Raw genomic sequence first — 107,912 nt, forward strand, 5'->3', positions numbered from 1 at the left:
CCGGGGACGTCGCGCAGCCTCACGACGCCGATGGCTGCCGTGAGGCACAGCAGGGCGCCGATGAGGATCAGCACGAGCGAGGCCGTGTCGAGCACGCTGTCGATGGTCATCGCCGATCCTCCCTTCTCGCGACGAACCGCGCGATCGCGACCGACCCGAACACACCGATCGCCGCGAGGCACAGCAGCACCGGCAGCGTGCGGGTGTGGTGGTTGATCGCCATGTCGGCGCCGAGCACGCACATCACCTCGGTGAGGAGCACATCGGATGCCACGGCCCGGTCGAGGATCGACGGGCCCTTCACGATGCGCCACAGCGTGAGAAGCGCGGCGAGCGCGAACACGATGTAGATCGCGACGAGCAGGGGGTTCACGAGGCTCCTCCCGCCGCGGCATCCGTCACTGTCTTCACTTGGGCGCGCGATCCGAACGCCTGCACGACGCGACGTTCCCACGCGAGCACCGTGCGTCGCTGGCGCTCGATGTCCTCCGCGCTGCGCACGCCGATCACGTGCAGGTAGAGCACCCGCCGGTCGCGATCGATGTCGATCAGCAGCGACCCCGGGATGAGCGAGGACGTGACGGCGGTGTGGGTCATGATGAGGTCGTCGTCGACCCGCAGTGGCACCGCGATGACCGCGTTGCGCGGCTGGCGGCGCGCGTCGAGCACGATCCAGGCGACCGACAGCGAGCCGCGCACGACCGCGAACGCGAACATGACCACGAAGACGAGCGCGTGCCACGGATGCAGCCGGCCCGACAGCTCGACCGGCGGCAGCCGGAACACGCGCGTGACGATCAGGGCGACCACGATGCCGGTGAGCGCGGCGAGCACCGTGAACTGGCCCCAGAGCAGCATCCACAGCAGCACGAGCCAGATGAAGAACGGCAGCTGGCGCCACGCGCGCGCGGCGGCGGAGCGACGCACCATCAGTGGCCCCCCTCGCCGGTCGTCGTGTCGCTGATCACCTGGGCGACGTGCACCGGCTCGCTCAGCTGCGCGCCGATGCGCGCGCACAGGTCGAACAGGGGTCCGGCGAACACGGTGAGCGCGATCGTGACCACCACGAGCCCGGCGGTCGAGGCGGTCATGACCTTGGGGATGACGCGGCGCTCGGTCTGGACGGCCGCAGCCGGCGCCGACCCGAGGAAGCGGATGCGGTCTTCGACCTCGGGCTCTTCGGCCGAGGTGCTCTCCCGCCAGAAGCCGAGGTTCCACGCGCGCATCAGCGTGTACAGGGTGAGCAGCGACGTGATGACCCCACCCACGATGAGCACGATCATGAGAGGCGTGCCGACCTGCGCGGCGGCGTCGAAGAGCGCGAACTTGCCGATGAAGCCCGAGAACGGTGGCAGACCGCCGAGGTTGATCGCCGGGATGAAGTAGAGCAGCGCGATCAGCGGCGCCCCCGTCATGAGGCCCTTGAGCTTCAGGATCGACGTCGTGCCGGCCCGGCGCTCGATCAGTCCGACCGCGAGGAACAGCGTCGTCTGCACGACGATGTGATGCACCATGTAGTACACGGTCGCGCCGATGGCCGCCGGCGTCGCGATCGCCAGCCCGAAGATCATGTAGCCGACATGGCTGACGAGCGTGAACGACAGGATGCGTTTGAGCTCGGCCTGGGCGACGGCGCCGAGGATGCCGACGATCATCGTCGCAAGCGAGACGATCAGCAGCAGCGTGTTGATGTTGCTGTCGGGGAACAGCTGCGTCTCGGTGCGGATGATCGCGTACACGCCGACCTTGGTCAGCAAGCCCGCGAACACCGCGGTGACGGGGGCGGGGGCGGTCGGGTACGAGTCGGGCAGCCAGAAGGAGAGTGGGAACACGGCCGCCTTGATGCCGAAGGCGAGCAGCAGCATGAGATGCAGCACGAGCTGCACAGAGGGCGGCTGCAGCGCCATGCGCTCGGCGATCTGCGCCATGTTCACCGTGCCGAGCGCCGCGTAGATGGCCGCGATCGCCGAGAGGAACAGCACCGAGGAGACGAGCGAGACGACGATGTACACGACGCCCGAGCGGATGCGCGCCTCGGTGCCGCCGAGCGTGATGAGCACGTACGACGCGACCAGCAGGATCTCGAATCCGACGTAGAGGTTGAAGAGGTCGCCCGCGATGAACGCGGTGTAGATGCCCGCCGCGAGGATCAGATACGAGGGGTGGAAGATCGAGACCGGGGTGTCCTCGTCGCCGTCGGCAGCGCCCTGGCCGACCGAGAACAGCAGCACCGCGAGCAGCACAATGCTGGAGATCACCACGAGCAGCGCCGCGAGGGTGTCGACGTACAGCACGATGCCGAACGGCACCGGCCACCCGGCGACCGCGACCGCGAGCGGGGCGTGGGCGTCGACGTAGACCAGCAGCACCGACGCGATCACGAGCACCGCGGTCAGCGTGACGATCGACACCCACACCTGCACGCGCCGACGACGACCGAAGATGAGCGCGACGGCCGCGCCGAGCAGCGGCAGCGTGGTCAGCAGGGGGACGAGGGAGCTCACGAGTCATCCCCCCGTCGTCCGTCACCGGTGGGCCGGTCGGTCGGCGCGTCGTCGGCGAGTGCATCGAAGTCGAGGCTCGAGAGCACGGTGATCGGGGCGACCTCCGAGTCGACGAAGTCGGTCGTGGCGTCGTCGTCCTGCTCGGTGATCTCGTCCTCCGTCTCGAGAGCGTCGGCCGGCTCGGCGGCCCGTTCGCGCAGCGCGACGTCGGCCTCGTCGTCCTCGACGGTGTCGGCCTGGCCCAACTGCCACGAGCGGTAGATCAGCGCCAGCAGGAACGCCGAGACCGCGAACGTGATGACGATGGCGGTGAGCGAGAGGGCCTGCGGCAGCGGATCCGAGAAGGACGCGGCATCCTCGGCAGACCCGAAGAAGGGGGCGACGCCGGGCTTGCCGAGCACGATCAGCAGCAGCAGGTTCGCGCCGTTGCCGAGCAGCAGGAAGCCGATCAGCACGCGCGTGAGCGAGCGCTCGAGCATGGCGTAGACGCCGCAGGCGAACAGCGCCGCCATCACGACGATGAGCACGACCGAGACGCTCATTGCACGCTCACCCCCCGGGCACGCAGCTCCTGCGTCTGACGGTCGACCTCGGCGCCGAGGCTGCGCAGCACGTCGAGCACGAGCCCGATGACCACGAGGTAGACCCCGATGTCGAAGATGGTCGACGTCACGAACTCGATGTGCCCGATGACGGGGATATCGGCCTCGAGGATGCCGCTGGTCAGCGGGGCCTCACCGAACAGCAGCGGCACGATCGCGCAGGCGACCGCGAGGGTCATGCCGACGCCGAGCAGGCGTCCGGCGTCGGTGGGCGCGGCGGCGCCGAGCTCGTAGCGGCCGCCCGCGATGTAGCGCATGACCAGGGCCATGCCCGCGACGAGGCCGCCGGCGAAACCGCCGCCGGGAAGGTTGTGGCCGGCGAAGAGTAGGTAGATCGACACGACGATGATCGAATGGAACAGCACCCGCACGATCACCTCGAGCATGATCGAGCGGTTCTCGGCGCGCACCCTCTGACCGGCGTACAGCCAGGCGCGACGGGTCGAGTCGCTGGATGCCGCGGGGCGCAGTCCCTCGTCGGTCTCGACGAGCACGCGGCGTCCGGTCTGGCGGGGGATGGGCCGGGTGAACGACGACAGGTTGTCGGCGCGGTGAGTGACGAACACGAGCGAGGCGACGCCGGTCGCGGCGAGCACGAGCACCGACAGCTCGCCCATCGTGTCCCACCCGCGCAGGTCGACGAGGGCGACGTTCACGACGTTCTTGCCGTGCCCGATCTGGTAGGCGAGCGCCGGGAAGTCGAGCGAGATCGGCGGCAGGGTGCGGGCTCCCGTCGCGACGATCGCGACGAGGGCCATCGTCGCACCCACCGCGATCGCGAGCACCGCCCGTCCGATGGGCGCGACCGACGCGTTGTGGTCGCCGAGCCGCGAGGGGATGCGGCGCAGCACGAGGGCGAACGCGACGAGCGTCACGGTCTCGACGAGGATCTGCGTGAGTGCGAGGTCGGGCGCCCCGCTCGTGGCGAACAGCACCACCATGCCGAGTCCGGTGACCGAGACGAGCACGACGCCGGTGTAGCGCTTCTGGGCGCGCACGGCGAGGATGCCGGCGACGATCATGACGGGGGCCACGGCGAGCTGCGCGGGCGTGTGCCACGCATCCAGCTGAGCCTGCCACGAGGGGCTCGCGAGCAGCGCGGTGCCCTCGGCGACGACGAACACGGAGAAGATCACGCCGAGGTGCAGGGGCAGGGATCCGCGCTGGGTGAGCGTGGTCGAGGAGACGGCGAGCCGGATCACCCCGCGCAGCGCCGCGTTGTAGACGTCGACGGCGGTGAACGGCAGCACGCGACGACGCTCGGCCCAGCCGACGCGCAGCGCGAGCCAGAAGACGAGCGCGCCGACCGCGAGGGAGCCGAGCGAGATCCACAGCGCGGGCTCGAACCCGTGCCAGAGGGCCAGGTGCGCGGCCTTGGTGTGGTCGCCGACGCCCTCCGCACCGGCGGGAACTGTCGCCGCGTAGGGGGCGAGAGCGCCATCCACAACGGATGCCGCGGCCCCCAGCACGAGCGTGAGCACCGCGAGGGCGACCGGTGCGAACGAGAACCCGAACGGGGGAGAGGGCCACTCGGTGCGCGGACGCGGGGAGCCCGCGGCATCCTTCTTCGTGAAGAACGCACCCCAGACGAACCGGATGCCGTACGCGGCGGTCAGCACCGACCCGAGCACGATGGCGACGAGCCCGACGCTCGCCCACGGGGCCCCTTCGCTGGCCTGCTCGAGGAACGCGGCGAGCACCGACTCCTTCGCAACGAACCCGATCGTGGGGATGACACCGGCCATCGAGCACACGGAGATGATGGCGGCGGCGGCGAGCACCGGCGCCTGCCCGCCGACGCCCGAGAGCTCGCGGATGTCACGGGTCGACAGCTGCCGGTCGACGATGCCGACCACGAGGAACAGCGCCGACTTGAACAGGGCGTGGCTGATGAGCAGCGCGAGGCCGGCGAGCGCGGCGTCGCGGGTGCCGTAGCCGAGCACGATCGCGAGGAATCCCAGCTGGCTGACGGTGCCGAAGGCGAGGATGCGCTTGAGGTCGTACTCGCGCAGCGCCTGGATGCCGCCGAGCAGCATCGTGAACGCACCGAGGCCGATGACGATCGGCCGCCAGGTCGGGTCGATGGCGAACACGGGGGCCAGGCGCGCGATGAGGTAGATGCCCGCCTTCACCATGGCGGCGGCGTGCAGGTAGGCGCTCACGGGGGTCGGTGCGGCCATCGCGCCCGGAAGCCAGAAGTGGAATGGGAAGATCGCCGACTTCGACAGCGCGCCCACGAGGATCAGCACGAGCGCCGCGTCGACGACCGGGCCGGTGGGCGCCGCCGCGAGGATCCCCGCGATGCTCGTCGTGCCCGTGTGCACCACGAGCAGCACCACGCCGATGAGCATGATGAGGCCGCCGAGGGTCGTGACGAGCAGTGCCTGCAACGCCGCGCGACGGCTCGCGCCGCGCGCGCGGTAGTAGCCGATGAGCAGGTACGACAGGATGCTCGTGATCTCCCACAGCATCACCAGCACGACGATGTCGTCGGTCAGCACCAGTCCGTACATGGCCCCGGCGAACGCGAGCAGCACCGCGGCGAAGAGCCCGACGCCCTGTGTCTTGCCCGCGAAGTACCAGCGGCAGTAGAGCAGCACGAGGGCGCCGACGCCGGTGACCACGAGCGCCATCACCCAGGCGAGGGTGTCCATGCGCATCGTGAGCGAGATGTCGAGACTCGGAATCCACTCGAGTGTCTCGGTCGGCGGGGTGTCGGTGCCGACCAGGGGGAACAGCGACACGGTGTGCACGAACGCCAGCACGGGAAGGGCCGCGGCGACGAAGAACGCGCGCGAGCCGATGCGGGAGACGAGCCACGGCAGCAGCAGGGGCAGGAGGGCGAACGCAGCGAGAAGGACCAGCACGGGGCCTCCTCGGGGTCGTCGGGCCGGGCTCAACGAGGGAGCGCCCAGGCGATCGGGGTTCGGGCCCTCAGTCTATCGGGCGGCCCATAGGAGGCGTGCGGCGTTCGCCCAGACGGGCGTGCCTATGCCCGCGGCGCGGGACCGGTGGTGTTGCCCTCGCGGAAACGGCTCGCGAAGTCGACCCCCGACGTAGGTGTCCCCTGGATGAGGGCGGCGAGCACCTCGCCGGCAGCCCTGCCCTTGTCGGCGGCGGGCTGCGCCATGGTCGTCAGGCGGTGGGGGGCGATGCCGTCGGCGCGGATGCCGTCGAATCCGGTGACGCTGAAGTCCTCGGGCACCCGCACGCCCGCGTCGAGGGCCGCGCGCACGATGCCGACGGCGAGCAGGTCGGTCTGCGCGATGGCCGCCGTGGGCCGCGGATCGAGCGCGAGGATGGCCTGGCCGGCGGCGTACCCCTCGTCGATGAGGCTTCCGGTGGCGTGGTAGATCGGGGCATCCGGATACACCTCGAGGGCGCCGCGCAGTCGGTCGCGGGTGACGTCGACAGTGATCGCGTCGAGGTCGACCGACGGAGCCCAGCCGGCGCGGGTCGACGCGTCGAACGCCATCGTCACGTGCACGACCCGTTCGTGTCCGAGACCCTTCGTGTACTCCGCGATGTGCCGCTGCGCGGCCTCGTTGTCGAGTCCGATCTGCGGCACCCCCTCGCCCGCATCGCCCTCGATGACGACGACCGGGATGCCACGCCCACGCACATCGTCCAGCGACGAGCGCATGTGCGCGCTGCACCCGAGGAGCACGGCTCCGTCGATGGGCGCGGTCATGAGCGACGGCCCGGTCTCGGTCGCGTCGTCGCGCAGCAAGAGGATCGCCGCGTCGAGTGGGGCGATGCCCTCGGAGATGCCGTCGAGCACGACGGTCGTGACGGGGTCGAGGAACGCCGAGCGCAGGCGTCCGCCGAGCACGACGCCGATGATGCCGCTGCGCCCGCGACGCAGCGAGGCGGCGCGGGGGTCGGGGCCGGTGTAGCCGAGCGCGGATGCCGCGGCGAGCACGCGCTGGCGCGTGGCATCCGTCACCTGGGTCTTGCCGCTGAACACGACCGACGCGGTCGACGGCGACACCCCCGCCTCGCGGGCGACGTCGGCGATGGTGGCTCGGCGTGCGCTCATGTTGCACCGATGCTAACCCGTCGGAGGCTTGGTGTGTCGAATCGATTCGATTAGGGTGTGCTGCATGCTCCACTCGACCGACCGCCGCGCCTTCGTGCGCTGGCGCGCCGCGATCTTCGTCGTCTTCGCGCTCTCCGGGCTCAGCATCGCCACCTGGGCGTCGCGCGTGCCCGCGATCAAGGCGGCACTCGGCATCTCGCAGCTCGAGATCGGTCTGCTGCTGCTCGGCGCCGGAATCGCGTCCGTCGCGGGCCTCTCCCTCGCCCCGATCGTGTTCACGCGCATCGGCGCGCGGCGCACGATCATCGCGGCGATCGCCGTGTTCGCCACGGGCGTGCTCGTGATCGGCGTCGGCACGGACCTCGTGCACAGCTACGCCGTGGTGCTCGCCGGGCTCGTGCTGTTCGGGCTCGGCAACGGCGCCGTCGACGTCACGATGAACGTCGAAGGGGCCGCGATCGAGAAGCAGCAGGGCACGACGATCCTGCCGCTGTTCCACGCGTTCTTCAGCTTCGGCACCGTCATCGGGGCGAGCCTCGGCGCCCTCGCTGTCGCGCTCGGGTTCGACGTGTTCACGCACGCCGCCGTGATCGCCGTCACCCTCGTCGTGGCCGGGCTGATCGCCGCGAGCCAGGTTCCGGCACACATCCCCGCCGACGCCGCACCCGCGACGGAGCGCACCCCGTGGCGGGAGCGTCTGCGCATCTCGCTCTCGGCCTGGCGCGAGCCGCGCACGTACGCGATCGGCGTGGTCATGCTCGGCATGGCCTTCGCCGAGGGCGGCGCGAACGACTGGCTCGCACTCAGCGTGAGCGAGGGGCATCGCCAGGGCGAGGCGGCCGGGGCGATCGGCCTCGCCGTGTTCTCGGTGAGCATGACCGCCGCGCGCGTGCTCGGTGGCCCGCTCGTCGACCGCATCGGCCGCGTCGCGACCCTGCGCATCCTCGCGACGACCGCGACGGTCGGCATGATCCTGTTCGTCTTCGCCCCGAACCTGCCGCTCATCTTCGTCGGCGCGTTCCTGTGGGGCGCGGGGGTGTCGATGGGCTTCCCGCTCGGCATGTCCGCCGCGGCCGACGATCCCGCGCGCGCGGCCGCCCGGGTGAGCGCCGCAGCGACGATCGGCTACGTCGCGTTCCTCGCCGGACCGCCGCTGCTCGGCTTCCTCGCCGAGCACATCGGGCTGCTCCCCACGCTGCTCGTGCTCGTGGTGCTGGTCGTCGCCTCGGGTCTCGCATCGGGCGCCGCGAAGCCGCTCACGCCGGTGGCGCCCGCACCGCGGGGGGCCGCGGCATCCACCGACGCCTGAGGCGGCGCTCAGCCGGCGTCGGGGTCGGCCCAGAACGGCGAGAAGTGGTAGCCGTCGGGGTCGTCGAACTGCCGCTGGTACATGAAGCCGTACTCGTCGGTGTCGCCGAGGCGGCCCCCGGCGGACTCGGCGGCGACGGCGAGCGCGTCGACGGCGTCGCGCGTCGGCACGCTGAAGGCGACCGTCACCGGCGACGGGGTGCCTGGCCCGCCCACGAGCTCCTCGGTGCCGCCGAGGCTCTCGTAGAAGCTGCGGCTGATGGCCATGATGTGCGTGTCGCCGTCGATGCGAAAGCAGGCGGCGTTCTCGTTGGTGAACTCGGCGACGGCGCTCCAGCCGAGCGTCGAGTAGAAGGCGGCGGAGCGTGCGACGTCCGCGACGGGGAAGTTCACGAAGATGCTCATGGCCCGATCGTCGCGCGCGGCGGCGAGCGCGTCAACGGCGTCGCCGGGGTGGGGCGGGCGCCGGTACCGTGGTCGGGTGCGTCTCGTCATCGCCCGCTGCTCCGTGGACTACTCGGGGCGCCTCAACGCCCATCTGCCGCTGGCCACCCGGCTCCTCGTACACAAGGGCGACGGCTCGCTGCTCGTGCACTCCGACGGCGGCAGCTACAAGCCGCTCAACTGGATGAGCCCGCCGTGCACGCTCGCGGTCGAAGAGGTCGATGAGGATGCCGCGGCATCCGGTGTCATAGAGCAGTGGCGCGTGACCCACCAGAAGTCCGGCGACGCGCTCGTCGTGAAGCTCTACGAGGTGCTGCACGACTCGTCCCACGAGCTCGGCATCGACCCGGGCCTGCAGAAGGACGGCGTCGAGGCCGACCTGCAGCGCCTGCTCGCCGAGCAGGTCGACGTGATCGGCGAGGGACTCACCCTGGTGCGGCGCGAGTTCCCCACTGCGATCGGCCCGGTCGACCTGCTGCTGCGCAACCCCGAGGGCGGCACGATCGCCGTCGAGGTGAAGCGCCGCGGCGACATCGACGGCGTCGAGCAGCTCACCCGCTACCTGGAGCTCCTGGGTCGCGACCCCCACCTCGCGCCGGTCACCGGCGTCTTCGCCGCGCAGGAGATCAAGCCGCAGGCGCGGGTGCTCGCCGGCGACCGCGGGATCCGCTGCGTGACCCTCGACTACGACGGCATGAAGGGCGTCGAGTCGGGCGCACCCCGGCTCTTCTGACGACCGGATGCCGCGGCATCCCGTGCCGTCGGCGACGACTACCGTTAAGGGGTGTCCCTCCCCTACACCTGCGTCCTCTGGGACGTCGACGGCACGATCGTCGACGCCTCGGTCGGAATCCTCCGTCGGCTGACGATCTCGCTCGAGCGTCTCGGGCTGCCCGCCCCCACCGAGGCGGAGCTCACCCACTGGATCGGCCCGCCGATGTTCGAGTCCTTCCAGACGCAGGCGCACCTGAGCCCGGAGGAGGCGGAGAAGGCCGTCGCGCACTACCGCGAGCTCGGCAAGGCCGACGGCTACACCACCGACGTGCGGCTGTACCCGGGGGTCGCCGACCTCATCCACGAGCTGCACGACCGCAGCGTGCCGCAGGCCACGGCGAGCTCCAAGCCCGAGGTTCAGGTGAAGGCGATCCTCGAGCACTTCGAACTCGCACCGCTGTTCGCCTCGATCACCGGTGCCACCGCCGATGAGCGCACGCTCGGCCGCAAGGCCGACATCGTCGCCGAGGCCCTCCGCCGCCTCGAGGCCCAGGGCATCGACGTCTCGCGTCCCGTGCTCATCGGCGACCGCCACCACGACGTCGAGGGCGGCACCGAGCGCGGCGTGCCCGTGATCTTCGTCGACTGGGGCTTCAGCAGCCCGGGCGAGGCCGAGGGCGCGGTCGCCGAGGCGGCTGACATCGAGGCGCTGCGCGCACTCGTGCTGCCGGCCGCCTGAACCCCTCGTCGACCGGGGACCCGGTCGGTAGGCTGGCCGACATGACGGATGCGGCGGCGCCGACGAGGCATCCGGTGATCACCGTCGTCGCGCGCATCCCGGCGACGCTCATCACCCTCGGTCTGGTGCTCGTGGCCGGACTCGTGAGCGCCGCGCTCTGGTTCCCGCTGCGCGAGAACCATGCCTGGCGCTACCTGGCCTACGGCCTGCCCTCGCTCCTCGAGGGGCACTGGTGGACGCCCCTCACCGGTGCACTGCTCGTGCACTCGCCGATCCTCTACCCGGTCGTGATCGTGAGCTTCGCCGGCATGGCGTACCTCGAGTTCCACCGCGGGTGGAAGGTCGCGACCCGATACTTCGTCATCGGCCAGATCGGCACCGTGCTGGTCGCGGCTCTCATCGTGTGGCTGCTCGCGATGACCGGGTGGCCGTGGGCCGTGGCGCAGTCGCATCACCTCGACGTCGGCCCCTCGGGCGGCACGATGGCGTGCATCGCGGCAGCCGTCGGGCTCTTCCGCCCGCCCTGGCGGGTGCGCGCCTGGCTCGTGCTGCTCGCCTTCGTCGGTGTGACGATGGTCTTCTGGGGCAACCTCGGCGATCTCGAGCACGCCGTGTCGGTCATCGGCGTGCTGATCGTCGACCGGTCGCTGCGCCTGCGCAAGGCGTCGCTGCGCGAGAAGCGCTTCATCGCCTTCGTCGCCGTCCTGGCGCTCGGGGCGCTCGAGATCATCGTTCTCGTGGTGCCGACAGCGGGCATGTTCGGCAGTACGACGCCGGACCCCGGTCCGATCCTCGATGTGACGGTCGACGTCGTGGTGATCGTGCTGATCGCTCGCGGCCTGCTGCGCGGCCGGCGCTGGACGTGGTGGGTCGCCGCGGTCTTCGCGGGCGGCAACATCCTCGCCGTGGTCTTCGTGCTCATCGGCGCCGAACTGGTCGGGTGGAGCGAGGTGACGGACGCGATCTCCGGCGATCCCGCCCTGACGATCGTGAGCGGGGTGCTGTGGGCGTTGCTCCTCGTCTACCTGCTCATCGAGCGGCGTGCGTTCCGCGCGGGGCGCGGCACCCGCCTGTCGGCCCTGCCTCCGCCCACGCGGGCGGAGGTGCGACGCGCCCTTCATCGGGACGGCGGCGGCACTCTGTCATGGATGGCCACGTGGGACGCCAACTCGACGGTGCGGACGGCGACGGGCGGGATGCTCACCTACCAGCGGCGCAACGGAGTGGCCCTGGCGCTCGGCGATCCGTTCGGCCCGCCGAGCGACGCCCCGGGTGTGGTCGACGCGTTCGTCGACGGTGCGGAGCACGCCGGTCTCGTGCCGTGCTTCTTCAGCGCGAGCGAGTCGACCCGCGCGCTGCTCCCGCCCAGCTGGAGGAGCCTGGTGGTCGCCGCCGACACGATCGTCGATCTTCCGGGGCTGCAGTTCACGGGCAAGAAGTGGAACTCGGTGCGCACGTCCCTCAACCGTGCCGACCGCGAGCAGGTCGAGTTCCGCATGACGCACCTCGTGCACGAGTCCTGGGGCGTGCGCCAGCAGATCCGTGCGATCTCCGAGGAATGGCTCGGCGACAAGGACCTGCCCGAGATGGGCTTCACCCTCGGCAGCCTCATCGAGGCCGCCGATCCGGAGGTGCGGATCGCCCTGGCCGTGACGCCGTCGGGCGATGTCGACGGCTTCTTGTCCTGGCTGCCGGTGTACGGCGCTCAGGGTGTGGTTCGCGGGTGGACGCTCGACCTCATGCGCCGCCGCGAGGGCGGCTTCCCCTCGGTGATGGAGTTCCTCATCGGATCCTCCGCGCAGCAGTTCGAGGCGGAGGGCGCCGAGTTCATGTCACTGTCGGGTGCGCCGCTGGCCCACGATCTCCCGCAGGAGGCCGGCGGCCTCGCCGCGCTGGGCGACCGGCTGGCCGAATCGCTCGAGCCCGTCTACGGATTCCGCTCTCTGCAACGCTTCAAGCAGAAGTTCCATCCCCGCCACGAGCCGCTCTACCTGCTCTACCGCGACGAGAGCGACCTCACCCGCATCGGTCTCGCCCTCGTGCGCGCGTTCCTGCCGACCGCGACGCTGCGTCAGCTCGCGGCGGCGGGGGTGGACGTCGTGCGCGCCGGCTGAGCCCGAACATGACGAGGGGACGGGATGCCGCGGCATCCCGTCCCCTCGAACGCTTCGGTCAGAGCGCGCGAATGCTCGCCGCCTGCAGTCCCTTGGGACCCTGTTCGACCTCGAACTCGACCCGCTGGTTCTCTTCGAGCGAGCGGTATCCGTTTCCCTGAATGGCCGAGTAGTGCGCGAAGACGTCGGCGCCGCCCTCATCAGGAGCGATGAAACCGAAACCCTTCTCCGAGTTGAACCACTTGACCGTACCCGTCGTGCTCATGAACTGCCGTTCTCTACTGCAACCGGCGCCCAGTGCACCGGTGTTCGCTTCACGCTAGCGGGCATCACGGCTCGGGGCGAGGGCGATCGCAGATCGTTAACGCAACCGTTGCGTGGGAGGACCCCGCCCGAGCGCCCGATCGGGCCCTTAACCCATACGACGCCCGGGCCGAGTGAACTCAAGGCCCGGGCGTCGACGGATCCCCCCGGATATGCCACGCCATGCGTGACAGCGTTCACTCTAATGACCTCGAAACCGCCGCGCATAGCGGGTGAGCCGTGAGAAATCGATGAGCTGCGCGACGTCGGTTCGACGTCGTCGCCGGGCTGTGCGCCCCACCGGAAAAGGGCTGCGAGTTCGCGCCAAGACAGAGAAGAGCCCCCTCCCGGCTGGGGGATCAGGAGGGGGCTCTTGTGGATCCCTCCGCTGGGGGCACGAGGGATGCGAGTCGTTACGTTACGCGGCGGCGGCGGCGCGTGGGGGTGCCCGCGTCGATCTTGCGGCAAGCGCATAAGCAACGCCCAGTCTGACTGTCCGGGAATGCACGATGGTCTTCGACAGTTGTCGAACAAGGACAACCTTTCAGGCTGCCCGACGGCAGGCGCACCCGCGCCGCCGCCATCGGCCGGCGCCGCCTCATCACGGTCACGCCGGATGAGGAAAGGAATCGACATGGCTGTGTACGACGTCGCAGAACGTTCGGCGATCGTGACGGGAGCGGGGTCGGGGATCGGTCGCGCCGTGGCGCACACCCTGGCGGCGAGCGGCGCGAGCGTGCTGGTCACCGACATCAACGCGAATGCCGCGGCATCCGTCGTCGACGAGATCACCGCCGCGGGCGGCACCGCGAGCGCCTTCGTCGGCGACGTGAGCGACACCGCGTGGATCGACGAGTCGATCCAGCGCGCCAACGCCCTCGCGCCGCTGCGCATCGCCGTGAACAACGCCGGGATCGGCGGCGCCGCGGCCCCCGTAGGGGAGTACCCCCTCGACAGCTGGCAGAAGGTCATCGAGGTCAACCTCAACGCCGTGTTCTACGGCGTGCGCGCGCAGGTCGTCGCCATGGCAGCCAACGGGGGCGGCTCGATCGTCAACATGGCCTCGGTGCTCGGCTCCGTCGGCATCCCCTTCTCATCGGCCTACGTGACCGCGAAGCACGGCCTCATCGGCCTCACCAAGAACGCCGCCCTCGAGTACGGCGCGCAGAAGGTGCGCGTCAACGCGGTCGGCCCGGGGTTCATCGCCACCCCGCTGCTCGACAAGAACCTCGACCAGGCCACCAAGGACGCCCTCGCCGCCAAGCACGCGCTCGGCCGTCTCGGCACCCCCGAGGAGGTCGCCGCGATCGTCGCCTTCCTCTCGAGCGACGCCGCCAGCTTCGTGACCGGCTCCTACCACCTGGTCGACGGCGGCTACGCCGCCCAGTGACCTCAATGACGAAGGCCCCCGGTCATCCCGGGGGCCTTCGTCATTGTGCTGTGCGCGAGGGGGGAGTTGAACCCCCACGCCCTTTCGGGCACTGGCACCTGAAGCCAGCGCGTCTGCCTATTCCGCCACTCGCGCGTTCGGAGAGGATGCCGAGGCATCCGCCCACTCAACCTCCCGAGGATATCACGGGGCCGCGGCCGGCACGCACCTCGAGACGCGTTGTTCACGGCTCCTCCAGGGTGTGCAACTACGATGAAGCAACCCGTCGGCCTGCCTGAGGAGTCACGTGGGACTACTAGACAGCTTCGAGAAAGGTCTCGAGCGCGCCGTCAACGGCGCCTTCGCGAAGACCTTTCGCAGCGGTATCGAGCCCGTCGACATCGCGTCGGCGTTGCGCAGCGACATGGACAAGAAGGCCGCGATCGTCTCGCGTGAGCGCATCCTGGCTCCGAACGCCTTCGTCGTGCATCTGGCCACGTCCGACGAGGAGCGCATGAGTGCGCTCGGCACCCCGCTGCAGGCGGAGCTGCGCGAGGTCATCACGACCCACGCCCGCACGCAGGGCTACACGCTTCCGTCCGCGCTGACGATCTCGCTCGTCTCCGACGACCGCCTCTCCACCGGCACACTGCGGGTCGAGTCGCAGATCGCCGAGGGTCGCGTCTCCTGGCAGGCGGTCGTGGATGTCGCGGGTCGCCGATACCCGATCGCCGGTGCCCGCACGGTCATCGGCCGTGGATCGGATGCCGACATCACGATCTCCGACGCGGGAGCCAGCCGCACGCACGCCGAGATCCTGTGGGACGGCGAACGCGCCATGGTGCGCGACCTCGGGTCGACGAACGGCACGAAGCTCGCCGGCCGCAAGATCTCCGAGGCGGCACTGCCGAGCGACGCCACCATCTCGATCGGCAACACCAACCTCGTCTTCCGCGTGATCGCATCGACCGAGGCGCCCCGGCGCCCGGCACCCGCGGCGGCCGACGATACGACGCGCGCGTTCGATGTACGCGGCGACAACTGGGGGAGTCCGCTGTCATGAGCGATGTGAGCGAGCTCACACTTCTGCTGCTGCGGATCGGCTTCCTGCTGATCCTGTGGTTCTTCGTGTTCGCCGTCATCTACTCGCTGCGCGCCGACCTGTTCGGCGTACGAGTGCGCAAACTCCCCGACGCCGGGGCCGCATCCGGGCCGGTGCGTGCGGCCGCCCCCGCCGCCGCCGCCACCGCGGCGACCGCCGCCCCCCTCGTCGCCGGCACCGGACCGACCCTCGCGACCTCGCCCACCTCCGCGGCCCGCGCCTCGGCGAAGAAGGGCGGGAAGGCGACATCCGAGAACGCCCATCGCATCGTGATCACGAGCGGGCCCAAGGCCGGACTCGAGCTGACGCTCGGCACCGAGCCACTGACGATCGGGCGCTCCAGCGAGTCCGGTCTCGTCATCCGCGACGACTACACCTCGAGCCACCACGCACGCCTGCTGCTGTGGGGCGAGCAGTGGATGATCCAGGACCTCGACTCGACCAACGGCACGTGGCACGACGGCGACCGCGTCAGCTCACCCGTGCCGGTTCTGCTCGGCGCGCCGATCAAGGTGGGCGCCACGACCTTCGAGCTGCGGGACTGATCGCGCCCGATGGTCTTCCAGGGATCGAGCACAGCGCTCTCGCACACCGGCAAGGTGCGATCGAACAACCAGGACTCCGGCTACGCCGGGTCGAACCTGTTCGTCGTCGCCGACGGGATGGGCGGCCATGCCGGCGGGGATGTCGCGTCGAGCATCGCGGTCGACCGGCTCGAGGAGCTCGACCGCCCGTTCGGCTCGTCGCTCGACGCCGAGCGCGCGCTGCAGGAGACGATCCATGAGACGGCGACCGACCTGATCGACACGGTCGCCACCCGCCCGGAGCTCGCCGGCATGGGCACCACCGTCAGTGCGATCGTGATGGTCGACGACTATGCCGTGATCGCCCACATCGGCGACTCGCGCATCTATCTCTTCCGCGACGGCGCGCTCACCCAGATCACGACCGACCACACCTTCGTGCAGCGTCTGGTGGACTCCGGGCGGATCACGCCGGAGGAGGCGCGCTACCACCCGCGCCGCTCGGTGCTGATGCGGGTGCTCGGCGACATGGACCCCGACCCCGAGGTCGACTCGTTCATCATGCCCACCCGCCCGGGCGACCGGTGGCTGCTGTGCTCCGACGGGCTCTCCGGCGTCGTCGACGACACGCACACGGCGAAGGCGCTCGCGGCGGGCCACGCACCCGCCCGCACCGCCGACATGCTCCTCAAGCAGGCCCTCGACGCGGGTGCCCCCGACAACGTGACCATCGTCATCGTCGACGTCGGGGGGCAGCATCCGGTCTTCTCCGGCACGCCGACGATCGTGGGCTCCGCCTCGAACCCGACGGGCGTCGTCGTCACCGCCGCCCGTCCCGGCCGATCGTCCTGGCTGCACCCGGTGCGGCAGGCCGCGAACGAGCCGACGCACTTCGAGCCGCAGCCGCAGTTCCTCGAAGAGCTCATCGAAGAGGACCGGCGGCGCGCGCGACGCCGGCGGATCTCCTGGATCGTGGGTCTGGTCATCGTCATCGCGCTCATCGCGGCCGCGCTCGCGGGCGCGTACGCCTGGACGCAGACGCGCTACTACGTCGGCGCCGACAACGACACGGTGGTGATCTACCGCGGCATCCAGGCGAATATCGGACCTATCCACCTGTCCGAGCTCTACCAGGACACCGGCATCACGCTCGACTCCCTCGCGCCGTTCGACCGTGCCACGGTGACGGCGACGATCTCCGCCGGCTCCCTCGCCGAGGCGCAGAGCATCGTGGAGCGCATCACTCCCCAGAAGGGATCCGGCGGATGACGACCACCCCGGCCGACGCGCCGATCCAGGCCGACACCGCGGTGCTGCGCGCCCTGCGCCGCATCCGCTCGCCGCAGACCCTGCGCAACCGGGAGCTGGGGCTGCTGATCTTCGCGTGCCTCATCTCCGCAGCCGCGATCGTGCTCGTGCAGCTCGGCGCACTCGGTCAGGTGGATGTCACGATCCTCACCTACTCCGGCGGGCTCACCCTGCTCGCGCTCGGTCTGCACGTCGTGCTGCGGTTCCGGGCACCCAACGCCGACCCGTTCGTGCTGCCGATCGCGACCCTCCTCACCGGGCTCGGCATCGCCGAGATCTACCGCATCGACATAGCGTTCCGCTACACCGGGTGGGCGGCCTACTCCACCCGCCAGCTGGCATGGGCGGCGATCGCCATCGCGGGCTCCATCCTCATCGTGGTGTTCCTGCGCAACTACCGCGTGCTGTTCCGCTTCACGTACGTGTTCGGCTTCGTCGGTGTGCTTCTGCTCGTCCTCCCCCTGATCCCCGGCCTCGCCATCAACGCGAACGCCGCCGTCTGGGTGAACCTCGGCATCTTCTCCTTCCAGCCGGGCGAGCTCGCGAAGATCGCCCTCGCGATCTTCTTCGCCGGCTACCTCGTGCGCACACGCGAGAGCCTGTCGTCGGTGGGCAAGCGCTTCCTCGGCATCACGTGGCCGCGCGCGCGCGATCTCGGCCCGCTCCTCGTGGTCTGGGTGATCTCGGTGGGCATCATCGTCGCCCAGCACGACCTCGGCAGCGGCCTGCTCATCTTCGGCATGTTCGTCGGCATGCTCTACGTCGCGACGGGCAAGACCGGCTGGGTGCTGCTCGGCGTCGCGATGGCAGCCGGAGTCGCCGTGGCCGCCGCCCAGGTACTGCCCTACGTCGGTGCCCGGTTCACGAACTGGCTGCACGCGTTCGACCCGTCACTCATCAACAACAGCAGCTACCAGCTCGCGCAGGGCATCTTCGGAATGGCCCACGGCGGCCTGCTGGGCACCGGTCTCGGTCAGGGGCGCCCTCAGATCACGCCGCTCGCGCAGAGCGATTACATCTTCCCGAGCCTCGCCGAGGAGCTCGGGCTCGTCGGAGCCTTCGCGATTCTCTGTCTCTACATGGTCTTCATCAGCCGCGGCCTGCGGGTCGGCATCGCCGGCCAGGACGACTTCGGAAAGCTCCTCGCGACCGGCCTGTCAATCACGATCGCGCTGCAGGTGTTCATCATGGTCGGCGGCGTGACACGTGTCATCCCCCTCACCGGCCTCACCACGCCCTTCCTCGCCGCGGGAGGTTCGTCCCTCGTCGCCAACTGGCTGATCGTCGCCATCCTGCTGCGCATCTCCGACGCCGTGCGTCGCCAGCCGCGGGCGGTGATCGGATGACCCGTCCCGCATGCGCGATCGCGTTCGCCGCCGGCATCCGGGGGGAGGAACGATGACCAAAGAGCTCCGCCGCATCAGCATCGTGCTGCTCGCCATGTTCCTCGTGCTCTTCGGCTCGACGAGCATCATCCAGGTCGCGCAGGCACAGAACCTCGCGGCGAATCCCGCCGACCGCCGCAGCCTCTACGACTCCTACTCGATCGAGCGCGGGGCGATCATCGCAAGCGGCACGGCCATCGCCTCATCGGTGCCGTCGAGCGATGTTTACAGCTGGCAGCGCCAGTATGTCGATCCGCAGATGTGGGCTCCGGTGACCGGATACTTCAACCCCGTGCTCGGGTCATCGACGGGCATCGAGAACGCGATGAACCAGGACCTGAGCGGGACCGGCGGGTCGCAGTTCCTCGCGCGTCTCGAGCAGATCATCTCCGGCAAGCCCGCGCGCGGATCGAACGTGGTGCTCACCCTCGACGCGAGCGTGCAGAAGGCCGCCTACGACGCGCTCGGGTCCCTGCAGGGCGCTGTGGTCGCGATCGAACCCTCGACCGGGCGCATCCTGGCGATGGTCACGAGCCCCAGCTACGACACCAACTCGCTGGCCGGCCACGACGCGACCCAGGTGAACACGACCTACGAACAACTCGTCGCACAGGCGGCGAACCCGCTCTACAACCGGGCGATCGGCGGCAACCTCAACCCGCCCGGCTCGACGTTCAAGCTCGTCACGGCGTCCGCCGCTCTCGCCACGGGAAACTACACGCCGCAGTCCCTGCTCCCCAACGTCGCCAGCTACACGCTGCCGGGCACCTCGACCTCGATCAGCAACGACACCGGAGGCACCTGCGGTCCGGGCGACCAGGTCTCGATCGCCGACGCCCTCCGGCTGAGCTGCAACATCCCGATGGCGGAGCTCGCCGCGCAGCTCGGCGGCGAGACCATCCGCAAGGAGGCCGAGAAGTACGGCTTCAACACGAGCTTCGATCTGCCGATCACCAGCACCGCCTCGGTCTACCCGAGCAACCTCAGCGACACGCGCGCCGCCCTGAGCGGCTTCGGCCAGGGCGATGTGCGCGCGACCCCGCTGCAGATGGCGATGGTGTCGGCGGGCATCGCGAACGGTGGCGTCGTGATGAAGCCGCGCATGGTGGACCAGGTGATCGGGTCCGACCTGTCGGTCCAGCAGACCTTCGGCAACGAGCAGTTCGGACAGGCACTCGACTCGACATTGGATGCGGAGATGGTGCAGATGATGGTCGCCAACGTCAGCAGCGGAATCGCGACGAATGCAAGAATAGACGGCGTCAGTGTGGGCGGTAAGACCGGCACGGCGCAGAACGGTCCCACCGACCCGTACACGCTGTGGTTCACCGGCTTCGCGCCCGCAGAGAACCCGAAGGTGGCCGTCGCCGTGGTCGTCGAGAACGGCGGGGGACGAGGACAATCGGGCAGCGGCAATTCGCTCGCGGCGCCCATCGCAAAGAAGGTCATGGAGGCGGTGCTGGGCAAATGAGACCTACGCAGGGTGCGATGTTCGGGGGACGCTACGAGCTCGAGTCCAGGATCGCCATCGGCGGCATGGGCGAGGTCTGGGAGGCGACCGACCATGTGATCGGCCGCACGGTCGCGATCAAGATCCTCAAGGACGAGTACATGGGGGACCCCGGGTTCCTCGAGCGGTTCCGCGCGGAAGCGCGCCATGCCGCACTCGTGAACCACGAGGGCATCGCGAGCGTCTTCGACTACGGCGAGGAGAACGGCAGCGCGTTCCTCGTGATGGAGCTCGTGCCCGGTGAGGCGCTCTCCACGATCCTCGAGCGCGAGGGGTCGCTCTCAACGGACAAGACGCTCGACATCGTCGCGCAGACGGCGTCCGCGTTGCAGGCGGCTCATGCCGCCGGTCTCGTGCACCGCGACATCAAGCCCGGCAACCTCCTCATCACGCCGGACGGCCGGGTGAAGATCACCGACTTCGGCATCGCGCGGATCGCCGACCAGGTGCCGCTGACCGCGACCGGTCAGGTCATGGGCACGGTGCAGTACCTCTCGCCCGAGCAGGCGTCGGGTCACCCCGCGACCCCGTCGACCGACATCTATTCGCTCGGCATCGTGGCCTACGAGAGTCTCGCCGGAAAGCGCCCGTTCACGGGCGAGTCGCAGGTCGCGATCGCGATGGCGCAGATCAACGAGCAGCCGCCGCCGCTGCCTCCGACGGTTGCCGAGCCGGTGCAGAACTTCGTCATGGCGATGATCGCCAAGAAGCCGGAGGACCGCCCCGGCTCTGCGGCGACGGTGGCCCGCGCGGCGACCGCGCTGCGTCGCGGGGACGTCGCCGCGGCGGCGGCGGCCGTGCCGGCGATCGCCGGTGGTTTCCTCGCGACCGATGCCGCCACCCAGCTGCTGGGCACATCGCCTGCGACGGCAGCGGCGACGCAGCTGCTCGCGGCGGCTCCGGTGGCAGCCACGGAGCAGAAGCGCAAGCGCAGCCCGTGGACATGGCCCCTGATCGCGCTCATCGCCCTGCTGGTGATCGTCCTCGGCGGCACGTTGATCGCCCTGTTCGCGAACCGGGGCGATTCGGCGCCGCCCTCGACGCCGAGCGTGTCGAGCTCGACCCCGTCGAACAGCCCGACGCCGTCCGAGTCGGCCACACCGGTGAGCATCGCGAGCCTCAACCTCGTCGGAATGACCTGCACCGAGGCCTTCTCGAAGGCCACGAGTGCCGGCCTCACCCCCGCGACCGGGGCGAACCCGCCGGCAGCACCGTCGAGCGACAAGGTGAACACGGTCGCATCGACGTCGCCGAGCAGTGGCAACGTGCCGGCCGGATCCACGATCACGATCACCTGTTACGGCGCGGTGCAGTCGCTCCCGGCCCCGTCCGCAGGCGTGACGTATGAGATCGCCGGTGCGCCGGTGACGCAGGTCCCGGCGGGAAGCACCGTCACGGTGAAGTGGAGCGCCTACACGTGCCCGAGCGGCACGGGGTCGGTCTCCAGCTACACGGTGCAGATCGTCCAGAACGCGGTGTTCGCGAACGGAACTCAGACGCTCACGGTCGACGCGAACACGACCACCGCGCAGATTCAGGTCACCGGTGCATCCGGCAACCGCGTCGGAGTCACCTACACGGCGACCTGCAGCGGTGGGACCGGGCAGACGCAGCAGACCACGCCGCAGGCGCCCCAGGTGGAGGCGACGATCGTCGGCGCGTCCACCCCGACACCTAGCGCGACCACTCCCTGAACACCCCCTCCATGGGGTCGGTCCTCGGCAGGCCTAGGCTTGCCGAGGACCAAGGAGTGATGTGAGCGACGAACCACGCGTGCTCGACGGGCGCTACCGCCTCGACGAGCTCATCGGACGCGGCGGCATGGCGAGCGTCTACCGCGGCTACGACGTGACCCTCGGGCGCGAGGTGGCCATCAAGCTCCTCGCCCGCGAACTGGCGTCTGACGACGGCTTCCGCACGAGGTTCCGTCTCGAGGCGCAGTCGGCATCGAGGATGTCCCATCCGACGATCGTGCGTGTGTACGACGCGGGGGAGACGACGACGACCTTTCCCGACGGCACCGTGGTGCCGGAGCCGTACATCGTCATGGAGCTCGTTCGCGGCACGCTCGTGAAGGACCTGATCGGCGACGAGCCGCTCTCCGTCGAAGACGCCGTGCGCATCACCGACGGCATCCTCGAGGCTCTGCAGTACTCCCATCGCGCGGGCGTCATCCACCGGGACATCAAGCCGGGCAATGTCATGGTGACGCCGACCGGTCAGGTGAAGGTGATGGACTTCGGCATCGCCCGCGCCGTCTCCGACGGGTCCTCGACGGTGGCCGAGACGACGCAGATCCTCGGCACGGCCTCGTACTTCTCGCCCGAGCAGGCCAAGGGCGAGACGGTCGACGCCCGCGCAGATCTCTACTCGGCTGGCGTCGTGCTGTTCGAACTGCTCACCGGGCATCCGCCGTTCCGGGGCGACACTCCGGTCGCCGTCGCGTATCAGCACGTGAGCGAGGCACCGGCCGCGCCGAGCGATGAGCGCGATGACGTGCCGCCTATCATCGACGCCGTCGTCTCCCGGGCTCTCGCGAAGGATCCCTTCGACAGATTCCCGGATGCCGCGGCCTTCCGCGGCGCGCTCGCCTCCGCGCTCCGGGGGGTCGCGTCCGACGAACCGCCCGCTCCGACGCCCACCGAGGTCTCCGACGTGCTGTTCGCTCCGAGCACCCGCGAGGCGACGGCCACGGCGCAGTCGCTGCGGCGCCTGTCGACGACCCGCGCGACGACGAGGACCTCGCCCGCACCGACCACCCTCTGGATCTGGATCGGAACCGCGATCGCGGCGGTCGTGCTGATCGCCGTGCTCGCCTGGGTGATCGCGGCCCGAGCCGGCGCCGGCGCCGAAGCCCCGCCCCACACGGTGCCCGACGTCGCGCAGGTGGCCTTCACGAAGGCGAGCGGCACGCTCAGCGAAGCGGGCTTCACCGTGCAGCAGCGCGCCGAAGCGAGCACGACGGTCGCGTCCGGCAATGTCATCCGCACCGATCCCGCCGCGGGCACCGTGAGCGCGCAGGGGGCGACCGTCGTGGTCTACGTGTCGACGGGTGTGCCCATGGTTCCCGTGCCGACGCTGCAAGGCCTTTCCCAGGATGCCGCCACCTCCGCACTCACGAACGCCGGCCTCGCTCTCGGCGCGGTCACCCAGCAGGACGATCCCTCGGCGAAGTCCGGGACGGTGCTGTCCGCGAGCAGCGCGGCGGGCACCAACGTCCCGGCCGGCACGTCGATCGCACTCGTGGTGGCGACCGGAAAAGTCGCTCTCCCCGACCTGACCGGCTTCACGGTCTCCGCCGCGGAGTCCCAGTTGCAGAAGCTCGGCTTGACCCCTGCGCAGACCAACGATGAGTCCTGCACGGCGAGCAAGCCGCCCACGGTGAAGGTGATGTCGGTCGCGCCCGGCGAGGTGCCGATTCAGTCGACGGTCACGCTCACGGTCTGCGCCGGCTGAGCCAACGCACCCCGGTGCGGGGAGAGGGAGGATCCGCGCGCCGCGGCATCCGGAATCCCCACGGATTCGAGCCAGGTGCCCAGCAGCAGATATCCGCCCTCGGTGAGCACGCTCTCGGGATGGAACTGCACACCGTCGACCCGCGCAGTGCGATGCGTGATCGCCATGACGGTTCCACTCGACGTGCGCGCGGTGACCCGCAGCTCGTCGGGGAGCGCCTCCTCGACGACAGCCAGCGAGTGGTAGCGTCCGACGATCGCGGGACGAGGCATCCGCGCCAGCACGCCGCTCGCGTCGTGCTCGACGCGCGACGTCATCCCGTGCCGCAGTTCCGGCGCCTCCTCGACGCGCCCGCCGAGGGCCACGGCGATCACCTGATGGCCGAGGCAGACACCGAGAAGAGGGATGTCCCGGCTCATCGCCAGCGGAACGGCCGCGAGCGAGGCCCGAGCGTCCTCGGGCCGGCCGGGGCCCGGCGAGATCACGACCGCGTCGGCGCGCTGCACGAGCGCCTCGACATCGGCCGTCGCGAGACGGGTCGCGTCGCTCACGTCGACCTGCGCCCCGAGCTCCCGCAGATACCCGACGAGGGTGTGGACGAAACTGTCGCGGTTATCGAGGACGACGACGCGTGCGGTCATCCCACCGTGACGTCTTGATTGCTGGTGATCGAGGCGATGAAGGGGAACGCCCAGAACACGAGGCCGTAGAGCACGGCCGCCGCGAGCACGACGAGGATGATGACCCGAACCCACCAGGGGCCGAGCAGGATGCGCCAGAGAGCTCCGTACATCAGGGGGACACCTCCGTGAGGGACGCCGGCGGTCCTGCCGAGCGCGGGGTGAAGGACTCGAACACGCTGTAGGCGACGATGCGCTCGTCCGCCGAATACATGGGGCTGCAGCTGGTCATCGTCATGTACCGGCCGGAGGCGGGGACATCCGGCACCTGCGGCACCGGCAGCAGCACGTCGACGGCGGTCGGCTTCACGTATTCGAGCGTCCGGAATCGGTAGGTGTACCAGCCGTCGGGGGTCTCGACGACGATCGCGTCACCGACGTGGAGATCGGCGATGCGGTGGAAGGGGGCGCCGAACGTCGTGCGGTGCGCCGCGAGGGCGAAGTTCCCCTCCTGCCCCGGCATCTGCGTCCCCGGGTAGTGCCCGATGCCGATCGGGTCGAGTGTTCCCTGCCGTGTCACTCCGCCGGCGATCGCCACGTTGTAGTCCGAGCCGAAGCGGGGGATGTGCATGGTGGCGAAGATCTGCGCGTTCGCGGGCTGCGGAAGATCGGGCGGCGCCGCGGTCACGGGCTCGCCGCTGGTCGTGGGAGACGGCGAGGGTTCGGTTGTCGCCTCGGTCTGCCACTGCTGCGAGAGGGAGTTTCCGACCGAGTTCTGCTGGGCCCCGATGATGGAGTCGCCCCACCACATCTGCCAGGACACGTAGAGGAGCGCCAGCACTCCGGCCGTGATGAGGATCTCCCCGATGACACCGATCACGCTCACGCGGTGGCGGCGGGGAGCCTGCGGTGAGGCCGACGTCTCCGACGACGACGCGACGGCGCGACGATGGCGACGCAGCGGCGGCTCGGGTTCGGTCACACTCGGATTGTACGTTCCGCGGAGCCGAAGCATCCCCCCGATAGACTGTGCCGCATGGCATCCAAGCGCACGGACGACCAGCGACCCGCAGCCACCTCGGGTGAGCCCGCCCCGAACCCCGCGTGGTTCAAGCCGATCATGATCGGTCTCATGCTCCTCGGCCTCGCCTGGGTGCTCGTGTTCTACCTCAGCGGTTCGCAGTTCCCGATCCCGAACCTCGGCGCGTGGAACCTCGTCATCGGCTTCGGCATCGCCTTCGTCGGGTTCCTCATGACGACCCGCTGGCGCTGAGCCGCGGCATCCGAATTACACCGCTGTCATTCATCCCCACCTGTGGATGACGCTGTGGAAAACTCCGCCGATCAGCCGTAGATCGCGAGCGGGATCAGCATCAGCGCGAACAGCGCGAGCGTGACCACGGTCAGCAGCACGATCTGACGCACCCGCTGGTCCCGACGACGCGTCCGCGCGAACACGAGGCCGACGACCGCGCCCGCGACGAGTCCGCCGAGGTGCGTCTGCCACGAGATTCCGAACCCGGGCACGAACCCGATCACCAGGTTCACCGCGAGCACGACGAGGATCCCCGTGATCTGGGCACCGAGATGGCGGGCGATGATGACCAGCGCGCCGAAGAGCCCGAAGATCGCACCCGATGCCCCGAGCACGGGAGTCGGGAAGGCGAGCAGGGTCACTGCCACCCAGCCGCCGAGCGCACTGATCAGGTAGAGCGCGAGGAAGCGGCCCCTCCCGAGCAACGGCTCCATGATGCGACCGATCATCCAGAGCGAGAGCATGTTGAGCCCGATGTGCAGGATGCTGCTGTGCACCAGTGCGCCGGTCACCAGTCGCCAGGGTTCGAACGTGCCCAGAAGCGACGGGTAGAGCGCGGGCGCGTAGAAGACGAACCACTGCGTCGAGGCCGGGATGATCTGCTGGATCACATAGAAGACGGCCGTGATGGCGATGATCGCGTAGGTCACCACCGGCTGTCCGCGCAGCGCAACAGAGGTCGACCCTCCCGCCCGGCCCCAGCGGCGCTGCGCTCGGGCCTGGGCGGGAGTCTGGTCACGGCGCTGCTGCGCGATGCACTCGGGACAGATGACGCCGACGGCCGCCTGGGTCTGGCATTCGGGGCAGATCGTGCGCAGGCACCGCTGGCAGAGCACGAAGCTCTGCCGGTCGGGATGCCGGTAGCAGAAGTTCTCGCGATTGCCCGCGAAGTCGGCGCTGGTCACCGCTGTGGTCAGGCCGCGACGATGTCGATCGACTCGATGACCACCGGCTCGACCGGACGGTCGCCCGCAGCGGTCGGCACCGCGGCGATGGCGTCGACCACGGCGCGCGAGGCGTCGTCGGCGACCTCGCCGAAGATCGAGTGCTTGCCCTGCAGCCACGGCGTCGGGTCGGTCGTGATGAAGAACTGCGAGCCGTTCGTTCCCTCGGCCTTGCCCGTGATGGCGTTCCGGCGGAGTCCGGCGTTCGCCATCGCGAGGACGTACGGCTTCTGGAAGGTCAGCTCGGGGTGGATCTCGTCGTCGAACTGGTAGCCGGGCCCGCCGATGCCCTGTCCGAGCGGATCACCGCCCTGGATCATGAAGCCGGGGATGATGCGGTGGAAGATGACGTCCTTGTACAGGGCGCCCTCTCCCGGCTGACCCGTCGCCGGGTTGGTCCAGGCCTGCGAGCCGTCCGAGAGGCCGGTGAAGTTCTGCACCGTGCGCGGGGCGTGGTCCCCGAAGAGGTTGACGACGATGTCGCCGTGGTTCGTGTGGATGGTGGCGACTGCCGTGTGAAGAGCCATGCGTACATTCTCACAGAGTTCCCTGCAACCCCGCCCGGCCGCGGCGCCCGATTCTGGCAATATGGGCGGTACCCATCCCATCGAAAAGGGGGTCCGCTCGTGAGTCTCACCCGCAAGCGCAAAAAGGAGCTGCGCAAGCTCCAGAACCAGGTGAACAAGCTGTGGGAAGCCCAGCAGGTCGTGCTCGGCGAGGCTGCCGGCGCCGCCCGCGAGGCCGGCCGGCAGCTCGGCAACTACAACCGTGAGCACGTGGTTCCGGCCGTGCAGCAGGGGTACGAGACCTATGCGGCTCCCTACGTCGACCGTGGGGTGAAGGCGTCCAAGCGCGTGCTGAGCGACGCCGTCGTGCCGGCGGCCGGTGCTCTCGTCGGTGGTGCTCTGTCGGTATGGGATGCCGCGAACGACACACGTGGCCGCATCGCCGCGGGCCGTGGCCTCGAGCTTCCCGATGCCGCGCTGTTCCAGAAGCGCGCCGCCGGCTACAGCAAGAAGGCGACGAAGAAGCTGTCCGCCAAGCTCGCGGCGCTCGAGCCGCAGCGCAAGGGCATCGGCGCGGGCGGGGTGATCGCCATCATCCTCGGTGCGGCCGCTGCCATCGGTGTGCTCTACGCCGCGTGGCAGACCCTGCGCGCCGACGACGAGCTGTGGGTCGCGGACGACCCGCTGCGCGCGCCCGACGCCTGAGTCGCGAACATCGAGGGGGCGGGAGGATGTCGACATCCTCCCGCCCCCCTTCGCGCGTGTGGTGGTCAGTCGATGAGGCCGGCGAAGCGTAGCGAGATGTCGACCAGGCTCACCCGGCGCAGGGCAGCGACCTCGGTGAGCGAGAACCACCGCGCCTCGTCCGTCGAGCCGTCGGCCTCGTTGCGTAGCGCGCCTCCCACGGTCTCCGCGCGGTAGATGATCCTCAGCGCGTGAAGGGGTGACGCCGCTCCCGGGAACCGCTTTCCCGCCGGGATCACCTGCGAATCGATGCCGAGCAGCGCGCCGATGCGGGCCTCGTAGCCGGTCTCCTCGTCCACCTCGCGGCGAGCGGCGTCGATCGGGTCCTCTCCGGGGTCGATGCCCCCGCCCGGCATCGTCCATCCGCTCCGGCCGCCTTCGTTCCAGTGGGCGAGGAGCACCCTCCCCTCCGCATCGGTGATGACGGCGTACGCGGCGACCCGGATGTCCATGTCCGAAGCCTACGACCCGTGCTCTCGGGGCGGGCTGGGCGGCCGGGCGTACACTGTCCGGCACGCCTGACATCGCCACCTTCCTCACCACTTGGCGCGCCGATCCCCTCACGATCGTCGTGCTGCTCGTCGCGGGCGCAAGCTATCTCTGGGGCGTGAGAGCCGCGCGCCGCCGCGGGGTGGAGTGGCCGCTGACGCGCACGCTGCTGTTCTTCGGTCTGGGCCTCGGCTCGTACGCGGTCGTGGAGCTCGGATTCCTCGGCGTCTATTCCGGTGAGCTTCGCTGGGCATTCACGACCCGCATCGCACTGCTGATCTTCGTGGTTCCGGCCGGAGTGGTGGTGGGCCGCCCTCTCGAGCTCGCCGAGGCGGCGACCGGCCCGACCGGCGCGGCGCGCATCGCTCGACTCCTCGCCTCGCGGCTCGTGCGCCTGTTCGGAAATGCGATGTTCGCGACCGTCTTCGTCGCCGCGATCTTCTGCGTCTTCCTCACGCCTCTCGCCGGTGCCCTGCGCTCGAACCCGCTGACCGATGCCCTCCTGGGGGTGATCGTCCCGATTGTCGGGGTGGTTCTGGTCCTGCCGATGGCCGCGCTCTCCGCGGTGCACACCGGTCTGTTCATCACCATCGAGTTCCTGCTGGCCTTCGTCGAGCTGCTCATCGACTCGGTGCCCGGCATCCTGCTGCGACTTAACGACTCGGTGGTGGATGCCGCGGCCACCACGACCTCCTCGCTCGGGTGGTGGCCGAACCCCTTGCACGACCAGCACCTCGCGGGTGACATGCTGTGGTTCATCGCCGAGGTCGCAGACGTGCCGGTGCTCGTCATCCTGCTCCTGCGATGGATGCGCAGCGATCGACGCGAGGCCACCCAGTACGACGAGCTCGACGACGACGAGTACGAGCGTCTGACCCAGGAGCACCTGCGCGGGGGTCGCGCCGAGAGCGCCTGACCCGGCGTTCATCGGGTTGTGGAAAACCCCCTCGCGCGTCGGCGACGCGTGGCTAGCGTGGCGCTGTGTTGCCCGATGCGGAGGAGACGATCGCGCAGGTCGAGGCGGATGCCCGCCTGACCCAGGAGCGCGCTGACAAGATGCCGGCCTTCCAGGCCGCGATGGCGGAGGTGCGCGGCAGCGCGTACTCGGCCGCCAAGGACGTGTTCGTCGAGGTGGATGCCACCGGTCGGGTGACCGGCCTCCGCCTCGGCGATCAGGCCGTTGCGCGCGGTGCGCGACGGCTCACCCAGGAGATCCTCGCGGTGATCGCGGTCGCCCAGGACGACGTGCAGGAAAAGGCGCTGCGGCGCGTGTCCCGGTTGCTCGGTGACGACGACCCGATCGTCAGCGAGCTTCGCGCCGCGGCATCCGCGCCCGCCGTGGAGAGGACGACGTGATGGGCGACGAGATCGCGCTCGACTTCGACAGGCTGAGGCATCACGCCGCGCTCGTCGAATCCCTCGCCGACGACGTGACCCGGGCGATCGGCGCACTGCGCGGGGGCGATCTCGCCTCGGACGCGTTCGGCATCCTGTGCGCGTTCCTCGTGCCGCCCTCGCTCGCGATGACCGCAGCGGCCACCGGCATGTTCGGTACGAACGAGTCATTGCTGCTGCGCACGGCAGGGCAGCTGCGGGGCACGGCTCAGCAGTGGGAGCAGCTCGAGGCCGACATCGTCACGACACTGCATGATCTCGAGAGGGCGATGGACTGATGACCCCTTCTGCACAGACGCTCGCCGCCCCCTACGCGGGCACTCGCCTTCTCGAGGACGGCCGGGCGTTGTCGACCGCGATCCAGAACGGCAACTGGCTCGATGGCGGCATCGCGTTCTTCGACACCCTCAGCAGCGCTGCAGCCGCCGCGGCCGATCCGATCGGAACGATCGCGAGCGCCGGACTCGGGTGGGTGATCAACCTTCTCGGCCCGCTCAAGTCCTGGCTGGAACAGCTCGCCGGGAGCGAGGCGAGTGTCAGCGGCGTCGCGTCCCAGTGGACGAGCGCGGGTGCGTCGATGCGCAGCGCCGGGTCGACGCTCGCCGCGCGGACGAGCGATCTCGAGGGGCTGTCGGGAGCGACGGTGATCGCGTATCTGCGGTTCGCGCAAGAGACGTCGCGTCAGTTGACCGCTTCCGGCGATTGGGCGGATTCGGTCTCGAGCGGACTGACGACGGCATCAGGTCTTGTGGCGCGCATGCAGAGCGTCGTGAAGTCGGCGATCTCGAAGGTGCTCGCCACGGCGATCGAAGCCATGGCGGTGGTGGCGGCATCCTTCGGACTCGGAATGGGCTACGCGATCGCCCGGGTCGTCACGCGCGTCAACGAGATGGTCAACAAGGTCGCGAAGCCCATCGTGCAGGTGCTGCGGTCGGTGAAGTCCCTCGTCGGCTTCGTGCAGCAGATGCGGTCCCTGTTCGACAGCACGTCGTCGCTCATCGCGACGCTGGCCGGCAACTCGCCCGCAGCGACGGTCGTGACCGCCGGCGGGACGGTGGATGCCGCGGCCGCGACGCAGCTCGGATCCACGGGCTATGACCGACTCACCCTCGCGGGCGGCGCTGCAGACCTCGACCGCACGCGCATCGACGCCGGGATGACCGGCGTCGGCGCCCCGGGCTCGGCGACGGGGGTCGCTGCACTCACCGTCGACGGCTCGTTGGGTGGAGGGGTATCCGGAGGAGCGGGCTTCTCGATCGCATCGGTCGGTGCGCCGACGAGCACGGGCATCTCCGCCGCGGGCCTCGTGGGATCGACCTCGGCGGGAACGGATCCCGCCGGAACCGTCGCCGGCACGACGGCCGCCGGTGCGGCGGCCGCGCGGATGATGCATCCCGGCGTCGCCGGATCGGGTCCGATGTCCGATCAGAGATCGGCCGCCCCGCAACGCGGGGGAAAGCGACGGGGCGTACGTATCGTCTCGGACGACGACGACTGAGTTCGCATCGGAACGTCGAACGGCCGGTCCTTCGGGACCGGCCGTCGTTGTGTTGTGGAGCCTAGGAGATTCGAACTCCTGACATCCTGCTTGCAAAGCAGGCGCTCTACCAGCTGAGCTAAGGCCCCGGAGGGAGAAGAGTGGGGCTACCAGGACTTGAACCTGGGACCTCTTCATTATCAGTGAAGCGCTCTAACCGCCTGAGCTATAGCCCCGTGCGACGGCTCGGCCGTCAACCTCCAAGACTTTACCCGACGCCTCCTCATTTCACGAATTCGACGTCGCCGATGCTCGCGGCGCAGGCAAGCCATGCCTTCGTTGCCGAGGCCCGATCCGGGTCGATTTACTGGACGCATGACCCAGGAATCCACGGAGCACGCCGAGCCGCACAACGGTGGTGTGAGCCAGCGTCTCAACTGGCTGCGCGCCGGTGTGCTCGGCGCGAACGACGGCATCGTGTCCGTCGCGTCCCTCGTCGTCGGTGTCGCCGGTGCGACGACCGACGTGCCCGCTCTGCTGACGGCCGGCATCGCCGGCCTCGTCGGTGGCGCCGTGTCGATGGCCCTCGGGGAATACGTGTCGGTGAGCAGTCAGCGCGACAGCGAGCGGGCGCTCATCGAGAAGGAGAAGCGCGAGCTGCTCGAGATGCCCGAGGAGGAGCTCGAGGAGCTCACGCAGCTCTATCAGCAGCGCGGGATCTCGCGGGAGACCGCGGAGAAGGTGGCGGCCGAGCTCACCGCTCACGATGCCCTCGCGGCGCACCTCGAGGTCGAGCTCGGCATCGACCAGGATGACCTGGTCAGCCCGTGGCAGGCCGCGTTCTCCTCGGCGATCGCGTTCACGGCCGGCGCGATCCTTCCGCTTCTGGCGATCCTCCTGCCGCCCCCGGGCCTGCGTGTGCCGATCACATTCGTCGTGGTGATCATCGCGCTGGCGCTGACCGGAACGATCTCCGCGAAGCTCGGCGGCAGCGGTCGCCGCAAGGCGGCGCTGCGCCTGGTGATCGGTGGCGCGCTCGCGCTCGTGGTCACCTACCTGATCGGTCACCTGCTCGGCACCGCCGGCATCGTCTGAGACGGTATGACGAAGGGCCCCGCCGTACGGCGGGGCCCTTCGTCATACCGTCGGTCAGTTCGAGGTGAACCCGACCAGCAGTCCGCCGGTCACCTTGACGGCGAAGTTGTAGATTCCCGCGACGACAGCGCCGAGCACCGTCACCACGATGAGGTTGATGATGGCGACGACCGCGGCGAAGGCGAGCACCTGCGGCAGGCCGATCGTGTGGCTGAGGATGAATGTGCCGCCCGAGATCGACGACGTGAACTCGTCGGCCTTCGAGAGCACACCGGTCGCCGCGACGGCGGCGTAAACCACGACATAGGCGACGACCGTCACGATCGCGAGCGCCACCGCGGCGAGGAAGGAGAGCTTCACAGCCGTCCAGAAGTCGACGTAGACCAGACGCAGTCGCACCTGCTTGGTGCTGGCGCCCTTCGAGCTGCTGGACTTCTTCGCGAGCTTGTCCGCTACGGTGCTCATGCCTCAGTGTTCTCCTCAGTACCTGCGTCGACGCCGTCGGACTCGGCCGGGGCATCGGATGTCTCGGCGAGACCTCGCTCGCCGTTGCGAGCGATCGCGAGGATGCGATCGTCGTCGTCGGGCCGGGCGAACACGACTCCCATCGTGTCGCGTCCCTTCGCCGGGACCTCGGCCACGGCAGAGCGTACCACCTTGCCACTTGCGAGAACCACGAGAACCTCGTCGTCCTCGCCCACGATGAGGCCGCCGGCGAGGTCGCCTCGGTCGTCGTGGAGCTTGGCCACCTTGATGCCGAGTCCACCGCGGCTCTGCACCCGGTACTGATCCACGTCGGTGCGCTTCGCGTAGCCGCCTTCGGTCACGACGAACACGAATCCTTCGTCGTGGACGACCGACGCCGACAGCAGGCTGTCATCCCCGCGGAAGGCCATGCCCTTCACACCTTCGGTGGAGCGACCCATCGGACGCAGTGCGTCGTCGGTCGCGGTGAAGCGCAGAGACATGCCGTGCCGCGAGATCAGCAGCACATCGTCGGACTCGTCGACGAGCAGCGCGCTCGTCACCTCGTCGCCCTCGCGCAGCTTGACCGCGATGACGCCGCCCTGACGGTTGGTGTCGTACTCACCGAGTCGCGTCTTCTTCACGAGGCCCGACCGCGTGGCCAGCACGAGATAGGGCGAGGTCGCGTAGTCGCGGATGTCGAGGATCTGCGCCACCTGCTCGTCCGGCTGCAGGGCGAGCAGGTTCGCGACGTGCTGACCCTTCGCATCGCGTCCGGCCTCGGGCACTTCATAGCCCTTGGCCCGGTACACCCGGCCCTTGGTGGTGAAGAACAGCAGCCAGTGGTGCGTGGTCGTCACGAAGAAGTGCTCGACGACGTCGTCCGCGCGCAGCTGCGCGCCCTTCACACCCTTGCCGCCGCGGTGCTGCGAGCGGTAGTTGTCGCTGCGGGTGCGCTTGATGTATCCGTCACGGGTGATCGTGACGACCATCTCCTCCTCGGGGATGAGGTCCTCGATGGACATGTCGCCGTCGAAGCCGAACAGGATCTCGGTGCGACGCTCGTCGCCGAACTTCTCGACGATCTCACTCAGCTCGTCGCGCACGATCGTGCGCTGGCGCTCGGGGCTCGCGAGGATGCCCTTGTAGTCGGTGATCTGCTCCTCGAGGGCGGATGCCTCATCCATGATCTTCTGACGCTCGAGCGCCGCCAGGCGCCGCAGCTGCATCGTGAGGATCGCGTCGGCCTGCACGTCGTCGATGTCGAGGAGCGTCTTCAGTCCTTCACGCGCGTCGTCGACAGTGGTCGACCGGCGGATGAGCGCGATGACCTCGTCGAGCGCGTCGAGCGCCTTGAGGTAGCCGCGCAGGATGTGCATGCGCTCCTCCGCCTTGCGCAGGCGGAACTGGGTGCGACGCACGATCACGTCGAGCTGGTGGTCGATCCAGTGGCTGACGAAGCCGTCGATCGACAGGGTGCGCGGTACGCCGTCGACGATCGCGAGCATGTTTGCGCCGAAGTTGTCCTGCAGCTGCGTGTGCTTGTACAGGTTATTGAGCACGACCTTCGCGACGGCGTCGCGCTTGAGCACGATGACCAGGCGCTGACCCGTGCGCTCGCTCGACTCGTCGCGTATGTCGGCGATGCCGGCGATCTTGCCGTCACGGGCGAGGTCGCGGATCTTGATCGCGACGTTGTCGGGGTTGACCTGGTACGGCAGCTCGGTGACGACCAGGCACGTGCGGCCCTGGATCTCCTCGACGTTGACGACGGCGCGCATCGTGATCGAGCCACGACCCGTGCGGTAGGCCTCGATGATGCCGCGGGTGCCGAGGATCTGCGCCGACGTGGGGAAGTCCGGCCCCTTGATGCGGGCGATCAGGGCGTCCTGCAGCTCGTGAGCGGATGCCTCGGGGTGCTCGAGCGCCCACAGCACACCGTCGGCCACCTCGCGCAGGTTGTGCGGCGGGATGTTCGTGGCCATGCCCACGGCGATGCCGACGGAGCCGTTGACGAGCAGATTCGGGAACCGGGCCGTGAGGACCTTCGGCTCCTGCGTCTGACCGTCGTAGTTGTCCTGGAAGTCGACGGTCTCCTCTTCGATGTCGCGCACCATCTCGAGGGCGAGCGGAGCCATCTTGGTCTCGGTGTAGCGGGGGGCGGCCGCCTCGAGGTTCCCGGCGGAGCCGAAGTTGCCCTGGCCGAGCGCGAGCGGGTAGCGCAGCGACCACGGCTGCACGAGTCGCACGAGGGCGTCATAGATGGGGGCATCGCCGTGCGGGTGGTACTGGCCCATCACCTCGCCGACCACGCGGGCGCACTTGGAGTACGACTTGTCGGGGCGGAAGCCACCGTCGTACATGCCGTAGATCACGCGTCGGTGCACGGGCTTGAGGCCGTCGCGCACGTCGGGCAGCGCGCGCCCGACGATGACGCTCATCGCGTAGTCGAGGTAGCTGCGCTGCATCTCCGACTGCAGGTCGACCTGGTCGATCCTGCCGTGGTTGTGCTCGGATGCCTCGTCGGGCCGGACGTCGTCAGTCATAGTCGTTCAATCTCGTTCGTGTGATCCGGGGCGCGGGGTGGCGGGCCTCAGATATCGAGGAATCGCACGTCCTTGGCGTTGCGCTGGATGAAGGAGCGGCGGGATTCGACGTCCTCTCCCATGAGGGTCGAGAAGATCTCGTCGGCGGCCGCCGCGTCCTCGATGGTCACCTGCAGCAGCGTGCGGGTGACCGGGTCCATCGTCGTCTCCCACAGCTCCTTCGGGTTCATCTCGCCCAGACCCTTGTATCGCTGGATGCCGTTGTCCTTCGGGATGCGCTTTCCGCTCGCGATGCCGTCGGCCAGCAGCGCATCGCGCTCACGGTCGCTGTAGACGTACTGGTGGTCGGAGTTCGACCACTTCAGGCGGTACAGCGGGGGCTGGGCGAGGTAGACGTAACCGGCCTCGATGAGTCCGCGCATGTAGCGGAAGAGCAGAGTGAGCAGCAGCGTCGTGATGTGCTGACCGTCGACGTCGGCATCGGCCATCAGCACGATCTTGTGATAACGGGCCTTCGTGATGTCGAAGTCCTCACCGATGCCCGTGCCGAAGGCCTGGATCATCTCGGTGATCTCCTTGTTGCCGAGCGCACGGTCGAGTCGTGCGCGCTCGACGTTGAGCACCTTGCCGCGCAGCGCCAGGATCGCCTGCGTGTGCGGGTTGCGCCCCTGCACCGCCGAACCGCCGGCGGAGTTTCCCTCGACGAGGAAGATCTCACTGATCGAGGGGTCCTTGCTCGTGCAGTCCTTCAGCTTCTCCGGCATCGACGCGGACTCGAACACGCTCTTGCGCCGCGCCGTCTCGCGGGCCTTGCGCGCGGCGATGCGCGCGGTCGCGGCGTCGATCGCCTTGCGCACGATGTTCTTCGCCTGTGCCGGGTTGCGGTCGAACCAGTCGCCGAGCTGGTCGCCGACGACCTTCTGCACGAACGCCTTGGCCTCTGTGTTGCCGAGCTTCGTCTTGGTCTGTCCCTCGAACTGCGGCTCGGAGAGCTTCACCGAGATGACGGCGGTGAGCCCTTCGCGCACGTCGTCGCCCGAGAGGTTGTCGTCCTTCTCCTTGAGCAGGCCCTGGGCGCGCGCGTACTTGTTGACGAGCGTGGTGAGCGCGGCGCGGAAGCCCTCTTCATGCGTTCCGCCCTCGTGCGTGTTGATGGTGTTCGCGTAGGTGAACACGTTCTCGGTGTACGAGGTGGTCCACTGCATCGCGATCTCGAGGGCGATCTTCTTCTCGGTGTCCTCCGAGTCGAAGTCGATGATCTCGTCGTTGACCGCTTCGATCTTGCGCACCGAGTTGAGGTACTGCACGTAGTCGACGAGTCCGCGTTCGTACAGATAGACGTCGCTGGGCTGACGGATGACCGGGGAGCCGTCGACATCCTCTTCGTACGCCTCGTCGGCACGCTCGTCACGGAGGGCGATGGTGAGCCCCTTGTTGAGGAAGGCCATCTGCTGGAAGCGCGTGCGCAGCGTGTCGTAGTCGAAGACGACCGTCTCGAAGATCTCGGGGTCGGGCCAGAAGGTGATGGTGGTGCCGGTCTCGTCGGTCTCCTCGCCCTTCGCGAGGGGGGCGACAGGGGCGCCGCCGGACGTGTACGACTGCCGCCAGACGTGGCCCTGACGCTTGACCTCGACCTCGAGACGTGTGGAGAGCGCGTTCACCACCGAGGAGCCGACGCCGTGGAGACCACCCGATACGGCGTAGCCGCCGCCGCCGAACTTGCCGCCCGCGTGCAGCACGGTGAGCACGACCTCGACGGTCGACTTGCCCTCTGTCTTGTGGATGTCGACGGGGATGCCGCGCCCGTTGTCGATCACGCGCACCGCACCGTCCGCGAGGATCGTCACGTCGATCGTGTCGCAGTAGCCGGCGAGGGCTTCGTCGACCGAGTTGTCGACGATCTCGTAGACGAGGTGGTGGAGGCCGCGGGGACCGGTCGATCCGATGTACATGCCGGGGCGCTTGCGCACCGCCTCGAGGCCTTCGAGCACCTGAATGGCATCGGCGCCGTACTCACCCGGCGTGGACGCGGGAGCCTTCTTCTCGGAGTTCTCGGGTCCGCTGGCAGGGTTTTCAGACGTCATAGGTTTCGAGCGCTCCGGATAGGTCGGCGATACCGGTCCAGTCTACCGCGCCGAGCGGTTTCGCGGGCCCTGTACGCCCGTATGGCGGGATGAAATGATCCGAGCCACCGACGGACGTGCCTCAGCCGTAGGTATCGCGAGGGCCGCGCCCTGGAACCGTTCTGGGGCCCCATTTCCACGAGGGGACGTCGGGTCCGATGAAGCGCACTGCGTCGACGCCCGCGTCCGGGAACCGTCGTGTGATCTCGCTGACGATCTGTGCGCGCATCAGCGTGAGCTGCTTCGCCCACGCGGTCGAGTCGCACTCGACGGTCAATCGGCCATCGTCGAGCGAGAGTGGTCGTGTGTGCTGCGCGGTCTCGGCGCCGGCGACCTCCCGCCACTGGAGGATGATGTCCTCTCGGGCGAGCGCCCCGGTCCACCCGGCATCGCGCGTCAGCGCGTCGACCACATCGCCGAGGCCCTTCGGATCGCGACCGGGCGCGAACGGGGCATCCTCGTCGTCGACCACGGGCCGACGGCCGCGCCGTTTCGCTCGCGGCGACGGCTCGAGACCGCGCAGTCGCCGATAGGTCGCGATGGTCTCCGGAACACCCGGTTCATCCATCGCTGACCCCGACGATCTGACCGCTGTCGATGCGCACCGTGCGCCCTCGGAGCGCCGCAGGCACATCGGCCTCCACAGCCGCCGTCACGATCACCTGCTCGAAATCGTGGATGACGCCGGCGAGCCGGGTGCGACGGTCGGCGTCGAGCTCCGCGAACACATCGTCGAGGATGAGCACGGGATCCCCCGTGGAGCGCTCTTCCCGCAGGAGCGCGGCGGAGGCGAGACGGAGCGACAGCGCCGCCGACCACGATTCGCCGTGCGACGCGTAGCCCTTCACCGGGAGTCCGCGCACGCTCACCAGCAGATCGTCGCGGTGCGGACCGACGAGAGTCAACCCCCGGTCGAGCTCGATCGAGCGTCGCGCGGTCAGGGCCTGACGGAACGCCGTCGCAGTGTCGGATGCCGCGGCCACCTCCGAGGCCGATTCGTCCTCCTCGGGATCACCTCCGTCGATGGAGCGCACCCAACGGACGCTGGGGTCATGGTCCGCGCCCGCGATCGAGGCGTAGGCGCTCGCCAGCGGACCCGCGATGTCGACGGCCAACCCCTGGCGTGCGTCGATGATCTGTGCGCCGAGCTCGATGAGCTTGTCGTCCCACACCTCGAGCGTGGCGAGCCCCGAACCCTGCACCCCGCGCGCCCGCGCCGACTTCAGCAGGGTGTTGCGCTGGCGCAGCACCCGGTCGTAGTCGCCCAGAACGGCAGACATCCGCGGGTGGCGCTGCACGAGCAGCTGATCGGCGAACCGGCGACGCGCGGAAGGGTCGCCACGGACGATCTGCAGGTCCTCCGGAGCGAAGAGCACGACGTGCGCGTAGCGCGGCAGCTCACCCGGACGCACCGGCGACCCGCCGACCCGAGCCTTGTTACCGCCCTGGCGGTTGATCTGCAGCTCGACGACGAGCCGCCGCTCTCCGTGCCCGATGCGTGCGCGCACGATCGCGGCATCCTGTCCACGACGCACCAGCGGAGCATCGAGCGCCACCCGGTGCGACCCGAGGGTGGCGAGATAGGCGATCGCCTCGGCGAGGTTCGTCTTGCCCTGTCCGTTGCGCCCGACGAAGAGGTTGGGACCGCGCTCGAGCGCGAGATCCGCGTGCGCGTAGTTGCGGAAGTCGACGAGACTCAGCTGCTCCACGAACACCCGCCCAGCCTACCGACGGGGTGCGACGACGGTCAGGCTCGCGCGGCCCGCAGCCGCGGACCGGGCACCTGGGCGAGCCACTCGGTGATCGTGCGCATGAAGGCCCCGTGGTCGTCGCGGAACACGGTGTGCCCGGTGCCCCCGAGGCGGAGCACGATCATGCCCCGTTCTACGAGAGCGGAGCGCGCGCGATCGGTGATCAGCAGGCTCTTCTCTGCGAGCACCACGAGAGTCGGGATGCCGAGGTGCCGAGGCGGTCTCAGCCACGCGGTGCGAACGAAGGCGAGGATCGTGCGACGATCCCAGCGGGCCACGGTCGACACCTCGATCTCGAGGTCGACCTCGCTCCACTTCGGGTTCATCCGCGCGAGCATACGGCGGCTCGGCCGCGGTGCCATCGCAAAGGCAGCTTTGAAGGCGGCCCCCTTGACCCCTCGGGGGAATGCGAAGGCCGGATCCACGTAGATCGCGCTGCGCGCCCCCAGCCGGGTCGCGACCTCACCGGCGACGACGCTGCCGAGGGAGTGCCCCATCACGAGATCGGGGGGCCCGTCGAGGAGCGGTGCGACGGTCTCCACGACATCATCGGTCCAGGATGCCGCCGAGTACCGCGCCGCACGAGGCGAGGAGCCGTGACCGGCCAGATCTACCGCGAGGACGCGGTAGCCCGCGGCATCCAGATCTGCGGCCACCCGGTGCCACGCCTCGGCGCCCGACATGATTCCGTGCACGAGAATCGCCGTGCGGTGCCCTTCACCCTGCGTCACGACGGCCAGCTGCATGCGGCCACCGTAGGCCGACAAGCTGGATGTGGGCCGTCCCCGACCTATGCGGTTCGGGCGGGCGTCAGCGCAGGAGCAGGTTGGGCTGGAGCAGGTAGCGGAAGCTCTCCGCACCGCCCTTGTCGACCGAGGTCTGCGGGGTGATGAGGATCGGGCTCAGCTTGTTCTGGTTCTCGCTCGACGTGAACGTGATGCGGGTGAACTCGCTGCGGACAGCACCGAGCGCTTCGAGCAGGTACTGGGGGTTCAAACCGAGCGTGACATCCTCACCGGTCAGGGTGGCATCGACCGCCTCGGATGCGCGTGCCTGCTCGGTGCCCGAGGCATCCATCGAGACGCCGTCGACCGTGAAGGTGAAGCGCAACGGAGCCGAGCGGTCGAGCACGAGTGCGACGCGGCGGACGGCCTCGGCGAGCTCGGCCGTGTTCACGACCGCGTAGTGATCCGTCTGCTCGGGGAACAGCCGGCGCACCGGCGGGAAGTTGCCCTTGATGAGCAGCGACGTCACCGTCTTGTTGCCCGAGGTGAAGGCGATGATCTCGCGGTCGCCCGACCCGGAGAAGTGCACGGAGATGTCGGACCCGTGCGAGAACGTCTTGCCGACCTCCTGCAGGGTGCGCGCCGGCACGAGCGCGGTCGTCGTCTCGTCGCCGGCGACCGTGCCGCCGTCCCACGGGATCTCCCGCAGCGCGACCCGGTAGCGGTCGGTGGCCACCAGGCTGAGTGCGGTGCCGCTGACCTCGAGCTGCACGCCGGTGAGCACCGGCGTCACGTCGTCGCGCGACGCGGCGAAGCCGACCTGCGAGATCGCCGTGGCGAATTCCTCCGCCTGCACGAGGCCGGATTCGCCGGTGACCTCGGGGATCGCGGGGTACTCCTGCACCGGCATGGACGCGAGGGTGAAACGCGCCGAGCCGCAGGTGAGCACGATGCCGTCGTCGTCGACGGAGATCTGGATCGGAGCGTTGGGCAGCCGACTGGCGATGTCGGAGAGAAGACGCCCGTGCACCAGGATCGTGCCGGGCTCATCGACCGTCGCCTCGATCGTGGTGCGCGCGGAGGCCTCATAGTCGAAGGCCGACAGCGACAGACCCGCATCGGATGCCTCGATCAGCACGCCCGCGAGGATCGGCTGCGGATTGCGCTGAGGCAGCAGCTTGACCACGAAGGACACGGCTTCGCTGAAAACGTCTCGACTGACGTGGAACCTCACGGGCGCTCCCTTGACCTTGTTGGGCCTTCCCATGCTAGTGGTGCGTCTCGCGCAGGCGAATGACCCGTGTCGCGGGACGTTCTCCCACCCGACCTGTTCGCAAGGGTGATCGAACCGCTGAAAGGAGAGAGGACTTAAGTGATGGTGTTAACGCCTGTGGACAGTGTGGATAACCCCGCGGATCCCTGTCCTGCGTGGGGAACTACACGCGTGGAAGTTGTGAGTGACCGGGGGAGGCCGATGTGGTGCGGCGATGTCAGGATCGACGCGTTCTCATGCGCACCGCGATCGAGCCCACAGGATCGGGGTCGAGATCCACAGTTATCCACAGGTTATGCACACTGGGGAAAGTGCATCTTGGCGTTCCCTGTGTGCCGTGTCAAGGGGGGAAGTGACGCACCGAGATGTGCGATCGGATCAGCGCGCGTTGCGCCCCAGCTGCGACGTGATCTCGGACACCTGGTTGTAGATCGACCGACGCTCCTTCATGAGGTCGCTGATCTTCTTGTAGGCGTACATGACGGTCGTGTGGTCGCGATTGCCGAAGAGCTGGCCGATCTTCGGCAGAGACAGGCTCGTGCGCTCGCGGCACAGGTACATCGCGATCTGCCGTGCGGTCGCGACCGCCTGCGAGCGGCTCGACCCGTAGAGGTCGTCTACCGAGAGCTTGAAGTACTGCGCGGTCGCAGTGATGATGTCGGTCGGCGAGATCACATTCGCGTCGTCCTGGTCGACGATGTCTCTCAGCACCTGCTGTGCGAGCGACATGTCGAGGGAGGACCGATTGAGGCTCGCGAACGCGGAGACCCGGATCAGCGCGCCCTCGAGTTCACGGATGTTGGTGGACACGACTGTCGCGATGTACTCCAGCACCTCGTCGGGGATGTGGAGTCGCTCGTTCTGCGCCTTCTTCCGGAGGATGGCGATGCGGGTTTCGAGATCGGGCGCCTGAACGTCGGTGATCAGACCCCACTCGAAGCGGCTGCGCATGCGGTCCTCGAACCCGGTGAGGTGCTTGGGCGGCACATCGCTCGTGATCACGACCTGCTTGTCGTGGTCGTGCAGCTGATTGAAGGTGTGGAAGAACGCCTCCTGCGTCTCGGCGCGACCCTGGAGGAACTGGATGTCGTCGATCAGCAGGATGTCGACATCGCGGTAGCGGGCCTGGAACGCCGAGCCACGGTTGTTGGCGATCGAGTTGATGAAGTCGTTCGTGAACTCTTCGCTGGACACATAGCGCACGCGGATGCCCGAATAGAGGCTCTGCGCGTAGTCGCCGATCGCGTGGAGGAGATGAGTCTTCCCGAGCCCGGAGTCGCCGTAGACGAAGAGCGGGTTGTACGCCTTCGCCGGCGCCTCGGCGACGGCGACCGCCGCGGCGTGCGCGAAGCGGTTGGACTGCCCGATGACGAATCGGTCGAACGTGTACTTCGGATTCAGTCGGGTGTCGGAGCGCAGCGGGGTGCTCGGCGAGTCGGCGACGTCATCGGCGAGGGGCACGGGCGGAGCGGGCAACGGCGTCGACGACGGCGCCGGAGCGCTCAGGTGCGCGTCACTCAGTTCCGGATTCACGACCACGCGGAACGAGGTCACCTCACCGTCGGGCGACGCGACACTGAGAGCCTCCATGATCGGCGTGCGCAGACGCTTCGTGAACTGCGCCTGCGTGAGTTCGTTCGGCACGTCGAGATAGAGAGTGCCGCCCATCACCCCCTGCGGGATCGCGAGGCTGAGGAAGCCGTGCAGCTGCGGGGTGACCCGGTCGTCGTGCACGAGAGCGTCGAGCACGTCGGCCCAGACGGGCACCTCCGGTTGGTCCTGCACGATGCCGTTCCCCCTTAGACCTGTGGATGAATACCCCGGTTTCGGAGGAGAACCCGCCCGAACCTGTGGATAAGTGCTGGAGACACGCTAGTCAGACGGCGGGGGTGAATCAAACCGTTCGGCGATGGGCGCGTGTCGATCACGGGGTGGTTCGGGGGTGCCGTGATAGTGCGGATGGGTCCTGGGTTTGAGTTCTCGGCTCCGCGGGCATACCCTTAGTCGGTTGACTTATGCCTTCCAGGCAGTTCGTTCCCCGTCGCCGGCCGCCAGCTTCCGGTGACCCCCGATCCGGAGTGATCCCATGAGCAAGCGCACCTTCCAGCCCAACAACCGCCGCCGCGCCAAGAAGCACGGCTTCCGCGCCCGTATGCGCACCCGCGCCGGCCGCGCCATCCTCTCGGCGCGTCGCACCAAGGGTCGCGCCACGCTCTCTGCCTGAGACCGGCGTGCTTTCCCGGCCGAGTCGTCTCACCGATGGTGCCGACTACAAGGCCGTCGTCCGACGGGGAGTCCGCAGCACTTCGCCGCACCTGATCACCTATGTGGTCGCGAGCGAGGGCACGCGGGCACCCCGTTTCGGTTTCATCGTGTCGAAGCAGGTGGGAGGCGCGGTGACCCGCAATCTGGTTCGTCGCCGCTTGAAGGCGATCTGCGCAGAGGCGCGGGGCGACGTCGCGCCGGGACGCGACATCGTCATCCGCGCGTTGCCCGCCGCCGCCGCGGCATCCTTCTCCACTCTTCGCGGAGACGTGCGCACCGCACTGCAGCGGAGGGCGTCATGAGCTCGGCGACGCTGCCGTCTCACTCGCGCGGAACCGACCGGTTCGACACTCGGCTGTGGCTGCGCGCCGTGCCGCTCGTTCCTCGCAACCTGGGTCTCGCGCTGCTGCACGGCTACCGCGCAACCATCTCCCATGTTTACGGCGACGTGTGCAAGTACTATCCGTCGTGTTCCGCGTATGCGGTGGGTGCCGTGCAGCAGCACGGATTGGTCAAGGGTTCTGCCCTCGCGGCCGCCCGCATCGCCCGGTGCCACCCGTGGGCAGCTGGCGGAGTGGACGACCCCCCGACCCATGCGCATTACGCCCACGCTCTGACTCCGCACGGCTTCGTCGTGCCCCTTCGAAAGGACTGATCCGTGCCGGATCTGTTGGGAATCGTCCTCTGGCCGCTCAAATGGGTGGTCGAGCTCGTGCTGGTCGCGTGGCATGCCGTGTTCACGTTCTTCGGCATGGACCCGGCGACGGGTCTGACCTGGGTGCTGTCGATCATGGGCCTCGTGGTGGTCGTGCGCGCCGCACTGATCCCGGTGTTCGTGCGCCAGATCAAGAGCCAGCGCAAGATGATGGAGATCGCGCCCGAGCTGCGCAAGATCCAGGAGAAGTACAAGGGCAAGCGCGACCAGCTCTCCCGTGAGGCGATGAGCCGCGAGACGATGGCGCTCTACAAGAAGCACGGCACCTCCCCGGTGTCCAGCTGCCTGCCGCTGCTGATCCAGATGCCGATCTTCTTCTCGCTGTACAGCGTGCTGAGCGATGTCGCCAAGCATGCGACGGCGGCGGTGCCCACCGGTGGCGTCGGCCCGCTCACGCTTGAGCTGACGCAGGAGTTCTATCAGGCGAAGCTCTTCGGCGTCGCGTCGCTCCACGACACCCTCACCGGAGCGTGGGGTCAGCCGGGCGGCACCGTGACCGTGGTCATCCTCATCGTCCTTGTGGCGGCGATGATCGCGTCGCAGTTCATCACCCAGCTGCAGATCATCTCGCGCAACCTCTCGCCCGAGGCGAAGACCGGCCAGGCGTACCAGATGCAGCGCATCATGCTCTTCATCATCCCGATCGGCATGATCTTCTCGGGCGTGTTCTTCCCGCTCGGCGTCGTCATGTACTGGTTCACGTCGAACCTGTGGACGATGGTGCAGCAGTTCCTCGTGATCCGTAACCTCCCCACCCCCGGATCCGCGGCGGCCAAGGCCCGCGAGGAGCGCCTGGCTCGAAAGGGGAAGGCGGTCGATTCCAGCGGTCGTGTCGTCTCGCTGGAGAAGTACGAGGCGGAGCAGCAGCGGCTGCTCGCCGAAGCCGAGCGCGCGAAGGCTGCAGCTCCCAAGCGCCAGCAGCCCATGGGCAAGCAGCGCGCGAAGAAGCAGGGCGGCTCCCCCGCCGGTCCGAAGCCGGGCGCGTCCTCCGGTGGCGACGCGACGCGTCCCGCCTGACGACCTCCCTCAACTCCCCTATCCGAAGGACTCTCGATGACGACGACCGCGAACTCCGACGACCTCCGCGACGAGGCGACCGTCGAGCAGCTCGAGCAGGAAGGTGACGCTGCTGCGGACTTCCTCGAGGGGCTGCTCGACATCGCCGACATCGACGGCGACCTCACCCTCGATGTGCGAAACGGTCGTGCATACGTGTCGGTCGAGGCATCGGACGCGTCCCTCGACGCACTCGCCGAGCCGGACACCGTTGCGTCGTTGCAGGAGCTGACCCGACTCGCGGTGCAGAACGCGACGGGTCGCTACTCCCGGCTCATCCTCGACATCGGCGGCTCCCGCGATGCGCGTCGCCGTGAACTCGAGTCCCTGGTCGAACGAGCCGCCGCCCGACTCGACGACGGCGCGTCGCAGGCATCCCTCCCGGCGATGTCGAGCTACGAGCGCAAACTCGTGCACGACATCGCCGCCGAGCGCGGGCTCACCTCCGAGTCCTACGGCGAGGGCGCCGCGCGTCACACGGTGCTGCGTCGCGCGTGAGTGTTTCACGTGAAACATCGCCACAGGGTGATGTGGAACGCGAGCCCGCGTATGCGACCGAGGTGTTCGGTGACGGGATCGGACGCGCGCGTCGGTTCGCCGGTTCGCTCGCCCGGGAGGGTGAGCTGCGAGGCCTTCTTGGTCCCCTCGAGAATGCGCGCCTCTGGTCGCGACATCTGCTGAACTGCGCGGCCGCGGCACCCCTGTTCGCGACGGGATCCGAAGTCGGGGACATCGGATCCGGGGCGGGTCTGCCGGGGATCGTCCTCGCGATCGCGCGCCCGGATGTCGCGTGGACTCTCATCGAACCGATGGAACGACGCGTGGCCTGGTTGTCAGAGCAGGTCGCCGACCTCGAACTGGAGCACGTGACCGTGCTCCGCGCGCGCGCCGAGGACGTTCCCCGAGAGTCCTTCGACGCGGTGACCGCGCGTGCGGTGAGCGCACTGAAGGGTCTTGTCCCTCTCGCGGCTCCGCTCGTACGCGACGGTGGAGAGCTGATCTTCCTCAAGGGCGCGTCGGTGGCGGCGGAGATCGACGCGGCCCGCAAGCAGCTCGCTGCTGCTCGCGTGTCGGACCCGCGGGTCGACACGGTCGGCGATGGTGTGCTCGAGGAACCGACGCGCGTCTTCCGGGGAACCGTGCGTCGTGCGCGAGCGTGATGTTTCACGTGAAACATCGCAAGGCCGCCGACGTGCGGTGTCGACCACGCGGCTACAGTGGACGGAGTGAGTGACGACATGACCGAGACCGAGGTGTTTCACGTGAAACATTCCCCCGCGTCGGATGACTCACCGCTCGACGACACGCCACTTGCTCGCGAACTGGCGGACCTGTCGACCCGCCGACGTGCGCTCGAGCACGCGTCGGTCACGCTTCCGACGGCGACCCGGATCATCACGGTGTCGAACCAGAAAGGGGGGGTCGGCAAGACGACCTCCGCGGTGAATCTGGCTGCGGCGCTCGCACACGTCGGCGCTCGCGTGCTCGTCATCGACCTCGATCCCCAGGGCAACGCCTCGACCGCGCTCGGAATCCCGCACTCGGCGGACACGCCCAGCATCTACGACGTGCTGATCGATGACTTCCCGCTCGCGGACGTGGTCCAGTCGAGTCCCGAATCCGACCTCCTGCAGTGCGCGCCGAGCACGATCCACCTCGCCGGCGCAGAGATCGAGCTCGTCTCGCTCGTCGCTCGCGAGCACCGACTGCGTACCGCGCTCGAGACCTACCTCGCTGCCACGACCGACGCTCCCCACTTCGTCATCATCGACTGCCCGCCCTCGCTCGGACTGCTCACGATCAACGCGTTCACCGCGGCATCCGAGGTGCTCATTCCCATCCAGTGCGAGTACTACGCGCTTGAGGGCCTCGGCCAGCTGATGGGCAGTGTCGAGATGATCCAGAAGCACCTCAACCCCCGGCTGCACGTCTCGACGATCCTGCTGACGATGTTCGACGCACGCACCCGTCTGTCGGGAGAGGTCGCCGACGACGTGCGTACCCACTTTGCAGGCGAGACGCTCACGACTGTCATCCCGCGATCGGTGCGGGTGAGTGAGGCACCGAGCTTCGGACAGACCGTCATCGCGTATGACGTGCAGTCGGCCGGCGCGGTGGCCTACCGCGAGGCCGCCGTCGAGATGCTCGCGCGCGGCGTCGAGCGGGAAGGGGGCCGATGATGGCCAAGCGCACCGGACTCGGGCGGGGGATCGGAGCCCTCATCCCGACGAGCGAGCCCAGCGAGGCACGCCCCGTCGATGTCTTCTTCCCCGAGCAGCCCACGACCTCGACCGCGGATACCCCGCCGGCCTCCGAGCCCGAGCTCATCGCCGTTCCCGGTGCGCGGCTGATCCGCATCGACCCGAACGAGATCCAGCCCAACCCGCGCCAGCCGCGCACCGTGTTCGACCCGCAGGACCTGGCGGAGCTCGTGCACTCGGTGCGGGAGTTCGGCGTGCTGCAGCCCGTCATCGTGCGCGAGGTGGACGGCTCGTACGAGCTCATCATGGGAGAGCGTCGCACTCGTGCCGCCAGAGAGGCGGGCCTGGACTCGATCCCGGCGATCGTGCGCGAGACGGCCGACGAGGATCTGCTGCGCGACGCACTGCTCGAGAACCTGCACCGTTCGCAGCTGAATCCCCTCGAGGAGGCATCGGCCTACCAGCAGCTGCTTGAAGACTTCGGCATCACGCAGGAGCAGCTGTCCCAGCGCATCGGCCGCTCACGGCCGCAGATCTCCAACACGATCCGGCTGCTCCGCCTTCCCGTGCCGGTGCAGCAGCGGGTGGCGGCCGGTGTGCTCAGCGCGGGACACGCGCGGGCGATCCTGTCACTCGACGACACAGACGCGATGGCGCGGCTCGCCGACAAGATCGTGAACGAGGATCTCTCGGTGCGCGCCGCCGAAGCGGCAGCCAAGAACTCGCCCGCACCTCGACGCCCGGCGCCCAAGGCGGGGGCTCGGCGGGGGCACCTCGATGAGGTCGCGAGTCGACTGGGCGACCGTCTCGACACGCGCGTGAAGATCAGTCTGAGCGCGAGAAAAGGCCAGATCAGCATAGATTTCGCCACCATCCAGGACTTGAATCGGATCCTGGCGGAACTGGGCGAGGAGGGGTTCGCGGGCTGAGCCGCGGCATCCGGCCCGACCCTCACCGGCGGGCACGTAGGCTGGATGGGTGACCGACGCCCGAGCCACCGACGGAGCCCGTCGCGCCAGCCTCGAGCTGTTGCGCGCCGAGGCCGCGGATGAGCTGTCGGTGCTCGTGGAGGAACGGCTTCGCGACGGCGAGGACCCCTGGGACTTCATGGAGGACCTGCCCACGGTCGACGAGCTGGTCGTGTTCATGCTGCGGGCGGAGAACATCGCCGAGGCCGGCGGGGGCAAGCCCACCGCCGCCCGCCACTACCGCGTGCTGCGTCAGATCGCGCTCGACTACCCACCGCTCACCCGTGCGGTCTGGCGGCTTCTCGGAGAGGCGAACACCCACCGCCGCTGGGATGCGGTCGTGCGCGACGCGTCCTGACGGCTCCTCGTCTCGCGCATCTGCCCCGCGACACGGCTGACGTACGCGACCTTCACTGCGCCGTCCCTACCGCCGCTGCCACGGGCTCCGCCCACGCCGTTCGAGGACGAAGACGACGAGAGGCCCGGATGCCGCGGCATCCGGGCCTCTCGTGAGGCGTCTCGCTCAGGCGAGGAAGGTGGCGAGATCCTGCTCGAGCGCGACCTTCGGCTTGGCGCCGATGATCGTCTTCTTGACCTCGCCGGCCTCGAAGACCTTGAGGGCGGGGATCGAGGTGATCTGGTACTTCATCGCGAGGTCGGGGTTCTCGTCGACATTGAGCTTGAGGATCGTGATCTTGCCCTGGTGCTCGCTCGCGATCTCGTCGAGGATCGGGGCGACCATGCGACACGGACCGCACCAGGCGGCCCAGAAGTCGACGAGCACAGGGCCGTCGGCCTGCAGGACGTCTTCGGTCCACGTCTTGGAGCTGGTGGCGGTGGCAGTCATGGGGTTTCTCCTTAGGAAGTCTGCTGAGTGTTCGAACGCCGTGCGCGAACGGATTGTTCCCGTCGCTCAGGCGACCGGGAGCTCTTCGATCTGGTCGGCGTCGGCGGCCAGCGCACCGGCGTCGTCCAGGGAGGCGAGGAAGTGCTCGGCGTCGAGGGCGGCGACCGTGCCGCTTCCCGCCGCGGTCACGGCCTGGCGGTAGGTCGGGTCGATCACGTCGCCCGCGGCGAACACGCCCGTGATGGACGTGCGCGACGACCGGCCATCCACCCACACCGTGCCGGCGTCGGTCAGTCGCAGCTGGTCGTGCACGAGGTGGGTGCGCGGGTCGTTTCCGATCGCGACGAACACGCCCTCGAGGGGGAGCTCGCGAGTCGACCCGTCGACGGTGGAGCGGAGTACCACGCCCGACACCGAGTCCTCACCCAGGATGTCGACGACCTCGCTGTTCCAGACGAACTCGATCTTCGGGTCGGCGAAGGCGCGCTGCTGCATGATCTTCGATGCACGCAGCTCCTCGCGACGGTGGATCACGTAGACCTTCGACGCGAAGCGGGTAAGGAAGGTGGCCTCCTCCATCGCCGAGTCGCCGCCGCCGACGACGGCGATGGTGCGCTCGCGGAAGAAGAACCCGTCGCAGGTCGCGCAGTACGAGACGCCGTGGCCCGAGAGGCGCTGCTCACCCTCGATGCCGATCTTGCGGTAGGCGGAGCCGGTCGCGAAGATCACCGCGTCGGCCTCTTCCACGGCGCCGTTGCCGAGGGTGACGCGCTTGACGTCACCGGAGAGGTCGAGCGCGGTGACGTCGTCGTAGCGCACGGTGGTGCCGAACTTCTCGGCCTGCTCCTGCAGCTTGGCCATGAGCTCCGGGCCCTGGATGCCCTCCGGGAACCCGGGGAAGTTCTCGACCTCAGTGGTGTTCATCAACTCGCCGCCGACCTCGACGGAGGAGGCGAACAGCACGGGCGACAGCTCGGCGCGCGCCGCGTAGATGGCGGCGGTGAATCCGGCGGGGCCCGATCCGATGATGATGAGCTTGCTCACGTGGGGACTCTCCTTGTCGATCGGCCGCGGGGATGTCTCTCGCAGCCACTACCGGTCAACACATGGTAGCCGTGGGACATTCCGCGAGGGGCCGTCAGCGACGCACGATCCGCCGTACGAGGGCGATGCCCGGGCCGAGCTCGGGCGCGCGCAGCACCGCCAGGGCGAGCACGTACACGACGGTGGCCGAGAGCCCCACCACGGCTGTTCCGACAGCCCCCAGGATCTGCCCCGAGACCATCCAGCCGTGCACACCGCCGGCGAGCAGGAACACCCCGTAGCCGGCGAGGCCCGCGGGGATGGCCGCGATGCCGAAGCGGGCGAGCGATCCGAGCCAGACCCGTGCCCGCAGGTCGCCGATCTTGCGCCGCAGCAGGATGCCCCCGGCGATGACCTGCACGAGCATGGCGAACGACTGGCCCAGTGCGATGCCGGCGCCCAGATACTCCCGGGGGAGCGTCCACGAGGCGATGAATGCCGTGAGCACCACCAGCACCGCCTGCAGCAGCGTGAACAGGAAGGGTGTGCGGGTGTCGTCGAACGCGTAGAACGATCGCTGCACGATGTAGAGCACCGACATCGGGATGAGACCGGCGAGATAGCACAGCAGCATCAATGCCGCCGCGGGGGCGTCCGCATCTGAATCGGTGAAGATGCGGGCCGCGGGGATGGCCGCCGCCGCGAGCGCCGCGGTGGCGAGCACGATGAACAGGCCGAGCATCGTGATGCTGCGGCCCACATCGACGCGCACCGCGTCGATGTTGCCGGCGTGCGCCTGCTCGCTCAACCGCGTGAAGTAGGGGGTTCCGATCGAGACCACGATCACCGAGTACGGCAGCATGAACAGCAGCCACATGTTCTGCGACGTCGTCGCGGCGGGGCCGTAGCCGGATGCCGCGGACAGCAGCTGCGACTGGATGAGCCCGGCCGCCTGCCCCACGAGCACCATGAGGAACGTCCAGCCCGCGAGGCGTCCGATGTGGCGAAGACCGACCCCGCGCCAGCGGAAGTCGGGGCGCAGGCTCAGTCCCGCCCCCCGCCAGAACAGCAGCAGCACGATCGCCTGGGCGACGACACCGCCGGTGGCGGTCGCGCCGATCACCGTCACCATGCCGGGCGTCCAGCCGGTGACCTCGGTCTGCGGGCCGAACAGCGCGATGAACGCGCCGAAGCCCGCCACCGAGACGACGTTGTTGATGATCGGCGCCCACGTGAACGGACCGTAGGCGTTGCGGGCGTTGAGCGTCTCGCCGAGGAGCGCATAGAGGCCGTAGAAGAGCACCTGCGGCAGGCACCAGTAGGCGAACGCGGTCGCGAGGGCCATCTGATCGGGGGTGTAGTTCGGCGCGTACGCGACGACCAGCAGCGGGGCGAACACCATCGCGAGCGCCGTGGCGCCCAGCAGCACGGTCGTGCCGAGGGTGAACAGCTTGGAGACGAACGCACGGCCGCCGTCGGCGTGGCTCGCCGCCTTCACGATCTGCGGAACGACGACGGCGGTGATGATGCCCGTCGAGATGATCGCGTAGATGTTGTTCGGCAGCTGATTGGCCGTCGAGAACGCGTCGGCGGCGCGGCTTCCGACCGAACCGAGCGCGGCCACGAGCACGATGGAGCGCACGAATCCGGACAGTCGGGAGATCACGGTTCCGGCGCCGATCAGCAGGCTGGCGCGGCCGAACGAGGTCACGGAGCGTCCTTCGGGTCGGCCGGGGCCGCGGCATCCGTCGTCGCCGGATCGCCGGTCGCCGGATCAGCGGTCGCGTCGGTTGCGTCGTCTCCGGCGGTCGTCGCTGTCGGGCGCGAGAGGCGTCGGCGTCGGCGGACCATACGGATGACGCCGAGGCCGATGAACGCGGCCACCAGCACGCTGATCACGACGAGGCCGATGTTCTCCCAGTCCGCGCGCACCGCGACATCCACCGTCTGGGCGGTGCCGACCGCGACCCCGGACGCGCTGCGCAACTGCAGCGCGATACGCACGTCTCCGTTGCCCAGGCGCGCCCGAACAGGTACCTCGACGCGCGTCACACTCGAGGCCTCGGCGTGCACCTCAACGCGTGCGTCGACGTCGAGGCGCACGTCGTTCGGGGTGGCGTAGAGCGTGACGTCGACCGGATAGGGCAGATCGTTGCGCACCGCGAACCACAGGTTCGCACCGCTCGCGAAGAGGTTCACGTTGCTGGTGGGCGTGATGTCGACCGAGCCGAGCGTTGTCGCCGTGGCCGCGGCATGGTCGGACAGGGCTGCCTTCCAGCCGTCGAGGTCCGACAGCCACGAGCCGCCGAGGAGCTGGAGGGCCGCCGCGTCCTCGGGACCTGTCAGCAGGGCGGGCGAGCTCAACACGGTGGCGAACTGCGCGATCGACGCGGCCTGCGACTGCAGCGAGGTCACTGCGCTCGTCCGGGCCGCGTCGATGGTCGAGGTCGCGAGTGCGCGCGGAGTTCCCGAGGTGCTGATCAGGCCGCTGAGCGAGGTGAGGGAGATCCCGGATCCCCCGGTGACGGCGGCGACCGCAGCGCCGACCCCGGCCGCTGACCGGGTGGCGGTGCGGTCGACGACGACGGCGAGAGGGGAGCCCGACGCGTCGTGCGCGGCGAAGAAGAGGGCGGCGGATGCCGCGGCCAGCGGTGCGCCCCGCAGGTTGGCGTCACCCGTGGCGGCAGCGAGACCGAGGGCGGATGAGATCTCGCCGTCGTAGACCACGACGGGCGCCGCGTCGACGGTGCCGGACGCGGAGACGGTGGCGTTGTCCGCCCCCGTGGTCGTACTCACGGAGGACACGAGGGACACCGCCGCAGCGTCGCTCGATCTCAGCTCGGAGACGGTCTGTGCGTCGCTGAGGCCCGAGGGTGCCCAGTAGATCGAGGGGTCGGACGGCCCGATCGCCAGCAGTTCGGAGAGCGTCGGCAGCGTCGACGTCGTCGAGCCGCTCGCGCTCGGCGTCGGCGTCGGGCCGCCTGTCGGCGTCGGGGAGGGGGAGGTGCTGCCGAAGTTCTTCGGGTCGAGGTAGGCGGCCAGCGAGGTCGGCGCGAGCGGGCGGGACAGTCCCGCCTCGAGCTGGGTGGCGACATCCGCATCGCCGTACTGCAGGGCGAAGCGCTCGTTCGGCAGGGTCATCAGCCGCTGCAGCCATGCGCGCGCACTGGCCGGCGCCGACGAGCCGAGCACGCGGATCGAGGCGACGACGGCGGGGTCGACGGCGAGGACCGCCGCGGTTCCGGCGACAGCAGTGAGCTCCGCGTCGAGCAGCCCGCCGGTGGCGGTCAGCGTGGCGAGCCGGTCGGCGGGGATCACGGCGGTGGATTGCGGGCCCGCGCTGATGGGCACGACGAGCGCGACCGAGGCCGTCGTCGCGTCCGGCACGGTGATGACCGATCGGGCGTCGTACGAGCCGAGGGTCACGCGCACCGGGTACACGCCCGCGGCGAGAGTCGCGATCGCGCTGGTGGTCGGATCGATGACGAGTGAAGCCGATTCGGTCTGACCTTCCGCGGTGGTGCCGAGGTCGGTGGCTCCGAGCACGGCCGGCGTCGTGGCATCCGCGGTTCCCGACAGCCACCGCGACAGCTCGGCGCGGCTCGTGAACGGCGCGCTCCCGATGCTGAGGGTTGCGACTCCGCCGTCGACGGCGGCACCGGTCGTGTTCGAGAGGACGATGGACGCTGCCAGCGACTCGCCCGGGCGGAAGAGTCCGTCCTGTGCGGGGGAGAGCGTGAGTGCGACGGTGCCGGTCGGCGACGCGGACGGTGACGGCGACGGTGTGTCGGCGGCGGCCGGTGCCGCAGGGGCGAGCAGCACGGCGGCGGCCAGCACCGCGGCGCCCGCGCGCAGCGCCCGACGCAGGAGCGCGCGTGCGCGGGGGGCGTCCCCCGCCGAGGTGTGCTTCGCAGTCATAAGAGAGGTCGGTGCGGTCCACGCGCACGTCGGCTGCGATTCTACGGGCGGGTGCTGTGGCATCCCCGAGCCTCGCGGGGAAGGCGGCGAGCGGACGCCCGCGCGCGGTTGAATGGACGGGTGACCGTCTCCATAGACACCGCCGCGGCGGCGGCCCTCGCCCGGGATCTGGATGCCGCGGATTACCGCACCGACGCCGTGCGCGCCGCGTGGGGCGACCTGCCCGATCGGGCCATCGGGCAGGGGCTGCGCGGCCCCGCCCTCGCGGCGCTCGAGGGACGCACCGACCCGCTCGCGGTCGTGTGCCGCCTGCTCGGCGTGGGGGCTGCGGCATCCGTCGCCGAGGTGGAGGCCGCGTTCCCCGCGTGCGGCGTGGCCGGGCTCATCGCGCTCGACCTCGTGCAGGTCGCCGGAGAGGTCGTCGTCGCGACCGCCCTCGTACGCCCGCAGGCCTTCGCCGACGGTCGCGGCGAGGTCGAATGGTGGATCGCGAGCGATCTCGACGAGGCGGCCCTCGGCGGAGAGCTCGCCCCCGATCACGTGCTGGGCGTCGGGGGTGCCTCGCTCACGCTCGCGTCGCTGCAGCTGCCGGCGGCCGCGGCATCCGTGCTCGACATCGGCACGGGGTGCGGCATCCAGGCGCTGCGGGCGCGGCGGTATGCGGACCGCGTGGTGGCGACGGATGTCTCGAGCCGCGCCCTGCGGTTCGCCGCCCTGAACGCGGCGCTCGCAGGGGACGTGGCGGTCGAGCTGCGGGCGGGGAGTCTGTTCGAGCCCGTCGCGGGCGAGCAGTTCGACCGGGTCGTCTCCAACCCGCCGTTCGTGATCACGCCCCGTGTCGCGGGCGTTCCGGCCTACGAGTACCGCGACGCCGGATTCGCGGGCGATGATCTCGTGGCCGCCGTCGTGCGGGGGGTCGGGGAGGTGCTCACGCCCGGCGGAGTGGCCCAGCTGCTCGGCAACTGGGAGTACCGCGACGGCGAGGACGGCCTCGAGCGCGTGCGGGCCTGGGTGGCGGCGAGTCCGGTCCCGCTCGACGCCTGGATCGTCGAGCGCGAGCAGCTGGACCCGCTCGCGTATGCGCAGCTGTGGGTGCGTGACGGCGGGTCGGCTCCGGGCGGCGACGACTACGCCCGCCTCGTGGGCGCCTGGCTCGACGACTTCGCCGACCGCGGCGTGACCGCCGTGGGGTTCGGCTATCTGCTGCTGCGCCGGGCCACGGGCGTGCCCACACTCGCCCGCTACGAGCGGATGCCGCAGCCCATCGACCACGCGCTCGGACCGCACCTGGCGGCCTCCCTCGCCGCCCACGACAGGCTCGCGGCGCTCACCGATGCGCAGCTCGCCGCGAGCGTGCTGCACGTCGCCCCGGATGTCACCGACGCGCGGCATCACCGCCCCGGCGAGGAGGCGCCGACGGTCATCGAGCTGCGCCAGGGCGCCGGCTTCCAGCGGGCGCTCGTGGTCGATCCGGGGCTCGCCGCCCTCGTCGGCGCGTGCGACGGCGACCTCGCGGTGGGTGTGCTCGTCGCGGCGATCGCCGACCTCCTCGAGGTCGACCCCGACGCGCTCGCCGCGGACCTGCTGCCGCGGGTGAGGGAGCTCGTCGTGACGGGCTTCCTCGGGTTCGACGGCCCCGAGCCGGCCGATCCCGCCGGATAGGCTCGTCGGCATGCTCAACATGGCCGACGGTGTCGCGCGCCTGGCCGCACTCGCCGCGTCACCGGTCGTGGTCCGCGTCGCCGACGCGTTCGCCGCCGCAGGGTTCGAGCTGGCGATCGTGGGCGGCCCGGTGCGCGATGCGCTGATTGGCCGCCCGACGCACGACCTCGACTTCGCCACGAACGCGCGGCCCGATGACATCCTGCGGATCGTCACGCCGATCTCCACCGCCCAGTGGGACATCGGGCGGGCGTTCGGCACGATCGGCGCGCGCGTACAGGGCGAGCAGGTCGAGATCACGACGTACCGCGCCGACAGCTACGACGGGGCGACCCGCAAGCCCGTGGTCGCCTTCGGCGACGTGCTCGACGACGACCTCGTGCGCCGCGACTTTACGGTCAACGCGATGGCGCTGCGCGTGCCCGAGCGGGCGCTCGTCGACCCCTCGGGGGGTGTGGAGGACCTGGTCGCGGGCGTGCTGCGCACCCCGATCGACCCGCGGGTGAGCTTCGGCGACGATCCGCTGCGGATGCTGCGCGCCGCCCGGTTCTCCTCGCAGCTGGGCTTCGCCGTCGCCCCCGAGACGAGCGAGGCGATCGCCGGGCTCACGGCGACGCTGGCGATCGTGAGCCCCGAGCGCGTGCAGGGCGAGCTCGTTCGGCTGTTGGCGTCGGACGATCCCGTGCGGGGCATCCGTCTGCTGGTCGAGACCGGTCTGCTCGCGGAGTTCCTGCCGGAGGTGCCGGCGTTGCGCCTCGAGGTCGACGAGCACCACCACCACAAGGATGTCTACGAGCACTCGCTGACGGTGCTGCGGCAGGCGATCGCACTCGAACGGTCGCGGCATCCCGATGCCGAGCCCGATGTGCCGCTGCGGCTCGCCGCCCTGCTGCACGACATCGGCAAGCCCGCCACGCGCCGGCTCGAGCCGGGCGGCGGGGTCACCTTCCACCACCACGACGTGAAGGGCGCCCGCCTTGCGCGCGCCCGCCTTCGCGACCTGCGCTTCGATAGCGACACGATGACGGTGGTGGCGCGGCTCATCGAGCTGCACCTGCGCTTCTTCGGCTACGCCGAGGGGGCATGGACGGACTCGGCCGTGCGCCGGTACGTGCGCGATGCGGGCGAAGAGCTCGAGCGTCTGCATATCCTCACCCGCGCCGACGTGACGACCCGCAACAAGCGCAAGGCGGCGCGGCTGGCGGCGGCGTACGACGACATCGAGGCGCGCATCTCCCAGCTCGCGGCGCAGGAGGAGCTCGACGCGATCCGGCCCGAGCTCGACGGCAACCGCATCCAGGAGGTGCTGGGCATCGGCCCCGGCCGTGAGGTCGGCGAGGCCTACCGCTACCTGCTGGAGGTGCGTCTCGACGAGGGCGTCATCGGTGCGGATGCCGCGGAGCAGCGCCTTCTCGAGTGGTGGGCCGCCCGGGCGTAGGGCGACCCACCACGGCGGTCACGCGGCGCTGGCGATGTCGCGGCCGTGGGCGCGCGCGGACTCCTCGGCCTGCTGCTTGAGGTCGGCGGCGAGGTCGCTGAAGGCGTCGAGCGCCGGGTTCACGCCGACGAGGGTGAACGGACGCGTCACGACGCGCAGGTCGAGCCCCCAGACATCCGCGAAGACGCGCTCGAGCCACCCGGTGGAGTGGTCCCAGCCCTCCTTCGGCGTGCCTTCGCCGTAGTTGCCGCCGAGCACGGTCGCGAGTACGGCGGGCTTGCCCTGCAGAGCGGTGCCCTGCGGGTCGATGCGGGGATCGGTGTAGGCCAGGTCGAACCAGGTCTTCACGTGCTGCGAGACGCCGAAGTTGTACAGCGGCACGGTGAACAGCAGGGCGTCGGCCGAGATGAGCTCGTCGGCGAGACGGGTGGCGAGGGCGACGGCCTCGACCTGCTCAGGACTGCGGTCGGCCTCGGGGGTGAACTTCGCGGTGACCGCGGCGGGCCAGGCGGTCGCGGGAATGGGCGCCGTGGCGAGATCCCGGCGCACGACGCCGCGATCGGGGTGCGCGGCGGTCCACTCCGCCTCGACGATGTCTCCGAGCGCGCGGCTCGCAGAGGTGGCGGGGAGGATGCTGGCATCCAGACGGAACAGCGACATGACACTCCGATCATTCTCGTAGTCGCTATGGAAATTAGAGCGACTTTCCGGAGTGTAGCACCGCTACCATGGGGGCATGGCCGAGGACCACGACACCCACGCGTGCGACGCGGCGGTGTCGCTCGCGTTCTCGATCCTCGGCAAGCGCTGGAACGGCATGATCCTGAGCGTGCTCGGGGCGGGACCGACGTCGTTCGTCGCGATCCGCCGGGCCATCGGCGTCAGCGACGCCATGCTCTCCGACCGGTTGGGCGAGCTCGCCGAGGCGGGACTCGTGAGCCGTTCCGTCGAACCCGGCCCGCCCGTCACCGTCAGCTACGCGCTCACCGAGGCGGGCACCCGCATCAGCCCGATCCTCGACGACCTCGGACGCTGGGCGAGCTCCTACCTCGTCGCCCCCGCGCGGCCATGAGCGTCGCGGGCGCCGCGAACCTGCGGGATTCCCACGAACCCTGCCGCGCGTCGCGCCCGATGTCTACACTGAGGGCGACCCCCGTTTCATCGTCGATCGGAGGGCGCGAATGACGTCCCCTTGGACCGAGGACCTGCCGGTCGTACCCGCGGCATCCCGTCTGATCATCGAGCGCGCGCACGAGGAGTTCGTGCGCGGCAACTCGGACGACGACCGCGTGCGGAACGTGCGCGGCATGGTGCGCGAGAGTTGGCGCCGCTCGCTCGACCGTCTCGTCGGCGTCGAAGACCTGCCGCCCATCGGCATCCCCGCCGACGAACTCGATCGGCTGCGGCACGAGCATCCCCTTGCGGGTGCGATCGACATGATCCGCACGCTCCTCATCCCCGGCGTCTCCGAGGATTCCGGCGTGGTCGTCGCCGTCGGCGATGCCGCCGGAAGACTGCTGTGGGTCGAGGGCGATCGACGTCTGCGACTGCGTGCGGGCGAGATGGGCTTCGTCGCCGGCGCCACGTGGTCGGAGGAGGCCATGGGCACCGCCGCTCCCGGCACCGCCCTCATGCTCGACCAGTCGGTGCAGATCCGCGGCGCCGAGCACTTCAACCGTCTCGTGCAGGGCTGGTCGTGCACGGCCGCGCCCGTGCACGACCCCGAGACGAGACGTCTGCTCGGCGTCATCGACGTCACCGGCACCGACGTCGTCGTCACTCCTCAAGCCAAGCTCCTGGTCGACGCGACCGCGCGGGCCGTCGAGGGCGAACTGCTGCTCTCGCGCCTGCGAGCCCGCGCCGAGCAGCCCGCCCGCACCCGCCGCTCTCGCACCCAGCCCGCGGTCACCGGCCGCACCACACTGCGGGTGCTCGGCCGCGACCGCGCGCTGCTCGAGACCGCCGCCGACCAGTCGGTCACCGTGTTCGAGCTCTCGGTGCGCCACGCCGAGATCATGCTCATGCTCGCCACCCACCGGCAGGGTCTGTCGGCCGAGCGGCTGAGCGAACTCGTCTACGGCGACCCCGAGGCATCCGTGACGCTTCGGGCCGAGATCGTGCGCTTGCGCAAGGTGCTCGAGAAGTCTGCGCCGCATCTCGTGCCCGAGTCCCGTCCCTACCGGCTCGGCGGAGGGCTCGAGACCGACGCGCAGCAGCTGCTGTCGCTGCTCGACCGCGGCGCGCACCGTGTCGCGCTCTCGGCGTACCGCGGCGACGTGCTGCCCGAATCGACCGCACCCGGGGTCGAGGAGTTCCGCGACTCGGTGCGCACGGCGCTGCGCGAAGCGCTCATGAGCGAGGCGAGCGTCGACGTGCTGCTGGCCTTCGCCGACACCGAGACGGGGTCCGCCGACGGCGAGCTGTTGCGGCTGTGCCTCGAGATGCTGCCGGCCCGCTCGCCCAAGCGCGCGGGACTCGTGGCGCGCATCGAGCGGCTCGAAGAGGGCTGATCCGCGCCGCGCAACGTGATGCAACGTGGCGCGACCTAGCTTCGACGGCAACGAGGCGGCACCGACGCCGACCTCGGTTCATGACCCGTCGAAGGAGACACCATGACCATCGTCGAAGATGGCGTCTCGAGCGTCTACGCAGCCCCCGGACAGCGTGGCTCGATCGCCGACTACCGCCCCCGCTACGGCCACTACATCGGCGGCGAGTGGGTAGAGCCCGTCAAGGGCCAGTACTTCGAGAACATCTCGCCTGTCAACGGCAAGCCGTTCACCGAGGTCGCGCGCGGCACCAGCGAGGACATCGATCGCGCGGTGGATGCCGCGTGGAAGGCGTTCGAGAGCTGGAAGAAGACCAGCACCACCGAGCGCGCCAACCTGCTCAACAAGATCGCCGACCGCATCGAGCAGAACCTCGAGAAGATCGCCGTCGCCGAGACCTGGGACAACGGCAAACCGGTGCGCGAGACGCTCGCCGCGGACATCCCGCTGACCGTCGACCACTTCCGCTACTTCGCCGGCGTGCTGCGGGCCCAGGAGGGCGGCATCAGCCAGATCGACGAGAACACGGTCGCGTACCACTTCCACGAGCCGCTGGGCGTGGTCGCGCAGATCATCCCGTGGAACTTCCCGATCCTCATGGCAGCGTGGAAGCTCGCCCCCGCGCTCGCCGCCGGCAACTGCGTGGTCATCAAGCCCGCCGAGCAGACCCCGGCGTCGCTGCTGTTCCTGTTCGAGATCATCGGCGACCTCATCCCCGCCGGTGTCGTCAACATCGTCAACGGCTTCGGCATCGAGGCGGGCGCGCCGCTCGCGCAGCACAAGCGCATCCGCAAGGTCGCCTTCACGGGTGAGACCACCACGGGCCGCCTGATCATGCAGTACGCGTCGCAGCACCTCATCCCGGTCACGCTCGAGCTCGGAGGCAAGAGCCCGAACCTGTTCTTCGAGGACGTCGCCACCCGTGACGACAGCTTCTACGACAAGGCGCTCGAGGGCTTCACGCTGTTCGCCCTGAACCAGGGCGAGGTCTGCACCTGCCCGTCGCGCGCGCTCATCCAGCGCTCGATCTACGACCAGTTCCTCGGTGACGGCCTGCAGCGCGTCAGCAAGATCATCCAGGGCAACCCGCTCGACCCGAACACCATGATCGGTGCGCAGGCGTCGAACGACCAGCTCGAGAAGATCCTGTCCTACATCCAGATCGGCCAGGAGGGCGGCGCGAAGCTGCTCACCGGTGGTGAGCGCGTCGACCTCGGCGGCGACCTGTCGGGCGGCTTCTACGTGGCGCCGACCGTGTTCGAGGGCACCAACGACATGCGGATCTTCCAGGAGGAGATCTTCGGTCCGGTCGTCTCGGTCACCTCGTTCGACGACTTCGACGACGCCATCTCGATCGCCAACGACACGCTGTACGGCCTGGGCGCCGGTGTCTGGAGCCGCAACATCGACACCGCCTACCGTGCCGGTCGCGCCATCGAGGCCGGTCGCGTCTGGACGAACACCTACCACCAGTACCCGGCTCACGCCGCCTTCGGTGGCTACAAGCAGTCGGGCATCGGACGCGAGAACCACGCTCAGATGCTCGACCACTACCAGCAGACCAAGAACCTCCTGGTCAGCTACGCGGAAGGGGCCATGGGCTTCTTCTAAGCCGATGGATGCGGGGCTCCCCACTCCTCCGGGAGCCCCGCGGATCCGTCGCCCGCCGTCGTCCCGGTCTTCCCTCCGGGCGGCGGCGGGCGCACACTCGGAGGACACGATCTCGGAGAGGAGATCACGATGGTCCGTATCGGCACCTATCACCGCGTCGATGTGACGGATGCCGCGGCATCCCTGCTGCGGCAGCTGACCGAGCAGCACGGCCCGCTGATGTTCCACCAGTCCGGCGGTTGCTGCGACGGCAGCGCACCCATGTGCTACCCGATCGGGATGTTCATGACCGGTCCGAGCGACGTGAAGCTCGGCGACCTTGATGTCCCGGGCCTCGAGCCGATCGAGGTCTTCATGTCGGAGAGCCAGTTCGAGTACTGGAAGTACACCCATCTGACGATCGACGTCGTGCCCGGCCGTGGCGCCGGCTTCAGCGTGGAGGGCCCGACGGGGATGCGCTTCCTCATCCGGTCGCGCATGCTCAACGACGCCGAGCTCGAGTACTTCGGGTTGACGACGTCGTGACGAACGCTTCGTGACGCCCGGTTCCGGGCGCGGCGGGCCCCGACCCTAGGCTGGGGCGGTGGACGAGACCGCCCGGGCCGAGCGTATCGTGCGCGCCGTCGCCCTCCGCACGAACGCGCTCCTCGCGGCACGGTCGGTGCACGTCGTCGAGGGTGGGGCGTCGCTCTCCGCCGAGGTGAGACGCCTCATTCGCGCGCTCGGCGCGAGGGATGCCGCCGGCTCCGCCGCCCTCACCCTCCGTCTCGACCTCCTCTCCCCGCACAGCGACCCGCACGAGCTCGTCGTCGAGCTCGACGGCGAGCCGCTCGTCGACGCGGTCGACGCCGACGCCCGCATCGACCGCGCCGCACGACTCATGACCGTCTCGGCGGGGGTCGCCGAGGGGCTCGACCTGCGGGGCCTGCGCGTCGCGGTGGCGATGATGCTCGAGCCGAAGACCGCCCGACTCGCGCTGCTGCTGCGCGCCGCGGGCGCCGAGGTCGGCGTGTACGCGCACCCGGACGAGACCGATGCGGATGTCGCGGCCGCCCTGCGCGCGCGGGGGCTGCTCGTGGTGGCGGACACGACGCTGTCGGGTGTCGCGGAACGGGCCGCCGCCGAGGGCTTCCTGCGGAGGGGGTGGGACGTGCTGCTCGACGACGGTGCCCACCTCATCCGTCTCGCGCACGAGCTCGAGCCGTCGCTCGTCGAGGGATGGATCGGTGCCTGCGAGGAGACGACGAGCGGGCTCGCGCCGCTGCGGGCGATGGCCGACGCAGGGCTGCTGCGCTCCGCGGTGATGGCGGTCAACGACGCGCGCACGAAGACCTGGTTCGACAACCGTTACGGCACCGCGCAGTCGTGCGTGTTCGCGGTCGCCGACCTGCTCGACGTGGTGGGGCGTACGGTGCGGGACCAGCCCGCGGTCGTGGTCGGGTACGGCCCGGTCGGCGAGGGCGTCGCGGCGGTGCTGCGCGCGCTCGGCGCCGACGTGGCGGTCGCCGAGGTCGACCCGGTGCGGGCGCTTCGCGCGCTCCACGACGGGTTCGAGGTGGCTCCTCTTGCTGAGCGGGCGGCGGGCGCTCTGGTGGTCTCGGCCACCGGTCGTGCCGGCACGGTGCCCCGCGCGATCGCCGAGAGCTCTGCCGTCGTCGCCGTGGCCGGCGGGGTGCCCGGCGAGGTCGACGACCTCCCGGGAGCGGAGCCCGTCGCGCCGGGCATCGACCGGCTCCCGGGAGGCGCGCTGCTGCTGGGTGGCGGCGGTGCGGTGAACATCACGGCCGCCGAGGGCAACCCGATCGAGATCATGGACCTCTCCTTCGCCGTGCAGCTCGCCGCGCTCGGCGAGCTCCTCGCGACGCGCCCCGCGCCGGGCGTTCACGCCGTGTCCGCGACCGTCGACGACCTCATCGCGCGCGCGGCGCTCGCCGCCCGCGGTGTGAGCGTCGACGCCCCCGACGTGGGTGTCGCGAGGGCCGCCGACGGGTGGCGCTCGCCGCGCTTCGCGCACCGGAGCGGGACGTGACATCCGTCGTTTTCTACACGGCCGACCTGGTCGTGCCCGTGACAGCGCCGCCGATCCGGCACGGCGCAGTGGCGGTCTCGCAGGGACGCATCCGGCACGTCGGCGACCGTGCCTGGGTGCGTGCACAGCTCGAAGGCCGCGGGGACGAGGTGCGCGAGGTGCGCTGGCCGGGCGTGCTGCTGCCCGGCCTCGTCAACGCCCACACCCACCTGCAGTACTCCGGCATGGCCGAGGTCGGGCGGGGCCGCTACCGCGGCTTCGACGACTGAGCGGCCGCGTTCGACCGCCTCTACGCGCACCCGCACGACTGGGCGGCCGCCGCGGCATCCGGAGCCGGCGACCTGCTGGCGCACGGCGTGACCGCCGCCGCCGACATCGTGACGGATGCCGCGGCCGCCACAGCGCTGCACGACGCCGGGCTGCACGGCATCACCTACTGGGAGGTGATGAGCTGGACCAACGACGAGTGGGCGCGCATCGGCCGACACGAGGTCGAACGCGCGCTCGACGCGCTCCCGACCCCACCCGGCACCGGCCTCTCTCCGCACGCGCCGTACTCGCTCGACGTCGAGCCGCTGCAGGAGATCCCCGACATCGTGCGCGAGCGGGGCGGGCGCATCCACCTGCACCTCGGCGAGGCCGCGTTCGAGCGCGAGGGCGACCACGTGCCCGGAGACCCGTGGCACGAGCGGCGACTCGGCAGCTTCCGCGAGCTGCGCGGCGAGGGCATCGGGGTGGGGGCGGCGGAGTTCGTCGACCAGCTCGGCGTGCTCGGCCCCGACTGCCACATCGCCCACGGCGTCTACATGACCGCTCGTGATCGCGCCCTGCTGCGTGCGCGGGGCACGGCGGTCGCGCTCTGCCCCCGCTCGAACGCCGTGATCGGACTCGACGAGCCGCCGGTCGCCGCCTATCTCGTGGAGGGCAACGCGATCGCCGTCGGCACCGACTCGCTGTCGTCGTCGCCGTCGCTCGACCCGTGGGCCGACGTCGCCGCACTGCACCGCATCGCGCGCGGGCAGGGCTATGCGAACCGCGACCTCTCCGCACGGCTCGTGCGGGCGGCGACCCTCGGCGGCGCCCACGCGATGGGCATCGACACCGGGCCCGACCGCACCGGATACCTCGCCGTCGGGGCGCTCGCCGACCTCGCCTTCCTCGACGTCCCCGTCGGAGCGGTGGACGACACGCTCGAGCACCTCGCGACGGCCGGGGAAGGCACGGCCGCCGCGACCGTGGTCGCTGGTCGCGTCCGCTTCGCATCCGACCGGTTCACCGCCGAGACGGGCGTGCGCATCCCGGTGTGACCGCGTGTGTCACCTGACCGCGGGCGATGTGCGAGGCGTGGATAGGCTGTGCGCGATCGCCCGAGCACGGACCACAGCACCCGCTGGCGGTGACCACCCGCTATCCCGCACCTGAGGAGAACCCTGTGATCACGCGCGCTCGCGTCCGCCGCACCGCCGCCGTCGCCGCTCTGGCGGCCGCCACCGTCCTGTCGCTCGCCGCCTGCGCGTTCGCCGGCTCGTCGTCGGGCACCGCCACCAGCGCCGGCCCGAGCGCCGCCGCCCTCGACACGCTCACTGCGGGCAAGCTCACCATCGCCACCGGCCAGCCGGCGTACTCGCCGTGGGTCGAGAACGACGACCCGGCGAGCAAGAAGGGCTTCGAGGCGGCCGTGGCCTACGCCGTCGCCGAGAAGCTCGGCTTCACCGACAGCGACGTCGTCTGGGTGCGCTCGACCTTCGACAGCGCCATCGCGCCCGGTGCGAAGGACTGGGACCTCAACATCCAGCAGTTCTCGGTCACCGACGAGCGCAAGAAGGCCGTCGACTTCTCGTCGCCGTACTACACGACGACGCAGGCCGTCGTGACCACCGGCTCGTCGAAGGCGGCCTCGGCCACCTCGATCGCCGACCTCAAGACCGACGTCATCGGCGTCGCGAGCGGCACTACCAGCTACCGGGTCGCGGCCGAGAAGCTCGGCACCGACAACCTTCGTGTGTTCAACTCGAACGACGACGCCGTGCTCGCCCTGAAGTCCGGCCAGATCGACGCTCTCGTCGTCGACCTGCCGACCGCGTTCTACCTGGCCGGGGCCGAGCTCGACAACGGCAAGGTCATCGGCCAGTTCGACGACACCACCGGCGGCGATCAGCTCGCGTTCGTGCTGCCCAAGGGATCGCCGCTGACCACCGCCGTCACCGCCGCGGTCGACGCACTCCAGGCCGACGGCACGCTCGCGGCGCTGCAGAAGCAGTGGCTCGCCGACGCCGTCAACGCGCCGGTGCTGAACTGACCTCGTCACCAGCCTCCACGGCGCCGGACTGGCAGCCGAGCGAGCTCGAGCTCGCCCGGCGGGCGGTCCGGCGCCGTTCCACCGTGCGCTCGGTGGTCATCGCGCTCGTCAGCAGCGTGGTGGTCGTCGCGGCCCTCGCCGTCGCGGTGGTCACCAGCCCCGGCTGGGAGAGCGTGCGGTCGAGCTTCTTCGATCTGGATGTCGCCATCTCGGCGTTCCCGTCGGTGATCGCCGGTCTGTGGGTCAACATCCAGGTGCTGTTCGTCGCGGCCGCCGCCGTGGCGGTGTTCGGCACCGGACTGGCCGTGCTCCGGTCGCTGCGTGGTCCGGTCTTCTTCCCGCTGCGGGCACTCGCCGCCGGATACACCGACCTGTTCCGCGGCATGCCGCTGCTGATCGTGCTCTACCTGGTGGGCTTCGGTATCCCCGCGCTCGGGTTCTTCGGACGGGTGCCGGTCGTGCTGTGGGGAACCATCGCCATCGTGCTCACGTACTCCGCATATGTCGCCGAGGTGCTGCGTGCGGGCATGGAGGCGGTGCATCCGTCTCAGCGGGTCGCCGCGCGCTCGCTCGGCCTCACCCACGGACAGACCCTGCGCATCGTCGTCATCCCGCAGGGCGTGCGCAACGTCGTGCCCGCGCTCATGAACGACTTCGTCTCGATGCAGAAGGACGTCGGCCTCATCTCGGTGCTCGGCGCCGTCGACGCTGTGCGTGCCGCGCAGATCGAGGTCGCGAACACGTACAACTTCACGCCCTACATTGTCGCGGGGCTGCTGTTCGTCGCGATGAGCCTGCCGATGATCCGCCTCACCGACTGGGTCTCCGCCCGCCTCACCCGCCGTCAGCAGAACGGGGGTGTCGTGTGAGCGCGCTCACCCTCACCGGCGTCCGCAAGCGGTTCGGCGACCACGATGTGCTGCGCGGGGTCGACCTCGTGATCGAGCCGCACGAGGTCGTCGTGCTGATCGGCGCGTCGGGCTCCGGCAAGTCGACGCTGCTGCGCACGATCAACCTCATCGAACGCGTCGACGACGGCCAGATCTTCCTGGGCGGGACCGACATCACCGACCCGGGCATCAACCCCGACCGGGTGCGCTCGCGCATCGGCGTGGTGTTCCAGCACTTCAACCTGTTCCCCCACCTGCGGGTCATCGACAACATCACGCTCGCGGCCCGGCGGGTGCACCGCCAGCGCCCGGCGGCCGCGCGCGCCCGCGCACTCGAGCTTCTCGAGACCCTCGGGCTCGCGCAGAAGGCGCGCGAGTTCCCCGATCGGCTCTCCGGCGGCCAGCAGCAGCGCGTCGCGATCGTACGGGCGATCCTGACCGACCCCGAGCTGCTGCTGCTCGACGAGATCACCAGCGCCCTCGACCCGCAACTGGTCGGCGAGGTGCTCGATCTCGTGCGTGACCTCAAGCGGCGCGGCTCGACGATCCTGATGGCGACCCACGAGATGGCGTTCGCCCGCGAGGTCGCCGACCGCATCGTCTTCATGCACGAGGGGCGCATCCTCGAGCAGGGCACCCCTGAGCAGGTGTTCGACGCTCCGGTGCACCCGGAGACGGCCGCATTCCTCGAACGCGAGGGCCGCTCGCGCGGAGCCTGACCCGGCTACAGCCAGCCGTTCTGCTCGGCGATGCGCGCCGCGTCGCCTCGGTTGCGGGCGCCGGTCTTGCCGATGGCCGACGACAGATGGTTGCGCACGGTGCCTTCGGACAGGTGCAGCATGCGCGCGATGTCCGCGACGCTGCCGCCGGTGCGCGCCCCCTCGAGAACGTCGCGTTCGCGCTCGGTGAGCGGCGAGTCGCCCTGCGCGAGCGAGTCGATCGCCAGCTGCGGGTCCACGACCCGCCCCCCTCGGGCGACCCGGCGCACCGCGTCGGCGAGCTGCGCGGCGGGGGTGTCCTTCACGACGAACCCGGATGCCCCCGCCTGCAGCGCGCGTGACAGGTAGCCGGGGCGACCGAAGGTCGTGACGATGAGCACGCGGCATCCGGGCGCCGTCTCGCGCAGCCGCGCGCACGCGGCGATGCCGTCGAGACCGGGCATCTCGATGTCGAGCAGGGCCACGGTCGCCGCCGCCGCGCGGACGGCGGCCTCGACCTCGTCGCCGCGGCCGACCTCGGCGACGACCTCGATGTCGGGCTCCAGCGAGAGCAGCGCCGAGAGCGCCCCGCGCACGAGGGCCTGGTCGTCGGCGATCAGCAGCCGGATGCCGTCGCTCACAGCTCGACCCGCACCGAGAACCCGCCGAGGTCGCTGCGACCGATGCGCAGGCGGGCGCCGGCGGCATCCGCTCTCTCCCGCAGCCCCGTGAGACCGGTGGACGCGGTGCCGGCCCCGGGCCCGACACCGTCGTCGGCGACCTCGACCACATCGTGCTCGAGCCGGATGCGGCAGCGCGACGCACCCGCGTGACGGATGACGTTCGTGACGCCCTCGCGCACGACCCACCCCGCGAGCTCACGATGTGCCGGGTCGATCGCATCGGTGGATGCGGACGCGTCGAGCTCGATCCCGGCCGCCCGCAGCGCCGCCCGGGCGGCGGCGAGCTCCGCGCTCACGTTCACCTCGCGGAAGCCGCTCACCGCGGCGCGCACGTCGGCCAGGGCGCCGCGGGCAAGCGCCTCGACCTCGCCGATCTCGACGCCCGCCCGCTGCGGGTCGGCGTCGATGAGGCGTCCGGCGAGCTCGGCCTTCACGGTGATGACCGTGAGCGAGTGCCCGAGGATGTCGTGGATGTCGCGCGCCACCCGGCTGCGCTCCCGGTCGGCGGCGAGCACCTCGACCTGGGCCTGCGTCCTGCGCAGCTGGCCGAGCGTGGCGAGGGTGCGTGCGAAGGCGGCCATCATGAGCGAGATCGACACGATGATCGCGGAGTTCAGCACGGCGTCCGCCGGGTCGACGCCGGTCGCGACTGCGATGCCGAAGGCGAGCAGGCCGAGCGCGACGATGGCGATCCAGGTGAACCGCCAGCCGATGACGCTCACGCCCAGCACCACGCCCACGAACGTCCAGGTGGCGCGCACATCCCACCCGAGCCAGGGCATCAGTGCGAAAGACAGCGCGAACAGGCCCAGCACGATCCAGATGCGCCCGCGGCGCGGAGTGGCCCACGCGGTCGGGGCGGCGATCAGGAACGCGGCGGCGAAGAGCAGCACCAGAGTGCTGCCGAGCACCTGCTGCCACAGCTGCGGGGCGCTGAGAACCCCCGGCAGCACGACGAACAGCCACGGCAACGCGATCGCGCCGCCCACGTACCACCCCCGTACGGAGGGAGTCGCCAGCGTCGCACGCCATCCGGCGAGCGAGGCGCGCTCGCCGTCGGCGAGCACCGGCCAGCCCATGCCGCGCACACGATCGGGCGCCTCCGTCTGACTCACATCCCACACGATAGGCCGCGAGGCGGCATCCGCACCCGGACGCCGCCCCGCGGACATCGCGCTCACGCCCGCTTCGTGTCGCGACGGAAGAACACCACCGTGCCGGCGACGAAGATCGCAAGCCACGCGATCGCGTTGACGAGCGCGCCGAGGTCGAAGGCGTCGCCCGTGAGCGGTGCGCGCGCGATCTGGCTGATGCCGTACACGGGGGTGAACTTCGCGATCGTCTGCAGGAAGTCCGGCATGCTCGACAGCGGGTAGAACAGACCTCCGAGGAACGAGAGCAGCACGATCACGAGGCTCGTGATCTGCGCGGCGTTCTCACCGGGGACCATGTAGCCGACCATCAGTCCGAGGGTCGTGAAGACGGCGCCGGCGAGCAGCCACGCCGCGAGACCCGTGACGATCCACTGCACGGGGCTCAGCTGCACACCCGAGAACCCGGCCACGACATACGTGGCCACGATCGCGATGAACCCGAACAGCATGCCGGCGATGATCTTGATGATGACGTTTACCAGGGGGTTGAGCGGCGTGAGCAGCAGCTGCCGGCTCCATCCCTGTGCGCGCTCGAGGGCGACCGATGCGCCGGTCTGCGTGGCCGACATCATGGCACCGTACATCGCCATCGACACCATGATGTAGGCCGCGACGGAGACACCGCCGGCCGACAGGGGCACATCGGTGAGCGGGGTGTCCTTCAGGCGATAGCCGACGATCATGTACATCAGCACCGGGAAGGCGACGGTGAAGATCAGCGACCGGCGGTTGCGCAGCTTCCGGGTGAGCTCGATGCCGAGATAGGTGAAGGTGAAGCCGCCGAGCGGTGGCACTCGCCGGTCGAGGTTGACGGGGGCGGGGGCGGGGGTGCTGGTCATCGCGTGCTCTTCTCGGTGTCGTCGTTGCCGGTGAGCGCGAGGAAGACGCTCTCGAGGTTCTGCGCCGAGATCTCGAGGTCTCGCGCGGGGGTGGCGGTCAGGAGATGCCGGGCCACCGAGTCGGAGTCGCGGGTGCGGATCGCGATGCGCTCGCCCTGCACCGAGACATCCTCGGCGCCGGCGATCGCCGCGAGTGCGACCGGGTCCGCGCCGGGCAGGGTGGCGTGCACGACGCGGCCGGCGACCAGGTTCTTGATCTCCGCCGTCGTGCCGTCGGCGACGATGCGGCCGTGGCTCATCAGCACGATGCGGTCGGCGTACTCGTCGGCCTCGTCGAGGTAGTGCGTGGCGAACAGCACGGTGCGGCCGCGGGCGGCGTCCGCGCGGATCGCCTGCCAGAACGAGCGGCGACCCTCGACATCCATTCCCGTCGTCGGCTCGTCGAGGATCAGCAGCCCCGGGTCGCTGAGCAGCGCCATCGCGAACCTCAGCCGCTGCTGCTGACCGCCCGAGCACACCCCCACCTTGCGGTCGGCGATCGACGAGATGCCGGCGCGCTGCAGCACCTCGTCGATGGGCCGGGTGTCGCTGAACAGGCTCGCCGTGAGCCGCAGCGTCTCGCGCACGGTGAGGTCCTTGAGCAGGCCGCCGGTCTGCAGCACAGCGGAGATGAGACCGTGGGAGATCGCCGACCGGGGACTGCGCCCGAACACCTCGATCTCACCCGCGTCGGGGTGCGCGAGCCCCAGGATCATATCGATCGTGGTGGTCTTGCCGGCCCCGTTCGGGCCGAGGAACGCGACGATCTCGCCCTGCGCGACGGTGAGGTCGACGCCGCGCACGGCCTGGACCTTGCCGAACGACTTCACGAGGCGGCGAGCGCGGATCGCCGTGTGACCTGAGCCGCCGGAGCGAGCGGATGCCGCGTCTGCGGCGGGTGCGGATGAGCTCATGGTCTGAGCCTCCCGCAGGGCGATCCGCTGCACCAGAGCCGGTCGTCACGACCCGAATGTGACATTCGTCACGCCCATAGCACGCGTTTCGATCTTGTGAAAAGTCGTTCCACAGGCTTTGTCCCCGCTGAGAACGGGTCCAAGATATCGGGATGCGGTCCGTCGCCAGGCGGCCGTCTCTTTCACAGCTGGAGTCACATCACCATGACACTTTCCCCCCGCACGCGTGGCCGCCTCGGCCTCGTCGTGGCCGCGGTCGGCGCCTCCGCGCTGCTGCTGGCCGGTTGCTCGGGCAGCAGCTCCTCCTCGAGCTCGGGCTCGAGCGAGCCGCTGCTGATCGGCACGACAGACAAGATCACCTCGATCGACCCGGCCGGTTCGTACGACAACGGCTCGTTCGCCGTGATGAACCAGGTCTACCCGTTCCTGCTCAACAGCAAGTACGGCACGTCGGAGGTCACCCCCGACATCGCGACCTCGGCCGAGTACACCTCGCCCACCGAGTACACGGTGAAGCTCAAGCCGGGTCTGAAGTTCGCGAACGGCCACGACCTCACCTCCTCGGACGTGAAGTTCTCCTTCGACCGTCAGGTCGCGATCAACGACCCCAACGGTCCGGCATCGCTGCTCGGCAACCTCGACTCGGTCGCCACCCCCGATGACACGACCGTCGTGTTCACGCTGAAGGCGCCCAACGACCAGACGTGGCCGCAGATCCTCTCGAGCCCGGCGGCGCCGATCGTCGACGAGCAGGTGTTCTCGGCGACCGCCGTCACCCCTGACGACACGATCGTCGCGGGCAACGCGTTCGCGGGCCAGTACACGATCGACTCGTACAAGAAGAACGAGCTGATCGACTACAAGCCCTACGCCGGTTACCAGGGCGAGCTGGGCGCGGCCGCCAACGGCGGCGTCACGGTCAAGTACTACGCCGACTCGTCGAACCTGAAGCTGGATGTCTCCAACAACGCGATCGACGTCGCGTTCCGCAGCCTCACCGCCACCGACATCGCCGACCTGAAGTCGAACAACAAGGTGCAGGTCGTCGACGGCCCCGGCGGCGAGATCCGCTACATCGTCTTCAACTTCAACACCCAGCCCTACGGTGCGACGACCGCGGAGGCCGACCCGGCCAAGGCGCTCGCCGTGCGCCAGGCCGCGGCATCCCTCGTCGACCGCGCCGCCATCTCGCAGAACGTCTACAAGGGCACCTACACCCCCCTGTACTCCTACGTTCCGCAGGGCCTCGCCGGCGCCACCGAGTCGCTGAAGTCGCTGTACGGCGACGGCAACGGCGGCCCGAGCCTCGACAAGGCGAAGCAGATCCTCGAGGCCGCCGGCGTCACCACGCCCGTCACCCTCAACCTGCAGTACAACGGCGACCACTACGGCCCCTCGTCAGGTGACGAGTACGCCGCGGTCAAGAGCCAGCTCGAGAACGGCGGCCTGTTCACCGTCAACCTCGCGCAGACCGAGTGGGTGCAGTACTCCAAGGACCGCGTCGCCGACGTGTACCCGGCATACCAGCTCGGCTGGTTCCCGGACTACTCCGACGCCGACAACTACCTGACGCCGTTCTTCTCGAAGGACAACTTCCTGAAGAACCACTACGACAACGCCGAGGTGCAGGACCTGATCACGAAGCAGGCCTCCGACACCGACGCCGCGTCGCGCGCGACCGAGCTCGGCAAGATCCAGGACCTCGTGGCCCAGGACCTGTCGACCCTGCCGCTGCTGCAGGGCACGCAGACCGCGGTCGTCGGCTCCGACGTCCAGGGCGCGACGCTCGACGGTTCGTTCAAGTTCCGTTACGCGCCGCTGCACAAGTAAGCGTCGTCCAGCGCCGTGGGCCGGGGGTCTCCCCCCGGCCCACGGCGCGATCCACGTAAGGTCGTTCCCCCATGGTCACTGCCGCCGTCGATCCGGCCGCACTCGCCCCCGCCGTCTCCAAGGGCGGCGGGCTCTGGCGCTACATCCTCGTGCGCCTGCTGCTGGTCATCCCCACCGTCTTCATCCTGGTCACCGTCGTCTTCGTGCTGATGCGTCTGACCGGCGACCCCATCACCGCCGCTCTCGGCGGACGCCTCCCTCCCGATCAGCTGCAGCAGCGCATCCACGAGGCCGGCTACGACCGACCCCTCTGGGCGCAGTACCTCGACTACCTCGGCGGCATCCTGCGCGGTGACTTCGGCACCACGATCACCGACCGCCGGCCCGTGCTCGACGTGCTGCTGCAGTACGGCTCGGCGACCCTCGAGCTCGCGTTCTACGCGCTCATCGTCGCGTTCCTCATCGGCATCCCGTTCGGACTGGTCGCCGCCTACAAGCGCGACCGCTGGCCGGACGCCACCCTGCGCGTCGGGGCGATCCTCGGCTACGCGACCCCCATCTTCTTCGTCGGACTGCTGCTCAAGCTCGTCTTCTCGGTGTGGCTCGGCGTGCTCCCCACGAACGGCCGCGCCTCCACCCGCACCGAGCTGCTGCTCGGCAACCTCGACCACCCCAGCGGCATCTACCTGATCGACGCGATCCGACTCGGCAACGGCGCCGCCGTCGGCGACGTGCTGCTGCACGCGATCCTCCCCGGCGTCGCTCTCGGCATCCTGACCGCGGGCGTGTTCCTCAGGCTCGTGCGTACGAACGTGATCGGCACGCTCGGCGCGCAGTATGTGACATCCGCCCGCTCGCGAGGGGTGAGTGAGTTCCGCCTCGTCACCAAGCATGCGTACCGGCCCGCGTTGATCCCGATCATCACTGTCATCGGCCTGCAGATCGCGATGCTGCTGTCGGGGGCGGTGCTGACCGAGACGACGTTCGAGTGGAAGGGCGTCGGCTTCATGCTCTCCGAGTATCTGAAGGCGCGTGACTTCGTCGCCGTGCAGGGGATCGTCGTCATGATCGCGGTCGTCGTGGCGCTGACCAACTTCGTGGTCGACGTGATCGCCGCTCTCATCGACCCGCGAGTGAGGTACTGATGTCCACGGATGCCTCCTCCCGCCCCGCTGCGGTCAGTGATCGCACGCGTCCTCTCGCCGACCGCATCCCGGTGCTCTCGCACCTGCGCCGCAGCGTCGGGCTGCAGCGCGCGATGCTCGTCATCGGCGTCGTCATCGTCGCCGTGTTCGTGCTCGTCGCCGCCTTCGCGCCGCTCATCGCGCCGTACTCGTGGGCACAGCAGTCGGCGAACGGTGTCGACTTCGCGACCCAGCAGCCACCCAGTGCCGCCCACATCTGGGGCACGACCGTCAGCGGCTTCGACGTGTTCTCGCGAGTGATCTGGGGCGCGCAGACGGCGCTGTTCGCGATCCTCGCGGCGATCGTGTTCTCGCTGTTCATCGGTGTCGCCCTCGGCCTCCTGTCGGGCTACTTCGGCGGCTGGCTCGACCGGGTGCTCCTCGTGATCTGCGACGCGATCTACGCGTTCCCGTCGCTCCTGCTCGCGATCGTCATGTCGATCGTGATCAGCCGCGGGCAGTCGACGCTGGTCGGCGGCATCCTGGCGGCCGCGATCTCGATCACCGTCGTCTTCGTGCCGCAGTACTTCCGCGTGGTGCGCGCCGAGGTCGTGCGGGTGAAGGCGGAGCCGTTCGTCGACTCGGCGCGCGTCATCGGAGTGCCGCTCGGGCGCATCCTGGTGCGCCACGTGCTGCGCAACTCGACCCGCACGCTGCCGGTGGTCGTCACCCTCAACGCGTCCGAGGCGCTGCTCACCCTCGCGGGCCTCGGCTTCCTCGGGTTCGGCATCGAGGCGACGAAGGCCGCCGAGTGGGGCTATGACCTGAACCGGTCGGTCGCCGACGTGACGAGCGGGATCTGGTGGACCTCCATCTTCCCGGGCCTGGCGATCGTGCTCGTGGTGCTCGGCATCACGCTCGTCGGCGAGAGCCTCAACGACCTGAGCGATCCGCGACTGCGTACCCGCCGTCGCGCGGGAGGTGCCGCATGAGCGACGTCGCAGACATCCGAGACCTCACGGTCACCTTCGCGACCGACGGCGCGCCCGTCACCGCGGTGTCGGGCATCTCGCTCGCCGCGCACGCCGGCGAGGTGCTGGCGATCGTCGGTGAGTCCGGGTCGGGCAAGACGGTCACGGCGAACACGCTGCTGGGCCTGCTGCCCGAGACGGCGACGCTCTCGGGAGCCGTGATCATCCGTGGCGCCGACGGCGAGACCGATGTCGTGCACGCGACCCACGCGCAGCTGCGCGCGATGCGCGGGCGGGACGCGGCGATGGTGTTCCAGGAGCCCTCGACCGCGCTGAACCCCGTCTACACGGTGGGCTGGCAGATCGCGGAGGGCCTGCGCGCCCACCAGAAGATCAGCCGCGCCCAGGCGAAGGTGCGCGCGATCGAGATCCTGCGCACGGTCGGCATCCCCGACCCCGAGCGCCGCGTCGACGACTTCCCGCACCAGTTCTCGGGCGGTCAGAAGCAGCGCGTCGTGATCGCGATGGCGCTGGTGCTCAACGCGGGGCTGATCATCGCCGACGAGCCGACGACGGCGCTCGATGTCACCGTGCAGGCCGAGATCCTCGAGCTGCTGCGCACCTGCCGCGACGAGTTCGGGGCGACGATCGTGCTCATCACCCACAACATGGGCGTCGTCGCCGACCTCGCCGACCGCGTGATCGTGATGTACCGCGGCGACATCGTCGAGCAGGCGCCCGTGCGCGAGCTGTTCGCGTCGCCGCGCGAGCCGTACACGAAGGAGCTCCTCGCCGCCGTCCCGCGCGTGGGTGCGGGCAAGAGCCGCACGCAGGGGCAGGATGCCGCGGCATCCGCCCCGACCGAGGCGCCCGCCGACGCGGTGGTCGTCGCGAGAGCGGCCGAGATCGGCTACCCGGGACGCTTCGGTCGCGGCGGGGTCGTGGCCGTCAAGGGCGTCGACTTCTGGGTCGCGCCGGGCGAGGTCGTCGGCCTCGTGGGCGAGTCGGGGTCGGGCAAGACCACGATCGGGCGCGCCCTCGTCGGTCTCACGGAGGTCATGGGCGGGTCGCTGACCGTGCTCGGCACCGAGATGCGCGGCGCCACGAACCGGCGGCTCGCGCCGCTGCGACCCGAGATCGGGTTCGTGTTCCAGGACCCGGCGACGAGCTTCAACCCGTTGCTGACCATCGCCGAGTGCATCGCCGAGCCGCTCATCGTGCACGGCCGCGCCCGGTCGCCGCGAGCGGCGCGCGCCCGCGTCGACGAGCTGCTCGACGCGGTGCGCCTGCCGACCGCGTTCGGCGACCGGTTCCCGCATGAGCTCTCCGGCGGTCAGCGCCAGCGCGCGTCGCTCGCGCGGGCGCTGGCTCTGCAGCCGACGCTGCTCATCGCCGACGAACCCACCAGCGCGCTCGATGTGTCAGTGCAGGCGACCGTGTTGGAGCTGTTCGCGCAGCTGCAGCGGGAGCTGGGGTTCGCGTCGCTGTTCATCAGCCACGATCTGGCGGTGATCGACGAGGTCGCCGACCGTATTGTGGTGCTCAGGCACGGCGTGATCCGCGAGCAGGGCACGACCGCTCAGGTGCTCGGCGCCCCGCGCGACGACTACACGAAGCGGCTGCTCGCCTCGCTCCCCGTGCCCGATCCGGTGGCGCAGGCCGCGCGCCGGCAGGAGTGGGAGCGCACGCGCGAGGGGTGACCGGGTGACCGACGACGAGGGCGACAGCCCGCACGCACCCGGGTATGCGGCGGAGCGGTTCACCGCGTTCTCCGACGCGGTGGTCGCCATCGCGATCACGCTGCTGATCCTGCCGCTCATGGAGAGCGTCGGCGACATCAGCTCGACCGAGGGCGGCACGTGGCGGTGGCTGGGCGACCACCACGACCAGTTGGTGTCGTTCGTGCTGAGCTTCGCGATCATCGCGATGTTCTGGGTGGGCAACCACCGACAGTTCTCCCGGGTGCAGCGGGTCGATGCCGCGGTCATCTGGCTGATGATGGCGTGGCTCGTGACGATCGTCTGGCTGCCGGTCGCAACCTCCATCACGGGGGCGGCGGGGTCCGGCGATCCGGTCGCGAAGTCGATCTACATGGGCAGCATGGTGGTCACGAGCCTGCTGTCGCTCTGCACACGCCTCTATCTGCGGCAGCATCCCGGTCTGCACGACACTCCCGAGAAGGCGCTGATCCGCGGCGTCGGCAACGATCTGTCGCTGGCCGTGCTGTTCTCGCTGGCGCTCGTGATCTCACTGCTGTTCCCCGCGATCGGCTACTACTCGCTGATCCTCATGGGTGCGAACGGCGTGCTCGAGCGCACGATCACGCGGGTCTTCCTCTCCCGCGATGGACGCGTCACGGGGTGACGAGCCGTCCGATCGCATCGCCGAACAGGCTCCACAGCCAGAACCCGATGAACACGACGGCCGCGATGCCGCCGAGCACCGACGCGCGGCGGCGGAGTCTCCGACCGGCGGGAGCCACGACGGGCGGCGGCGCGACGTGGGGGGTGGATGCCGCGGCATCCGATGGTGCGCCCTGTTCGCTCTGGACGCGCTCGTCGCGCCAGCGCGCCCACTGATCGAGCTTGGCCGTGAGGGCGCCGATGGTCGCGTCGAGCCACTGCCAGGTGGCGGGATCGAGGGTGACGAGGTCGCGTTCGGCGTAGAGGAACAGTCGGTCGTCGACGATCTCGACGTCGAGGGCGGCAGCGCTGTCGATGAAGCGCGCCATGATGTCGGGCGTGAACAGGTAGAGCGCGTCGCGCTCGTAGCCGGCGGGGCAGTACAGGCGGAAGTACCGGTCGAAGTCGCCCTCGAGCGACAGGTGCTGTGAGCGCGCGAAGTCCGCCGGCAGATTGGATGCCCCGAACATGCGGTTGTTGCCGACGGCGTCGAGCACGATGTTCGGCAACGGCACGTCGAGGCGCACGGCCACGTACCCCCACCGGTGCGTGGTGCGGTCCCGGTCCGAGCCGGTCTCGTACCGGTAGTTCGCGATCTCGATGTCGCGCCCGGACGCGGTGCGCACGAAATCCAGCGACTTCCGGTTCTCGCCGGTGTCGAAGATGACGCCCGGCAGGTTCGGGTCGTCGATGCGTGTCGTGTAGGTGAGACCGTTCGCGCGCGCGAAGGCGTCGAGCCGGTACGCGTGCACGGCGGCGCTGCGCCAGGTGCGCACGGCCGCCGAGACGAAGATCGCGAGCACTCCGACGACGGCGAGCACGAAGACGAGGGCGACGGGCGAGGCTCCGTCGCCCGTGGCGAGACCCACGATGACCGATCCCAGCACGCCGATGACGATGGGCACGATGACCGCCAGGGCGAACAGCGTCACGATGCCGGCGATGACGAACCCGACGACGCGTCCCGCGGTCATGCCTTTGTCGTGGGCCTTCCGGAACGCCCGCACCGCCGCCGGGTCGACCGGTGCGACGAGGGCACCCGTGTCGAGGGCGCCGGATGCCGCCCGCCCCAGTCCGTTCATCGGTCGGCCCCGTCCCCCACCCACTCCATGCCGACACCGTAGCGGGCGGGGCGACCCGCTGTCAGGCGTTCACGGCGGCGGCTCGCAGATCGAACTTGCGCACCTTGCCGGTGGCGGTGTGGGGCAGCTCCGCCACGAAGTGGAACTCGTCGGGCACCTTGAATGCGGCGAGCAGCCCGCGCGTGTGCACCCGCAGCTCGTCGGCGCCCGCGGCATGCCCTTCGCGCAGCACCACGAAGGCGACCGGCCGCTCACCCCATCGTGCGTCGGGGCGGCCGATGACGGCGACCTCGAGCACGGCGTCGTGCGAGACGACGGCCTGCTCGACCTCGACCGTCGAGATGTTCTCGCCGCCCGAGATCACGATGTCCTTCGCGCGGTCCTTCAGCTCGATGTAGCGGTCGGGGTGCATCACGCCGAGGTCGCCGGTGTGGAACCATCCCCCGCGGAACGCCACCTTCGTGGCCCGGCTGTCGCGGAAGTACTCCAGCATGACGTTGTTGCCGCGCAGCACGATCTCGCCGATGGTCGTGCCGTCCGCGGGGACATCCTGCCCCTGCTCGTCGACGACCCGCGCGGACTCTGCCTGCACCATCCCCACCCCCTGCCGCGCGAGACGCTTGGCGCGCTCGCCGCGGTCGAGGCCGTCCCACGCGGTCTGGTACTCGCACACCGTGAACGGTCCGTACACCTCGGTGAGCCCGTAGACGTGCACGACGGTGATGCCGAGGTCCTCGAGCGTCTCGATGATGGTCGGCGACGGCGGCGCACCCGCGGTCGTGATGCGCAGTGGCCGCTCGACGAGGTGCGCGTCGGCCGACGCCGCGATCGTCGTGCACACGGTCGGCGCCCCGCAGAGATGGGTGACGGATGCCCCGTCGATGAGCTCCCAGATGCGGTCGGCCCGCACGGCGCGAAGCCCGACATGGGTGGCGCCGGCGGCGGTCACCGCCCACGGCGTACACCAGCCGTTGCAGTGGAACATCGGCAGCGTCCACAGGTAGACCGACGCGCTCGTCAGCTGCTGGTGGAACACCTCGCCGAGCGCGTTCAGGTAGGCGCCGCGGTGCGTGTAGACGACGCCCTTCGGCTTGCCGGTCGTGCCCGAGGTGTAGTTGATCGAGATGGGCGCGCGCTCATCCCTCACATGCCATGACACCGGCTCGTCGAGGTCGGCCGCGCGGCCCAGGAACTCCTCGTACGACACCTGACCGGATGCCACGTGCCCGCCCGGATGGCCGAACTCGGGATCCTGCACCTCGACGACCTCCTCGAGGGTGCCGACGCTGGCGAGCGGGTCGCCAATCGACGCGAGGATCTCGGCGTCGGCGATCAGCACCCGCGCGCCGGAGTGCAGCAGGATGTAGTCGATCTCGGCCCGGCTCAGGCGGGTGTTGATCGCGACGAGCACGCCGCCCGCGAGCGGCACCGCGAAATGGCCGATCAGCATCTCGGGGGTGTTGGGCACGAGGTAGGCGATGCGGTCGCCGGGCTCGATGCGCGCCTGCAGCACCCGCGCCAGTTGCTCGGCCTCGTGGGCGAAGCGCCGGTACGAGTAGCGGCGCGCGCCGTAGACGATCGCGTCCTTGTCGGGGAAGACCTCCGCCGCCCGCTGCAGGAACCGCAGCGGGGTGAGCGGCTCGTCGTTCGCGGCGGGGCTGAGGGGAACGGGCGAGGTGATCGTCGTGGGTTCGGCGAGGTGAGGCATCCGGGTCTCCTTCGACAGCCGGGCGGCGCTCCGTCGCGCCGCGGTGGCACGATGCAAACACGGATGCCGCGGCCCCCACACCCCCCGATGGAGGGTGTCGGCCGGCGCCGGCCGTCAGGGCAGCAGGCCGAGGCGCCGCGCCGTCGCGACGGCCTCATGGCGCGAGTGGGCGCCGAGTTTCGCCATGATCGTCTGCATGTAGCCCTTGACGGTGTCGGGCTGCAGGGTGAGCCGCCGCGCCGTCTCGGCATAGGTGCAGCCGAGCGCGACCTGCGCGAGCACGTCCGACTCCCGTGCCGACAGCTGTGGGGCATCGTGCTGCCGGGCGCCCACGAGCTGCGCGTCGATGGCGAGCAGGCGGGCGGCGAGCGTCGGATCCGTGGTCGCTGCGGCCAGCGCGGTCAGTTCGGCGTGCGCCACCCGCACCGCGTCGCGGGCGTCCCGGTCGTCGGCGCGCACCGTGGGGTCGACGCCCCGCAGCGCCGCCAGCCGGCGGTCGACCTCGTCCCGCACGTGCAGCTCTCCGCCGATCGCGCGCGCTCCGCCGAGCAGGTGCGTCGCGACCGCGTCGCCGAGGCTCCCCTCGTCGCGTGTCGCGGCGTAGAGCACCGCGCGGGTGGCACCGTCGACCGTCACCGGCACGGCGACCATCGACCGCAGCCCTTCGCGTCGCACCGCACCGTCGTGCTGGTGGGAGATCTGCGGCGCTCCCACGTAGTCGTTGACCGCCGTCGGGCGTCCGCGCGCGACGGCTCCGCCGCCGACCCCTTCGCCCGCGCGAACGAACAGCCGGTGCAGGCTGTCGGTCTCGGTGCCCACGAGCTCGGTGATCGTGAACGCGTCGTGATCGACCAGTCCTGCCATCAGCACGTAGCCGGGCGTACCGCCCGCCAGACGACGCAGGATGCCGCGCAGCAGGTCGCGGTCGTCGGGCCGCAGGGCCGCCGCGCTGATGTCCGGCATCGTCGCCTCCAGATGATTGGGCCGCATCGTAGCACCGGCCCGTGCGCGGGAAGCGCCGTCGGTTGGCGGGGGTTCGTGGCATCCGATACACTTCGAAGGTTGTCCGTGTGCGGCTCCCGCCGCGCATCGCGGACACGTGCATCAACCCTCCTGCTGTCGGGAAACGCCCGGCAGCCGTTCTAGTCCGAAGGAGGTGGGTTAGTGACGCACACGCACCAGTACGAGCTGATGGTCATCCTCGACCCCGAGCTCGACGAGCGCCAGGTCACCCCGAACCTCGACAAGTTCCTGAAGGTCATCACGAATGATGGTGGCTCGATCGACAACGTCGACGTCTGGGGCCGCCGCCGTCTCGCCTACGAGATCAAGAAGAAGTCCGAGGGCATCTACGCCGTCGTCAACTTCACCGCGACCAGCGAGACCACGCAGGAGCTCGACCGCCAGCTGAACCTCAGCGAGCTCGTGTTCCGCACCAAGGTGCTCCGCGCCGAAGAGGCCATCGCTCTCATCGCGTCCGAGCAGAAGCGCGCCGACGAGAAGGCTGCCCGCAAGGCCGCCGCCGGTGCCGCGAAGGTCGCGAAGGCGTAACGACGATGGCCGGCGAGACCGTCATCACCGTCGTGGGCAACCTCACGGCCGACCCCGAGCTGCGGTACACGCAGAACGGGCTGCCCGTCGCGAACTTCACCATCGCGTCGACCCCCCGCACGTTCGACCGTCAGGCGAACGAGTGGAAGGACGGCGAGGCCCTGTTCCTGCGGGCGTCGGTCTGGCGTGAGTTCGCCGAGCACGTGGCGGGTTCGCTGACCAAGGGAAGCCGTGTCATCGCGACCGGTCGTCTGCGTCAGCGCTCCTACCAGGACCGTGACGGCAACAACCGCACTGCGATCGAGCTGGAGGTCGACGAGATCGGCCCCTCGCTGCGCTACGCCACCGCACAGGTCACCCGTGCGGCCGGCGGTTCCGGCGCCGGCGGCGGCGGATCGCGCGCCCAGGTCGCCGACGAGCCGTGGTCGACGCCCGGCTCCTCGAACAGCAGTGCCGACGCGTGGAGCGCCCCGGGCGCCTACGGCGACGACACTCCGTTCTGAATCTCGAATCACGGATGCCGCGGCCCCGCGCCTGAGGCATCCGCTCACACACACGAAGGAACACCATGGCTGGAAAGGCAAGCGGCGACCGCCGCAAGCCGCGGAAGGGCGCGAAGGTCGCCGCTCCCGCGAAGGCGATCCGCGTGGGCGTCATCGACTACAAGGATGTCGCCACGCTTCGCAAGTTCATCTCGGAGCGCGGCAAGATCCGCGCCCGTCGTATCACCGGTGTCTCGGTGCAGGAGCAGCGTCTGATCGCCAAGGCGATCAAGAACGCGCGCGAGATGGCGCTCCTGCCCTACGCCGGCGCAGGCCGCTAAGGAGCACCCATGTCGAAGCTGATTCTCACCAATGAGGTCGCGGGGCTCGGTAGCGCCGGCGACGTCGTCGAGGTCAAGAACGGGTACGCCCGCAACTACCTCATCCCCCAGGGCTTCGCTGTCGCGTGGACGCGCGGTGGCGAGAAGCAGGTCGCGTCGATCCGCGCGGCCCGTGAGGCCCGTGCCATCCACGACCACGAAGAGGCGCTCGCGCTGAAGGCGAACATCGAGCAGTCCTCCGTCAAGCTCGCGGTCAAGGCCGGCGCCGAGGGGCGTCTGTTCGGTTCCGTCAAGAACGACGACGTGGCCGACGCCGTCAAGGCCGCCGGTCTCGGTGACCTCGACAAGCGCAAGATCCACATCACGTCGCCGATCAAGTCGGTCGGCACCCACGAGGCGACGGTCCGTCTGCGCGACGACGTCACCGCCGTGATCACGCTGCAGGTCGTCGCCGCGAAGTAATCCGGCGCGACGCACGGCTGAGGGCCCCGGGATCCTTTCGGATCCCGGGGCCCTCAGCGTTTCCGGGGGGATGCGGGTCAGGCGAAGCTGGCCACGCGGCGGCGACGGATCACCGAGTAGCCCGCGGCGCCCACACCGGCGGCGACGAGCGAGGCGCCCATGAGCATCAGCGGGAACAGGCCGGCCGCGCCGGTGAAGGCGAGGGCGCCGCTCGTGCTGGCCGCAGAACCGAAGATCGATCCGTTGGTGCCGGGGTCAACCGGGTTGGTCGGGTTCGTCGGGTTGGTGGGGTTCGTCGGGGTGGTGGGCGTGGTGTTCGTCGGGCAGTTCACCGTGTTCGGGGTGAGCAGCGCGACCGAGTTGCACGACGCCGACAGCGGCACGTTCACCGTCGCGAGCCCGGTGCCGTTGACGAGCCCGGTCACTGTCGAGACGAGCGGGTTGAGGGCGTCGTTCACCAGCGGGGAGAGCACGTCGGTGCCTCCGGTGGCCGAGGAGAGTCCCGGCACCAGGGTGTCGAGACCGGCAGGCAGGCTCGAGGTGCCGAGGCTCGGCACCAGCGTGCTCAGACCGGCGGGAAGCTGGCTCTGCAGTCCCGACAGCGCCGAGCTCAGCGGGTTGCTGCTCGACGACAGTCCGCCCAGGAGCGAGGTCAGCGGGTTGCTGCTCGCCGACGACCCGCCGCCCGCGGTGCCCGTTCCCGAGACGGCGTTGCCCAGCACGCCCACCGCGTTGCCGCCGATCGTGACGGGTGCGTTGACGCCCACGAGCCCCTTGCCGGGTGTGGTCGCGGGCGCAGACGGGGACGTCGATGTCGAGGCGTTGGCGGCGACGCCGACGGCGTTGCCGCCGATCGTCACCGGGGCGTCGACCTGAACAAGCTTCGGCACTCCGGACGATCCGGAGACGGCGTTCGGGTTGACCGTGATGACACCGTTGAGCAGGTTGCCGAGCGGGTTGCTCGACGACGATCCGCTGGAGGACGACCCGCTCGACGAACCGGGGGTGCCGGTGGCGGTGCCGGTGGCGGTGCCGCCGATGCCGATACCGCTGCCGGTGATGGTCACCGGCAGGTGCACGCCGATGAGGGCGCCGTTGTCGTTGTTGGTGTTGTCGCCCGTGGCGGCGTTGGCGGCCACCGCGCCCGTGAGGGCGAGTCCGGTGCCGATGGCGATGCCGATGACGGATCGCGTGAGGTGCGTGCGCATGATGGTGTTCCTTCCAGGGAGATGACGGTTGGTGGCCGAGGCCACCCGGCGCTCCGCGCGGGTGCGCGGTGAGGGATATGCAGTTGTGGGGAGAGAGGTCTGAAGGTGTGCGTCCCGGGTCGACGCCGCGTCGAGGAGGTGCGATGTCGACCCGGGACGGTTGCGGCGACCCGCGCTCTCGCGAGGAGCGGGGACGTCGCCCATCTCGGTCGTCGCCCGCTGGCCGATCGGCCGACGACGAGCGCCGGACACGCCGAGGGCGACCAGCCGGCTGTCGACTGCATCGACGTGGCCGAGCCGGGGCGCCGCTGCCGCGATGAACGCGGCGGGGGCCGAGGCATCCGATGCGCACCCAGGGGTCCCCGACACAGGAAGAGTCGGCGAAGTGCGGATCGTGGCGGACGTCGCGTCAGCGAGGGAGCGGAGCTGGGCGGTGGGGTCGTCGACGACCGAGGCCGTGCGATCACCCCCGACCGAGGTGGATGGCCCGCCGGTGGCCGCGGGGGCGGCCACCGGGGAGTGAGTGGGCATGCCACCTCGCGGGCCGGTCGGCCCGCTGATCGGCGACGTCGCGACGATCGCCGTCGCGGATTCCGCGGGGCGCACCGGGGCGTGCGAATCGAAGGTGTGCATGGTCTGTTCCCATGTGAGGGTCGCGAGGGCGCGACGGATCGTCTGGCGAGCGGTCGCTCGTCAGGTGTGCGGTGGGGTGTCAGCGGCGCCGGAGGTCCGGTGGCGGATCGGGTGGCTGCCCGAGCGGCCCGGGTGGGCCGGCGGAACGACGGTGTGGGGCGGCGCCGGCGGGAACCCCGAGAGTGCCGAGCGTGGGGCTCGCCATCATCGGGTTGCCCGACCCGCTGGCGCCGCCCGGCGCCAGGGTCCCCGTGGGGAGGGTGGGGTGCACCTGGCCCGACGCGTCGGAGGCGCCGGAGCGGTGGGGGGTGGGGCGCAGGCCCGGGGGGAGGGCCGTCGACGCGGTGCGTGCGTGGTGCCCGGGGGCGGATGCGACGCCGGCGCGGCGCGTCTGCACGGGGGCGGACGGGCGGACCCGTGACATCCGGCGATGCGTTGTGGTGATGAGGTTCATCCGTCTCACCTCCTCCTCAGGTAAGTGCCGCTGCTGCGGTGATGCGGCGAGTGTATGCACGTCGTTCGAGTGGACGGAAGCGGGTTCATGTCCGGAAATTCCGGCCTCTCACGGCCCTCTTTCGCCCCCTCCACGGTCCGGAATTCTGCACAGTTCGTCACGTCGAACGCACAACCTTCAACCCGCCCTTCAACCAGGGACTTATTCACACCCGTGGATAGTGTTAATACCTGATCAGATGGAAAAAAATAGCGGAAAATCGTTGCGGGGGACACGGCTGTCCACAAGCTGTTCCCACAGGATCGGCGGCGTGTTTCCGCATTTCTCCACAGAGTTATCCACAGGGGTGTTTGCGTGGGGATAACCCCGTGTCTAACGTGAAGCGGGCGTCTCGCGGAGGGTCGCGAGAGCGGTGTCGGCGCCCGGTGTTCCAATGGGGGAACTCGGGTGGAAACGACTCACGCGAACCACCGAGACGATGGAATGACGGGGATGCCGCGGCATCCCGAACTGCTGGAGGGGAGCCCGGATGACGCTGGCCGACATCTCGGATGAGCGCTGGGGCGGACCACGCCAGAACGAGCGCACGCCCCCGCATGACGCGCTGGCGGAACAGAGCACCCTCGGCGGCATGATGCTCTCCAAGGACGCGGTCGCCGACGTCATCGAGACACTGCGCGGTGTCGACTTCTACGTGCCGAAGCACGAGCTGATCTTCGACGCGATCCACTCGCTCTACGCGCACGGCGAGCCGACCGACGTCGTCGCCGTCACCGACGAGCTCATCAAGAGCGGCGACCTGCAGCGCGCCGGCGGCGCCGACTACCTGCACAGCCTGACCTCGATCGTGCCGACCGCGGCCAACGCCGGCTACTACGCGGGCATCGTCTCGGAGCGGGCGCTGCTGCGCCGCCTCGTCGAGGCCGGAACCCGCATCGTGCAGATGGGCTACTCGGGGCAGGGCGAGGCCGTCGACCTCGTCAACAGTGCGCAGGCCGAGATCTACTCGGTGACCGGTGCCCAGGAGGCGGAGGACTACGTCGCGCTGACGTTCGCCGTCGACGCGGCCGTCGAGGAGATCGAGGCGGCCCGTGGCCGCGACGGTCAGATGACCGGCATCCCGACCGGGTTCCAGTCGCTCGACGAACTCACCAACGGCCTCCACGGCGGTCAGATGATCGTCGTCGCCGCCCGTCCCGCCATGGGCAAGTCGACGCTCGCGCTCGACTTCGCGCGGGCCGCGGCCATCAAGCATGACATGCCGACGATCTTCTTCTCACTCGAGATGGGGCGCAGCGAGATCGCGATGCGTCTGCTCAGCGCGGAAGGATCGGTGCCGCTGCAGAACATGCGCAAGGGCACGCTCGACTCGCGCGACTGGACGACGATCGCCGCCACCCGTGGCCGCATCAACGATGCACCCCTCTACATCGACGACAGCCCGAACATGACGCTCGTCGAGATCCGCGCGAAGTGCCGGCGGCTCAAGCAGCGCGCGGGGCTGAAGATGGTCATCATCGACTACCTGCAGCTCATGACCAGCGGCAAGCGGGTCGAGAGCCGCCAGCAGGAGGTCAGCGAGTTCTCGCGGGCGCTCAAGCTCCTGGCGAAGGAGCTGCAGGTGCCGGTCATCGCGCTGTCGCAGCTGAACCGTGGTTCCGAGCAGCGCCAGGACAAGCGTCCCCAGGTGAGCGACCTGCGTGAATCAGGCTCCATCGAGCAGGACGCCGACATGGTGATCCTGCTGCACCGCGACTCCGTCTACGACAAGGACACCCGCCCGGGCGAGGCGGACCTCATCGTCGCCAAGCACCGCAACGGCCCGACCGCGACGCTCGAGATCGCGTTCCAGGGTCACTACTCGCGGTTCACCGATATGGCCGCGGGGGTCTGACGGGGCTTGTAGGTTCTCGGCGAAGATGGCGGATTCTCAGATGAAGTGGCGGACAAGTGGCGGATCCGTCATGTTCTTGAGAACGACGTCTGTAGACGGACGCGAGGCGCCGTATGTGCCGGGCGGAGGTTTCGGTCCTCGATTGGCCCCGCAAACTCCGCGACGTCCGTCGAGCGAGTTGCGAATTTCGCGACGTCACGGGGGGCGACGATTCGATCGCCTGGTTCTCGCGAACCGAGTGAGTGTCGGTGGAACGGCGTATCATAATTACACGTATGTAATTCCACCAACACCACGCCGGCGGTGAACGAGATGACTGATGGCTCTTCTGATGCGGCTGGGCGTGGGGCTGACGTGGTTTGGGCCGGTCGCCTGCAGGTCCTCGCCTTGGACGGTGGCGGCGCGAAGGCGTTGTTCACTGCCCACGTGTTGGCCCAGCTCGAGGAGGACCTCGGTGTTGTTGTTGCGGACTCGTTCGACCTGATCGCCGGTACGTCTGCGGGTGGAATCATCGCGCTCGCACTAGGCGCCGGGCTTCGTCCCGCGGAGATCGTCGAGCACTACGAGCTGCTGATCGAACGGGTCTTCCCGCATTCGCGTCGCCGTGTGTGGCGTCGCGGCCGTCAGTTGTTCCGGCCGGTGTACGACGCCGACGCGCTGCGCGCCGCTCTGGCCGGAGTGTTCGGCGATCTTCGGGTCGGCGACAGCGGGAAGCGCCTGGTGGTGCCGTCGTGGGATGTGCAGTGGGGAGGTGTGCACGTCTTCAAGACGCCGCACCATGATCGGCTCCGACGCGATTGGCGGACTTCGATGGTGGATGTCGCGAACGCGACCGCTGCGGCCCCGCTGTACTTCCCGGCTGCGCGGGTGGGTGGGCTGCGTTTGATCGATGGTGGCGTGTGGGCGAACAACCCGTCGGTGGTTGCGATCGCGGAAGCGACGAGCATGCTCGGCGCGTCGATCGGCAACGTCCGTGTTCTCAACGTCGGCACGATGGAGCCGGATGCCTCACACGGGAAGCATCTCGACGAGGCTGGTCTGCTCGGGTGGGCGAAGCCGGCCGCGTCCATGATCTTGAACGCGAGCAGCCGGGGCGGTCAAGGGATCGCCGAACACCTCGTCGGTAAGCAGAACTACGTACGCTTCGACGCCCCGACTCCGAGGGGTGCGTTCGCGCTTGACGCGGTGGACCGCGACGACGTGGTCGGGTTGGCGGCGTCGGCCAGCCGGATTCTCAGCCCGACGTACCAGGCGCAGTTCGCCGCGCACCGCGCCGCGGCTTACACACCTGCCTTCTCGATCCCTACCCGAACGGGATCGACATCCGAGAATCAACCGGAGGCCCACTGATGCAGCTCGCCGACCACTTCGATGTCCTTCTAAAGGACACCGTCAACCTCAGCCAGTTCAAGCTGGAGACTCTCGAGACGAGGGTGGACGCGATCTACGCGGCGATCGCCGCGGATGCGACGATCGGGGCGATGATCCTGGGGAAGACCCCGCAGGGATCGTGGGCACATCGCACGATCATCCAGCCCCAGAAGGGGAAGGAGTTCGACGCCGACTTCATGCTCGACATGGAGGAGAACCCGGACTGGTCCACCAGCCCGAAGACGTACATCGACGAGGTCTACTACGCCCTGAAGCGGCATCCGAAGTACGGGCAGATGCCCCTAGCCCGCAAGTGCCGGTGCGTGCGGGTCTCGTACGCGAACGACATGCATGTCGACATCGTCCCGCACGTCATCCTCTCCGGCTGGCGGGAGGTGATCGTGAACCGCGACGAGAACATCTGGGAAGACACCAACCCGCAGGGGTTCACGGACTGGATGAAGAAACAGGACCAGATCGCCGGCGGCAACCTGCGCCGCGTCATCCGCCTCATCAAGTTCCTCCGCGATCACAAGAACTCCTTCACCGGCACCCGATCGATCCTGCTCACCACACTCCTCGGAGAGCGGGTCAGCGAGCTCAGCAAGATGAGCGACCCGTCCTGCTACAGCAACCTCCCCACCGCGCTGCGCACGATCGTCACGGATCTTGACGAGTGGCTGCAGGCTCGACCTAACCGGCCGTCAATCGCCGACCCGTCAGGATCAGGAGTCACTTTCGACCACCGGTGGTCCGATGAGACGTACTCGTACTTCCGGGACCGCATCCACGTCCACGCGGCCGAGATCGAGGACGCCTACGCCGAGCCGGACAAGGACCGCAGCGTCCAGAAGTGGCAGGCGCTGTTCGGCGACGGCTTCAAGGCACCAGCCGGCAGCGGCCCTGCGAAGTTCGCCCCGGCCGCCCCGACGAAGGAGACCACAACGGGGAGGTCGGGGCGCGCGGGATGACCAAGCGAAAGCAGCCGACCTTCGCGCCCTGGCAGGTGACCCAGCTGCAGGAACTACGGGCACTCGCCAGAGCACGCCCGCACGAGTTGCGCTGCGGTGCGGCGAGCGAGGGACCTGAAGGTGATGCCTGCGTCCCGATCGAGCTGAACACCGACACGATCGAGCACGCCGCGAACGGGTTGCAGCTGCATGGCTGGGAGCCTTTCGTGCTGCGCATCCCGACCAGCCCCTTCTCCCCCCCGACCGTGGAAGTCACCCATACCCGCTTCCTCGGGTTCCCGCACGTGTTGCAGGGGCGTCGACTGTGCATCTACCTGGACCCGTCCCGCGAGTGGCACCCACAGAGCGGGGTCAGCGCGACCTTGAACCGGCTCTGGGGGTGGCTTGCCGAGGCCGCCGCGGCACTGTTCGATCCGTCCACGGCCATGTACCACGCCGTTGGCGGGGTGCTGCACCGCACCCAGGGCACACCGACGATCGTCGCCCGCGATGATCTCCCGGCGCTGCGCGTGACGACCGCGACGCTGCACCGACGAACCGACGCACGGTTGGATCTCACCTGGCGTAACCGTGGCGAGATGATCGTGCCGGTGGTGCGACTGCTCTCCGACCTGCCGTTTGGTGCGACCGAGTCGTTGGTGCCGTTGCTATACCTGATTGACTACCCGACCGCGGACGTCGCGACACCCCGCGCGTTCGGACCGGTGCGCCGCCATGCCCCGCTCGGTCCGGCGTTCACGACGATGCTGATCGCCGCCGCTCTGCGCAGCCCCGCGGATTCGCCTCAGTACTTCGTCCTCGCCGTCCCGCACGGTGCGGGCGGGCCACCGCATCTGCTCTGCGGCCGGCTCACACCCGCTGTCGCGAACGCGCTGCGCAAAGTCGGCCGGACGCGGGGCACGGCGCTGGACCTGAATCCCACCCTCCTCGACGTCGAGGTGCCGATCGAATGGTGCAACATGTCTGATGAACGAGAAGCCGTCACCACGCGACGCGACGTGGACCGTCCCGTCAACGGGTTCGCAGGAAAGTCCGTGCACGTGTGGGGGTGCGGAGGTCTCGGATCCTGGATCGCCGAGTTCGTCGTCCGGGCAGGGGCCCGAGAGATCACGATTTGCGACCCGGGTGTCGTGACCGGTGGGTTGCTGGTACGGCAGAACTACACCGAGACGAGCATCGGCGAGACCAAGGCCCAAGCTCTCGCCACACGGCTGCGGTCGCTTCGTGACGACATCGTCGTCCATGTCGCCGCCGGCGCGATCCCCGAAGACCTCAGCGCCGCGCTCGACGCGGACATCGTCATCGACGCGACGGTCAGCAACGCCGTGACGACCCTCCTGGACGCCACCGCAGAGGTGCCGGACCGTCGGGCGGTGATCGCCCAAGTCGCCACCGATGTCGCGTCCGGCACCCTTGGGTTGGTCACGATCTGCCCGTCCCGCGCTGGGTCGCCGTCGTCTGTGGACGACCGGGTGGGTCGGGTCGTGGGCGCCGATCCGGCGCTCGAGCTGTACCACGGGTTGTGGCGGGACCCTCTGGCCGGTGATGAGATCGTCCCCACCCGGGGATGTTCGGTGCCGACCTTTCATGGTTCCGCTGCGGACTTGGCCGCCGTGGCCGGAGTCCTCACCAGCCTGATCGGCACACACCTCGCCGCAGACTCCTCCACCGCCGGCGCACACCTGATCGCGTTGCCGCACGCCTCAGCAGGACCCCGACATCATTTCGTCCCCGTGACTGCCGCGGACATCAGCGAGGGGCTCGCTGCCTGACCGGAGCTAGTCTCAGGTTGCGTTTTGCCGCGTCGGCGCGGATGACTCTCCTGTCGGAGATCCATCTGCAGCGATCGCACCGGCGATGTTTGCGCGGGCGTGGATGACTAGGGCCCGAGGTCGTGGGCTTTCGTGTTGCGGCGTTGGGGTTGCCGACGCTCTTACGGCAACGAGGGGCGGCGCCGCGACATGCGGACGGCGGGCGGCGGACGCTTAGGAGGCCGCGCGCTCCGTTGTCGCCTGTCGATCCGCGGCGTAGCGTCGTGCCGCTTCCCACCAGTAGTTGTCGCGGATCCGGTAGAGCAGGGTCCGCTCCCCCGGAACGCGGCCAACGAATTCGAGGAAGTGTGCGTCGCGGAGCTTGTGGATCAGCGGGTGAACGATGCTCCCCAGCAACCCGGTCGCTTCGACGATCTGCTTGGGTGAGAAGGTTTCGCCTTCGAGTGCGGCGATCTCGATGACGACGGCGTTCATGTAGCTGTTGCCGAAGAACAGACGGGACTCCTCCGGTGCGATCGGCTCCACTATCGTCATGCCCCGAGTTTCGCATAGGTCGCCGACGCCCGGCACCTACGCGAAGGTGATTCTGAGGCATTCTCCTTCCGGTGTTGTCTACCTGACCTACACAACTTGACTCCGCTGGTTTCGAGCGTACAGTGAATGTGACATTCACTGAAACGTATGTCACGTACTACGTAAACGCCGTTGCCACAAGTGCGATTCGGTACGACGTGACTTACGTAATTGCGTGGGATTCGTTCATGGTTGCTTGTGTCGATAGGCCTCCAGGATGGCCGTATGTCCACAGATCGGTCTCCCGCGAGTGGTAGTTCGGGTGAGGTCTCGCGCCGGGTAGTCCTCGGCTCGTGACGGGGGCAGAGGCAACCATTCGGATCCGCAGGTCCGACGATCGCGTCGACGTCAGTGACCTGCGTGATCTTCGTGTTCGTCAGTTCGACACGGCGGTGCCGTGGCGGGAGTTTCGCTGGTACCGCAAGCAACGGCACTTCTCTGGCTCCTACTGGTCGGCGACGATGGAGGCGCCGGTCGGGTACGAATCGCGGCTCGAGTACGCGAACCTCTTGTTGGCGGACTTCGACCCGCGGGTGGTGTGGATCTTGTCACAGCCATTCTTGGTCGACGGAGATGACCGAGGCACGGCGCGGAGGCACGTTCCGGATTACCTGCTTATTCACGCCGATGACTCGGCGTGCGTGGTCGACGTGAAGCCCGCCGAGAAGCTGTCGCGACCAAAGGTTCACAACTCGTTGGCGTGGTCCCGGCGAGTCATCGAGGGGCACGGCTGGGAATACCGGGTGCAATCCGAACCCAACCCCGTGATGCTTGCCAACGTGCAGTTCCTCGCGGGCTACCGGCGCCGATTCCAGTTTCCGGACGCCGAGGTTGCCGCCGCGACCGGCACTCTCCACACTCCTCTCACCCTTGGAGAGGCGGTGCGAGCCGTAGCTCCTATAGAGGGTGACATCAGGTTCGCGCGTTCCCTCGTCTTGCATCTGCTGTGGGTGCGGCATCTGAACGCCGACCTGACTCGGCCCCTGTCGACCGCCAGCCTTTTGACGCCATCTTCCAGAGAGGACCAGTCGGGATGAAGAAGACATGGACGGTTGCCCCGGGCGCACAGCTCGTCTACGACGGCGAAATGTGCACCGTCGCGGAGATCGGGGATGGAGCGGTCATCGTCCGCACCGCGGACGGGAGTACTCGCCGGCTGCGGATGCTCGACGTGCTGCGGCCTGCTTCGGAGGGCGGTACCGCGCACGTCCCGGGAAGACTTCCCGATGACGAAGAGTCGCAGCCGTTGATGCTCGTCTGGTCTGATGCGACCGAGTCCGCCCAGGCGGCCGCCCATGAGCGCGCCGATCATGTCCGCGAGGTACTCACCGGATACAGATCGGGAAGTCGAGAGATCGCCCGTGAGGGAGAACCGCGCTTTGAGTACCACCCACAACGTTCATTGGGAGAACGGCAGACCGCGAAGGCCAAGGAGCTCGGCATCGGGACGCGGACACTGGAACGCTGGGTATCCCGCTACCGCGACACCGGCGAGGCGGGCCTGATCGACACCCGCAGGTCTCGGACGGGCGCGGCCCTGACGAACTTCGATCCGCGCTGGGTCGACGCCGCCCGGACCGTGATCGATGAACAGGGCAACCAGTCCAAGGTGCAGAAGAAGATCATCCTCGCCCGCATCGCCGCCCGCGTCGAGCGCGTCCACGGACCCGAGGTCGTCACCCTCCCGTCGACCGCCAGCGGATACCGGGCATTGGACGAGCTCTCCCGAGGCCGAGCAACGTTCTCCGGGTCCACGAAAGCCAAACGATCAATAGCGAACCGGCCCTCCGCCCCCTACGGCCGCCTGACAGCGACCCGCCCGGGCGAGTTCGTCCTTCTGGACACCACCCCGCTGAACGTGTTCGCCGTCGCACCGGTCACCGGAAAGTGGGTGTGCGCGGACCTCACCGTCGCGATCGACCTCTACTCGAGGTGCATCCTCGGACTGAGACTCACGCCGGGTTCCACGAAGTCCATCGACGTGTCCGGCGTCCTCGCCGAAGCTATGCAGCCCTTCGAGATCCCGAAGAGCTGGGGCACGCCAGCTCGTTGGCCGTACCACGGGCTCCCCGACACGGTGCTCGTCGACCCCGCCCGCACCGGTGTTGCCCGGTTCACTCGGGCGGGCATCCTGCCGGAAACGATCGTGATCGATCACGGCCGCCCGTTCCTGTCCGAACACGTCACCACGGCATGCGCTCGGCTAGGAATCTCGATCCAGCCCGCCCGCATCTACCAGCCGACCGACAAGAGCCCGGTCGAACGGTTCTTCCGCACCCTCGACTCACTCCTCCAAGAGCTCCCTGGCTACAAGGGCGCTGACGTGTCCGGTCGCGGCGACGACATCGAGGCTGAGGCGGTGTACACGGTCCCGCAGTTGGAGCAGATCATCCGCGAGTGGATCGCGACGGTTTATCACCTCCGGCCGCACGATTCCCTCGTCGACCCTGGGTTGCCCGGTGTGAAGATGAGCCCTGCACAACGGTACGACCAGGGCCTCGCGGTGGCGGGGGCGCTGCGGATGCCGGCAGACCGGAACGTGCTCCTGGAACTGTTGCCGGTGGTGAAGCGGCAGTTCAATCACTACGGGGTAGAGATCCACAAGCTGCGCTACACCGGTGATTCCGTCGCGAAGTACCGCAACCGTGCCCGGTCGATCCACCGTGACAAGGGCACGGAGTGGCCGTTCGTGGTGAACCCGGACGACCTCACCAAGATCTACTTTCACGACCCGGAGGATCACACCTGGCACACCCTCGAGTGGGAGCATAAAGGCAGCTTCGACACGCCCTTCAGCCTTGACGCTTTGGAGTACGCGAAGAAGATCGCGGTTCGCCAGGGTCGTCCCTCACGGGTCGACGATGTCGCGGCGCAGCTGCTGGAGGACTGGGGCGCCGGGCGTGGGTTGACCCCTTCGGAGCGGCGTATGAGCGCCCGGATGGCCGCCCAGCTGAATGAGCGGGAGCCCGACCCAGACGGGGTGTGGTCGCTGCGCACGGTCCAGCGGCTGCTGGACGCGGAACTGTCGAGCTCATCTGATCTCGCCACCGAGCTCAGCGGCCCCATGCAGGACCCCGGTCGTCGGGTGGCCTCGCCGGACACCGGCGATGACGACGATGAGGACGACATCGACGAACCAACCATCCGCGCCGATTATCACTTCGAACCGATGGAGATGCTCCGATGACGTCCCCAAGTGCGCAGACGCAGCTGCCGCCCCGTCAGCGCAGCCTGTCCACCTACGAGGGCTGGACGGACTTCGCTGACCGTCCACCCCGCACTCGCCCCATGAAGCTCACCCGCCTACAGCTGGATTCGTTGCCGGCTCGCGAACGCGCGGCGTACGACCTGGAGCGGCGAGTTTGGCATGCGAACATCCTGCTGCGCACCCGGCAGGTGGAGGACATCGAGGTGCAATTGGCGGACATCCTCGACTCGAACCTGCAGGACTCCGACCGGGTCAAGTCCGCCGCAGCGATTGACGCGCCGCCAGCGTTGGGGAAGTCGACCGTGGTGAACAACTTCGGCCGGATGTTCCATCAGCAGCGGAACGCGGAGGTCGGGGACTGGTTGGACCCGGACAGGGATATTCGGCACTTGCCGGTGTGCCACGTCACGTTGACCGGGCGGCTGACGATCAAAGGGCTGCACATGATGATCCTCGGCTTCTACGCCCACCCCGCCACCGCCGGCATCCTGCACCGGTCGATGGCCGGCCGTGACCTGGCGCGGGCGGCAGCGGAATGCATCGAACGACACGACACCCGGCTGGTGATCATCGACGACCTGCACTTCCTGAACATGCGCACCCGTGACGGAGTCGAGGTCGCCAACCAGCTCAAGTGGCTCGCCAACGAGTACAACGCCACCTTCCTGTTCGCCGGCGTCGCCCTGCGCGCCCGCGGCCTGGTAGGTGAAGGTGAGACCGGGAGGGAAGCGGCGATGGCACAGACATTCCGCCGGTGGACGGTGCTCGGGTTGAGCCCGTTCACTCTCGCCCACAAACGCGGCAGGGAGGAATGGGGCCGGTTGCTATTCGGCATCGAACAATCCCTCGTCCTCACCGACGCTCGCCCTGGGATGCTGGTGGACCTATCGCGGTACCTGTTCGCCCGCACCACTGGAAACATCGGCTCCCTGATGGACCTGATCCGCCGCGGCGCATCTCGCGCAATCCGCACCGGCCGGGAATCCATCGACCGCGAACTGCTCGACGACATCCGCATCGACGAAGGCGCCGAAACCGAACGACGCGAGCTTGAGGCCAAGCTCGAACAGCAATCGCGAACCCAGAAAGCACACCGCCGCCGCAAGAATCAGGACGCAGAGGCGGCGACCGCATGACCACGACGACGGCAACGCCCTCGGATCAGGTGCGGGTACTGCCGTTCCGAGTGCGGCCGCTGCCGGATGAGCCGTTCGACTCCTGGCTGGAGAAGATGGCGGCCACCTACGGGGCAACGATGAACGAGATGGCTTGCGCACTCGGCCTCATCGAGCAGCAGAAAGGATTGGCGGTCTCCGCGACTGCATGGATGGCGGACATGTGGGCCACTACCCTCACCGCCGACCAGGCCTCCCGACTCGAAGCGTCGACGGGCATCCCCACAGATCAGTTCCATGAGATGACCAGGATGAGGTTTGCACGCCACGCGATCCGTTTCACCCGGCAGGGGCGGATAAGCGCGCAATGCCCGGCTGCGGGAACTACGGGACGATACTGCCCCGAGTGCCTGGTCGACTCAGGTGGGCGATGGCGGATGTCGTGGCAGTTCCCGTTCGGGTTTGCGTGCGCCCGCCATCGTCGCCTGCTCGTAGATCGATGCCGCGCATGCGATCGTCCCGCCCGGCAACGCGCTCACCCGCTCGCCCTCGTTCCGGTTCCCGGCCGCTGCCACAACCCGATCCCGGGTCCGCAGAGAGGCCCCCAGGCCAACCGATGCCGGGCAGACCTCACCGACAACCCGACACCCGCTCCCGTCCCTCGCGCCGTGTTGGAAGCGCAGCGGGCGATGATGCGGATCATCTCCACCGGGAGCGCACGGTTCGGGATCTACGTGGGCGCACCGCAGCCAGCAGTGGCCGTGCTGGAAGACGTCCGGCTGCTGTCTCGCATCGCACGGAACGCGATGGTCGCTGACGACGGCATCGATACCGGCGCGCTCGGGGAAGATGCCGTCCAGCTGTTCCGGGCGAGCGAGGATTGGACCCCGGCCGTCCGGGCGCGACCGGAGTCCGCAGTTGGGGCGGCAGCCGGTACCACCCTCGCGCTGACGGCATTGGCCAACCCTGAGACCGTTGCTACCCTCCTGCGGGGACGCGTCGCGCAGAGCACGTCGTACACAGCCAACACCCCGCAACTACAGACGCTCATCGCCACCGCGCTGGGGCGACGCCGCCGTCCTACCGTGTTCCTGCAGTCCGCGCCACCTTCCGGGATCGGGCCGGCCGAACGCGCCCGGACGGTACCCGCACAGCTGTGGGACGAGTGGATCGCCCACCACGCGCCGCTCCGCGTGACAAACGAGATCGCGGCATCAGCACTGGCGGCGGCTGTCGTGTTCACCGGCACACGGCTCACACACTCCGCAGCCCTCGCTCTGCTCGATCCGGACGCACCGGTCCGGCAAGTCACGCACGTGATGCGTGACCTCGGCCGCAGCGCCCACGACGTCCACACGCTCCACGCGATCCTCCGGTTGGTCGCGTTCCTGGACACCCACGACGTGCCCGTGGACTACACCCGGCGCCGCTCCCTCGATTACACCGGACTGCTACCAGAAGCCGAGTGGCGGGAATCGTGCCGGGCGGTGGGCGTATCCGCGGGCGGCGGACGGCGGTGGCGGGTGGCTCGTGCGTTCCTGTACCGGACACTGTCCGGCAACCCGCTCCGCACGCTCCCGGCCGAGTGGGGAGCTACGGGAGTCAGCACACGATCCGTCGCCCGCTTCGTGAAAGCGCTGCCGCATGAGGGCCGCCTCCGGCTAGAGCAGATCGCCGCCGACTTCCTCATCGCCAACGGCATCCACGAGCCGATCACGTGGTGCCCTCCCGTCGCCGACACGGCCCGGACGGAAAGCGCGCAAACCGCCTCAACCCTGTGGCCGCCGAGCCGCCCAGCGCGAACAGCTGCCATGAAGTCCAGCTCGCCAGACGACATGGTGCGGGCGTACACGGCAGGAGCGTCGACGTCCGAGATCGCTGCAGATGCCAACGTGTCCCGGCAGACCGTGAGTCGCATACTCGCCGACGCGGGCACCCAAACCCGTCGAGGACGACCCCGCACCTTCACCCCTGATCCTGTCTGGTTGCGCGAGCAGTACGAGACGCATCAGCACACCATCGGGCAGATCGCACGCATCGCTGGATGCAGCGAAACGACAGCCAACCGCCACCTACGTGCCGCCGGCATCGACCTCAGACCACGTGGAGGACGGCATACATCATCCCAACGACGAGGAACGGGAGCGGCCGATGCTCGGATATGACGCATACGTGTACGAGATCGCGGCCGGTGTCTCCGCAGAAGACATCGGTCGGATCGCACTCGAATCGAACGAGGAAAGAACAATCCACCTGAATGCGGTGATCGCCCGCCGACTCGCGTACGTCCCATACCGGACCTGGGTCGACCATCTCCTTGAGTCAGCGAAAGATGGACGTGCGCAGATTCTCCACGACGGCGGCTACCCGTACGTGTTCTACGCGACCGGCGCCGACATCAAGATCAATTTCGCTGTGTCTGGAAACGAGGAAGTAGCGAACCTCGCAGACGCAACTCGGTACCTGGTGGAGGCGTGGGACCAGAGCTGAACCTGGCCGGGCGGGTGTCTAGCGGAATCTAGCTGTGTCTACCGTTTCCGTAGACCTGATTAGACATAGCTAGAGTTCGTCGAGATCGATCCCGAACTTCTGGGCAAGTTCGGCGAGCGGGATCTCCTCACTGTCGGCGGGACGTTCCCGGACGATGCGGGCGATCTCTTCTTCCTCCGCTGCATCCTCGGCATCCGCGATCGACTCCAGGTCGCCGACAAGTACCTCGATTGACGTGCTTTCCGCGGTCGCGCGGCGCCGGATCTCGGCGGCGGCGTGCGCGAGGGTGTACATCCGCTCCCACGGGTGCTCACCGTGCCGAAAGGTGGAGATTGTGTCGCGCGTATAGCTGCGTTCGTCTCCGGGGACGAGCCAGCGTTCGGAGCCGTCCGAGGCGAGGAAGAAGTCTACGTAGCAGTTCCCGCACGGCATCCGGTAGACGCCTGGTTCGGTGGGGGCGGACTCGGTGTTTCGTTGAATCATGTCGTCGATCGCCTGCTCCCAATCAACCCCGTGATCATCGTGTGACATGCGAAACCCTTCCTAAGCAGAACAGAGCAGTCTGTCACCCGGGCACGGCCGCGTCCACACCCTCCACCGCGACTGCAGCAGAGTCGAACTCGAGGATGTATGCGGACGTGCTGTCGCCTGCTCGTGCTACCCTAAAGTCATCACGATCAGCCCGCTCGCCTCACGGCTCGGGCTGATTTTCTTTGTACCGTGGGCATGATGGTCGAGTACACCAAGCCCTGGCTGTCGGTGGACGCCCAGACCGACAAGCTCGTCAGCCGCGGCATCGAAATCGGCGACCGCACCGAAGCGACGAAGCTGCTCCGAGCGGTGGGGTACTACCGGTTGACCGGCTATCTGTACCCGTTTCGGCGTTCCGAACGATACGAGAGCGACGACGGAAGATCCCGGGTTCGGGTGCTCAACGAGTACCTGCCCGGCACCTCCCTCGCGCATGCCGCCAAGCTGATCGACTTCGACCGCGCACTGCGGATGCTGGTGATGGATGGTGTCGAGCGAATAGAGGTGTCCCTCCGGATGGAGATCGGGTACGTACTCGGCGAGGGGTCCCCGTTCGCGCATCGTGACGCGGACACATTCGTCTCCTCGTTCACCGAACTATATGAGGACCCCGAGACCGGCGAGGAGACGAGCAAGCATCGGGAATGGTTGCGGCGAGTGGACAGTCGGCTGGGCGGGTCGGATGAGACGTTCGTCGCCCATTTCCGGGAGAAGTACGACGGTCAGATGCCGATCTGGGCGCTGACCGAGGTGTTGGAGCTCGGTCATCTCGGTCGGCTCTACGGCGGGCTTAGCAACTCGCGCGCCACGAAGATCGCGCACGCGTACGCGGTGCCTTCCAAACGAGTGATGGCCAGCTGGATTGCCAGCCTCAACTATGTGCGCAACGTCGCCGCTCACCATGCGCGATTGTTCAACCGGAAACTGGTGGTGGCTCCCAGCCGGCCGGGCGTCGGCGTGGTCCCCCTCCTGGACCATCTCCGTGACGAGGAGTCGTCGAAGGCTGTCTACGGCCTCTACAACGCCCTGGCCGTCACCGCCTATCTCCTTCGTTCGATCGACGCCAAGTCTGGGTGGCCGCGGCGACTGGTCACACTCCTGGACACCTTTCCCGCCGCGAAGAACTTCTCGGTCGACGCTCTCGGCGTGCACCCGCGATGGTCGGAGATGGATCTCTGGCGCGAATAGCGACCTCCATCGGTGGCCCGCTCACACTCCCGCTGCCGGAGCGGTGACGCGCGGACGCAGGACGAGACGGGCTGCGCGATCATCCACGCCGCGACATCTCCCCGTGCTGCGCACCCGGTTGCGGGATTCGCGAAGCTAGGCACATGCCGAACACACGACACGCACCGCTATCAGAGGGCGTGGTGACGGCGATCGCCGACGCTCTCGGCGAGACGAGCATCGGGCTGACGGGCTCGGAGATCGGGAGGATTCTGGTGCAGCTGGGTTTCGATGATCCCGGCCCCGACATGACGAAGCGGCATCGCCTCGCGGTCGCGCTGATCAACCAGCAGCGCAAGGACAACGCAAGCAACGGCATCATCCGCTTCGTGGCCGAATCCATGTCCATCGGCCGCTACCTGGGCAGGCAAGAACGATTCGAGGAACTGAGGGATGTCGTAGACCCGGCACTGTCGTTGGCTGGGCTCCGTATCCGAGACGACGGCCGCGTCGCTCGTCTCGGACGCAAGGCGACAACATTCGATGAAGTCGCCGCGCTCACGGGTCGGCTCCTCGCCGAATCACAGCGTCGTGGCGTGCACGACCAAGTCCTCGCATACTGCCGGGAGGAACTGATCCGGCAATCGACCTTCCACGCCGTCTCCGAGGCAGTAAAAGGTGCGTGCGACCGGCTTCGCACCATGACCGGGCTCATCCTGGATGGTTCGGAGCTGATCGATGCGTGCTTTTCGTCGTCCAAGGGCCGGCCGCTGGTGACGATCAACGACTGGGAGACGAAGTCGGAGGCCAGTGAACACACCGGGTTCGCGAACCTCCTCAGAGGGGTGATCGGAACATTCCGCAACCCGACCGCGCACGCACCCCGGGTGGCGTGGCCCGTCAGCGAGCCGGACGCACTCGATGTCTTCTCCACCCTGTCGTACATCCACCGGCGTCTCGACGCGGCCCGCACTCGACGACCCTGAACCGCTGCCACCTACGGTGGAATCGCGGAACTCTTCACCAAATCCAACGGGAACCTACACTGAGCTCTCGGGCGCCGTCCTTCTGCGCGACGGACCGCCAGGGTGAGGGTTCTCGATAGGAGCTGCAATTTCCACCGGCGGCGGGCGGACGGGCTATTCGTTTTGTCCGATGGGTCGTGTGTACCGGCATCTCGGGCTGTTCGTTGCGGCCACGTCACCGGCATGTCCGACCAGCTTGACGACTACATCACCCGGCCAGGGCTGGGACGTCGGTTTGATGGGTGGTGGCGGGGCGCCACCAGGCGGGCGCTCAACCTTCAAGCCGACGGGACGCGCGGTCAGCGTGTCTGCCGGGGATGGTGAGGAGGGCGACGGAGCCGATCACGATGGCGGTGCCGGTCCAGCCGAGCACGCTCTGGGTCTCCTGCAAGAGCCCGACGGACAGGACGATCCCGAAGACGGGCACGAGAATCGTCCATGTTGTGAGGATGTCGAGCCGGGACCGTTGCGTCTCCGCGTACCAGGCGACGGTGGTCGCGGCGGTGCCGGCCAGGGACATCCACAGCAGGGAGAGCACGAATCCCGGCGTCCATTCAATGACCGGCGGACCTTCGACGATCGCGGCGGCGACGAGGAGGATCCCGCCGCCGAGCAGCAGCTGCACGGTGGCGACGAGGAACGGGTCGGCGCGCACGGCGCGGCTGATGAGGGTGCCGGCGGTGACGGCGGCGGCGGCGGTGAGGGACAGCCATGCCCCGGTCCCGGCGCCGGCGGGCAGCACGATGAGCAGGAGTCCGGCGAGCCCGGTGAGCATCGCGGCCACCGATCGCAGGGAGGGACGTTCGCGGTAGAGCCACCAGGCGGGCAGCAGGATGAGGACGGGCTGGACGTTGGCCAGCACGGACGCGACGCCCGTTGTCAGGCCGATGGTGCCGCCGAACATGGCGGCGTAGGCGATGGCGACGTTCACGACGCCGAGCACGCCGATCAGCGTCCAACTGCGTACCTCGCGGGGGACGGGCGCGCGGCGGATGACAGTGAGGATCAGCAGAGCGGCACCGGCGACGAGGGCGCGCAGTGCTGCGAGCCACAGCAGCGGCGCATCTTGCAGCCCGACGCTGATCGCGACGAAGCAGGACCCCCACGCGAAGGTGATCCACAGCATCCGCCACGGGCTCGGCGCTCGCCGTCCGGTGCCGGCCGCGGTGGGGGTGCTCATGCGTCGTCGTCGGGGGGCGGGTTCGTGTGGTCGTGACGGGTCTGTTCACGGTGTCGTCCGTGGCCTCCGTGTCCGCGGTGGCTGAACAGGTGCAGTAGGGCGATCACGATGATGCCGGCGTAGGGGGCGGCCGCGGCGAGGTGGGTCCAGTGGTCGATGACCAGGTAGATGACGATCCCGGCGACGGCAAGCGCGATGATCCCCCAGATCCACACGCGTCCAGGGCGGGGCGGTCCGGCGTGCGGGGTGGTCATGACCGCTCCGCGGCGAGGAAGTCGTGTCTCATGCCGAGGGTGTTGTCGGTGAGACGGATGGAGGCGGCGGGGTCGGTGACGGTGCCGGTGAGGGCACGGATCGCGTCGATGGTTTCGGGGACGACGATCGCCTCGTTGCACACCTGGTAGGTGAGGTATGCCTCGTCGCCGTCGACGGTGACGAGGTCTTCCCAGACCGCGACTTCCCACATGTCCCCGCGGGGTCGGCCGAAGTCGCGCATCAGCTCGACCGTGGAGTTGAGGGCGACGAGCCCGTCGGACATGCGGATGAACGCGATGCGGGGGGCGGCGCGCAACGCGTCGAGGATCGGGTCGCGTGAGGCGCGGCGGGTCAGCTGCAGGGTCCAGTAGTGGTTGTGGGTATGCGTGCGCGCGCCCTTCGCGGCGATCGTGACCACGTCCAGGCCGGGAATCACGGTGCGCGCGTCCGGACCCTGGTGGGAGGGAATGACCGGTTCGGGAACCATCGTGTTCATGATGCCGCCCAGGTGCGATTCCCACGGGTCGGGGTGAGGCGGGCGGCGGATCTGATGCGCCAGTCGGTGATGGTGTCCGCGACGCCAGTCAACTGCATGTCGGGTTGGGCGTGGACGGCGTCGGCGACCCTCTTGCCGATCACGCCGTATCCGTTGACGCCGACTTTGATCCTGTCCCATCTCCCTTTCCCCTTTTCATGGTGTTCTCGAGGCCGCGCACGGGTTAGTGGCGGGGCCGGCGGCGCCGCAGAGTCCACAGCAGGTAGCCGCCGAGCGCGCCGATCGTGCCGGTCCCGGCGCCGATCAGGACGCCTTCCCGGGAGCGCCATTTCGTGTTCCCGCCGACGAGGGTGCCGATCCCGCCGATCAGCGCGGCGGCGATCATTCCCGCGACGACACGGTTGCCGACGCGTTCGGCGCGCCCGACGAGAGGTTCCAGCTCCGTCGCGCGCAGGTGCACCTCGAACCCGCCGTCTTCGAGGAGATGCCGGAGCCGGCTCAGGGTGGCGGGCAGCTCGGTGAGCAGTGCCCCGGTGTCGGCTCCCGCGCGCGCCCATCGCCGGGCCAGAGCCGGCAGGGACAGCTGGGCGCGGGTGAGCTGCTCAGCGTAGGGCTGCAGGGCGTCGAGCATCTGGAAGTCCGGATCCAGCCGCGCCGCAGTCCCTTCGGCCATCATCAGCACTTTGAACAGCAGCGCCGTCTCCTGCGGAAGGTGCAGCTGGTGCTGCTGAAGGATGCCGAGCAGCTGCTGGAGCATGATTGCGAGGCTGATCTCCGACAGCGAACGGCCCCGGTAGCGGGCCGTGAACGCGGTGATCGCCTGCCGCAGCCCTGCCCGGTCGACGACGTCGGCGGTCCGGGAGAGTTCTATCAGGGCGGTGGTGAGGGCGTCCGGGTCGTCGCGGGTGAAGGCGAGCACGATGCCGGCGAGGCCGTCCGTGGTCTGTTCGGTGAGCTCCCCGACCATCCCGAAGTCGATCAGCGCGAGCGCGCCGTCGGGCTGCACGAACATGTTCCCGGGATGGGGGTCGGCATGGAAGAACCGGTTGTCGAACACCATCGTGAGCACGATGTCGGCACCCAGCCGCGCGAGTGCGACCCGGTCGATGCCGGCGGCGTCCAGGCCCTCCAGGTCGTCGATCCGCACCCCGCTCATCCGCTCCAGGGTCAGCACGCGCGAGGTCGTGGTCTCCCCGTGCACGCGGGGAATCCGCACCCGCGCCGCGTGGGCGAACTCCTGCGCGAACCGTTCGGCGTTGCGGGCCTCCTGCAGGTAGTCCAGCTCGGCACGCAGCGTGCGGGAGAACTCCTCCACCAGCCCGGGCAGGTCGTACTGCCGGATGGCATCCCAGCGCCGGTCGGCGCGGTCGGCGAGGTTGCGGAGAATGTCCAGGTCTTCGTGCACCTGCGCGACCACGCCGGGCCGGCGCACCTTCACGACGACCTCGGTGCCGTCGTGAAGAGTTGCCGCGTACGCCTGCCCGATGGACGCCGCCGCCAGCGGCACCGGGTCGAACTGGGCGAACACGTGCTCTGGGTCGGCGCCGAGCTCTTCACGGAGCACGTCCCGAATGCCCTCCCACGGTGCCGCGGCGACGTCGTCCTGCAGTTTGGCGAACTCGGCGACCCATGCCGCGGGGAGCAGATCGTGCCGGGTGGAGAGGATCTGGCCCAGTTTCACGAACGTCGGCCCGAGCTCCTCCAACGCGACCCGCACATGCTCCGGGTTCGTGTAGGGGTCCTCCTGCCGGGCGTGTCCGAGGGCGCCGCGGTGGAACGGCACCAAGCCGCCCAGGCCCAGCACGCCGGCCAGGACGCCGAGTCCGTGCCGGCGCAGCACGGCCCCGATCTGCCGGTACCGGCTACCCCCCGCGCCCATCAGCTCACGCCCCTCTCAGCTGGCCCGTCGGCCGATGCTCGTTCCAGGATGAGTTCGACGCGCACGTCCGGGGCGAGCGCGGGGACGGTGACGACGGGGAAACCCAGCTCCTCATACACCTGCCCGAGCAGGTCGTGGATGCGCCGCTGCGCGGCGGGGTCCTCGGTGCGCGCGTAGTCGGGCGCCAGCGGGAGCAGGTCCAGCAGGAACACCGTCGCGTACCGGGTGGCGGCCAGCGCGCCCAGCAGGGCGGTGTCGGGCTCGAGGTTGAGGAAGCGGTAATAGGCGAGCGAGTCCGGCAGGGCACGGTCCAGGAACACCGTCTGTTGCGGGTCGAGGGAGTGCTCCTGCTCGATCTGCATGTCTACGACCGCGCGCTGGAACTCGCTCTGCCGTGCCCGCACCTCCGCAGTGCTGCGCCCGGTGATCCGTTGCAGGTCGATGTAGTGCCGGGCGTGCTCGATCGTGGTCGTGTACCCGCGGCCCCGCAGCAGGTTGACCGTGGTGGTCTTGCCCGAGCTGGGACCGCCCGTCACGACGTGCCAACGGGTGGGCTGTGCGGGCCGCGGCTCCTGGATGCCGGTCATGACCTCACCCTACACCCTGTACCCCTACAGGGTATGGTAGATTGTAGGTGGAGGTACGAGATGGCACACGGGTATGTGGACAACAAGCCGGCGCTGCTGGCGCGGCTGAGCCGCGCGGAGGGGCAGGTCCGCGGGATCGCGCGGATGATCGACGAGGACGTCTACTGCATCGATGTGCTGACCCAGGTGTCGGCGGCGACGAAGGCGCTGGAGTCCGTCGCGCTGGCGCTGCTGGAAGACCACCTCGCGCATTGCGTCGCGCAGGCGACCGCCGAAGGCGGCCCGGTCGCGGAGGAGAAGCTGCGTGAGGCGAACGCCGCGATCGCGCGCCTCGTGCGCTCCTAACCTCGCCCCACTCACATCGTTCAACGCTCTTGAAGGGAGCACATCATGACCGGACAGGGATTCCAGGACCTCGGACTGCAGGCGACGAGCACCGGCGCGGGGTGCGCGTGTTGCAGCCCCACCTCACACGGCGCGGCAGCCACCGACACCACCGCAGTCCCGGCGACGGGTGACGTTGTGTCGGCGCAGTTCCTGGTGGAGGGGATGACCTGCTCGCACTGCGTGCGCAGCGTGACCGAGGAGGTCTCCGCGATCGACGGTGTCTCCGACGTCGCCGTCGATCTGCGCGCCGGTGGCGTGTCCACGGTGACGGTGTCCAGCGCGACGCCGGTGGATGCGGCGCGGGTGCGGGAGGCGGTGGAGGAGGCCGGCTACAGCCTCGCCTCAGTGTCATGACCACGACGACGACGGATGTTGATCTCGACATCACCGGGATGACCTGCGCGTCGTGCGCGACCAGGGTGGAGCGGAAGCTGAATAAACTGCCGGGGGTGGCGGCGACGGTCAATTTCGCCACCGAGAAAGCCCGCGTGCACGCCGAGTCCCCGGTGCCGCTGGAGGAGCTGATCTCGGCGGTCGAGCAGGCCGGGTACGGGGCCTCCGTCCCCGCCCCACCGGCCACCGAAGCCCCCGATGAACAGGCCACGGTGCCGCGGGATGCGGAGTTGGTGTCGTTGCGGCAGCGGCTGATCGTCTCGACGGTCCTGGCGGTGCCGGTGGCGGTGTTGTCGATGATCCCGGTGCTGCAGTTCACCTACTGGCAGTGGCTGACCCTGACCCTTGCGGCGCCGGTGGTGGTGTGGGGGGCGTGGCCGTTCCACCGTGCCGCGGCGATCAACGCCCGCCACGGTGCGGCGACGATGGACACCCTGATCAGCCTCGGCGTGCTGGCCGCGTTCGGCTGGTCCCTCTACGCCCTGTTCTTCGGCGGTGCCGGGATGCCCGGGATGCGGATGAGCGTGACCTTCGTCGGCACCCCGCAGTCCGGCGGCCACGAGGTGTATCTGGAGGTCGCCGCCCTGGTGACGGTGTTCATCCTCCTCGGCCGCTACCTGGAGACCCGCGCGAAGCGGCAATCCGGGGAGGCTCTGCGCGCCCTGCTGGAGCTGGGTGCGAAAGACGCCGTCGTCCTCCGCACAGGTAGCGAACAGCGCGTCCCCGTCGCCCAGCTGGTGCCCGGCGACATCGTGGTGGTGCGGCCCGGGGAGAAGATCCCCGCCGACGGTGTCGTCACCGAGGGTGTCTCCGCGGTGGACGAGTCGATGCTGACCGGCGAGTCCGTCCCCGTCGAAGTCGCCCCCGGCTCGAAGGTGGTCGGAGCGACCGTGAACACCGGCGGCCGACTGCTGGTAGAGCTCACCCGGGTCGGCGCGGACACGGAGCTGGCCCGGATGGCCAGGCTGGTGGAGGAGGCGCAGACCGGGAAGGCGCAGGTGCAGCGCCTCGCCGACCGGGTCTCCGCGATCTTCGTCCCCATCGTCATCGCCCTCGCCATCGTCGCGTTCACGGTGTGGCTGCTGGTCGGCGCCTCCCCGGAGGTCGCGTTCACCGCCGCGGTGACGACGCTGATCATCGCGTGCCCCTGCGCGCTCGGGCTCGCGACCCCGACCGCGCTGCTGGTCGGCACCGGGCGAGGCGCGCAGCTGGGCATCCTCATCCGCGGACCGCAGGTGCTGGAGCAGACCCGCCGCATCGACACCGTGGTGCTGGACAAGACCGGCACCATCACCGCCGGCACCATGACCGTGACCGCCACCCACCCCGCCGCAGGGACCGACGAGACGGAGCTGGTGCAGGTCGCCGGGGCGCTCGAGCACGGCTCCGAACACCCCATCGGCCGCGCCATCACCAACGCGGCCAGCGGCCCGCTCGCGGCAGTGGAATCGTTCGCCGCGGTGGCCGGGCAGGGCGTGCAGGGCATCGTCGACGGCCGCCTGGTCGCCGCCGGCCGCGCCTCCTGGATCACCACCCAATGGGCGCTCCCCATCCCCGCCGAGCTCGCCGACACCATCGCGGCGGACGAGGCGGCGGGAGCGACGGTCACGGTGGTGGCGTGGGACGGGCAGGTGCGCGGGGCGATCAGCGTCGCCGACACCATCAAACCCACCAGCCGTGAGG

At 69.2% G+C, this 107,912-nt stretch carries 106 protein-coding genes, 3 tRNA genes and 1 pseudogene (1 of these 110 cut by a window edge); 63 read left to right on the forward strand and 47 right to left on the reverse strand.

Annotated features, from left to right (window positions below):
• The 7 genes from mnhG to BGO15_RS01525 all read right to left on the reverse strand — a co-directional run.
• Positions 1-110 carry the start of a monovalent cation/H(+) antiporter subunit G gene (gene mnhG, locus BGO15_RS01495; RefSeq protein WP_045247943.1) on the reverse strand. It extends 301 nt beyond the left edge of the window, so the window shows 110 of its 411 coding nt (coding positions 1-110); the start codon lies at positions 108-110; its stop codon lies beyond the left edge, outside the window.
• Positions 107-373: an MrpF/PhaF family protein gene (locus tag BGO15_RS01500; protein ID WP_045247942.1), complete on the reverse strand. Its 267-nt coding sequence runs from the start codon at positions 371-373 to the stop codon at positions 107-109. The genes mnhG and BGO15_RS01500 overlap by 4 nt, the downstream gene beginning before the upstream one ends.
• Entirely contained in the window at positions 370-930 is a 561-nt protein-coding gene (locus BGO15_RS01505; protein WP_056206168.1) for a Na+/H+ antiporter subunit E, read from the reverse strand. The genes BGO15_RS01500 and BGO15_RS01505 overlap by 4 nt, the downstream gene beginning before the upstream one ends.
• Positions 930-2,504 carry a Na+/H+ antiporter subunit D gene (locus tag BGO15_RS01510; protein ID WP_045247940.1) on the reverse strand — a complete coding sequence of 525 codons (1,575 nt, stop codon included), beginning with the start codon at positions 2,502-2,504 and terminating at the stop codon, positions 930-932. The genes BGO15_RS01505 and BGO15_RS01510 overlap by 1 nt, the downstream gene beginning before the upstream one ends.
• A complete protein-coding gene (locus BGO15_RS01515; protein WP_045247939.1) occupies positions 2,501-3,046 on the reverse strand; it encodes a Na(+)/H(+) antiporter subunit C in 546 nt (181 codons plus the stop codon). Before BGO15_RS01515 ends, BGO15_RS01510 begins: the two co-directional genes overlap by 4 nt.
• On the reverse strand, positions 3,043-5,973 hold the full coding sequence (locus BGO15_RS01520) for a Na+/H+ antiporter subunit A (protein WP_056519640.1): 2,931 nt from the start codon (positions 5,971-5,973) through the stop codon (positions 3,043-3,045). Before BGO15_RS01520 ends, BGO15_RS01515 begins: the two co-directional genes overlap by 4 nt.
• Before the next feature lie 122 nt (positions 5,974-6,095).
• Complete coding sequence (locus tag BGO15_RS01525) at positions 6,096-7,145, reverse strand: LacI family DNA-binding transcriptional regulator (RefSeq protein WP_056206166.1); 1,050 nt, start codon at positions 7,143-7,145, stop codon at positions 6,096-6,098.
• A 64-nt stretch (positions 7,146-7,209) separates the two neighbouring features.
• Between BGO15_RS01525 and BGO15_RS01530 the strand changes: the two genes are divergently transcribed.
• Positions 7,210-8,454, forward strand: a complete 1,245-nt coding sequence (locus tag BGO15_RS01530; RefSeq protein WP_056519637.1) for an MFS transporter — start codon at positions 7,210-7,212, stop codon at positions 8,452-8,454.
• 8 nt (positions 8,455-8,462) lie between these two features.
• Here BGO15_RS01530 and BGO15_RS01535 read toward each other — a convergent pair whose 3' ends face one another.
• Positions 8,463-8,858 carry a VOC family protein gene (locus tag BGO15_RS01535; protein WP_056519633.1) on the reverse strand — a complete coding sequence of 132 codons (396 nt, stop codon included), beginning with the start codon at positions 8,856-8,858 and terminating at the stop codon, positions 8,463-8,465.
• A 76-nt stretch (positions 8,859-8,934) separates the two neighbouring features.
• Here BGO15_RS01535 and nucS point away from each other — a divergent pair, with 76 nt between their 5' ends.
• From nucS to BGO15_RS01550, 3 genes are read left to right on the forward strand one after another with little or no spacing between them, the layout of a single operon-like run.
• Positions 8,935-9,630, forward strand: coding sequence for an endonuclease NucS (gene nucS, locus BGO15_RS01540; RefSeq protein WP_045248013.1), 696 nt, complete (start codon positions 8,935-8,937; stop codon positions 9,628-9,630).
• Positions 9,631-9,681: 51 nt separating this feature from the next.
• Positions 9,682-10,350 carry an HAD hydrolase-like protein gene (locus tag BGO15_RS01545; protein ID WP_056206164.1) on the forward strand — a complete coding sequence of 223 codons (669 nt, stop codon included), beginning with the start codon at positions 9,682-9,684 and terminating at the stop codon, positions 10,348-10,350.
• A 41-nt stretch (positions 10,351-10,391) separates the two neighbouring features.
• Positions 10,392-12,464: a bifunctional lysylphosphatidylglycerol flippase/synthetase MprF gene (locus BGO15_RS01550; protein WP_056519630.1), complete on the forward strand. Its 2,073-nt coding sequence runs from the start codon at positions 10,392-10,394 to the stop codon at positions 12,462-12,464.
• A gap of 58 nt (positions 12,465-12,522) precedes the next feature.
• Here BGO15_RS01550 and BGO15_RS01555 read toward each other — a convergent pair whose 3' ends face one another.
• The gene (locus BGO15_RS01555; protein WP_045247932.1) at positions 12,523-12,729 is read right to left on the reverse strand and encodes a cold-shock protein; all 207 of its coding nucleotides are present in this window, start codon (positions 12,727-12,729) and stop codon (positions 12,523-12,525) included.
• Between the two features lie 672 nt (positions 12,730-13,401).
• Here BGO15_RS01555 and BGO15_RS01560 point away from each other — a divergent pair.
• Complete coding sequence (locus BGO15_RS01560) at positions 13,402-14,157, forward strand: SDR family NAD(P)-dependent oxidoreductase (RefSeq protein ID WP_056519627.1); 756 nt, start codon at positions 13,402-13,404, stop codon at positions 14,155-14,157.
• A 51-nt stretch (positions 14,158-14,208) separates the two neighbouring features.
• Here the strand turns inward: BGO15_RS01560 and BGO15_RS01565 are convergent.
• Positions 14,209-14,292, reverse strand: a tRNA-Leu gene (locus BGO15_RS01565).
• A gap of 151 nt (positions 14,293-14,443) precedes the next feature.
• Between BGO15_RS01565 and BGO15_RS01570 the strand changes: the two genes are divergently transcribed.
• The 7 genes from BGO15_RS01570 (at position 14,444) to pknB (ending at position 23,421) form a co-directional block, all read left to right on the forward strand.
• Positions 14,444-15,199 carry an FHA domain-containing protein gene (locus BGO15_RS01570; protein WP_056206161.1) on the forward strand — a complete coding sequence of 252 codons (756 nt, stop codon included), beginning with the start codon at positions 14,444-14,446 and terminating at the stop codon, positions 15,197-15,199.
• Between the two features lie 5 nt (positions 15,200-15,204).
• Positions 15,205-15,783, forward strand: coding sequence for an FHA domain-containing protein FhaB/FipA (locus tag BGO15_RS01575; protein WP_056206302.1), 579 nt, complete (start codon positions 15,205-15,207; stop codon positions 15,781-15,783).
• Positions 15,784-15,792: 9 nt separating this feature from the next.
• Entirely contained in the window at positions 15,793-17,031 is a 1,239-nt protein-coding gene (locus BGO15_RS01580) for a Stp1/IreP family PP2C-type Ser/Thr phosphatase (RefSeq protein ID WP_045247929.1), read from the forward strand.
• Positions 17,028-18,416, forward strand: a complete 1,389-nt coding sequence (locus BGO15_RS01585; RefSeq protein ID WP_045247928.1) for an FtsW/RodA/SpoVE family cell cycle protein — start codon at positions 17,028-17,030, stop codon at positions 18,414-18,416. The genes BGO15_RS01580 and BGO15_RS01585 overlap by 4 nt, the downstream gene beginning before the upstream one ends.
• Before the next feature lie 52 nt (positions 18,417-18,468).
• A complete protein-coding gene (locus BGO15_RS01590; protein WP_056519625.1) occupies positions 18,469-19,926 on the forward strand; it encodes a peptidoglycan D,D-transpeptidase FtsI family protein in 1,458 nt (485 codons plus the stop codon).
• A complete protein-coding gene (locus BGO15_RS01595) occupies positions 19,923-21,659 on the forward strand; it encodes a protein kinase domain-containing protein (protein ID WP_056519622.1) in 1,737 nt (578 codons plus the stop codon). The genes BGO15_RS01590 and BGO15_RS01595 overlap by 4 nt, the downstream gene beginning before the upstream one ends.
• 61 nt (positions 21,660-21,720) lie before the next feature.
• A complete protein-coding gene (gene pknB, locus BGO15_RS01600) occupies positions 21,721-23,421 on the forward strand; it encodes a Stk1 family PASTA domain-containing Ser/Thr kinase (protein ID WP_056519619.1) in 1,701 nt (566 codons plus the stop codon).
• Here pknB and BGO15_RS01605 read toward each other — a convergent pair.
• Genes BGO15_RS01605 through BGO15_RS01615 form a run of 3 tightly spaced genes read right to left on the reverse strand, consistent with a single transcriptional unit; the run spans position 23,385 to position 25,023 of the window.
• Complete coding sequence (locus tag BGO15_RS01605) at positions 23,385-24,062, reverse strand: anthranilate synthase component II (protein ID WP_056519617.1); 678 nt, start codon at positions 24,060-24,062, stop codon at positions 23,385-23,387. The genes pknB and BGO15_RS01605 overlap by 37 nt on opposite strands.
• Positions 24,059-24,214, reverse strand: coding sequence for a hypothetical protein (locus tag BGO15_RS01610; protein ID WP_200934407.1), 156 nt, complete (start codon positions 24,212-24,214; stop codon positions 24,059-24,061). The genes BGO15_RS01605 and BGO15_RS01610 overlap by 4 nt, the downstream gene beginning before the upstream one ends.
• Complete coding sequence (locus BGO15_RS01615) at positions 24,214-25,023, reverse strand: class E sortase (RefSeq protein ID WP_235557456.1); 810 nt, start codon at positions 25,021-25,023, stop codon at positions 24,214-24,216. Before BGO15_RS01615 ends, BGO15_RS01610 begins: the two co-directional genes overlap by 1 nt.
• 54 nt (positions 25,024-25,077) lie before the next feature.
• On the opposite strand from BGO15_RS01615, the gene BGO15_RS01620 reads away from it, so the two are divergent.
• Complete coding sequence (locus BGO15_RS01620) at positions 25,078-25,314, forward strand: cell division protein CrgA (RefSeq protein ID WP_045247922.1); 237 nt, start codon at positions 25,078-25,080, stop codon at positions 25,312-25,314.
• Positions 25,315-25,385: 71 nt separating this feature from the next.
• Here BGO15_RS01620 and BGO15_RS01625 read toward each other — a convergent pair whose 3' ends face one another.
• Both BGO15_RS01625 and BGO15_RS01630 read right to left on the reverse strand, forming a co-directional pair.
• Positions 25,386-26,261, reverse strand: a complete 876-nt coding sequence (locus BGO15_RS01625; protein ID WP_056206152.1) for a rhomboid family intramembrane serine protease — start codon at positions 26,259-26,261, stop codon at positions 25,386-25,388.
• An 8-nt stretch (positions 26,262-26,269) separates the two neighbouring features.
• Positions 26,270-26,827 carry a peptidylprolyl isomerase gene (locus BGO15_RS01630; protein ID WP_056206150.1) on the reverse strand — a complete coding sequence of 186 codons (558 nt, stop codon included), beginning with the start codon at positions 26,825-26,827 and terminating at the stop codon, positions 26,270-26,272.
• A 99-nt stretch (positions 26,828-26,926) separates the two neighbouring features.
• Between BGO15_RS01630 and BGO15_RS01635 the strand changes: the two genes are divergently transcribed.
• Entirely contained in the window at positions 26,927-27,511 is a 585-nt protein-coding gene (locus tag BGO15_RS01635) for a hypothetical protein (protein WP_045247919.1), read from the forward strand.
• A gap of 65 nt (positions 27,512-27,576) precedes the next feature.
• Here the strand turns inward: BGO15_RS01635 and BGO15_RS01640 are convergent, their stop codons facing one another.
• Complete coding sequence (locus BGO15_RS01640; RefSeq protein ID WP_045247918.1) at positions 27,577-28,002, reverse strand: NUDIX hydrolase; 426 nt, start codon at positions 28,000-28,002, stop codon at positions 27,577-27,579.
• A 119-nt stretch (positions 28,003-28,121) separates the two neighbouring features.
• On the opposite strand from BGO15_RS01640, the gene BGO15_RS01645 reads away from it, so the two are divergent.
• The 4 genes from BGO15_RS01645 (at position 28,122) to BGO15_RS01660 (ending at position 30,932) form a co-directional block, all read left to right on the forward strand.
• On the forward strand, positions 28,122-28,955 hold the full coding sequence (locus BGO15_RS01645; protein WP_056206147.1) for a cytochrome c oxidase assembly protein: 834 nt from the start codon (positions 28,122-28,124) through the stop codon (positions 28,953-28,955).
• 65 nt (positions 28,956-29,020) lie between these two features.
• Positions 29,021-29,395, forward strand: coding sequence for a YbaB/EbfC family nucleoid-associated protein (locus BGO15_RS01650; protein ID WP_056206144.1), 375 nt, complete (start codon positions 29,021-29,023; stop codon positions 29,393-29,395).
• Positions 29,395-29,712: a hypothetical protein gene (locus tag BGO15_RS01655; RefSeq protein WP_045247916.1), complete on the forward strand. Its 318-nt coding sequence runs from the start codon at positions 29,395-29,397 to the stop codon at positions 29,710-29,712. The genes BGO15_RS01650 and BGO15_RS01655 overlap by 1 nt, the downstream gene beginning before the upstream one ends.
• On the forward strand, positions 29,712-30,932 hold the full coding sequence (locus BGO15_RS01660) for a hypothetical protein (protein WP_056519614.1): 1,221 nt from the start codon (positions 29,712-29,714) through the stop codon (positions 30,930-30,932). Before BGO15_RS01655 ends, BGO15_RS01660 begins: the two co-directional genes overlap by 1 nt.
• A gap of 55 nt (positions 30,933-30,987) precedes the next feature.
• Here the strand turns inward: BGO15_RS01660 and BGO15_RS01665 are convergent.
• Positions 30,988-31,060, reverse strand: a tRNA-Ala gene (locus tag BGO15_RS01665).
• A 13-nt stretch (positions 31,061-31,073) separates the two neighbouring features.
• Positions 31,074-31,147 (reverse strand) — tRNA-Ile (locus tag BGO15_RS01670).
• A gap of 139 nt (positions 31,148-31,286) precedes the next feature.
• On the opposite strand from BGO15_RS01670, the gene BGO15_RS01675 reads away from it, so the two are divergent.
• A complete protein-coding gene (locus BGO15_RS01675; RefSeq protein ID WP_045247914.1) occupies positions 31,287-32,006 on the forward strand; it encodes a VIT1/CCC1 transporter family protein in 720 nt (239 codons plus the stop codon).
• 54 nt (positions 32,007-32,060) lie between these two features.
• Here the strand turns inward: BGO15_RS01675 and BGO15_RS01680 are convergent, their stop codons facing one another.
• The 8 genes from BGO15_RS01680 to dnaA all read right to left on the reverse strand — a co-directional run bounded on the left by BGO15_RS01680 (position 32,061) and on the right by dnaA (position 42,557).
• Entirely contained in the window at positions 32,061-32,471 is a 411-nt protein-coding gene (locus BGO15_RS01680) for a DUF3566 domain-containing protein (RefSeq protein WP_045247913.1), read from the reverse strand.
• Positions 32,468-35,017, reverse strand: a complete 2,550-nt coding sequence (gyrA, locus tag BGO15_RS01685; RefSeq protein WP_056519610.1) for a DNA gyrase subunit A — start codon at positions 35,015-35,017, stop codon at positions 32,468-32,470. Before gyrA ends, BGO15_RS01680 begins: the two co-directional genes overlap by 4 nt.
• A gap of 47 nt (positions 35,018-35,064) precedes the next feature.
• Complete coding sequence (gene gyrB / locus BGO15_RS01690) at positions 35,065-37,101, reverse strand: DNA topoisomerase (ATP-hydrolyzing) subunit B (protein WP_045247911.1); 2,037 nt, start codon at positions 37,099-37,101, stop codon at positions 35,065-35,067.
• Positions 37,102-37,222: 121 nt separating this feature from the next.
• Complete coding sequence (locus tag BGO15_RS01695) at positions 37,223-37,708, reverse strand: DciA family protein (protein ID WP_056206138.1); 486 nt, start codon at positions 37,706-37,708, stop codon at positions 37,223-37,225.
• Positions 37,701-38,855 carry a DNA replication/repair protein RecF gene (gene recF, locus BGO15_RS01700; RefSeq protein ID WP_056519607.1) on the reverse strand — a complete coding sequence of 385 codons (1,155 nt, stop codon included), beginning with the start codon at positions 38,853-38,855 and terminating at the stop codon, positions 37,701-37,703. Before recF ends, BGO15_RS01695 begins: the two co-directional genes overlap by 8 nt.
• Positions 38,856-38,887: 32 nt before the next feature.
• Positions 38,888-39,637, reverse strand: coding sequence for an alpha/beta fold hydrolase (locus tag BGO15_RS01705; RefSeq protein ID WP_056206136.1), 750 nt, complete (start codon positions 39,635-39,637; stop codon positions 38,888-38,890).
• A gap of 64 nt (positions 39,638-39,701) precedes the next feature.
• Entirely contained in the window at positions 39,702-40,850 is a 1,149-nt protein-coding gene (gene dnaN / locus BGO15_RS01710) for a DNA polymerase III subunit beta (RefSeq protein WP_045247908.1), read from the reverse strand.
• Between the two features lie 417 nt (positions 40,851-41,267).
• Complete coding sequence (gene dnaA / locus BGO15_RS01715; RefSeq protein ID WP_416361455.1) at positions 41,268-42,557, reverse strand: chromosomal replication initiator protein DnaA; 1,290 nt, start codon at positions 42,555-42,557, stop codon at positions 41,268-41,270.
• A gap of 418 nt (positions 42,558-42,975) precedes the next feature.
• Here dnaA and rpmH point away from each other — a divergent pair, with 418 nt between their 5' ends.
• The 9 genes from rpmH (at position 42,976) to BGO15_RS01760 (ending at position 48,452) form a co-directional block, all read left to right on the forward strand.
• Positions 42,976-43,113, forward strand: a complete 138-nt coding sequence (gene rpmH, locus BGO15_RS01720) for a 50S ribosomal protein L34 (RefSeq protein ID WP_045247906.1) — start codon at positions 42,976-42,978, stop codon at positions 43,111-43,113.
• 7 nt (positions 43,114-43,120) lie between these two features.
• Positions 43,121-43,456 carry a ribonuclease P protein component gene (gene rnpA, locus BGO15_RS01725; RefSeq protein WP_045247905.1) on the forward strand — a complete coding sequence of 112 codons (336 nt, stop codon included), beginning with the start codon at positions 43,121-43,123 and terminating at the stop codon, positions 43,454-43,456.
• Positions 43,453-43,809 (forward strand): membrane protein insertion efficiency factor YidD, encoded by a 357-nt coding sequence (yidD, locus tag BGO15_RS01730; RefSeq protein WP_045247904.1) that lies wholly within the window; start codon positions 43,453-43,455, stop codon positions 43,807-43,809. The genes rnpA and yidD overlap by 4 nt, the downstream gene beginning before the upstream one ends.
• 3 nt (positions 43,810-43,812) lie before the next feature.
• Complete coding sequence (gene yidC / locus BGO15_RS01735; RefSeq protein ID WP_045247903.1) at positions 43,813-44,886, forward strand: membrane protein insertase YidC; 1,074 nt, start codon at positions 43,813-43,815, stop codon at positions 44,884-44,886.
• 36 nt (positions 44,887-44,922) lie between these two features.
• The gene (locus tag BGO15_RS01740) at positions 44,923-45,423 is read left to right on the forward strand and encodes a Jag family protein (RefSeq protein WP_056206134.1); all 501 of its coding nucleotides are present in this window, start codon (positions 44,923-44,925) and stop codon (positions 45,421-45,423) included.
• A gap of 32 nt (positions 45,424-45,455) precedes the next feature.
• Entirely contained in the window at positions 45,456-46,085 is a 630-nt protein-coding gene (gene rsmG / locus BGO15_RS01745) for a 16S rRNA (guanine(527)-N(7))-methyltransferase RsmG (protein WP_048808961.1), read from the forward strand.
• Positions 46,086-46,163: 78 nt separating this feature from the next.
• The gene (locus tag BGO15_RS01750; protein ID WP_056519606.1) at positions 46,164-47,105 is read left to right on the forward strand and encodes a ParA family protein; all 942 of its coding nucleotides are present in this window, start codon (positions 46,164-46,166) and stop codon (positions 47,103-47,105) included.
• Positions 47,105-48,055, forward strand: a complete 951-nt coding sequence (locus BGO15_RS01755; protein WP_082482956.1) for a ParB/RepB/Spo0J family partition protein — start codon at positions 47,105-47,107, stop codon at positions 48,053-48,055. The genes BGO15_RS01750 and BGO15_RS01755 overlap by 1 nt, the downstream gene beginning before the upstream one ends.
• Positions 48,056-48,104: 49 nt before the next feature.
• The gene (locus tag BGO15_RS01760; RefSeq protein ID WP_045247898.1) at positions 48,105-48,452 is read left to right on the forward strand and encodes a hypothetical protein; all 348 of its coding nucleotides are present in this window, start codon (positions 48,105-48,107) and stop codon (positions 48,450-48,452) included.
• Between the two features lie 165 nt (positions 48,453-48,617).
• Here the strand turns inward: BGO15_RS01760 and trxA are convergent, their stop codons facing one another.
• From trxA to BGO15_RS01780, 4 genes are all read right to left on the reverse strand, one after another.
• Complete coding sequence (trxA, locus tag BGO15_RS01765; protein ID WP_045247897.1) at positions 48,618-48,941, reverse strand: thioredoxin; 324 nt, start codon at positions 48,939-48,941, stop codon at positions 48,618-48,620.
• 66 nt (positions 48,942-49,007) lie between these two features.
• Positions 49,008-49,985 (reverse strand): thioredoxin-disulfide reductase, encoded by a 978-nt coding sequence (gene trxB, locus BGO15_RS01770; RefSeq protein WP_056519603.1) that lies wholly within the window; start codon positions 49,983-49,985, stop codon positions 49,008-49,010.
• A gap of 94 nt (positions 49,986-50,079) precedes the next feature.
• Positions 50,080-51,675 carry a murein biosynthesis integral membrane protein MurJ gene (gene murJ, locus BGO15_RS01775; RefSeq protein WP_045247895.1) on the reverse strand — a complete coding sequence of 532 codons (1,596 nt, stop codon included), beginning with the start codon at positions 51,673-51,675 and terminating at the stop codon, positions 50,080-50,082.
• Complete coding sequence (locus tag BGO15_RS01780) at positions 51,672-53,882, reverse strand: DUF6049 family protein (RefSeq protein WP_056206128.1); 2,211 nt, start codon at positions 53,880-53,882, stop codon at positions 51,672-51,674. Before BGO15_RS01780 ends, murJ begins: the two co-directional genes overlap by 4 nt.
• Positions 53,883-54,002: 120 nt before the next feature.
• Between BGO15_RS01780 and BGO15_RS01785 the strand changes: the two genes are divergently transcribed.
• The gene (locus BGO15_RS01785; protein ID WP_056519600.1) at positions 54,003-55,544 is read left to right on the forward strand and encodes a DUF7059 domain-containing protein; all 1,542 of its coding nucleotides are present in this window, start codon (positions 54,003-54,005) and stop codon (positions 55,542-55,544) included.
• A gap of 10 nt (positions 55,545-55,554) precedes the next feature.
• Positions 55,555-56,982 carry a CCA tRNA nucleotidyltransferase gene (locus BGO15_RS01790; protein WP_056519597.1) on the forward strand — a complete coding sequence of 476 codons (1,428 nt, stop codon included), beginning with the start codon at positions 55,555-55,557 and terminating at the stop codon, positions 56,980-56,982.
• A gap of 18 nt (positions 56,983-57,000) precedes the next feature.
• Here BGO15_RS01790 and BGO15_RS01795 read toward each other — a convergent pair whose 3' ends face one another.
• Entirely contained in the window at positions 57,001-57,642 is a 642-nt protein-coding gene (locus tag BGO15_RS01795) for an FMN-dependent NADH-azoreductase (protein WP_056519595.1), read from the reverse strand.
• Positions 57,643-57,718: 76 nt separating this feature from the next.
• Between BGO15_RS01795 and BGO15_RS01800 the strand changes: the two genes are divergently transcribed.
• From BGO15_RS01800 to BGO15_RS01840, 10 genes and pseudogenes are all read left to right on the forward strand, one after another.
• Positions 57,719-58,054, forward strand: a complete 336-nt coding sequence (locus tag BGO15_RS01800; protein ID WP_045247891.1) for a winged helix-turn-helix transcriptional regulator — start codon at positions 57,719-57,721, stop codon at positions 58,052-58,054.
• A 109-nt stretch (positions 58,055-58,163) separates the two neighbouring features.
• Positions 58,164-59,492: a GAF domain-containing protein gene (locus BGO15_RS01805; protein ID WP_056519591.1), complete on the forward strand. Its 1,329-nt coding sequence runs from the start codon at positions 58,164-58,166 to the stop codon at positions 59,490-59,492.
• Positions 59,493-59,594: 102 nt separating this feature from the next.
• Positions 59,595-61,142 carry an acetaldehyde dehydrogenase ExaC gene (exaC, locus tag BGO15_RS01810; RefSeq protein WP_056206124.1) on the forward strand — a complete coding sequence of 516 codons (1,548 nt, stop codon included), beginning with the start codon at positions 59,595-59,597 and terminating at the stop codon, positions 61,140-61,142.
• Positions 61,143-61,271: 129 nt separating this feature from the next.
• Entirely contained in the window at positions 61,272-61,667 is a 396-nt protein-coding gene (locus BGO15_RS01815; RefSeq protein WP_056206123.1) for a DUF779 domain-containing protein, read from the forward strand.
• 58 nt (positions 61,668-61,725) lie between these two features.
• Entirely contained in the window at positions 61,726-63,171 is a 1,446-nt protein-coding gene (locus tag BGO15_RS01820) for an adenosylhomocysteinase (RefSeq protein WP_056519588.1), read from the forward strand.
• A complete protein-coding gene (locus BGO15_RS14780; RefSeq protein ID WP_327037325.1) occupies positions 63,168-63,440 on the forward strand; it encodes an amidohydrolase family protein in 273 nt (90 codons plus the stop codon). The genes BGO15_RS01820 and BGO15_RS14780 overlap by 4 nt, the downstream gene beginning before the upstream one ends.
• A 36-nt stretch (positions 63,441-63,476) precedes the next feature.
• A pseudogene (locus BGO15_RS01825) lies at positions 63,477-64,478 on the forward strand (amidohydrolase family protein); the annotation flags it as partial.
• A gap of 125 nt (positions 64,479-64,603) precedes the next feature.
• A complete protein-coding gene (locus BGO15_RS01830; protein WP_327037324.1) occupies positions 64,604-65,470 on the forward strand; it encodes an ABC transporter substrate-binding protein in 867 nt (288 codons plus the stop codon).
• Positions 65,467-66,339 carry an amino acid ABC transporter permease gene (locus BGO15_RS01835; protein WP_056206294.1) on the forward strand — a complete coding sequence of 291 codons (873 nt, stop codon included), beginning with the start codon at positions 65,467-65,469 and terminating at the stop codon, positions 66,337-66,339. The genes BGO15_RS01830 and BGO15_RS01835 overlap by 4 nt, the downstream gene beginning before the upstream one ends.
• A complete protein-coding gene (locus BGO15_RS01840; RefSeq protein WP_200930811.1) occupies positions 66,336-67,079 on the forward strand; it encodes an amino acid ABC transporter ATP-binding protein in 744 nt (247 codons plus the stop codon). The genes BGO15_RS01835 and BGO15_RS01840 overlap by 4 nt, the downstream gene beginning before the upstream one ends.
• A 5-nt stretch (positions 67,080-67,084) precedes the next feature.
• Here BGO15_RS01840 and BGO15_RS01845 read toward each other — a convergent pair whose 3' ends face one another.
• The 4 genes from BGO15_RS01845 to BGO15_RS01860 form a co-directional block, all read right to left on the reverse strand.
• The gene (locus BGO15_RS01845) at positions 67,085-67,699 is read right to left on the reverse strand and encodes a response regulator transcription factor (protein ID WP_056206121.1); all 615 of its coding nucleotides are present in this window, start codon (positions 67,697-67,699) and stop codon (positions 67,085-67,087) included.
• Entirely contained in the window at positions 67,696-68,856 is a 1,161-nt protein-coding gene (locus BGO15_RS01850) for a sensor histidine kinase (protein ID WP_056206290.1), read from the reverse strand. Before BGO15_RS01850 ends, BGO15_RS01845 begins: the two co-directional genes overlap by 4 nt.
• 62 nt (positions 68,857-68,918) lie before the next feature.
• A complete protein-coding gene (locus BGO15_RS01855) occupies positions 68,919-69,734 on the reverse strand; it encodes an ABC transporter permease (protein ID WP_056519585.1) in 816 nt (271 codons plus the stop codon).
• The gene (locus tag BGO15_RS01860; protein ID WP_056206288.1) at positions 69,731-70,687 is read right to left on the reverse strand and encodes an ABC transporter ATP-binding protein; all 957 of its coding nucleotides are present in this window, start codon (positions 70,685-70,687) and stop codon (positions 69,731-69,733) included. The genes BGO15_RS01855 and BGO15_RS01860 overlap by 4 nt, the downstream gene beginning before the upstream one ends.
• A 204-nt stretch (positions 70,688-70,891) precedes the next feature.
• Between BGO15_RS01860 and BGO15_RS01865 the strand changes: the two genes are divergently transcribed.
• The 5 genes from BGO15_RS01865 (at position 70,892) to BGO15_RS01885 (ending at position 76,976) form a co-directional block, all read left to right on the forward strand.
• On the forward strand, positions 70,892-72,517 hold the full coding sequence (locus BGO15_RS01865) for an ABC transporter substrate-binding protein (protein WP_045247884.1): 1,626 nt from the start codon (positions 70,892-70,894) through the stop codon (positions 72,515-72,517).
• Positions 72,518-72,588: 71 nt separating this feature from the next.
• A complete protein-coding gene (locus BGO15_RS01870) occupies positions 72,589-73,662 on the forward strand; it encodes an ABC transporter permease (RefSeq protein ID WP_273188534.1) in 1,074 nt (357 codons plus the stop codon).
• Positions 73,662-74,633 carry an ABC transporter permease gene (locus BGO15_RS01875; RefSeq protein WP_056206118.1) on the forward strand — a complete coding sequence of 324 codons (972 nt, stop codon included), beginning with the start codon at positions 73,662-73,664 and terminating at the stop codon, positions 74,631-74,633. The genes BGO15_RS01870 and BGO15_RS01875 overlap by 1 nt, the downstream gene beginning before the upstream one ends.
• The gene (locus BGO15_RS01880) at positions 74,630-76,312 is read left to right on the forward strand and encodes a dipeptide ABC transporter ATP-binding protein (protein ID WP_045247881.1); all 1,683 of its coding nucleotides are present in this window, start codon (positions 74,630-74,632) and stop codon (positions 76,310-76,312) included. The genes BGO15_RS01875 and BGO15_RS01880 overlap by 4 nt, the downstream gene beginning before the upstream one ends.
• Before the next feature lie 4 nt (positions 76,313-76,316).
• Complete coding sequence (locus BGO15_RS01885) at positions 76,317-76,976, forward strand: TMEM175 family protein (protein ID WP_056206116.1); 660 nt, start codon at positions 76,317-76,319, stop codon at positions 76,974-76,976.
• Here BGO15_RS01885 and BGO15_RS01890 read toward each other — a convergent pair.
• From BGO15_RS01890 to BGO15_RS01900, 3 genes are all read right to left on the reverse strand, one after another.
• On the reverse strand, positions 76,966-78,096 hold the full coding sequence (locus BGO15_RS01890) for a hypothetical protein (RefSeq protein WP_056519583.1): 1,131 nt from the start codon (positions 78,094-78,096) through the stop codon (positions 76,966-76,968). The genes BGO15_RS01885 and BGO15_RS01890 overlap by 11 nt on opposite strands.
• Before the next feature lie 61 nt (positions 78,097-78,157).
• Positions 78,158-79,804, reverse strand: coding sequence for an AMP-binding protein (locus tag BGO15_RS01895; protein ID WP_056519580.1), 1,647 nt, complete (start codon positions 79,802-79,804; stop codon positions 78,158-78,160).
• 114 nt (positions 79,805-79,918) lie between these two features.
• A complete protein-coding gene (locus BGO15_RS01900) occupies positions 79,919-80,767 on the reverse strand; it encodes a helix-turn-helix transcriptional regulator (RefSeq protein ID WP_056206114.1) in 849 nt (282 codons plus the stop codon).
• Positions 80,768-80,995: 228 nt separating this feature from the next.
• Between BGO15_RS01900 and rpsF the strand changes: the two genes are divergently transcribed.
• From rpsF to rplI, 4 genes are all read left to right on the forward strand, one after another.
• Positions 80,996-81,355, forward strand: coding sequence for a 30S ribosomal protein S6 (gene rpsF / locus BGO15_RS01905; protein WP_045248006.1), 360 nt, complete (start codon positions 80,996-80,998; stop codon positions 81,353-81,355).
• Between the two features lie 5 nt (positions 81,356-81,360).
• On the forward strand, positions 81,361-81,858 hold the full coding sequence (locus BGO15_RS01910) for a single-stranded DNA-binding protein (protein WP_045247876.1): 498 nt from the start codon (positions 81,361-81,363) through the stop codon (positions 81,856-81,858).
• A gap of 65 nt (positions 81,859-81,923) precedes the next feature.
• Positions 81,924-82,178 carry a 30S ribosomal protein S18 gene (gene rpsR / locus BGO15_RS01915; RefSeq protein ID WP_045247875.1) on the forward strand — a complete coding sequence of 85 codons (255 nt, stop codon included), beginning with the start codon at positions 81,924-81,926 and terminating at the stop codon, positions 82,176-82,178.
• A gap of 9 nt (positions 82,179-82,187) precedes the next feature.
• Positions 82,188-82,640 carry a 50S ribosomal protein L9 gene (rplI, locus tag BGO15_RS01920; protein WP_045247874.1) on the forward strand — a complete coding sequence of 151 codons (453 nt, stop codon included), beginning with the start codon at positions 82,188-82,190 and terminating at the stop codon, positions 82,638-82,640.
• Positions 82,641-82,717: 77 nt separating this feature from the next.
• Here rplI and BGO15_RS01925 read toward each other — a convergent pair whose 3' ends face one another.
• The gene (locus BGO15_RS01925; protein WP_156454798.1) at positions 82,718-84,379 is read right to left on the reverse strand and encodes an autotransporter outer membrane beta-barrel domain-containing protein; all 1,662 of its coding nucleotides are present in this window, start codon (positions 84,377-84,379) and stop codon (positions 82,718-82,720) included.
• Between the two features lie 1,085 nt (positions 84,380-85,464).
• Here BGO15_RS01925 and dnaB point away from each other — a divergent pair.
• The 4 genes from dnaB (at position 85,465) to BGO15_RS01945 (ending at position 90,943) form a co-directional block, all read left to right on the forward strand.
• Positions 85,465-86,829 carry a replicative DNA helicase gene (gene dnaB, locus BGO15_RS01930; RefSeq protein WP_045246938.1) on the forward strand — a complete coding sequence of 455 codons (1,365 nt, stop codon included), beginning with the start codon at positions 85,465-85,467 and terminating at the stop codon, positions 86,827-86,829.
• A 312-nt stretch (positions 86,830-87,141) separates the two neighbouring features.
• Positions 87,142-88,179 carry a CBASS cGAMP-activated phospholipase gene (locus tag BGO15_RS01935; protein ID WP_082486273.1) on the forward strand — a complete coding sequence of 346 codons (1,038 nt, stop codon included), beginning with the start codon at positions 87,142-87,144 and terminating at the stop codon, positions 88,177-88,179.
• On the forward strand, positions 88,179-89,171 hold the full coding sequence (locus BGO15_RS01940; RefSeq protein WP_056518837.1) for an SMODS domain-containing nucleotidyltransferase: 993 nt from the start codon (positions 88,179-88,181) through the stop codon (positions 89,169-89,171). Before BGO15_RS01935 ends, BGO15_RS01940 begins: the two co-directional genes overlap by 1 nt.
• Positions 89,168-90,943 (forward strand): ThiF family adenylyltransferase, encoded by a 1,776-nt coding sequence (locus tag BGO15_RS01945; RefSeq protein WP_056518836.1) that lies wholly within the window; start codon positions 89,168-89,170, stop codon positions 90,941-90,943. The genes BGO15_RS01940 and BGO15_RS01945 overlap by 4 nt, the downstream gene beginning before the upstream one ends.
• 213 nt (positions 90,944-91,156) lie before the next feature.
• Here BGO15_RS01945 and BGO15_RS01950 read toward each other — a convergent pair whose 3' ends face one another.
• Positions 91,157-91,477, reverse strand: a complete 321-nt coding sequence (locus tag BGO15_RS01950) for a hypothetical protein (protein WP_156454721.1) — start codon at positions 91,475-91,477, stop codon at positions 91,157-91,159.
• A 332-nt stretch (positions 91,478-91,809) separates the two neighbouring features.
• On the opposite strand from BGO15_RS01950, the gene BGO15_RS01955 reads away from it, so the two are divergent.
• From BGO15_RS01955 to BGO15_RS01975, 5 genes are all read left to right on the forward strand, one after another.
• On the forward strand, positions 91,810-92,553 hold the full coding sequence (locus BGO15_RS01955) for a TnsA-like heteromeric transposase endonuclease subunit (protein WP_200934394.1): 744 nt from the start codon (positions 91,810-91,812) through the stop codon (positions 92,551-92,553).
• The gene (locus BGO15_RS01960; RefSeq protein ID WP_056518834.1) at positions 92,550-94,703 is read left to right on the forward strand and encodes a TnsB C-terminal domain-containing protein; all 2,154 of its coding nucleotides are present in this window, start codon (positions 92,550-92,552) and stop codon (positions 94,701-94,703) included. The genes BGO15_RS01955 and BGO15_RS01960 overlap by 4 nt, the downstream gene beginning before the upstream one ends.
• Positions 94,704-94,804: 101 nt before the next feature.
• The gene (locus tag BGO15_RS01965; protein ID WP_162237841.1) at positions 94,805-95,860 is read left to right on the forward strand and encodes an AAA family ATPase; all 1,056 of its coding nucleotides are present in this window, start codon (positions 94,805-94,807) and stop codon (positions 95,858-95,860) included.
• Positions 95,857-98,004, forward strand: coding sequence for a TniQ family protein (locus BGO15_RS01970; protein ID WP_056518830.1), 2,148 nt, complete (start codon positions 95,857-95,859; stop codon positions 98,002-98,004). Before BGO15_RS01965 ends, BGO15_RS01970 begins: the two co-directional genes overlap by 4 nt.
• Before the next feature lie 7 nt (positions 98,005-98,011).
• The gene (locus BGO15_RS01975) at positions 98,012-98,329 is read left to right on the forward strand and encodes a hypothetical protein (RefSeq protein ID WP_156454719.1); all 318 of its coding nucleotides are present in this window, start codon (positions 98,012-98,014) and stop codon (positions 98,327-98,329) included.
• A gap of 69 nt (positions 98,330-98,398) precedes the next feature.
• Here the strand turns inward: BGO15_RS01975 and BGO15_RS01980 are convergent, their stop codons facing one another.
• Entirely contained in the window at positions 98,399-98,860 is a 462-nt protein-coding gene (locus BGO15_RS01980) for a hypothetical protein (protein WP_056518829.1), read from the reverse strand.
• Positions 98,861-99,058: 198 nt separating this feature from the next.
• On the opposite strand from BGO15_RS01980, the gene BGO15_RS01985 reads away from it, so the two are divergent.
• Both BGO15_RS01985 and BGO15_RS01990 read left to right on the forward strand, forming a co-directional pair.
• Entirely contained in the window at positions 99,059-100,048 is a 990-nt protein-coding gene (locus BGO15_RS01985) for an Abi family protein (protein WP_056207437.1), read from the forward strand.
• A gap of 143 nt (positions 100,049-100,191) precedes the next feature.
• Positions 100,192-101,013, forward strand: coding sequence for a TIGR02391 family protein (locus BGO15_RS01990; RefSeq protein WP_056518827.1), 822 nt, complete (start codon positions 100,192-100,194; stop codon positions 101,011-101,013).
• A gap of 310 nt (positions 101,014-101,323) precedes the next feature.
• Here BGO15_RS01990 and BGO15_RS01995 read toward each other — a convergent pair whose 3' ends face one another.
• The 6 genes from BGO15_RS01995 to BGO15_RS02020 form a co-directional block, all read right to left on the reverse strand.
• Positions 101,324-102,232: a DMT family transporter gene (locus BGO15_RS01995; RefSeq protein ID WP_056207410.1), complete on the reverse strand. Its 909-nt coding sequence runs from the start codon at positions 102,230-102,232 to the stop codon at positions 101,324-101,326.
• A complete protein-coding gene (locus BGO15_RS02000; RefSeq protein WP_056518825.1) occupies positions 102,229-102,486 on the reverse strand; it encodes a DUF2933 domain-containing protein in 258 nt (85 codons plus the stop codon). Before BGO15_RS02000 ends, BGO15_RS01995 begins: the two co-directional genes overlap by 4 nt.
• On the reverse strand, positions 102,483-102,974 hold the full coding sequence (locus BGO15_RS02005; protein WP_235557380.1) for a hypothetical protein: 492 nt from the start codon (positions 102,972-102,974) through the stop codon (positions 102,483-102,485). The genes BGO15_RS02000 and BGO15_RS02005 overlap by 4 nt, the downstream gene beginning before the upstream one ends.
• A gap of 5 nt (positions 102,975-102,979) precedes the next feature.
• Positions 102,980-103,126, reverse strand: coding sequence for a hypothetical protein (locus tag BGO15_RS02010; RefSeq protein ID WP_235557379.1), 147 nt, complete (start codon positions 103,124-103,126; stop codon positions 102,980-102,982).
• An 80-nt stretch (positions 103,127-103,206) separates the two neighbouring features.
• Positions 103,207-104,862 (reverse strand): ABC1 kinase family protein, encoded by a 1,656-nt coding sequence (locus tag BGO15_RS02015; protein WP_056207406.1) that lies wholly within the window; start codon positions 104,860-104,862, stop codon positions 103,207-103,209.
• Positions 104,862-105,449 carry an AAA family ATPase gene (locus BGO15_RS02020; protein ID WP_056518820.1) on the reverse strand — a complete coding sequence of 196 codons (588 nt, stop codon included), beginning with the start codon at positions 105,447-105,449 and terminating at the stop codon, positions 104,862-104,864. The genes BGO15_RS02015 and BGO15_RS02020 overlap by 1 nt, the downstream gene beginning before the upstream one ends.
• A gap of 60 nt (positions 105,450-105,509) precedes the next feature.
• Here BGO15_RS02020 and BGO15_RS02025 point away from each other — a divergent pair, with 60 nt between their 5' ends.
• From BGO15_RS02025 to BGO15_RS02035, 3 genes are all read left to right on the forward strand, one after another.
• Positions 105,510-105,794, forward strand: a complete 285-nt coding sequence (locus BGO15_RS02025) for a metal-sensitive transcriptional regulator (protein ID WP_056207405.1) — start codon at positions 105,510-105,512, stop codon at positions 105,792-105,794.
• 45 nt (positions 105,795-105,839) lie between these two features.
• Complete coding sequence (locus tag BGO15_RS02030; RefSeq protein WP_056207403.1) at positions 105,840-106,190, forward strand: heavy-metal-associated domain-containing protein; 351 nt, start codon at positions 105,840-105,842, stop codon at positions 106,188-106,190.
• Positions 106,187-107,912, forward strand: a 1,726-nt coding sequence (locus BGO15_RS02035) for a heavy metal translocating P-type ATPase (protein ID WP_502689142.1), incomplete at its 3' end; no start/stop codon positions are given. The genes BGO15_RS02030 and BGO15_RS02035, both read left to right, overlap by 4 nt.

Source organism: Microbacterium sp. 71-23 (assembly GCF_001897265.1).
Classification (GTDB): Bacteria; Actinomycetota; Actinomycetes; order Actinomycetales; family Microbacteriaceae; genus Microbacterium; species Microbacterium ginsengisoli.

Bases quoted from the DNA above. Each gene is read 5' to 3' on its own strand.
- BGO15_RS01505 (WP_056206168.1), bottom strand. From the start codon at position 930: ATGGTGCGTCGCTCCGCCGCCGCGCGCGCGTGGCGCCAGCTGCCGTTC.
- BGO15_RS01515 (WP_045247939.1), bottom strand. From the start codon at position 3,046: ATGAGCGTCTCGGTCGTGCTCATCGTCGTGATGGCGGCGCTGTTCGCC.
- BGO15_RS01525 (WP_056206166.1), bottom strand. From the start codon at position 7,145: ATGAGCGCACGCCGAGCCACCATCGCCGACGTCGCCCGCGAGGCGGGG.
- BGO15_RS01530 (WP_056519637.1), top strand. From the start codon at position 7,210: ATGCTCCACTCGACCGACCGCCGCGCCTTCGTGCGCTGGCGCGCCGCG.
- BGO15_RS01535 (WP_056519633.1), bottom strand. From the start codon at position 8,858: ATGAGCATCTTCGTGAACTTCCCCGTCGCGGACGTCGCACGCTCCGCC.
- BGO15_RS01550 (WP_056519630.1), top strand. From the start codon at position 10,392: ATGACGGATGCGGCGGCGCCGACGAGGCATCCGGTGATCACCGTCGTC.
- BGO15_RS01555 (WP_045247932.1), bottom strand. From the start codon at position 12,729: ATGAGCACGACGGGTACGGTCAAGTGGTTCAACTCGGAGAAGGGTTTC.
- BGO15_RS01560 (WP_056519627.1), top strand. From the start codon at position 13,402: ATGGCTGTGTACGACGTCGCAGAACGTTCGGCGATCGTGACGGGAGCG.
- BGO15_RS01580 (WP_045247929.1), top strand. From the start codon at position 15,793: ATGGTCTTCCAGGGATCGAGCACAGCGCTCTCGCACACCGGCAAGGTG.
- BGO15_RS01585 (WP_045247928.1), top strand. From the start codon at position 17,028: ATGACGACCACCCCGGCCGACGCGCCGATCCAGGCCGACACCGCGGTG.
- BGO15_RS01590 (WP_056519625.1), top strand. From the start codon at position 18,469: ATGACCAAAGAGCTCCGCCGCATCAGCATCGTGCTGCTCGCCATGTTC.
- BGO15_RS01595 (WP_056519622.1), top strand. From the start codon at position 19,923: ATGAGACCTACGCAGGGTGCGATGTTCGGGGGACGCTACGAGCTCGAG.
- BGO15_RS01605 (WP_056519617.1), bottom strand. From the start codon at position 24,062: ATGACCGCACGCGTCGTCGTCCTCGATAACCGCGACAGTTTCGTCCAC.
- BGO15_RS01610 (WP_200934407.1), bottom strand. From the start codon at position 24,214: ATGTACGGAGCTCTCTGGCGCATCCTGCTCGGCCCCTGGTGGGTTCGG.
- BGO15_RS01620 (WP_045247922.1), top strand. From the start codon at position 25,078: ATGGCATCCAAGCGCACGGACGACCAGCGACCCGCAGCCACCTCGGGT.
- BGO15_RS01630 (WP_056206150.1), bottom strand. From the start codon at position 26,827: ATGGCTCTTCACACGGCAGTCGCCACCATCCACACGAACCACGGCGAC.
- BGO15_RS01640 (WP_045247918.1), bottom strand. From the start codon at position 28,002: ATGGACATCCGGGTCGCCGCGTACGCCGTCATCACCGATGCGGAGGGG.
- BGO15_RS01655 (WP_045247916.1), top strand. From the start codon at position 29,395: ATGGGCGACGAGATCGCGCTCGACTTCGACAGGCTGAGGCATCACGCC.
- BGO15_RS01660 (WP_056519614.1), top strand. From the start codon at position 29,712: ATGACCCCTTCTGCACAGACGCTCGCCGCCCCCTACGCGGGCACTCGC.
- BGO15_RS01675 (WP_045247914.1), top strand. From the start codon at position 31,287: ATGACCCAGGAATCCACGGAGCACGCCGAGCCGCACAACGGTGGTGTG.
- BGO15_RS01680 (WP_045247913.1), bottom strand. From the start codon at position 32,471: ATGAGCACCGTAGCGGACAAGCTCGCGAAGAAGTCCAGCAGCTCGAAG.
- gyrA (WP_056519610.1), bottom strand. From the start codon at position 35,017: ATGACTGACGACGTCCGGCCCGACGAGGCATCCGAGCACAACCACGGC.
- gyrB (WP_045247911.1), bottom strand. From the start codon at position 37,101: ATGACGTCTGAAAACCCTGCCAGCGGACCCGAGAACTCCGAGAAGAAG.
- BGO15_RS01695 (WP_056206138.1), bottom strand. From the start codon at position 37,708: ATGGATGAACCGGGTGTTCCGGAGACCATCGCGACCTATCGGCGACTG.
- BGO15_RS01705 (WP_056206136.1), bottom strand. From the start codon at position 39,637: ATGCAGCTGGCCGTCGTGACGCAGGGTGAAGGGCACCGCACGGCGATT.
- dnaA (WP_416361455.1), bottom strand. From the start codon at position 42,557: ATGGGCGGCACTCTCTATCTCGACGTGCCGAACGAACTCACGCAGGCG.
- rpmH (WP_045247906.1), top strand. From the start codon at position 42,976: ATGAGCAAGCGCACCTTCCAGCCCAACAACCGCCGCCGCGCCAAGAAG.
- yidD (WP_045247904.1), top strand. From the start codon at position 43,453: ATGAGCTCGGCGACGCTGCCGTCTCACTCGCGCGGAACCGACCGGTTC.
- BGO15_RS01740 (WP_056206134.1), top strand. From the start codon at position 44,923: ATGACGACGACCGCGAACTCCGACGACCTCCGCGACGAGGCGACCGTC.
- BGO15_RS01750 (WP_056519606.1), top strand. From the start codon at position 46,164: ATGACCGAGACCGAGGTGTTTCACGTGAAACATTCCCCCGCGTCGGAT.
- BGO15_RS01755 (WP_082482956.1), top strand. From the start codon at position 47,105: ATGGCCAAGCGCACCGGACTCGGGCGGGGGATCGGAGCCCTCATCCCG.
- trxA (WP_045247897.1), bottom strand. From the start codon at position 48,941: ATGACTGCCACCGCCACCAGCTCCAAGACGTGGACCGAAGACGTCCTG.
- BGO15_RS01780 (WP_056206128.1), bottom strand. From the start codon at position 53,882: ATGACTGCGAAGCACACCTCGGCGGGGGACGCCCCCCGCGCACGCGCG.
- BGO15_RS01790 (WP_056519597.1), top strand. From the start codon at position 55,555: ATGCTCAACATGGCCGACGGTGTCGCGCGCCTGGCCGCACTCGCCGCG.
- BGO15_RS01795 (WP_056519595.1), bottom strand. From the start codon at position 57,642: ATGTCGCTGTTCCGTCTGGATGCCAGCATCCTCCCCGCCACCTCTGCG.
- BGO15_RS01800 (WP_045247891.1), top strand. From the start codon at position 57,719: ATGGCCGAGGACCACGACACCCACGCGTGCGACGCGGCGGTGTCGCTC.
- BGO15_RS01805 (WP_056519591.1), top strand. From the start codon at position 58,164: ATGACGTCCCCTTGGACCGAGGACCTGCCGGTCGTACCCGCGGCATCC.
- exaC (WP_056206124.1), top strand. From the start codon at position 59,595: ATGACCATCGTCGAAGATGGCGTCTCGAGCGTCTACGCAGCCCCCGGA.
- BGO15_RS01815 (WP_056206123.1), top strand. From the start codon at position 61,272: ATGGTCCGTATCGGCACCTATCACCGCGTCGATGTGACGGATGCCGCG.
- BGO15_RS01855 (WP_056519585.1), bottom strand. From the start codon at position 69,734: ATGACCAGCACCCCCGCCCCCGCCCCCGTCAACCTCGACCGGCGAGTG.
- BGO15_RS01860 (WP_056206288.1), bottom strand. From the start codon at position 70,687: ATGAGCTCATCCGCACCCGCCGCAGACGCGGCATCCGCTCGCTCCGGC.
- BGO15_RS01865 (WP_045247884.1), top strand. From the start codon at position 70,892: ATGACACTTTCCCCCCGCACGCGTGGCCGCCTCGGCCTCGTCGTGGCC.
- BGO15_RS01870 (WP_273188534.1), top strand. From the start codon at position 72,589: ATGGTCACTGCCGCCGTCGATCCGGCCGCACTCGCCCCCGCCGTCTCC.
- BGO15_RS01875 (WP_056206118.1), top strand. From the start codon at position 73,662: ATGTCCACGGATGCCTCCTCCCGCCCCGCTGCGGTCAGTGATCGCACG.
- BGO15_RS01880 (WP_045247881.1), top strand. From the start codon at position 74,630: ATGAGCGACGTCGCAGACATCCGAGACCTCACGGTCACCTTCGCGACC.
- BGO15_RS01890 (WP_056519583.1), bottom strand. From the start codon at position 78,096: ATGAACGGACTGGGGCGGGCGGCATCCGGCGCCCTCGACACGGGTGCC.
- BGO15_RS01895 (WP_056519580.1), bottom strand. From the start codon at position 79,804: ATGCCTCACCTCGCCGAACCCACGACGATCACCTCGCCCGTTCCCCTC.
- BGO15_RS01900 (WP_056206114.1), bottom strand. From the start codon at position 80,767: ATGCCGGACATCAGCGCGGCGGCCCTGCGGCCCGACGACCGCGACCTG.
- rpsF (WP_045248006.1), top strand. From the start codon at position 80,996: ATGGTCATCCTCGACCCCGAGCTCGACGAGCGCCAGGTCACCCCGAAC.
- BGO15_RS01910 (WP_045247876.1), top strand. From the start codon at position 81,361: ATGGCCGGCGAGACCGTCATCACCGTCGTGGGCAACCTCACGGCCGAC.
- rpsR (WP_045247875.1), top strand. From the start codon at position 81,924: ATGGCTGGAAAGGCAAGCGGCGACCGCCGCAAGCCGCGGAAGGGCGCG.
- rplI (WP_045247874.1), top strand. From the start codon at position 82,188: ATGTCGAAGCTGATTCTCACCAATGAGGTCGCGGGGCTCGGTAGCGCC.
- BGO15_RS01925 (WP_156454798.1), bottom strand. From the start codon at position 84,379: ATGCCCACTCACTCCCCGGTGGCCGCCCCCGCGGCCACCGGCGGGCCA.
- dnaB (WP_045246938.1), top strand. From the start codon at position 85,465: ATGACGCTGGCCGACATCTCGGATGAGCGCTGGGGCGGACCACGCCAG.
- BGO15_RS01935 (WP_082486273.1), top strand. From the start codon at position 87,142: ATGACTGATGGCTCTTCTGATGCGGCTGGGCGTGGGGCTGACGTGGTT.
- BGO15_RS01940 (WP_056518837.1), top strand. From the start codon at position 88,179: ATGCAGCTCGCCGACCACTTCGATGTCCTTCTAAAGGACACCGTCAAC.
- BGO15_RS01945 (WP_056518836.1), top strand. From the start codon at position 89,168: ATGACCAAGCGAAAGCAGCCGACCTTCGCGCCCTGGCAGGTGACCCAG.
- BGO15_RS01950 (WP_156454721.1), bottom strand. From the start codon at position 91,477: ATGACGATAGTGGAGCCGATCGCACCGGAGGAGTCCCGTCTGTTCTTC.
- BGO15_RS01960 (WP_056518834.1), top strand. From the start codon at position 92,550: ATGAAGAAGACATGGACGGTTGCCCCGGGCGCACAGCTCGTCTACGAC.
- BGO15_RS01965 (WP_162237841.1), top strand. From the start codon at position 94,805: ATGAAGCTCACCCGCCTACAGCTGGATTCGTTGCCGGCTCGCGAACGC.
- BGO15_RS01970 (WP_056518830.1), top strand. From the start codon at position 95,857: ATGACCACGACGACGGCAACGCCCTCGGATCAGGTGCGGGTACTGCCG.
- BGO15_RS01980 (WP_056518829.1), bottom strand. From the start codon at position 98,860: ATGTCACACGATGATCACGGGGTTGATTGGGAGCAGGCGATCGACGAC.
- BGO15_RS01985 (WP_056207437.1), top strand. From the start codon at position 99,059: ATGGTCGAGTACACCAAGCCCTGGCTGTCGGTGGACGCCCAGACCGAC.
- BGO15_RS01990 (WP_056518827.1), top strand. From the start codon at position 100,192: ATGCCGAACACACGACACGCACCGCTATCAGAGGGCGTGGTGACGGCG.
- BGO15_RS01995 (WP_056207410.1), bottom strand. From the start codon at position 102,232: ATGAGCACCCCCACCGCGGCCGGCACCGGACGGCGAGCGCCGAGCCCG.
- BGO15_RS02000 (WP_056518825.1), bottom strand. From the start codon at position 102,486: ATGACCACCCCGCACGCCGGACCGCCCCGCCCTGGACGCGTGTGGATC.
- BGO15_RS02005 (WP_235557380.1), bottom strand. From the start codon at position 102,974: ATGGTTCCCGAACCGGTCATTCCCTCCCACCAGGGTCCGGACGCGCGC.
- BGO15_RS02015 (WP_056207406.1), bottom strand. From the start codon at position 104,862: ATGGGCGCGGGGGGTAGCCGGTACCGGCAGATCGGGGCCGTGCTGCGC.
- BGO15_RS02020 (WP_056518820.1), bottom strand. From the start codon at position 105,449: ATGACCGGCATCCAGGAGCCGCGGCCCGCACAGCCCACCCGTTGGCAC.
- BGO15_RS02025 (WP_056207405.1), top strand. From the start codon at position 105,510: ATGGCACACGGGTATGTGGACAACAAGCCGGCGCTGCTGGCGCGGCTG.
- BGO15_RS02030 (WP_056207403.1), top strand. From the start codon at position 105,840: ATGACCGGACAGGGATTCCAGGACCTCGGACTGCAGGCGACGAGCACC.